Origin of the sequence: Sporosarcina sp. 179-K 3D1 HS, from assembly GCF_047228905.1 — a bacterium.
Lineage (GTDB): Bacteria > Bacillota > Bacilli > Bacillales_A > Planococcaceae > Sporosarcina.
In genome coordinates, this window is record NZ_JBFEGI010000009.1 from 57,672 (window position 1) to 169,302 (window position 111,631).

115 protein-coding genes and 2 riboswitches (1 of these 117 running past the window's edge) are annotated in these 111,631 nt (G+C 46.0%); of the genes, 84 read left to right on the plus strand and 31 right to left on the minus strand.

Annotated features, from left to right (window positions below):
• From AB1K83_RS12530 to AB1K83_RS12545, 4 genes are all read left to right on the plus strand, one after another.
• On the plus strand, positions 1-282 hold the end of the coding sequence (locus AB1K83_RS12530) for a CPBP family intramembrane glutamic endopeptidase (protein ID WP_413058535.1). The gene continues 516 nt to the left of window position 1, outside the view; the window shows 282 of its 798 coding nt (coding positions 517-798); the start codon falls outside the window, past its left edge; the stop codon is at positions 280-282.
• Positions 283-569: 287 nt separating this feature from the next.
• Positions 570-1,427, plus strand: a complete 858-nt coding sequence (locus tag AB1K83_RS12535; RefSeq protein ID WP_413058536.1) for a basic amino acid ABC transporter substrate-binding protein — start codon at positions 570-572, stop codon at positions 1,425-1,427.
• Positions 1,428-1,466: 39 nt separating this feature from the next.
• Positions 1,467-2,186 carry an amino acid ABC transporter permease gene (locus AB1K83_RS12540; RefSeq protein ID WP_413058537.1) on the plus strand — a complete coding sequence of 240 codons (720 nt, stop codon included), beginning with the start codon at positions 1,467-1,469 and terminating at the stop codon, positions 2,184-2,186.
• Positions 2,183-2,905 (plus strand): amino acid ABC transporter ATP-binding protein, encoded by a 723-nt coding sequence (locus AB1K83_RS12545; RefSeq protein WP_413058538.1) that lies wholly within the window; start codon positions 2,183-2,185, stop codon positions 2,903-2,905. The genes AB1K83_RS12540 and AB1K83_RS12545 overlap by 4 nt, the downstream gene beginning before the upstream one ends.
• Positions 2,906-2,933: 28 nt before the next feature.
• On the opposite strand, the gene AB1K83_RS12550 is transcribed toward AB1K83_RS12545, so the two are convergent.
• From AB1K83_RS12550 to AB1K83_RS12565, 4 genes are all read right to left on the minus strand, one after another.
• A complete protein-coding gene (locus AB1K83_RS12550) occupies positions 2,934-3,419 on the minus strand; it encodes a metallophosphoesterase family protein (protein WP_413058539.1) in 486 nt (161 codons plus the stop codon).
• Between the two features lie 88 nt (positions 3,420-3,507).
• On the minus strand, positions 3,508-4,803 hold the full coding sequence (locus tag AB1K83_RS12555) for a hypothetical protein (protein WP_413058540.1): 1,296 nt from the start codon (positions 4,801-4,803) through the stop codon (positions 3,508-3,510).
• A 161-nt stretch (positions 4,804-4,964) separates the two neighbouring features.
• On the minus strand, positions 4,965-6,371 hold the full coding sequence (locus tag AB1K83_RS12560) for a M20 family metallopeptidase (RefSeq protein WP_413058647.1): 1,407 nt from the start codon (positions 6,369-6,371) through the stop codon (positions 4,965-4,967).
• 23 nt (positions 6,372-6,394) lie between these two features.
• On the minus strand, positions 6,395-7,612 hold the full coding sequence (locus tag AB1K83_RS12565; protein ID WP_413058541.1) for an MFS transporter: 1,218 nt from the start codon (positions 7,610-7,612) through the stop codon (positions 6,395-6,397).
• A 261-nt stretch (positions 7,613-7,873) separates the two neighbouring features.
• Between AB1K83_RS12565 and AB1K83_RS12570 the strand changes: the two genes are divergently transcribed.
• The 8 genes from AB1K83_RS12570 to AB1K83_RS12605 all read left to right on the plus strand — a co-directional run bounded on the left by AB1K83_RS12570 (position 7,874) and on the right by AB1K83_RS12605 (position 15,682).
• Complete coding sequence (locus tag AB1K83_RS12570) at positions 7,874-8,923, plus strand: flavin-containing monooxygenase (protein ID WP_413058542.1); 1,050 nt, start codon at positions 7,874-7,876, stop codon at positions 8,921-8,923.
• 29 nt (positions 8,924-8,952) lie between these two features.
• Positions 8,953-9,696 carry a sulfite exporter TauE/SafE family protein gene (locus AB1K83_RS12575; protein ID WP_413058543.1) on the plus strand — a complete coding sequence of 248 codons (744 nt, stop codon included), beginning with the start codon at positions 8,953-8,955 and terminating at the stop codon, positions 9,694-9,696.
• A 521-nt stretch (positions 9,697-10,217) separates the two neighbouring features.
• Complete coding sequence (gene nikR / locus AB1K83_RS12580) at positions 10,218-10,637, plus strand: nickel-responsive transcriptional regulator NikR (RefSeq protein ID WP_413058544.1); 420 nt, start codon at positions 10,218-10,220, stop codon at positions 10,635-10,637.
• 25 nt (positions 10,638-10,662) lie between these two features.
• A complete protein-coding gene (locus tag AB1K83_RS12585; protein WP_413058545.1) occupies positions 10,663-12,270 on the plus strand; it encodes an ABC transporter substrate-binding protein in 1,608 nt (535 codons plus the stop codon).
• 1 nt (position 12,271) lies between these two features.
• Positions 12,272-13,273 (plus strand): ABC transporter permease, encoded by a 1,002-nt coding sequence (locus AB1K83_RS12590; protein ID WP_413058546.1) that lies wholly within the window; start codon positions 12,272-12,274, stop codon positions 13,271-13,273.
• The gene (locus tag AB1K83_RS12595; RefSeq protein WP_413058547.1) at positions 13,270-14,142 is read left to right on the plus strand and encodes an ABC transporter permease; all 873 of its coding nucleotides are present in this window, start codon (positions 13,270-13,272) and stop codon (positions 14,140-14,142) included. Before AB1K83_RS12590 ends, AB1K83_RS12595 begins: the two co-directional genes overlap by 4 nt.
• Positions 14,143-14,175: 33 nt before the next feature.
• Positions 14,176-15,099, plus strand: coding sequence for an ABC transporter ATP-binding protein (locus tag AB1K83_RS12600; RefSeq protein WP_413058548.1), 924 nt, complete (start codon positions 14,176-14,178; stop codon positions 15,097-15,099).
• Positions 15,089-15,682 carry an ABC transporter ATP-binding protein gene (locus AB1K83_RS12605; RefSeq protein ID WP_413058549.1) on the plus strand — a complete coding sequence of 198 codons (594 nt, stop codon included), beginning with the start codon at positions 15,089-15,091 and terminating at the stop codon, positions 15,680-15,682. Before AB1K83_RS12600 ends, AB1K83_RS12605 begins: the two co-directional genes overlap by 11 nt.
• A 314-nt stretch (positions 15,683-15,996) precedes the next feature.
• On the opposite strand, the gene AB1K83_RS12610 is transcribed toward AB1K83_RS12605, so the two are convergent.
• Positions 15,997-16,920: an endonuclease I family protein gene (locus AB1K83_RS12610; protein ID WP_413058550.1), complete on the minus strand. Its 924-nt coding sequence runs from the start codon at positions 16,918-16,920 to the stop codon at positions 15,997-15,999.
• 172 nt (positions 16,921-17,092) lie between these two features.
• Between AB1K83_RS12610 and AB1K83_RS12615 the strand changes: the two genes are divergently transcribed.
• The 20 genes from AB1K83_RS12615 (at position 17,093) to galE (ending at position 37,807) form a co-directional block, all read left to right on the plus strand.
• A complete protein-coding gene (locus AB1K83_RS12615; RefSeq protein ID WP_413058551.1) occupies positions 17,093-17,416 on the plus strand; it encodes a four-helix bundle copper-binding protein in 324 nt (107 codons plus the stop codon).
• 443 nt (positions 17,417-17,859) lie between these two features.
• Positions 17,860-18,192 carry an ArsR/SmtB family transcription factor gene (locus AB1K83_RS12620; RefSeq protein ID WP_413058552.1) on the plus strand — a complete coding sequence of 111 codons (333 nt, stop codon included), beginning with the start codon at positions 17,860-17,862 and terminating at the stop codon, positions 18,190-18,192.
• Between the two features lie 15 nt (positions 18,193-18,207).
• On the plus strand, positions 18,208-19,506 hold the full coding sequence (locus AB1K83_RS12625; RefSeq protein ID WP_413058553.1) for an arsenic transporter: 1,299 nt from the start codon (positions 18,208-18,210) through the stop codon (positions 19,504-19,506).
• 6 nt (positions 19,507-19,512) lie between these two features.
• Positions 19,513-19,932, plus strand: coding sequence for an arsenate reductase (thioredoxin) (gene arsC / locus AB1K83_RS12630; RefSeq protein ID WP_413058554.1), 420 nt, complete (start codon positions 19,513-19,515; stop codon positions 19,930-19,932).
• Between the two features lie 242 nt (positions 19,933-20,174).
• Positions 20,175-20,789, plus strand: a complete 615-nt coding sequence (locus AB1K83_RS12635; protein WP_413058555.1) for a sugar transferase — start codon at positions 20,175-20,177, stop codon at positions 20,787-20,789.
• A 40-nt stretch (positions 20,790-20,829) separates the two neighbouring features.
• On the plus strand, positions 20,830-22,146 hold the full coding sequence (locus AB1K83_RS12640) for a polysaccharide biosynthesis tyrosine autokinase (protein WP_413058556.1): 1,317 nt from the start codon (positions 20,830-20,832) through the stop codon (positions 22,144-22,146).
• Between the two features lie 62 nt (positions 22,147-22,208).
• Complete coding sequence (locus AB1K83_RS12645) at positions 22,209-23,327, plus strand: glycosyltransferase family 4 protein (protein ID WP_413058557.1); 1,119 nt, start codon at positions 22,209-22,211, stop codon at positions 23,325-23,327.
• A 22-nt stretch (positions 23,328-23,349) separates the two neighbouring features.
• Positions 23,350-24,297: an NAD-dependent epimerase/dehydratase family protein gene (locus AB1K83_RS12650; protein ID WP_413058558.1), complete on the plus strand. Its 948-nt coding sequence runs from the start codon at positions 23,350-23,352 to the stop codon at positions 24,295-24,297.
• Positions 24,298-24,328: 31 nt separating this feature from the next.
• Positions 24,329-25,630, plus strand: coding sequence for a glucose-6-phosphate isomerase (locus AB1K83_RS12655; protein WP_413058648.1), 1,302 nt, complete (start codon positions 24,329-24,331; stop codon positions 25,628-25,630).
• A gap of 54 nt (positions 25,631-25,684) precedes the next feature.
• Positions 25,685-26,779, plus strand: a complete 1,095-nt coding sequence (locus AB1K83_RS12660; RefSeq protein WP_413058559.1) for a glycosyltransferase — start codon at positions 25,685-25,687, stop codon at positions 26,777-26,779.
• Positions 26,776-27,912 carry a hypothetical protein gene (locus AB1K83_RS12665; protein ID WP_413058560.1) on the plus strand — a complete coding sequence of 379 codons (1,137 nt, stop codon included), beginning with the start codon at positions 26,776-26,778 and terminating at the stop codon, positions 27,910-27,912. The genes AB1K83_RS12660 and AB1K83_RS12665 overlap by 4 nt, the downstream gene beginning before the upstream one ends.
• A complete protein-coding gene (locus AB1K83_RS12670) occupies positions 27,884-28,849 on the plus strand; it encodes a glycosyltransferase (RefSeq protein ID WP_413058649.1) in 966 nt (321 codons plus the stop codon). The genes AB1K83_RS12665 and AB1K83_RS12670 overlap by 29 nt, the downstream gene beginning before the upstream one ends.
• A 91-nt stretch (positions 28,850-28,940) precedes the next feature.
• A complete protein-coding gene (locus tag AB1K83_RS12675; protein ID WP_413058561.1) occupies positions 28,941-30,398 on the plus strand; it encodes a lipopolysaccharide biosynthesis protein in 1,458 nt (485 codons plus the stop codon).
• A 17-nt stretch (positions 30,399-30,415) separates the two neighbouring features.
• A complete protein-coding gene (locus tag AB1K83_RS12680) occupies positions 30,416-31,474 on the plus strand; it encodes an ATP-grasp domain-containing protein (RefSeq protein ID WP_413058562.1) in 1,059 nt (352 codons plus the stop codon).
• Positions 31,471-32,643 carry a DegT/DnrJ/EryC1/StrS family aminotransferase gene (locus tag AB1K83_RS12685; RefSeq protein ID WP_413058563.1) on the plus strand — a complete coding sequence of 391 codons (1,173 nt, stop codon included), beginning with the start codon at positions 31,471-31,473 and terminating at the stop codon, positions 32,641-32,643. Before AB1K83_RS12680 ends, AB1K83_RS12685 begins: the two co-directional genes overlap by 4 nt.
• Positions 32,640-33,530, plus strand: coding sequence for a glucose-1-phosphate thymidylyltransferase RfbA (rfbA, locus tag AB1K83_RS12690; RefSeq protein WP_413058564.1), 891 nt, complete (start codon positions 32,640-32,642; stop codon positions 33,528-33,530). The genes AB1K83_RS12685 and rfbA overlap by 4 nt, the downstream gene beginning before the upstream one ends.
• Positions 33,527-34,546, plus strand: a complete 1,020-nt coding sequence (rfbB, locus tag AB1K83_RS12695) for a dTDP-glucose 4,6-dehydratase (protein WP_413058565.1) — start codon at positions 33,527-33,529, stop codon at positions 34,544-34,546. The genes rfbA and rfbB overlap by 4 nt, the downstream gene beginning before the upstream one ends.
• 30 nt (positions 34,547-34,576) lie before the next feature.
• Entirely contained in the window at positions 34,577-35,902 is a 1,326-nt protein-coding gene (locus AB1K83_RS12700; protein WP_413058566.1) for a diaminopimelate decarboxylase, read from the plus strand.
• 46 nt (positions 35,903-35,948) lie between these two features.
• Positions 35,949-36,836: a UTP--glucose-1-phosphate uridylyltransferase GalU gene (galU, locus tag AB1K83_RS12705; protein ID WP_413058567.1), complete on the plus strand. Its 888-nt coding sequence runs from the start codon at positions 35,949-35,951 to the stop codon at positions 36,834-36,836.
• Positions 36,833-37,807, plus strand: coding sequence for a UDP-glucose 4-epimerase GalE (gene galE / locus AB1K83_RS12710; RefSeq protein WP_413058568.1), 975 nt, complete (start codon positions 36,833-36,835; stop codon positions 37,805-37,807). Before galU ends, galE begins: the two co-directional genes overlap by 4 nt.
• Before the next feature lie 7 nt (positions 37,808-37,814).
• Here the strand turns inward: galE and AB1K83_RS12715 are convergent, their stop codons facing one another.
• Together AB1K83_RS12715 and AB1K83_RS12720 are read right to left on the minus strand one after the other, a co-directional pair.
• Positions 37,815-39,536 (minus strand): phospho-sugar mutase, encoded by a 1,722-nt coding sequence (locus tag AB1K83_RS12715; protein ID WP_413058569.1) that lies wholly within the window; start codon positions 39,534-39,536, stop codon positions 37,815-37,817.
• 127 nt (positions 39,537-39,663) lie between these two features.
• On the minus strand, positions 39,664-40,545 hold the full coding sequence (locus AB1K83_RS12720) for a hypothetical protein (protein ID WP_413058570.1): 882 nt from the start codon (positions 40,543-40,545) through the stop codon (positions 39,664-39,666).
• Positions 40,546-40,695: 150 nt separating this feature from the next.
• Between AB1K83_RS12720 and AB1K83_RS12725 the strand changes: the two genes are divergently transcribed.
• From AB1K83_RS12725 to AB1K83_RS12745, 5 genes are all read left to right on the plus strand, one after another.
• Positions 40,696-41,217, plus strand: coding sequence for a sigma-70 family RNA polymerase sigma factor (locus AB1K83_RS12725; protein ID WP_413058650.1), 522 nt, complete (start codon positions 40,696-40,698; stop codon positions 41,215-41,217).
• The gene (locus AB1K83_RS12730) at positions 41,207-42,514 is read left to right on the plus strand and encodes a DUF4179 domain-containing protein (protein WP_413058571.1); all 1,308 of its coding nucleotides are present in this window, start codon (positions 41,207-41,209) and stop codon (positions 42,512-42,514) included. The genes AB1K83_RS12725 and AB1K83_RS12730 overlap by 11 nt, the downstream gene beginning before the upstream one ends.
• Before the next feature lie 28 nt (positions 42,515-42,542).
• Positions 42,543-42,740: a hypothetical protein gene (locus AB1K83_RS12735; protein WP_413058572.1), complete on the plus strand. Its 198-nt coding sequence runs from the start codon at positions 42,543-42,545 to the stop codon at positions 42,738-42,740.
• Between the two features lie 105 nt (positions 42,741-42,845).
• Positions 42,846-43,742, plus strand: coding sequence for a 5'-3' exonuclease (locus AB1K83_RS12740; RefSeq protein WP_413058573.1), 897 nt, complete (start codon positions 42,846-42,848; stop codon positions 43,740-43,742).
• 13 nt (positions 43,743-43,755) lie between these two features.
• Positions 43,756-44,574, plus strand: a complete 819-nt coding sequence (locus AB1K83_RS12745) for an STAS domain-containing protein (protein WP_413058574.1) — start codon at positions 43,756-43,758, stop codon at positions 44,572-44,574.
• A gap of 31 nt (positions 44,575-44,605) precedes the next feature.
• On the opposite strand, the gene AB1K83_RS12750 is transcribed toward AB1K83_RS12745, so the two are convergent.
• The 3 genes from AB1K83_RS12750 to AB1K83_RS12760 all read right to left on the minus strand — a co-directional run bounded on the left by AB1K83_RS12750 (position 44,606) and on the right by AB1K83_RS12760 (position 46,058).
• Positions 44,606-45,115: a C39 family peptidase gene (locus AB1K83_RS12750; RefSeq protein WP_413058575.1), complete on the minus strand. Its 510-nt coding sequence runs from the start codon at positions 45,113-45,115 to the stop codon at positions 44,606-44,608.
• Between the two features lie 36 nt (positions 45,116-45,151).
• A complete protein-coding gene (locus tag AB1K83_RS12755) occupies positions 45,152-45,613 on the minus strand; it encodes an STAS domain-containing protein (protein ID WP_413058576.1) in 462 nt (153 codons plus the stop codon).
• A 124-nt stretch (positions 45,614-45,737) separates the two neighbouring features.
• A complete protein-coding gene (locus AB1K83_RS12760) occupies positions 45,738-46,058 on the minus strand; it encodes a thioredoxin family protein (protein WP_413058577.1) in 321 nt (106 codons plus the stop codon).
• Between the two features lie 313 nt (positions 46,059-46,371).
• Between AB1K83_RS12760 and AB1K83_RS12765 the strand changes: the two genes are divergently transcribed.
• The 16 genes from AB1K83_RS12765 (at position 46,372) to sufB (ending at position 63,464) form a co-directional block, all read left to right on the plus strand.
• On the plus strand, positions 46,372-48,756 hold the full coding sequence (locus AB1K83_RS12765; protein WP_413058578.1) for a 3-hydroxyacyl-CoA dehydrogenase NAD-binding domain-containing protein: 2,385 nt from the start codon (positions 46,372-46,374) through the stop codon (positions 48,754-48,756).
• Positions 48,757-48,777: 21 nt separating this feature from the next.
• Positions 48,778-49,953, plus strand: coding sequence for an acetyl-CoA C-acetyltransferase (locus AB1K83_RS12770; RefSeq protein ID WP_413058579.1), 1,176 nt, complete (start codon positions 48,778-48,780; stop codon positions 49,951-49,953).
• Between the two features lie 29 nt (positions 49,954-49,982).
• A complete protein-coding gene (locus AB1K83_RS12775; RefSeq protein WP_413058580.1) occupies positions 49,983-51,770 on the plus strand; it encodes an acyl-CoA dehydrogenase family protein in 1,788 nt (595 codons plus the stop codon).
• A 107-nt stretch (positions 51,771-51,877) separates the two neighbouring features.
• Positions 51,878-52,237: an arsenate reductase family protein gene (locus AB1K83_RS12780; RefSeq protein ID WP_413058581.1), complete on the plus strand. Its 360-nt coding sequence runs from the start codon at positions 51,878-51,880 to the stop codon at positions 52,235-52,237.
• A gap of 72 nt (positions 52,238-52,309) precedes the next feature.
• Complete coding sequence (gene gcvH, locus AB1K83_RS12785) at positions 52,310-52,693, plus strand: glycine cleavage system protein GcvH (RefSeq protein WP_413058582.1); 384 nt, start codon at positions 52,310-52,312, stop codon at positions 52,691-52,693.
• A 201-nt stretch (positions 52,694-52,894) separates the two neighbouring features.
• Positions 52,895-53,227, plus strand: coding sequence for a toprim domain-containing protein (locus AB1K83_RS12790; protein ID WP_413058651.1), 333 nt, complete (start codon positions 52,895-52,897; stop codon positions 53,225-53,227).
• Positions 53,228-53,241: 14 nt separating this feature from the next.
• Positions 53,242-53,541 (plus strand): thioredoxin family protein, encoded by a 300-nt coding sequence (locus AB1K83_RS12795; protein WP_413058583.1) that lies wholly within the window; start codon positions 53,242-53,244, stop codon positions 53,539-53,541.
• A gap of 50 nt (positions 53,542-53,591) precedes the next feature.
• Positions 53,592-53,697, plus strand: a riboswitch (SAM riboswitch).
• A 241-nt stretch (positions 53,698-53,938) separates the two neighbouring features.
• Positions 53,939-54,964, plus strand: coding sequence for a methionine ABC transporter ATP-binding protein (locus tag AB1K83_RS12800; RefSeq protein WP_413058584.1), 1,026 nt, complete (start codon positions 53,939-53,941; stop codon positions 54,962-54,964).
• Positions 54,957-55,625, plus strand: a complete 669-nt coding sequence (locus AB1K83_RS12805) for a methionine ABC transporter permease (RefSeq protein ID WP_413058585.1) — start codon at positions 54,957-54,959, stop codon at positions 55,623-55,625. Before AB1K83_RS12800 ends, AB1K83_RS12805 begins: the two co-directional genes overlap by 8 nt.
• Before the next feature lie 120 nt (positions 55,626-55,745).
• Complete coding sequence (locus tag AB1K83_RS12810) at positions 55,746-56,618, plus strand: MetQ/NlpA family ABC transporter substrate-binding protein (protein ID WP_413058586.1); 873 nt, start codon at positions 55,746-55,748, stop codon at positions 56,616-56,618.
• A gap of 201 nt (positions 56,619-56,819) precedes the next feature.
• A complete protein-coding gene (locus AB1K83_RS12815) occupies positions 56,820-58,040 on the plus strand; it encodes a dicarboxylate/amino acid:cation symporter (protein ID WP_413058587.1) in 1,221 nt (406 codons plus the stop codon).
• A 242-nt stretch (positions 58,041-58,282) separates the two neighbouring features.
• A complete protein-coding gene (gene sufC / locus AB1K83_RS12820; RefSeq protein WP_413058588.1) occupies positions 58,283-59,062 on the plus strand; it encodes a Fe-S cluster assembly ATPase SufC in 780 nt (259 codons plus the stop codon).
• Positions 59,063-59,080: 18 nt separating this feature from the next.
• Positions 59,081-60,388 (plus strand): Fe-S cluster assembly protein SufD, encoded by a 1,308-nt coding sequence (gene sufD, locus AB1K83_RS12825; protein WP_413058589.1) that lies wholly within the window; start codon positions 59,081-59,083, stop codon positions 60,386-60,388.
• Positions 60,388-61,617, plus strand: a complete 1,230-nt coding sequence (locus AB1K83_RS12830; protein ID WP_413058590.1) for a cysteine desulfurase — start codon at positions 60,388-60,390, stop codon at positions 61,615-61,617. Before sufD ends, AB1K83_RS12830 begins: the two co-directional genes overlap by 1 nt.
• Positions 61,607-62,047 carry a Fe-S cluster assembly sulfur transfer protein SufU gene (sufU, locus tag AB1K83_RS12835; protein WP_413058591.1) on the plus strand — a complete coding sequence of 147 codons (441 nt, stop codon included), beginning with the start codon at positions 61,607-61,609 and terminating at the stop codon, positions 62,045-62,047. Before AB1K83_RS12830 ends, sufU begins: the two co-directional genes overlap by 11 nt.
• Before the next feature lie 19 nt (positions 62,048-62,066).
• Positions 62,067-63,464, plus strand: coding sequence for a Fe-S cluster assembly protein SufB (sufB, locus tag AB1K83_RS12840; RefSeq protein WP_413058592.1), 1,398 nt, complete (start codon positions 62,067-62,069; stop codon positions 63,462-63,464).
• 184 nt (positions 63,465-63,648) lie between these two features.
• Here sufB and AB1K83_RS12845 read toward each other — a convergent pair whose 3' ends face one another.
• A complete protein-coding gene (locus AB1K83_RS12845; RefSeq protein ID WP_413058593.1) occupies positions 63,649-63,897 on the minus strand; it encodes a hypothetical protein in 249 nt (82 codons plus the stop codon).
• Between the two features lie 174 nt (positions 63,898-64,071).
• Entirely contained in the window at positions 64,072-64,470 is a 399-nt protein-coding gene (locus AB1K83_RS12850) for a hypothetical protein (RefSeq protein ID WP_413058594.1), read from the minus strand.
• Between the two features lie 121 nt (positions 64,471-64,591).
• On the opposite strand from AB1K83_RS12850, the gene AB1K83_RS12855 reads away from it, so the two are divergent.
• The 13 genes from AB1K83_RS12855 (at position 64,592) to AB1K83_RS12915 (ending at position 76,281) form a co-directional block, all read left to right on the plus strand.
• Entirely contained in the window at positions 64,592-64,969 is a 378-nt protein-coding gene (locus AB1K83_RS12855; RefSeq protein WP_413058595.1) for a hypothetical protein, read from the plus strand.
• A gap of 315 nt (positions 64,970-65,284) precedes the next feature.
• Positions 65,285-65,515 (plus strand): hypothetical protein, encoded by a 231-nt coding sequence (locus AB1K83_RS12860; protein WP_413058596.1) that lies wholly within the window; start codon positions 65,285-65,287, stop codon positions 65,513-65,515.
• Between the two features lie 152 nt (positions 65,516-65,667).
• Positions 65,668-66,531, plus strand: coding sequence for a DUF72 domain-containing protein (locus AB1K83_RS12865; RefSeq protein ID WP_413058597.1), 864 nt, complete (start codon positions 65,668-65,670; stop codon positions 66,529-66,531).
• Positions 66,531-67,355 (plus strand): sulfite exporter TauE/SafE family protein, encoded by an 825-nt coding sequence (locus tag AB1K83_RS12870; RefSeq protein ID WP_413058598.1) that lies wholly within the window; start codon positions 66,531-66,533, stop codon positions 67,353-67,355. The genes AB1K83_RS12865 and AB1K83_RS12870 overlap by 1 nt, the downstream gene beginning before the upstream one ends.
• A 3-nt stretch (positions 67,356-67,358) precedes the next feature.
• Positions 67,359-68,768, plus strand: a complete 1,410-nt coding sequence (locus AB1K83_RS12875) for a bifunctional metallophosphatase/5'-nucleotidase (RefSeq protein ID WP_413058599.1) — start codon at positions 67,359-67,361, stop codon at positions 68,766-68,768.
• A gap of 42 nt (positions 68,769-68,810) precedes the next feature.
• Positions 68,811-69,575: a sporulation protein YunB gene (gene yunB / locus AB1K83_RS12880; RefSeq protein WP_413058600.1), complete on the plus strand. Its 765-nt coding sequence runs from the start codon at positions 68,811-68,813 to the stop codon at positions 69,573-69,575.
• Positions 69,576-69,628: 53 nt separating this feature from the next.
• Positions 69,629-69,810: riboswitch (Lysine riboswitch) on the plus strand.
• A gap of 132 nt (positions 69,811-69,942) precedes the next feature.
• Positions 69,943-71,514, plus strand: coding sequence for a Na+/H+ antiporter NhaC family protein (locus AB1K83_RS12885; protein ID WP_413058601.1), 1,572 nt, complete (start codon positions 69,943-69,945; stop codon positions 71,512-71,514).
• Between the two features lie 186 nt (positions 71,515-71,700).
• Complete coding sequence (locus AB1K83_RS12890; RefSeq protein ID WP_413058602.1) at positions 71,701-73,242, plus strand: sodium-dependent transporter; 1,542 nt, start codon at positions 71,701-71,703, stop codon at positions 73,240-73,242.
• Positions 73,243-73,254: 12 nt separating this feature from the next.
• The gene (locus AB1K83_RS12895; RefSeq protein WP_413058603.1) at positions 73,255-73,362 is read left to right on the plus strand and encodes a methionine/alanine import family NSS transporter small subunit; all 108 of its coding nucleotides are present in this window, start codon (positions 73,255-73,257) and stop codon (positions 73,360-73,362) included.
• Between the two features lie 154 nt (positions 73,363-73,516).
• Positions 73,517-74,473: a lipoyl synthase gene (gene lipA, locus AB1K83_RS12900; protein WP_413058604.1), complete on the plus strand. Its 957-nt coding sequence runs from the start codon at positions 73,517-73,519 to the stop codon at positions 74,471-74,473.
• Positions 74,474-74,596: 123 nt separating this feature from the next.
• Entirely contained in the window at positions 74,597-74,908 is a 312-nt protein-coding gene (locus tag AB1K83_RS12905) for a YutD family protein (RefSeq protein ID WP_413058605.1), read from the plus strand.
• Positions 74,909-75,060: 152 nt separating this feature from the next.
• Positions 75,061-75,510, plus strand: a complete 450-nt coding sequence (locus AB1K83_RS12910; protein WP_413058606.1) for a DUF86 domain-containing protein — start codon at positions 75,061-75,063, stop codon at positions 75,508-75,510.
• Between the two features lie 3 nt (positions 75,511-75,513).
• Positions 75,514-76,281 carry a TIGR01457 family HAD-type hydrolase gene (locus tag AB1K83_RS12915; RefSeq protein WP_413058607.1) on the plus strand — a complete coding sequence of 256 codons (768 nt, stop codon included), beginning with the start codon at positions 75,514-75,516 and terminating at the stop codon, positions 76,279-76,281.
• A 49-nt stretch (positions 76,282-76,330) separates the two neighbouring features.
• Here AB1K83_RS12915 and AB1K83_RS12920 read toward each other — a convergent pair whose 3' ends face one another.
• Positions 76,331-76,567 carry a YuzB family protein gene (locus AB1K83_RS12920; RefSeq protein WP_413058608.1) on the minus strand — a complete coding sequence of 79 codons (237 nt, stop codon included), beginning with the start codon at positions 76,565-76,567 and terminating at the stop codon, positions 76,331-76,333.
• Between the two features lie 197 nt (positions 76,568-76,764).
• Here AB1K83_RS12920 and AB1K83_RS12925 point away from each other — a divergent pair, with 197 nt between their 5' ends.
• Entirely contained in the window at positions 76,765-77,832 is a 1,068-nt protein-coding gene (locus AB1K83_RS12925) for an NAD(P)/FAD-dependent oxidoreductase (RefSeq protein WP_413058609.1), read from the plus strand.
• A gap of 61 nt (positions 77,833-77,893) precedes the next feature.
• On the opposite strand, the gene AB1K83_RS12930 is transcribed toward AB1K83_RS12925, so the two are convergent.
• The gene (locus AB1K83_RS12930; protein ID WP_413058610.1) at positions 77,894-78,223 is read right to left on the minus strand and encodes a YuzD family protein; all 330 of its coding nucleotides are present in this window, start codon (positions 78,221-78,223) and stop codon (positions 77,894-77,896) included.
• Between the two features lie 88 nt (positions 78,224-78,311).
• Between AB1K83_RS12930 and AB1K83_RS12935 the strand changes: the two genes are divergently transcribed.
• On the plus strand, positions 78,312-78,548 hold the full coding sequence (locus AB1K83_RS12935) for a NifU family protein (protein WP_413058611.1): 237 nt from the start codon (positions 78,312-78,314) through the stop codon (positions 78,546-78,548).
• A 396-nt stretch (positions 78,549-78,944) separates the two neighbouring features.
• Here the strand turns inward: AB1K83_RS12935 and AB1K83_RS12940 are convergent, their stop codons facing one another.
• The gene (locus AB1K83_RS12940; RefSeq protein WP_413058612.1) at positions 78,945-79,619 is read right to left on the minus strand and encodes a DUF2225 domain-containing protein; all 675 of its coding nucleotides are present in this window, start codon (positions 79,617-79,619) and stop codon (positions 78,945-78,947) included.
• 133 nt (positions 79,620-79,752) lie between these two features.
• Between AB1K83_RS12940 and AB1K83_RS12945 the strand changes: the two genes are divergently transcribed.
• From AB1K83_RS12945 to AB1K83_RS12955, 3 genes are all read left to right on the plus strand, one after another.
• Positions 79,753-80,118: a HesB/IscA family protein gene (locus tag AB1K83_RS12945; protein ID WP_413058613.1), complete on the plus strand. Its 366-nt coding sequence runs from the start codon at positions 79,753-79,755 to the stop codon at positions 80,116-80,118.
• Between the two features lie 283 nt (positions 80,119-80,401).
• Positions 80,402-81,616, plus strand: a complete 1,215-nt coding sequence (locus AB1K83_RS12950) for an NAD(P)/FAD-dependent oxidoreductase (RefSeq protein ID WP_413058652.1) — start codon at positions 80,402-80,404, stop codon at positions 81,614-81,616.
• Between the two features lie 205 nt (positions 81,617-81,821).
• Positions 81,822-82,139, plus strand: a complete 318-nt coding sequence (locus AB1K83_RS12955; protein WP_413058653.1) for a YuiB family protein — start codon at positions 81,822-81,824, stop codon at positions 82,137-82,139.
• Between the two features lie 56 nt (positions 82,140-82,195).
• Here AB1K83_RS12955 and AB1K83_RS12960 read toward each other — a convergent pair whose 3' ends face one another.
• The gene (locus tag AB1K83_RS12960; protein ID WP_413058614.1) at positions 82,196-82,672 is read right to left on the minus strand and encodes a divergent PAP2 family protein; all 477 of its coding nucleotides are present in this window, start codon (positions 82,670-82,672) and stop codon (positions 82,196-82,198) included.
• Positions 82,673-82,821: 149 nt separating this feature from the next.
• On the opposite strand from AB1K83_RS12960, the gene AB1K83_RS12965 reads away from it, so the two are divergent.
• Positions 82,822-84,330: a leucyl aminopeptidase gene (locus tag AB1K83_RS12965; RefSeq protein ID WP_413058615.1), complete on the plus strand. Its 1,509-nt coding sequence runs from the start codon at positions 82,822-82,824 to the stop codon at positions 84,328-84,330.
• 323 nt (positions 84,331-84,653) lie between these two features.
• A complete protein-coding gene (locus AB1K83_RS12970; RefSeq protein WP_413058616.1) occupies positions 84,654-84,881 on the plus strand; it encodes a hypothetical protein in 228 nt (75 codons plus the stop codon).
• Positions 84,882-84,933: 52 nt separating this feature from the next.
• Here the strand turns inward: AB1K83_RS12970 and mnhG are convergent, their stop codons facing one another.
• The 8 genes from mnhG to AB1K83_RS13010 all read right to left on the minus strand — a co-directional run bounded on the left by mnhG (position 84,934) and on the right by AB1K83_RS13010 (position 92,182).
• On the minus strand, positions 84,934-85,317 hold the full coding sequence (mnhG, locus tag AB1K83_RS12975) for a monovalent cation/H(+) antiporter subunit G (RefSeq protein ID WP_413058617.1): 384 nt from the start codon (positions 85,315-85,317) through the stop codon (positions 84,934-84,936).
• Positions 85,301-85,582 (minus strand): Na(+)/H(+) antiporter subunit F1, encoded by a 282-nt coding sequence (locus AB1K83_RS12980; protein ID WP_413058618.1) that lies wholly within the window; start codon positions 85,580-85,582, stop codon positions 85,301-85,303. Before AB1K83_RS12980 ends, mnhG begins: the two co-directional genes overlap by 17 nt.
• A complete protein-coding gene (locus AB1K83_RS12985) occupies positions 85,579-86,058 on the minus strand; it encodes a Na+/H+ antiporter subunit E (RefSeq protein WP_413058619.1) in 480 nt (159 codons plus the stop codon). The genes AB1K83_RS12980 and AB1K83_RS12985 overlap by 4 nt, the downstream gene beginning before the upstream one ends.
• 6 nt (positions 86,059-86,064) lie before the next feature.
• Complete coding sequence (locus AB1K83_RS12990) at positions 86,065-87,549, minus strand: Na+/H+ antiporter subunit D (protein WP_413058620.1); 1,485 nt, start codon at positions 87,547-87,549, stop codon at positions 86,065-86,067.
• The gene (locus tag AB1K83_RS12995) at positions 87,542-87,883 is read right to left on the minus strand and encodes a Na(+)/H(+) antiporter subunit C (protein WP_413058621.1); all 342 of its coding nucleotides are present in this window, start codon (positions 87,881-87,883) and stop codon (positions 87,542-87,544) included. The genes AB1K83_RS12990 and AB1K83_RS12995 overlap by 8 nt, the downstream gene beginning before the upstream one ends.
• Positions 87,883-88,305: a Na(+)/H(+) antiporter subunit B gene (locus tag AB1K83_RS13000; protein WP_413058622.1), complete on the minus strand. Its 423-nt coding sequence runs from the start codon at positions 88,303-88,305 to the stop codon at positions 87,883-87,885. The genes AB1K83_RS12995 and AB1K83_RS13000 overlap by 1 nt, the downstream gene beginning before the upstream one ends.
• Positions 88,292-90,700: a Na+/H+ antiporter subunit A gene (locus tag AB1K83_RS13005; RefSeq protein WP_413058623.1), complete on the minus strand. Its 2,409-nt coding sequence runs from the start codon at positions 90,698-90,700 to the stop codon at positions 88,292-88,294. Before AB1K83_RS13005 ends, AB1K83_RS13000 begins: the two co-directional genes overlap by 14 nt.
• A 471-nt stretch (positions 90,701-91,171) precedes the next feature.
• Complete coding sequence (locus AB1K83_RS13010) at positions 91,172-92,182, minus strand: DUF1646 family protein (protein ID WP_413058624.1); 1,011 nt, start codon at positions 92,180-92,182, stop codon at positions 91,172-91,174.
• 225 nt (positions 92,183-92,407) lie between these two features.
• Here AB1K83_RS13010 and AB1K83_RS13015 point away from each other — a divergent pair, with 225 nt between their 5' ends.
• Entirely contained in the window at positions 92,408-92,983 is a 576-nt protein-coding gene (locus AB1K83_RS13015; RefSeq protein WP_413058625.1) for a YufK family protein, read from the plus strand.
• A 10-nt stretch (positions 92,984-92,993) separates the two neighbouring features.
• Here AB1K83_RS13015 and AB1K83_RS13020 read toward each other — a convergent pair whose 3' ends face one another.
• Together AB1K83_RS13020 and AB1K83_RS13025 are read right to left on the minus strand one after the other, a co-directional pair.
• Positions 92,994-94,847 carry a transglycosylase domain-containing protein gene (locus AB1K83_RS13020; protein WP_413058626.1) on the minus strand — a complete coding sequence of 618 codons (1,854 nt, stop codon included), beginning with the start codon at positions 94,845-94,847 and terminating at the stop codon, positions 92,994-92,996.
• Positions 94,848-94,925: 78 nt separating this feature from the next.
• A complete protein-coding gene (locus AB1K83_RS13025) occupies positions 94,926-96,155 on the minus strand; it encodes an MFS transporter (RefSeq protein ID WP_413058627.1) in 1,230 nt (409 codons plus the stop codon).
• 139 nt (positions 96,156-96,294) lie between these two features.
• On the opposite strand from AB1K83_RS13025, the gene AB1K83_RS13030 reads away from it, so the two are divergent.
• Both AB1K83_RS13030 and AB1K83_RS13035 read left to right on the plus strand, forming a co-directional pair.
• Entirely contained in the window at positions 96,295-97,086 is a 792-nt protein-coding gene (locus tag AB1K83_RS13030; RefSeq protein WP_413058628.1) for a peptidylprolyl isomerase, read from the plus strand.
• A gap of 40 nt (positions 97,087-97,126) precedes the next feature.
• A complete protein-coding gene (locus AB1K83_RS13035; protein ID WP_413058629.1) occupies positions 97,127-97,348 on the plus strand; it encodes a hypothetical protein in 222 nt (73 codons plus the stop codon).
• 31 nt (positions 97,349-97,379) lie between these two features.
• Here AB1K83_RS13035 and AB1K83_RS13040 read toward each other — a convergent pair whose 3' ends face one another.
• On the minus strand, positions 97,380-98,555 hold the full coding sequence (locus AB1K83_RS13040; protein WP_413058630.1) for a MalY/PatB family protein: 1,176 nt from the start codon (positions 98,553-98,555) through the stop codon (positions 97,380-97,382).
• Positions 98,556-98,636: 81 nt separating this feature from the next.
• Between AB1K83_RS13040 and AB1K83_RS13045 the strand changes: the two genes are divergently transcribed.
• From AB1K83_RS13045 to yugI, 3 genes are all read left to right on the plus strand, one after another.
• Positions 98,637-98,897: a DUF1871 family protein gene (locus AB1K83_RS13045; RefSeq protein ID WP_413058631.1), complete on the plus strand. Its 261-nt coding sequence runs from the start codon at positions 98,637-98,639 to the stop codon at positions 98,895-98,897.
• A gap of 250 nt (positions 98,898-99,147) precedes the next feature.
• Positions 99,148-100,833, plus strand: coding sequence for a methyl-accepting chemotaxis protein (locus tag AB1K83_RS13050; protein WP_413058632.1), 1,686 nt, complete (start codon positions 99,148-99,150; stop codon positions 100,831-100,833).
• Positions 100,834-100,963: 130 nt separating this feature from the next.
• The gene (gene yugI, locus AB1K83_RS13055) at positions 100,964-101,338 is read left to right on the plus strand and encodes a S1 domain-containing post-transcriptional regulator GSP13 (RefSeq protein WP_413058633.1); all 375 of its coding nucleotides are present in this window, start codon (positions 100,964-100,966) and stop codon (positions 101,336-101,338) included.
• Positions 101,339-101,377: 39 nt separating this feature from the next.
• Here yugI and AB1K83_RS13060 read toward each other — a convergent pair whose 3' ends face one another.
• Positions 101,378-102,697, minus strand: coding sequence for a sigma 54-interacting transcriptional regulator (locus AB1K83_RS13060; RefSeq protein WP_413058634.1), 1,320 nt, complete (start codon positions 102,695-102,697; stop codon positions 101,378-101,380).
• 137 nt (positions 102,698-102,834) lie between these two features.
• Between AB1K83_RS13060 and pruA the strand changes: the two genes are divergently transcribed.
• From pruA to AB1K83_RS13075, 3 genes are all read left to right on the plus strand, one after another.
• Positions 102,835-104,379, plus strand: coding sequence for an L-glutamate gamma-semialdehyde dehydrogenase (pruA, locus tag AB1K83_RS13065; protein ID WP_413058635.1), 1,545 nt, complete (start codon positions 102,835-102,837; stop codon positions 104,377-104,379).
• 69 nt (positions 104,380-104,448) lie between these two features.
• The gene (locus tag AB1K83_RS13070) at positions 104,449-105,642 is read left to right on the plus strand and encodes an ornithine--oxo-acid transaminase (RefSeq protein ID WP_413058636.1); all 1,194 of its coding nucleotides are present in this window, start codon (positions 104,449-104,451) and stop codon (positions 105,640-105,642) included.
• Between the two features lie 74 nt (positions 105,643-105,716).
• Entirely contained in the window at positions 105,717-106,961 is a 1,245-nt protein-coding gene (locus AB1K83_RS13075) for a Glu/Leu/Phe/Val family dehydrogenase (RefSeq protein WP_413058637.1), read from the plus strand.
• Positions 106,962-107,007: 46 nt separating this feature from the next.
• Here AB1K83_RS13075 and AB1K83_RS13080 read toward each other — a convergent pair whose 3' ends face one another.
• The gene (locus AB1K83_RS13080; protein WP_413058638.1) at positions 107,008-107,244 is read right to left on the minus strand and encodes a DUF378 domain-containing protein; all 237 of its coding nucleotides are present in this window, start codon (positions 107,242-107,244) and stop codon (positions 107,008-107,010) included.
• A 126-nt stretch (positions 107,245-107,370) separates the two neighbouring features.
• Between AB1K83_RS13080 and AB1K83_RS13085 the strand changes: the two genes are divergently transcribed.
• Positions 107,371-108,534, plus strand: a complete 1,164-nt coding sequence (locus AB1K83_RS13085; RefSeq protein WP_413058639.1) for an iron-containing alcohol dehydrogenase — start codon at positions 107,371-107,373, stop codon at positions 108,532-108,534.
• A 38-nt stretch (positions 108,535-108,572) separates the two neighbouring features.
• Here AB1K83_RS13085 and AB1K83_RS13090 read toward each other — a convergent pair whose 3' ends face one another.
• Positions 108,573-109,580 carry a cation diffusion facilitator family transporter gene (locus AB1K83_RS13090; RefSeq protein ID WP_413058640.1) on the minus strand — a complete coding sequence of 336 codons (1,008 nt, stop codon included), beginning with the start codon at positions 109,578-109,580 and terminating at the stop codon, positions 108,573-108,575.
• Positions 109,581-109,592: 12 nt separating this feature from the next.
• Positions 109,593-110,315, minus strand: coding sequence for an MgtC/SapB family protein (locus AB1K83_RS13095; RefSeq protein ID WP_413058641.1), 723 nt, complete (start codon positions 110,313-110,315; stop codon positions 109,593-109,595).
• A gap of 123 nt (positions 110,316-110,438) precedes the next feature.
• On the opposite strand from AB1K83_RS13095, the gene AB1K83_RS13100 reads away from it, so the two are divergent.
• Complete coding sequence (locus AB1K83_RS13100; protein WP_413058642.1) at positions 110,439-111,329, plus strand: DMT family transporter; 891 nt, start codon at positions 110,439-110,441, stop codon at positions 111,327-111,329.
• Positions 111,330-111,631: the final 302 nt, after the last annotated feature.

Consider the following 111,631-nt stretch of genomic DNA (forward strand, 5'->3'; position numbering starts at 1 on the left):
TCCATTATGAATGGAGTTCTGGAGGAACTGATATGGAGAGGCAGTTTGCTAAGCCGCTTTTCCACCAATCTCGGTGAGAAATGGGGCGTTGTCATCACGAGTGTCGGATTTGGCTTGCAACATTATCACCTTGGGATCCCTTGGTTCCTCTGTATTGCTTTTATTTTAGGAGGTCTTTTTTATGGTGGAATTACGGTTAAGTCTAACAGTGTAGTACCTTCAATGATTTGGCATTTTGGTTTGAATGTCCTTATGGTTTTGGGTGGTTTGATTTTAAGATAGCTGACAGGTCCCAAAACATTTCTGATTTGTCTTGGTACCTGGCGCCTAAAATTTAATTTAATAGAAATAACTGCTATTGACCCGTTCTTTTATACCTGAATTGTCGGGAAGAAAGCAGTTCAAAAGGATAGGGTATCAAAAAAATATTTTTGATGCGACAGTATGAATTGGATGATGATAGGCATCCATCTGGCGACTAATAGGAAAATATTTGGTTGATAAAGAAAGCGCTTTCTTATACAATTTTAATAGGTTGATAAGTTTCTATAAACATTGGAGGGGATAACATGGGCAAGAAGTTCAGAATATTTTTAACAGGAGCGGCGTTCCTGCTATTAGCGATCCTATTAGTCGGCTGCGGTACGGAGGGAACATCGAACGGAAGCAGTTCTGGTAGCTCGGGTAGTACGGAAAGTACGGATAATACGGATAGTGCGGAAGGATCAACGAGCGAAGCTGTAACGGATGGCAAGAAAAAGCTTGTAGTCGGCACGGATGCGACTTATGCCCCGATGGAGTATATGGATTCGAAAGGGAATATTGTCGGCATTGACATAGACATCGTCGACGCGATTGCCGAAGCTGCCGGATTCGAAGTCGAGTATAAAAACTATGGATGGGATCCTTTATTCCCGGCCGTGAATAATGCTGAAGTCGATTTCGCCGTCTCCTCCATCACAATTACAGATGATAGAAAGAAGAACTTCGATTTCTCCGATCCGTATTTCATTGCAAATCAATTGATCTTGGTTCCGGAAGATTCGGATGTTGAATCATTCCAAGACTTAGCGGATAAGAGAGTCTCTGTGCAGATCAATACGACCGGACATATTGTCGTCCAAGAGTTGCTGGGGAAAACGAGCTCGAAAATTCTTGCTGCTGAAACGATGCCTTTAGCGATCACTGAGATGATCAACGGCAATGCGGATGCATCGGTCGGCGATAATGCGGTCATCATCGATTACCAAAAGAACAACCCGAAAGTGAAGTTGAAAACGGTGGAAGACGATAGTTTCGAGAAGGAATATTACGGGTTGATGGTCAAAAAAGGGAATCAGGAAGTTCTGGATCTTTTAAATGATGGAATCCAAAAAATTAAAGAGAATGGCAAATTAAAAGAAATCACTGGATTTGATGTGGAATAACACCATGCCTGTCCATTCACGCCATGGAGGTGATGGCCGATGACTTCTCTGGATATGATGGGTGTCATCTGGGATTATCGGGAACTTTTTTTCAGAGGGATCTTGGTCACATTAGGGCTGACTGCAGTCGGCTATGTCGGCGGTTTCATCCTGGGGCTTTTCGTAGGCATGGGCAAGTTGTCAAAACGAAAATGGATCTATTATCCGTCGAAGTTTTATGTCGATTTTTTCAGGGGAACCCCCTTGCTTGTACAATTGCTTCTTATCCATACCGCATTGATTCCTACGGTGTTCGGTCAATCATTGGGCTTTTTCTTTTCAGGGGCGGTCGCACTCATGTTGAACAGCGGCGCGTACAATGCGGAAATTATCCGGGCGGGCATCCAGTCCATTGAGAAAGGACAGATGGAAGCGGCAAGGTCACTTGGAATGACACAGAACTTCGCTATGCGTTTGGTCATTTTGCCGCAAGCGTTCCGGAGGATGATACCACCGCTTGGTAATGAATTGATTGCGTTGCTAAAGGATTCCTCCCTCGTGACTGTCATTGCTGCCAGTGATTTGTTGTATGCGGGGAAAGTGGTCGCGGGAGCCTATTCCAGGTTCTGGGAGCCGTACTTGACGGTCGCAATCTTGTATCTGATCTTGACATTTGTTTGCAGTAAACTCATCGAATACGTCGAAAAAAGATTCAGTAATAGTTATGTCCCGTCATCCCGGAAAAAATCCCGCCGTTTGAAAGCAGGTGCTGCGGAATGATATCGATTAAAGGGTTGAGAAAATCTTTTGGTGACTTGGAAGTGTTGCGCGGAATCGATTTTGAAATCAATGAAAAAGAAGTGATTTGCGTTATCGGGCCGAGCGGTTCGGGAAAGAGTACGTTCCTGCGCTGCATCAATCTGCTCGAGGACATTTCGGGCGGAGAAGTGTGGATCGAGGGCGTGAAGGTCAATGATCCATCAACGGACATCAATGCTTTACGTAGGGAAGTCGGAATGGTCTTCCAGCAGTTTAACCTATTTCCACATATGACCGTGATCGATAATATTATGATTGCGCCCATCAAAGTCAGGAAGATGGACGAAAAAGCCGCGAGGGAGCTGGCCATGCAGTTGTTGACGAAAGTGGGCTTGGCGACCAAGGCGGACGCTTATCCCGAACAATTATCGGGCGGCCAGATGCAAAGGGTGGCCATCGCAAGAGCTCTTGCCATGAAGCCGAAGGTCATGTTGTTTGATGAACCGACATCCGCCCTTGATCCGGAAATGGTTAAGGAGGTTTTGGATGTCATGAAACAGCTCGCCTACGAAGGCATGACGATGGTCGTCGTGACCCATGAGATGGGCTTCGCCCGGGAAATGGGTGATCGTGTCCTGTTCATGGATGAAGGGATGTTGATCGAGGAAGGGAAACCGGATGAAATCTTCGTCAATCCGAAACATGAACGGACGAAAGCGTTTTTCAGCAAAGTGTTGTAAAGAGTTTGGTTAAGGAAGATACAAACATTTACAAGAACACAAACTCAACCCGGACTTCTTGTTCTATATGTAGAATACAGAACGAGTAGTTCGGGAGTTTTCGTTTAGCGGTAGGAGAGCCTGGATTGATCATCAATGTCTTGCCTGCATAGCGCATCATCGGAATATGGGAATGTCCAAATACAATAATGTCTACAGCTTCATCTTCAAACGCTTCCAAGGCACGCTTCTCGGTTGTCTTTCCTTCTCCGTGGCCATGGACGATCCCAATGCGATAGTCGCTAACTTCAACCGTTTGTTTTAACGGAAACGACCGGCGAATGTCTTCGTCGTCCACATTTCCGGACACCCCGATCACTTCTGCATATTGCGAAAGCTCCTCATATACTTGCATCGATTTCCAATCGCCTGCGTGGATAATAAGATCAGCTGTTCCACAAGCTTCCAGCAAACGGCTTGGCAGCTTATTCCGGCCGCTTGGAAGATGGGTATCCGCTAGTAGTACAATTTTCATACTATTTTTCCTCCAGACTTCTGCATGGTTTGAGTGACAAGTCCGGTCGGGATTTTTTATTTCTGAACGATAAACCGGCCTCTAACATTCACGTCAACTGATAAACTTTCACCGGTCTGCCCCTCGAATAACGCGATTCCTCTCCGACACATTCTACGACATTCACTTTACATAAGTCGGACACGATCCGCTGGGCATTGCGGTCGCTCATTTTTAAGTGAATCGCCAAATCTTTCGTTGTAAACGACGTCCAATCCATTTTCCGAATTAAGGACTCAATCCGTTTAAACGTTTTGACGCTGATATTTCCTTCATTCAATTTTGCCAAAAACTCTTTATCGTCCGTCCGATAGGAGTAGGTGAGTTCATCTTCCTCTCCGACTGCGTCGATCATCGTTCCATCTTCTTGTACGATGACGATTTCCTGCTTCTCTTTTCTTTTCGATTCCCGAATGGCACGGTACGCATTCGTTTCCGCGGTAAAGACGGTCTGTCCGAAACCGATGCCCACTGCAACGCTCGATCCTGCCTCTAGAGAAAGGTGATTGACCTTTTCTATCAATGCGCCAATTTCCCGTTCGACGGCCCCTCTTGTGCTGAAGATGGCATACCGCCCATTTCCTTGTTCGAAAAGTGAACCATCCAATCTTTCGCAAAGTTGAATCAGTGTCTTTTTCAAATGGAGTTCCAAATAGTCCAGTTGATAGGATTCTTTCATTTTTTCTTTGATGGCGTCGTATTCTACGATTTCGATGGTGACTACGCTGATCTGTGTATCTTTATAATAGAAAGTTTTGATTTTCTCAAAAAACATCCGAATGGTATGTAGGATTTCGTTTCGATTGGGCGATAGCCAGAACGCTGGAATTCCTGCCTGTTGCAAATCTTCATAGACCGTCGGGTAACAAGTGAATGCCGCATCTATCTTATCCGCTTGCCATAGGTCATAGTGGAAATCAAATAGCTCCTCCGCTTGTATGTCCACATCGAATGGCTTACTATACATTTCCTTCAACGGTTGTTCGAACTGCAACAAATCTTTTGTATAGAAATGCGACTCAATCAGGTCCACGCTGATCCGCTCCAGCATTTTACCACGATTGGCGGACAGATCGACTATCCCTTTATAAATGCTTAATGTACTCGATTCGATATATATGAAGGTTTCATTGGACCCAACTGTATTTACTGCAATTTTATATGGGATGTAACCTGAAAAAAGCCAAAAATCGACCGGTGTCTCCGGGTTCATCACAAAATCTTTTACTTCGGCTGTTTTTTGATAAACGAAAGGAACGAATTCCAAATCTTTTTCAATTTCCCTTGCCAATGTCAGGATCCTCTTCACCGATTGATCGGGACCGACGACCGCAACTTTGTACATGAAGACCACCTACTTTCTGCACACATCTGTCCACCAATTTTACCGATAAGCATAAGCGAAATCCAGTGACACTTCTGTTTTTATTCGTTCATCAAAAAAAGAGAGGCTGAATGAGATCAGCCTCTAATATCTAACGATTTTCAGGATTCAATTAAAACCCATCATTTCACCGATTCCGGAATCAGCGAATCATACGTCTTTCCATCCAAGCGTTCTTGTAGCTCGGCTTTCGCCTGTTCAATCAGCGAAGGATTTTCCATCAGTTGGATGGCTGTTGCAGCAATCACTTTACCCGCATGCAGCATCCCCTTATGCGCAATTGGGGTAGCTCCTTGAGATACCACTTGCCACGTATGAAGGGGGGTACCGATTGCGAAACAAGTGGTCAGGCATTGCATCGTCGGAACGACCCAGCTGACATCACCCACATCGGTAGAGCCCGACAAGACGGCCTCCGTTGGGGAAAGGGGAGGAATCACATCCGCAATGGCTTTTTCTTTCAACTTCTTCACCGTTTCCCGGTCCAATCCCGCATACGCATTGTTCAGGTCCGCCTCGGAAAGCGTAGCTCTGATTTCGTTGGCAAACTCCAAGTCTTTATCATCATAGGAAGGAAGCTCCACCTTCATCAAGTTTTCATGCATCACGCCTGCCAGCACGGAATTCGGGATCAGATTGGAAGCCGTCCCTACAAATTCAACTTCAAACGTCGTGCCTGTCATCAATGCCGCTCCGCGCGCAATGTCGTGAACTCTCTTATAAAGTGATTTCACTTCGTCTTTTTCCGGTGCCCGTATCAAATAGACGACTTCGGCATTCGCTTGGACCACATTCGGGGAAGCGCCGCCTGTATCCGTAACTGCGTAATGGATTCGCGCCTCCGGAACCATATGCTCCCGTAAATAGTTGACCCCGACATTCATCAGTTCCACTGCATCGAGCGCACTTCTTCCTAAATGGGGAGCTGCTGCGGCATGGGCACTTTTCCCTTGAAACTTGAAACGGGCGGAATAATTGGCGAGTGTCCGCAAATTCATTAGGCCCGGCACATCCCATGGGTGCCAGGAAAGGGCGACATCCGCGTCGTCAAACAGACCTGCGCTCGTCATAATGGCTTTACCCGATCCATTTTCTTCTGCGGGACAGCCGTAAAAACGGACGGTTCCTTGTACTTGATTTGACTCCAAATATTCTTTGATGGCGACGGCAGCGGCAAATGCCCCTGTTCCTAACAAATTATGCCCGCAACCATGGCCGTTACCGCCATCGGCGACCGGCTCGGGATGGGAAAGTCCTTTTTTCTGGCTCAATCCCGCCAACGCATCGAATTCACCAAGAATCGCAACGACAGGTTTCCCGGATCCATAACTTCCGACAAAAGCGGTTTCCAGTCCTGCGACACCGCGTTCAACTTGAAATCCTTCCTCTTCCAAAGCGTCGATCAAATAAGTGGAGGATTGATGTTCCTCAAAATGTAGCTCCGGTACATCCCAGATGTTATCGCTCAACGCTATAAATTTATCACTCTTTTGTTCAATCAGCTTTGCAACTGCTTTCTGTATGTTCATCATTCATTCCTCCTTGTTAATCTTCATTGCTGACCTTGAAGCAACTCACCTTTCCGGTAATTCAATGTCAAGAGGGAAATCATACAAATGACAGCAAAAATAATCAGCATCCAAAACGCAGCATTATACGATCCATTGAAGGTTTGCACAATAAACCCAATGGCCAGCGGAGTGATAAAGCCCGCCAGCTGTCCGCCTGTATTGGCAATCCCCATGCTTGTCCCTACAACCGAGGATGGAAGCCTTTTCAAAATGATTGCCGGTAAAAGCAGGATCACGAATGAAATAAAGAGAATGACGATTGTCTGATACGCGACAAAGATCGTTACACTTGGTGCATGGAACATGAGATATAACAGGATACTGACAACAACACAAGCGATTGCCCCGACCACTTTTTCCTTACCGAGTGGAAGCCTGTCAATAATGTATCCGGCTAGATAAATTCCAACAATCATCGCTAAACCTGGGACCGTTTGCGCCCATCCAAGTGAAATCAGATCAAGGCCTCTTACATTGACGAGATACGTCGGCAACCATGTCGCCAATCCCCAGTTAATAGCGTAAATACTGTAATAGGCGATAAACAGATTCAACATCAGCGGCGTTTTCATCAATTGTTTAAAAATTCCTTGTGGTTTCTCGCCTACCGATATTCTCTCCTCATCTTGGAGATGCGCAGGCAGTTTGATGAAAATAAAGTAGAGGACGGTAATGACGACTCCAATGGCACCTAGTATCAAAAAGGACACACGCCAGCCGATCGTTGTCAGCATATAGGCGGAAAGGAGCGGCACAATGAGTGACACAATCCCTCCGGATGACAGCATGATGGACATCGCCCAAGCCCGTTTGTCATTTGGAAACGTTTGCGAAATCAACTTTGAACTAGAAGGCTGGAATCCACCTTCCCCGATACCGAACAGAAAACGAATCGCAATCATTGAAGCCAACGACCAAACCGCCCCAGTCATCGCAGTAAAGATCGACCACATTAGAACCGAAACCATTAGGACCCTTCTGGAACCGAATCGATCCGCTAACCAACCGCCCGGAATTTGCATGAGTGCATACCCCGCAAAGAAACTACTCAGAATCATCCCGGTACTCGTCGGACTTAATTGTAAATCTTCTGTTATGGACAAGACGGCATAATTAATAAAATAACGGTCAAAATTACCAATCGCCCAACCGATAAAAAGTAAAAACAAAATCAGATTCCTTTGCTTTGCAGAAATCATAAGAGATTCCCCCCTTTTTTAATGGCAATGCTTTTACTATCATTTAACGCATAATTAACGAAAACTTCGTTATGTAAAATACTATAAATAATTTTCGAAGGTAACGCAATACATTTTTCTCTTCATGCGCTTGAATCATACATGGCGCTTATTTTAAAATAAAATGATAATTTTACCTTTTCATTCAAATAGTTGTTTGAATGTTGAAAGAGAGTAGTTATAATATATTCAAATGGACATTTGAATGACGGGAGAATAAAAATGAACAATTTGAATTACGAAACGGTTGTCATCGGGGCAGGCCAAGCCGGTTTAGCAATGGGGTTTTATTTGAAGCAGGCGGGTGTACGTTTTTTACTGATCGATCAAAGTTCAGCAGTGGGGGATGTCTGGCGAAAGCGTTATGATTCGTTGACGCTTTTTACGCCGCGAATGTATAGCTCGCTGCCGGGGCTGCCGTTGGTTGGAGAGCCGCATGGGTTTCCGATGAAAGATGAAATCGCGGACTATTTACAGCGCTATGCCGACGTAATGGATTTGCCAATTCAACTGAATACCTATGTTCAGCGGGTGACCCAAACAGATGAGGGTTTTCAAATAGAAACTTCCAAAGGTAATTTCCTCACCCGCTCCATCGTCGTTGCGACGGGTCCCTTTCAAACAAAACAGATCCCTGCTTTTTCTCAAGCACTCTCTTCAAACGTTGTCCAGCTGCATTCCTCTGACTACCGGAATCCGAGTCAGTTGCAAGAGGGCAATGTTTTGGTCGTCGGGGGCGGGAATAGCGGCGCGCAAATTGCGGTGGAATTAGCGAAAGAAAAAGAGACTTTTTTAGCAGTCGGTCAAAAACTGCGATATTTCCCATTAACAATTCAAGATAAAAGCATTTTCTGGTGGTTGGATCAAGTCGGAATATTGGAAACGCGAAATACATCATTTGTCGGAAAACTGTTGCAGAAACAAGGTGACCCCATCTTCGGAAAGGAACTGAAACATGCCATACTGGACGGGAGCATACTATTAAAAGACCGTGTTACATCCGCAGAGGCAGACCGCGTTTTATTCCGGGATGCCAGCTCCCTGTCCGTACAGAACATCATTTGGGCGACCGGGTTTCGTCGTACGTATAATTGGTTACAGGTGGATGGCGTTTTTGTGGAGCAACTAGAGATCATGCATGAACGAGGAGTAAGCCCCATTCCAGGCCTCTACTTTTTAGGCTTGCCGTGGCAGTCAAGGCGAGGTTCTTCATTGTTGCAAGGGGTTGGCGAGGATGCCAGATTTCTTATGGAACAAATGAACATGAGATGACACTAAAAGAAAGTGATGGTGGCGCTGAAATGGATGCTTGGATGTCGAGTATCAGCCAAATGATATCGGAACCGGTCACCGCTTGGATCAATTCATTTGATCACTACCCTGTTGTTATAGCCTTGCTTCTCGGCTTGCTGGGAGCTGTGGCGCCTTGTCAATTGACCGGCAGTATGAGCGCGATTACGTTGTATGGCAGTCGGTCGATCCAGATGAAAGAAAATAGCGGGGAGATTTTTGCTTTTATTGCGGGGAAGGTTGTTGTTTTTAGCGCAATTGGAATGTTGGCCTGGTTATTCGGGCAATCATTTGAGGCGACTATCACATCCTATTTTCCGGTGTTCCGAAAAATCATTGGACCGCTCATTATCGTGACAGGTTTGGTCTTGCTAGGTGTACTCAAACTACGATTTCTCTACCGGCTGACTTCACATATCCCGTCGCGTTTGAGAGAAGGGAAGCTCAGTTCTTTCCTGCTCGGCGCCAGTTTTGCCATTGCCTTTTGTCCCACGATGTTCGTCCTGTTTTTTGTTTGGCTCATGCCTCTCGTAACGACGGCTTCCTATGGGCTTTTTCTGCCGGCAGTATTCGGCTTGGCCACTTCGCTTCCGCTCCTGCTCCTCCTTCTGTTGATGTGGTTTTTTGATGCGAAACGACTTGTGATGAAGTTCAGTATGAGGGCAGGGAGAATGGTGCAGCGCATTGCGGGGATTCTTCTTGTTCTTATTGGAATCCTGGATAGTATCACGTATTGGTGGGGTTATCATATATAGACGGCGGGAGTCGAACCCGCATTCAAGGTGCAAGTTCGACCCTGTATTATATTGGAACCTGACACCTGACACGACAACATATTAAAATGATTGTCAGCTCCCATGCGTCTATATTGATAACTTGGATGAATCGCTCTATAATCGTATTGGGAATGGTTCATTCTGATAAAAATTCACACTCTCCGTTCTGGTTGTTAAGCGACGGACCCTCCTCACTTTTCTGAAAACAAATCCAAGCCAACATTTTTGGCCTCCTCAGTTTTAAAAGGTTTCTACTTATCCATCATTGATTATCATACATCTCGGCATATGAAATGTGCCCATCTTATAATTATCTACGCCTATGGGTGTTACGATTAGATAAAAAAGTAGCACGTGAACTTGAATTGAATGCAGGAATGACAAGCGTTCCGAGTGAACACTTGATTTTTAGGTGAGCCCTGAATTCCGGAAATTATTATATCTCTCCGTGCTACGAATTCGTAAAAACGTGCTACTCAATAATTAATAGGAGGTAAAGCATGCAAGACTCAATGTTAAAGAGATTTGGCATTTCAATGGATGGAAACTTACTACGGAAATTTGACCATTTAGTGAAGCAAAGGGGATATGAAAACCGTTCTGAGGCGATTCGGGATCTTGTACGGGAAGCGATTATTCAGCAAACTTGGGAAGATGGCGAACAGATCATTGCAGGAAGTATTCTGTTATTTTATGACCACCATCAACGCAATCTACTTGAGGAAATGACGAAGATCCAACATAGTGTGCATGATGTCATCCTGGCCACAACGCATTTCCATTTGAATCATAATAGTTGTCTTGAGCTTATTGTTGTAAAAGGAAAGGCAAAAGACATTCAGCAACTGAGCCACAAACTGACGAGCTTGAAGGGTGTGACCTATGGCAACTTCACAGTGGCACCCGTGGAACAGATTTAATTATCCTTAATAAGGAGCAGACTACATGACAAAAAAAATCGTTACACTTATCATCCTAGCTACTTTAGCTATAACCATTATGTTGGCAGGCTGTTCATCGCCTAAAACGAAAAACGTAAAAAATGAGGAGAAGCCGAAAGACGAGCTAATACTCGCATTTGGTTCAGAGCCTGCTTCAGGATTTGATCCAATTACTGGATGGGGACGTTACGGTTCGCCGCTATTTCAAAGCACACTCTTAAAAAGAGATGACCAGCTAAATATTGTTAATGATCTTGCGGAAAGTTATGACGTCAGTGATGATGGGAAGGTTTGGACTGTAATAGTACGCGATGACGTCAAATTTTCAGACGGCGAACCATTAACTGCTAGAGATGTGAAATTTACATTTGAAAAAGCTTCCGAGAGTGGATCCGTTGTCGATTTACACGTTTTGGAGAAAGTGGAAGCTGTAAATGATACGACAGTAAAATTTACGTTGAAAGAAGCGCAATCCACTTTTGTGAATACATTGGTTTCAACCGGAATTGTTCCGCAACATGCGTATAGTGAAAATTATGCTGAAAACCCTGTAGGTTCGGGACCTTATCAGCTTATACAGTGGGACAAGGGACAACAGATGATTGTGGAAGCGAATCCTGAGTATTATGGAAAGAAACCGTTTTTTAATAAAATCACCTTTGTATTTTTAAGTGAGGATGCGGCATTTGCTGCTGCACAAGCCGGGAAAGTTGATGTTGCGTATATTCCCGCTGTATTTAGTAAAAAGAACGTGCCCGGCATGAAACTCGAAGCTGTCAAAACAGTCGATAATCGTGGAATCGTCTTTCCTTATGTGAAGTCAGGTGAATTTACGAAAGATGGTTTGCCCATCGGCAATGATGTTACGGCCGATCCAGCCATCCGTCATGCAATTAATATGGCAGTTGACCGACAAGCCTTAATTGATGGTGTATTGGAAGGATACGGAACACCTGCCTATACTTCAGTTGATGGGCTTCCGTGGTGGAATCCGGATACAATCATAGAAGACGGGGATATGGATGGAGCACGTAAACTATTGGAAGACGCCGGGTGGAAGGATGTGGATGCCGATGGAATCCTTGACAAAGGTTCTTTGAAGGCTGAATTCAGTCTTTACTACCCGGCAAATGACGAGGTCAGACAATCCCTTGCTATTTCAGTTGCAGATATGATGAAACCACTCGGTATCCACATTCAAGTGGAAGGGGCAAGTTGGGATATCATTGTCAATAAAATGTATTCAGAGGCCGTCCTCATGGGATGGGGGAGTCATGATCCGCATGAACTATACAATATTTATAGCAGCGATAATGCTGGGGTCGAGTATTTTAATACAGGATTCTATAAAAATGAAACAGTAGATGCCTACTTTAAAAAGGCACTGCAAGCGAAGAGCGAAGAAGAAGCAATTGGATATTGGAAGAAAGCACAATGGGATGGAAAGACTGGTCTAAGTGGCAAAGGGGATGCCGCGTGGGCCTGGTTAGTAAACATTGACCATTTGTATTTAATGAAAGATGACCTTGATATGGGGGAGCAGAGAATTCATGTACACGGACATGGGTGGCCTGCTACAGATAACATAGTCGATTGGAAATGGAGTAAGTAATGTGAGACAACAGTTAGGTATAAAGATTGGTGCTTTTTTAGTGCTGAAAGGCTTGCGGATCCTTACTTTATTATTTGCAATTTGCTTGATTTCATTTTTACTCATTAAAAACTCGCCGATTGATCCGATTCAAGCTTATATTGGTGCTGACATGTTGAAGGTTGGCCCTGAACAGAGAGAGAAAATCGCCGAATATTGGGGGCTTGAACAACCCCCGACGGTGCAGTTCTTGAATTGGGGATCCGCTCTGTTACAAGGTGATTTGGGGACTTCGATGATTTTCCGCCGTCCAGTAGCTGACATCATCGGGGAACGTTTTTTGAATTCGCTCGTTCTGATGCTCACTGCCTGGACACTGTCGGGTTTTATCGGCTTTTTCATGGGTGTGGTGTCTGCCATGAAAAAGGATACGTGGCTCGATCGCATCATTAAATGGTACTGTTTCACACTTGCGTCCACCCCGACTTTTTGGATGGGCCTACTAATGTTGATTGTTTTTGCGGTATGGCTTGGCTGGTTCCCGATCGGGCTAGGTGTTCCGGTCGGAGTCCTTGCAGAAGATGTTACAGTAGGAGACCGGATCCAACATCTTCTGCTCCCTGCGCTTACTCTAAGTGTCATTGGGGTTGCCAATGTGGCCCTGCATACGAGACAAAAGCTGATCGATGTTCTTGCAAGTGATTATGTGCTATTTGCAAGGGCGAGGGGAGAACGTGGCTTTCTGTTGTTTTGGAGACATGGCTTACGGAATGTGGCTTTGCCCGCCCTCACCTTACAATTTGCTGCTTTCAGTGAATTGTTTGGCGGAGCGGTCCTTGCCGAGCAAGTATTTTCTTATCCCGGTTTAGGACAGGCGACCGTGGAAGCCGGTCTCCGGGGGGATGTCCCTCTTTTATTGGGTTTGGTCATTTTCAGCACATTATTTGTGTTTGCAGGAAATCTAATTGCCGACCTGATTTACTACGTTGTAGATCCTAGGACGAGGGAGGGTCGGACGCTATGAATGCAAGTTCCAAAGTGAAAACTAACGAAAAAAAGAAGAAATGGTTGTTCTTGAATCGAAGGCAATGGACGCTGTTAACCATTTCAATAGCAATGGTTTTATTGCTAGTAATCATCCTATTGGGCGCCTTGCTTGATAAGGATAGAATTGCAACGAATCTTATTTCCCGAAATATACCTCCCTCATGGGATCATTTATTTGGCACGGATTGGTTAGGCAGGGATATGTTTTCCCGGACGATGATGGGGCTGTCTTTAAGTATAGGGGTCGGATTTATCGGGGCGATTGGCAGTACGTCAATTGCTCTTGTTTTGGGCATGGCCGCAGCATCCATGGGAAAAGCGGCAGACCGGTTGATTTCTTGGCTCATCGACCTTTTCCTGAGCGTTCCGCATCTTGTAACGCTCATACTTATTGCCTTTACGCTAGGTGGAGGGTTTAAGGGGATTGTCATCGGGCTTATGCTGACCCATTGGCCAAGTCTGGCCCGGGTTATCCGAGCGGAAGTGATGCAAGTCCGTTCAGCTGAATATGTTCAGATTTCCCGGCAAATGGGAAAATCCCGTTGGTGGATTGCTGCCCATCATATTTTTCCTCATGTCCTTCCACAAATCCTAATTGGTTTTATGCTTCTATTTCCTCATGTCATTCTGCATGAAGCCGCAGTCACTTTTTTAGGCTTAGGATTATCTCCGCACGAGCCGGCTATCGGTATCATTTTATCGGAATCCATGAAATATTTGTCGGCAGGCATGTGGTGGCTGGCCTTTTTCCCGGGGCTATGCTTGCTGATTATCGTCCGGACATTCGATACGATTGGGGAAAGTTTCCGTATGCTTCTGGATCCAACTAGGGCTCATGAGAAATGAGACATTCCAAGTCGCTTAGTTAGGGGGTAACAAATGCCGATTTTAGAAGTTAATAATTTATCGATCTCATTTACACAATATACAAGTGGTTTGAAACAGGAAGAGTCCAACGTGATCTCCGGTTTAAATGTCACACTGGAAGAAGGGGAAATCCTGGCGGTTGTTGGAGCGAGCGGTTCAGGGAAGAGTTTGCTGGCCCATGCCATACTAGGAATACTTCCTCAGAATGCAACCATCAGTGGGACCATCACCTATGATGGAGAAGTGTTGACTACTGAACACCAAGCTTCATTACGCGGAACAGAAATTGCGCTGATACCGCAATCGGTCAATTATTTGGATCCGCTTATGCGCGTAGGAAAGCAGGTCCGCACTTCTGCAAAAGTGGGAGATGCAATCGAGGCACAGCGGGCGGTTTTTGAGCGATTGCATCTACAACCGCATGTGGAGAAGATGTATCCGTTTGAACTTTCCGGCGGCATGGCAAGAAGAATCCTTTTCTCCACCGCCATTGTCAGCGGGGCAAAGGTGATCATTGCCGATGAACCGACACCGGGCCTGGACCCGGTTGTCATCAAAGAAGCATTGGCCCATTTCAGGGAATTGGCGGACAAGGGTTGTGCGGTGATGCTGATCACCCATGATATTGAATCCGCATTAACAATTGCCGATAAGATTGCTGTGTTCTATGCAGGAACTACGGTGGAGGTAGCATCTGTCGCTGATTTTGCAGGAAATGGTGAAGCATTGCGGCATCCATACAGTAAAGCGCTATGGAGAGCGCTGCCCCAAAATGAGTTCATTCCCATCCCAGGTTCGCAACCGCATCCGAGTGCCTTACCTCCGGGTTGTTTGTTTGCCCCCCGGTGTCATATGGCAACACCCGAGTGCAGTCTAACGCAACCGGACATGCGTACCCTTCGGAAGGGGAGGGTGAGGTGTATTCATGCAACTTGAAGCACAGAACATTGGATTTCGTTATGGGAATGGACCATGGCTGTTCCGGGATGTGAATGTAACCGTAAAACCAGGAGTAATTGTTGGACTCACAGCACCAAGCGGACGCGGCAAAACGACTCTCTGCCGGATATTGGCCGGTTTTGAAAAGCCGATAGAAGGAAAGGTGACCATAGATGGGCTGCCCGTGTCTAAAAATGGATTTCATCCTGTCCAGATGGTCTTTCAGCATCCTGAAAAAGCGGTGAATCCCCGATGGAAAATGGAGAAGGTTCTAAACGAAGGAGGCCGGCCCGACCCGGAATTACTATCCTTGTTGGGCATTGAACAGGAATGGCTGACACGCTGGCCAAACGAACTGTCCGGCGGCGAACTGCAGCGGTTTTGTGTGGCAAGGGCATTGGGACCCGATACCCGATTTCTCATTGCGGATGAAATGACAACAATGCTAGACGCCATCACCCAGTCTCAAATTTGGCATGCTGTCCTTGAAATCGCTCAAAAGAGAGAGATGGGAATTATTGTGGTGAGCCATGAAGCGAAGTTGATCCAAAGGCTTTGCCATCGAGTGATTGAGTTGTGAATTGAATTATTTTTCACGGAATAAAGGACTGTCTACTTTGCTGGATAGTCCTTTTAAATGGAGGCGGAAGGTTGATGAATCAGTTATGGGCGCGTCTCGGAAGTTATGATCGCTTGTGGTGACTTATGAGCGTTTCCGGAGAGTTATGATCGCTTGTGGTGACTTTATGAGCGTTTCCGGAGAGTTATGATCGCTTGCGGTGACTTATGGGCGTTTCCGAAGAATAATGATCGCTAGCCATGACTTATGAGCGCTTGCAGAAAGATTTGGGTTGATTGTCGGCAGGTGAAAAGGGCTGGCAATAGAACAGCCCTTTAAAAAGCAATTTTATTCACCAAGTCCGGAAAATCGATGAACGGATTCCGATTGCCTTGAATCTCATAGATCGCCTGATTTCGGTGTTTCTCATAATCATCCGCCGGAAAGAGTTCATGCCATTGGATCATTAAGGGAATATTGATTTCCCCGCGATAACTGTCGTCGATTTCTTCCGGGTATCGCAGGATAAAATATAGCAATGCCCTGGCGGCTGTCCCTTTTCCGTATTCCGGTTCAAAGCGATTTGTATCATAAATTCCGCAGTCGTTCCGGAACCTCGTGGAATCTGCAATCGCATTAAATTCATAATAGGGGAAGTTGGCCCGAATGCGATTACATTTCGGCTCGCAGGCAAATAAGTGATGCAGGTCCCCTTTCATCGGTTCCTTTGCCCGAAACCATGACTGGGGCACGATATGTTCGGCATTGAATTTATGTTGGCTGGCGATGCTGAGAATTTCTTGGTCGAACTCTTGACTTGTCACTTTCGGATTCAATAACAGTTCACGATACCGTTCAAATCTCTTTTGGATCGTCTCAAACTCTTCCTCGATCACTTGTTTCGGATTTTTTGGTATTCCGGAATAAATGCTTTTCAGTTGCCCATCCGGTTGGAGGTCGACCCATGTGTAAAGGTACTGGTCTTTACTCACATAGTAAGGATACACGGTCCTGTGCGTCGTTCTAATCAATTCCTGCAAGTCCCGTCCCAATTGGATCGGGGATTTATATGCGAACAGAATGTCACGGTAATAGTCTTTGATCCACGCCCGGTCTTTTCTTTCGTCATAATACAGCTGGGCATCCATTTTAATTTTATTCTGATTTTCAGCAAGCCCCGCCACCAATACGTCTGCGTCATGCTGTTCCATAGATTCCAATTCTTCCAGCTGGCGGAGCAATCGTTTGTCTTTTTCCATGTTGATCATCCTTCAGAGTACGCTATGTATGTTTATGATAAAGGTTTTTTCTCTAAACGTCAGCATTCATTCTATTTTATTCCCGCTTCGAATCTATCGTGAGGGATGTTGTTTCAAGCATTTAATAGAAGGGAATATACCCTCCAACTATTAATATAGAGGAGGAGCCCCTATGAATGCAGCTTATAAAGAATGCCTGGAAGCCGTTTTGGACTGTTTGAGGGCGTGCAATGTCTGCTTCGATGCCTGTTTACAGGAAGAAGACGTGAAGATGATGGCGAAGTGCATTCGCCTGGATCGGGAGTGCGCCGATGTTTGTGCACTATTGGCACAAGCAATTATGCGCAATAGTCCGTTTACCCAACAGATCGCTCGATTGTGTGCGGAAATTTGTATACGTTGTGCCGAGGAATGCGCCAAGCATGCACATGACCATTGTCAGCAGTGCGCAGAGGCTTGCCGCCGTTGTGCAGAAGCTTGTCAAGCAATCCAATAAATGGCCAAAAGCCCGTGCGTAACTGGACGCACGGGCTGATTATTTTTTCAGGTCGCCCAGTAAGGGTGTAGGATTGACTTGCTGATATTGGTTCATCTGTCATGGCGCCAGCTGGAACTGTTATGTCCCGGTGGAACTGTCATGGCAAATCCTTGAACTGTAAGGGCAATCGGATCAACTGTCATGGCTCTGGCCGAAACTGTCATGTCCCGGCAGAACTGTCATGGCTCCGGCCGAAACTGTCATGTCCCGGCAGAACTGTCATGGCAAATCCTTGAACTGTAAGGGCAATCGGATCAACTGTCATGGCGCCCTCCCAAACTGTCATGCCCCGTCGATACCATCAGCGCCCTCGCCCCCCAAAAAAACCACCCCCGCACCAAATTTCAATTGCATATATAAGCATATGCTTATATACTAACAAAGGAAAGGTCGTGGTGAGGATGATTGAAATTCAGCGTGCTTCCCAATTACTGAAATTGTTAGGGGATCCGACCCGGTTGACGATGTTGAAATTGCTGGAGTCTCATGACTGTTGTGTGTGTGAGTTTGTCGCGATTTTTGAGATGAGCCAGCCGGCGATCAGTCAACACTTACGGAGGTTGCGCGATTTGGAATTGGTCACGGAGACACGTCGCGGGCAGTGGATTTTTTATTCCTTGAATCGCGAGCATGGGGAGTATCCCTTTGTCCAGCGGATTCTAGATCTGCTTCCTGGCCAGGAGGCATCCATCCTAGATCTGGAATCAAGAGGTTTGCGCATTTGTTGTGAGTAAAGGGGAGGCATTCGTTTGAATTTAGTTGTGGTAGCGCCTATTCTATTTTTGGTAACACTCGTTTTTGTCATTTGGCAGCCTCGCCAATTATCGATTGGCTGGTCGGCTTGTATCGGAGCAGCAATTGCCTTGCTGCTAGGCGTGGTGGATTTCCAGGATGTCGTGGACGTCACGGGGATTGTTTGGAATGCGACGTTGGCATTTATTGCAATCATTATCATTTCACTCATTTTGGATGAGATCGGATTTTTTGAATGGTCGGCCTTACATATGGCGCGTTTCGCGAATGGAAGCGGGGTACGGATGTTTGTCTATGTCACCATTCTGGGCGCCATTGTTGCGGCGCTGTTCGCGAATGACGGGGCGGCGCTGATCCTGACGCCGATCGTGCTGGCGATGGTCCGGAATTTGAACTTCAAGGACGCCATGATTTTCCCGTATATCATGGCGAGCGGTTTTATTGCGGATACGACTTCGTTGCCGTTAGTCGTCAGTAATCTGGTCAATATCGTCTCGGCGGACTTTTTTGGCATCGGCTTTGTGGAATATGCCTCCCGGATGATCGTTCCGAACTTCTTTGCGCTCGTTTCGAGTATTCTTGTGCTGTATCTCTTTTTCCGGAAGGATATTCCGGGGCATTATGATGTAGCTGCATTGAAACGGCCACAAGAGGCCATCCGTGATGTACGGATGTTCCGGCTGTCCTGGTTTGTATTGGGCGTTTTGCTCATCGGATACTTTGCGAGTGAATTCATCGGGGTTCCGGTTTCCTTCATTGCCGGTGCTGTCGCCCTCTTTTTCTTGGCGATGGCGAGGAAGAGTCCCGCCGTTCAGACGGTCCAGGTTGTGAAAGGGGCCCCCTGGGCGATTGTCTTTTTCTCCATCGGGATGTATGTCGTCGTGTACGGTTTACGGAATGCGGGCTTGACCAGTGTGTTGGCTGAAGTCATCCAAATGGCATCCGGCCAAGGCCTATTCGTGGCTACTATTTCGATGGGGTTCATTGCGGCCTTCCTCTCCTCCATCATGAATAATATGCCGACTGTCATGATCGATGCGCTGGCGATTGCCGAGACGGCCACATCTGGCACGATGCGAGAGGCTTTGATTTACGCCAATGTCATTGGATCCGATTTAGGGCCGAAGATTACGCCAATCGGTTCATTGGCCACGTTGCTTTGGCTGCATGTCCTGTCCCAAAAAGGCGTGAAGATCGGTTGGGGCACTTATTTTAAAACTGGAATTGTTTTAACGATTCCCACCTTATTCATTACGTTGACTGGGCTATATTTCTGGTTATGGATCGGAGGGTAAAAGAGAGTGGAGAAGAAAACATTGTATTTTTTATGTACCGGCAATTCCTGCCGCAGCCAAATGGCAGAAGGCTGGGGAAAGCGTCTGTTAGGCAATGAATGGAACATTTATAGTGCCGGGATTGAAGCCCATGGGGTGAATCCGAAAGCAGTCGAAGCGATGCGCGAAGTCGGGGTTGATATAACGAATCAGACCTCGGATATCATCAATCCCGATATTCTGAACAACGCAGATCTGGTCGTCACCCTGTGCGGCGATGCGGCAGATAAATGTCCCGTCACCCCTGCTCATGTAAATCGGGACCATTGGGGGTTCGACGATCCGGCCAAAGCGGAGGGGACCGAAGAGGAAAAGTGGAAGGTTTTTCAACGGGTACGCGATGAAATCGGGCATCGAATCAAACAATTTGTCCAGACAGGTGAATGATTTTTATTCCAAAAGGCATCGGCTTCGGCTGGTGCCTTTTGGCTTATCTAAAAGTTCTAAAATTACTATGTAGGCCATAGGATAAATCATCGTTGGACCGGGGAATGAATAGCTCTTTCCATAGGACCACGTCGGGTATCGCATGTGGAAATCATTTTTAATAGCTATTGATTTCCGAAAATCAAATGTAAAAGGGGATGGCGTTGGTATCAAAGGACAACAAATCCAATTGGAAGAAGCTCATGTCTTGTAAGCATGGCATGGTGAAAAGGGTTTTTGATATCGTCGGCAGTCTTTCTCTGATTTTATGCTTTTTGCCTTTATTCATCATATTGCCGATTCTTATCATCCTTTTTTCCGGCAGGCCCGTCTTTTTCATTCAGACAAGAACCGGTATTCACAATACCCGATTCAAAATCCTGAAATTCCGGACGATGAAAGTTTCCGTACATAATGAGGAGCGGCACGCATATGATTGGGAGGTGGGGGTGCCGGATGAATTTCTGTTCAAAGGGGATACCGATTCGGCCGTCACCCCGATCGGTAGGATTTTGCGGAAGTACAGTCTGGATGAATTGCCGCAATTAGTGAATGTCCTCCTCGGTACGATGAGCCTTGTGGGGCCCCGGCCCGAAATTCCGCAGATTACGGACCATTATGACGAGCATCAGGCGAAACGATTGTTTGTGAAACCGGGGCTGACTGGGTATGCCCAGGTGAATGGCCGCTCGGAAATCAATCATGGGCAGAAAATCAAATTCGACCGGTACTACGTGGAGAACTGTTCTTTGTGGCTCGACATCCGGATTATCTTCGCCACGGTTCTATATGTTTTAAAAGGGAAAGGGGCTTTTTGATTATGAAAGGCACACCGTCAGATATTACGACAGGTGTAGGATGAATCGGGAACTGAATTTAAAGGATTTGGCGGATGCGATCCGGAAGAGGCTCCTGCGGATTGTGCTGATCGGTATTGTCTCACTTCTTTGCGGAGGGGCTATCGGTTACTTTGTTCCACCGTCCTATTCCGCCCAAACGGAGTTGCTCGTCAATTCTTCCACTGGGCTGAACCCATCCATGAGCGATATCGATACGAATATCCGACTCATCGAGACGTATAAGCGGATCCTGAAGAGTGATCGGATGGCCAGTAAATTGGCGTCCGCCTTGGATTTTCCTTTCACGCAAGGGGATTTGGCAAAGAAAGTCAAAGTTAAATCGGATGAAGGCTCACAAATCATCACGGTGAGTGTCTATGGTCCATCGCATGAACAAACGGCGACTCTTCTTAATACATATGTAGATCTGTTTCGTGAAGAAGTCCGTACCCTCATGAATCTTGAAAATATAACAGTGTTAAAAGAGGTTGAAGCGGGGCTGGATACGAAATATTTGAGCAACCAATTAGTATTTTACATAATCCTTCCTTTCCTAGTAAGCCAGGCAGCATATTTCACAAAAATCATATGGACTGAAATCCATTCACCTTTATTCGACTCCGAGCGGAAAGTGGAGAGGGCGTTTCAGCTCCCTCTGTTAGGAGCTATCCATACAACGGGTTCCACTCCCTCCCTGAATGCTCTGAACCCAAAAACTAAACTATACAACGTTACACGGGCTGCTGCTCCCGACTTCGGCAGACTAGCCGCCAACTTCCATCACATGGCCAGACAGAGGAAGATGAAGACGTTCCTCATAACAAGCCCTGCACCGGGAGATGGGAAGTCGTTCATCGGTGGGCATCTCGCGGTAGCACTTGCATTAGATGGGAAAAGAACTTTATTTATCGATGCCAATTTACGGAACCCGGCAGGCTATGCGTTTTTTGATTTATCAGAGAGGAAAGGGCTGACCTCCGTCATCTCGGGTCATTTCAATTTGGAGGAAGTCCTTCAAAAGACCGGGGTCAACAATTTAACATTCTTGAGCACAGGTCCTCTGCCCCAAAATCCGGCGTCTTATTTCCTTTCGGAGCAGATGGAACGGCTTTTGGCAGATTTAGAAGCGCTGTTCGATGTGCTCATTGTCGACTCTTCCGATTTGACTGTGGCGGATGCGTTTAATCTCATGCCATTGGTGGATGGCTGCCTTTTCATAACAGACGCTAAGAAAACGACAGAAAGTGAAGCGGTGGCAGCGTTCAAATCAGTGTACCAGGTGAATGGCCATATCATCGGCACCGTTCTAAATAAAATGAAAAAACCTAAACGTTGAATAAAGAGAAAGTCAGAAAACCACCTTCCATTCCAATCATTAGATAGGGAGAAGATTAGACGGTGAAAATTGTTCAACTTATCACCCGGATGGATACAATTGGCGGAGCGCAAGTGCATGTCAGGGATTTATCCATCCGATTGCAGGAGGCCGGTCATGCCATCCACCTAGTGACAGGCGGAGAGGAACATACCCATGAATTACTGGAACAAAGGCAAATCCGCCCGATTTATTGTAAACATCTGATGCACAAGCTGCATATCCTATCAGACGTGAAAGCCATCTTTGAAGTCAGGAACCTCTTGAAGACAATTCGGCCAGACCTCGTTGCGACACATTCTTCGAAGGCGGGCATCATCGGGAGAATTGCAGGATGGTCACTAGGCATTCCGACCGTCTTCACTGCCCATGGTTGGTCTTTTACGGACGGCATTCCTAAAAATAAACAACGGCTTTACCGATGGATTGAGAAAATGATCGGTTTTATTACAGATGGGGTTATTGCGGTTTCTTCCTATGACAAACGGCTTGCATTGGAATACGCTATTGTACCTGAGCGTAAAATAGTGGCCATCCCGAATGGAGTCCATGATGCCGCATACACGGGAAGAGTGCGGAGCAAGGAAGACGTGCCGATTATTAGCATGGTCGCCAGGTTTTCCCCGCAGAAGAATCAGGCACAGTTATTGCAAGTTTTGAAGCAGTTGGATCAGTTGAAGTGGAAATTGTTTTTCGCGGGAGATGGTCCATTGTTGCCCGAGGCAAAACAGTTCGTCGCGCAGGAGAATTTGACAGACAGAGTCGTATTCCTGGGGGATCATGGGGATATCCAGGAACTATTACAACAGTCCGACCTGTTTGTCCTCGTATCGGAATGGGAGGGGCTGCCATTAAGTATTTTGGAGGCGATGCGAAGCGGATTGCCGATCGTCGCTTCAGATGTCGGGGGGGTGAGGGAAGCCGTCCGCCAATCGGTGAACGGCTTTATAGTTAAGAAGAATGACGTACGGGACTTGCAAGATAAGTTGCGACTGCTGATTGAAGATGCCACTCTCCGGCAAGAGATGGGGGAGGAGAGCAGGAGGTTGTATGAGGAGCGATTCACCTTTGAAAGGATGTACGAAGATACGATCGCCTATTACAATCAAGTCCTTGGGCAGGGGGAAAAAACGGGAACATGATCACATATAAAGAGGGGACGCCTTGAAAGTATTGGTTACAGGTGGGGCGGGATTCATCGGTTCCCATGTTGTCGAGGAATTGATCTATCACCGGTATGAAGTTGTTGTTGTCGATAATTTGGTGACGGGTCGCCGTCACAATCTCCCAGACCAAGTGAAACTCTATGAAATGGATATAAATGATCCGCACTTGGAAACGGTATTTCAATTGGAAAAACCGGATCATGTCATCCATTTGGCGGCGCAGGCTTCTGTGGTCGAATCTCTGAAGAGTCCGTATTTTGATTTTGAGACGAATATGACAGGAACTGTGAAGGTCGCCCTCTTGGCCGAACAGTATCATGTAAGGAAAATGATCTTCGCTTCGACTGCTGCAGTTTACGGGGACCCGGTCTATTTACCGGTCGATGAACAGCATCCTGTTTCACAGCAATCCTACTATGCTTTATCAAAATATTCGGCAGAACGATTCATTGAACTGTCGAACTTACTGCAAGGGTTGAATTATACGATACTGCGATTTTCAAACGTGTACGGACCGAAGCAAAATGCCGAAGGGGAAGCGGGAGTCGTCTCCATCTTCATCAACCGCTTGCTGGCCAGTGAAGAAGTGACGATTTACGACGGCAGTCAAACCCGGGATTTTATCTACGTCAAAGATGTGGCCACTGCTTGCAGACTAGCCATGGAAAGTGAAACGATCGGGGTTTTCAATATAAGTTCAGCCAAGGACATACCGATCCTCCACTTATTTGAACGTCTCAGTGACATGATGGGCATCTATGCCACTCCAGTTTTTGAACCGGCCCGCGTAGGGGAAATTAAACAGAGCGTATTGGATAATTCAAACGCCCGCTATGGATTGGGATGGGAGATCCGTTTTCCTCTGAAAGCAGGCTTGAGTGAGACAATCCGTTATTATTCAGAAAGCGTGTACGGCCCTAAAGTGAATAAGCAAGATATGAAATAATGCGGAGGCGAAGAAGGTAACTTATTTAAAACTGGATTATTCGGACGCCCTACCTTTTCTAGGAAGCATGGATCCCACCCGATTCCAAAATGAGTTGACTCATTTTCACCATATCATCCAGACGAAGGCGGGACCGGGCCGACAAGGACTCGGCTGGTTGGATTTTCCGGTCGATTATGACAGACAGGAGAGTTTCGAACTGGAGGAAGCGGCTGCCAAGATCCGGCAGGAAAGTGATGTCCTGCTTGTGATCGGAATCGGCGGTTCATTCATGGGAGCCCGTGCAGCCATTGAGATGCTTACTCATAGTTTCAATCATGATCTGCCGAAAGAGGCACGTAAAAGAGGTACCCCTCAAATATTTTTTGTCGGACATCACTTGGATCCGACCTATATGGCGGATTTAATGGATATTTTGCAAGGCAAGGATTTTTCCATCAATGTCATCTCGAAGTCAGGCGGAACATTGGAGCCTGCCATCGCCTTTCGGATGTTCCGGCAGCTTCTGGAAGATAAATATGGTCCACAGCAGGCAGCTTCGCGAATCTATGTCACCACCGATCGGGAAATAGGGACGTTAAAAGCCCTTGCCATGCAGGAAGGATACAAAACGTTTCCGATTCCACGGACCATTGGTGGGCGTTATTCCGTCTTGACGGCAGTGGGTTTATTGCCGATGGCGGTGAGTGGGATCGGCATTGGGGAGGTGTTGGAAGGAGCCGCCACGGCGCGCTCCGAATTGAAGGATCCGGCCATAGAAAACAATCCGGCCTATCAATATGCAGCAATCCGTAACAGTCTGTACAGAAAAGGCAAGACAACGGAGCTGCTTGTCAGCTACGACCCTCGTTTACAATCCTTTGCCGAGTGGTGGAAGCAGCTTTTCGGGGAGAGTGAAGGGAAGAATTTGCAAGGGATTTTCCCAGTGACGGCACTCTATACGACCGATCTGCATGCTATAGGGCAATACATCCAGCAAGGGAGACGGATGATATTTGAAACGACATTGAAGGTGGAGAAACCGCTACGGGATTTGATCATCACCGAAAGAGTGGATGATCAGGATGAGTTGAATTACTTGAGCGGAAATACACTCGGTTCCGTCAATGACAAGGCTTTTCAAGGTACGCTTCGTGCCCACACGGAGGGGGGGATCCCCAATCTGGTCATCGGGATTCCCAAGATCACTCCGTTCTCATTCGGATATCTCGTCTATTTTTTCCAACTGGCGTGTGTCATGAGCAGTTATATACTTGGCGTCAACCCATTTGACCAACCGGGCGTGGAGGCATATAAGAATAATATGTTCAGGCTTCTCGGGAAACCGGAATGAATAGCTGCTTCTTGAATCGAACATCATTTTGAGAAGAAAAAGGATGTTACCAAGTTGAGAGTCCTTCATATCATCCCCACATTAGAGAGTGGGGGAGCGGAAAAAATGCTCGTCGATATTGCAGAGGAAATGAAAGATGCAGGGGTTTCCGTAGAAATATTGGTGTTGTCCAGAAACCATGATTTTTATGGGGAGAAATTGAAAGAACTGAACATCCCGACCCATTACAGTCCGGTCGATCGAGTCTATCATCCATTACAGATGTTTCAAGTTGCCAAACATCTGAAACGGAAGTTCGACGTGGTGCATGCCCATCTGTTTGCTCCACAATTGTACACGGCTTGCATGAAGGGGCTGACCGGAAGGCGAACGGCTTACATTACAACGGAACATAATACATATAACCGAAGACGAGAGAAAAGATATTTCAAACTGTTGGATCGTTGGATGTATCATCAATATGCCAAAATCATAGCGAACACGGAGGGGACGAAGGAGGAGTTGGTCCGATATCTTCCAGGGACGGCTCGCAAAACCGTCGTCGTCCATAATGGGATTTATCTGAAAAGGTACCGGGATGCAGAACCTCTTCCTCGCTATACATTAGCACCTACTTATCGGGAAAAAGATAAGCTGGTTGTCATGGTGGCTGCGATGCGGGAACAGAAAGACTATGAGACCGTGATCCGGGCATCCAAGCTTCTGCCTGACCATTATCATATTCTTTTCGTTGGCACGGGAGAACGATGCGCGGAAGTGATGGCTTACGCAAAGGAGCATGGAAGTCGGAATATCCACTTTCTGGGTCGTCGGGATGACGTTCCATCCATCCTTAAATCTTGCGACATTTTTGTGCTGTCCTCCCATTGGGAAGGTTTTGGTTTGGTGGCTGTAGAAGCGATGGCTGCAGGTTTGCCGGTTGTCGTATCGGACGTCCCCGGCCTGAGGGATGTCGTGGACGGTGCCGGCTTTCTGTTCAAAGGGGGAGATGAAGAGGATTTGACGGAGAAGATGCTGGACGTTTCCCTGAAGCCGGCCACTGCACAACACGAGAGGGCGCGGCATGTCCAACTGGCCCGGTTCAGCATTGAACAAATGGTGGCGCGTTATTTGGAACTATATAAGGAAGAAACCAGTGGACGATTATGAATGGCACACAAGTATACTATACGTTACTTATACTAGGGATTGCGTTTTTCCCTTATACGCAAACCCCATATTATAGCTATTTGTTATTCGGCGTTTTCATCCTGACCATCGGCATGAAACTGGTCCGCATGGATGAACCGGTCTTCGATCATCAGTCGTACGCTTTGCCGCTTCTATTATTTTGCATCCAGTTGGTCGTTGTCATTGTCCAAGGAATATTCCGGTTGGATTTCGACCTAATGAACGCCTTCACTGATACACTGCAACGGATCCTGGTCGTTTCCATGTTTATATTGGTCTTCTCGAATTGTTCCGTTTCAACAATTGCAAAGGTGTTTGATGCAGTCCTGGCCATCTTCTTTTGGATTGGCCTCGTGTCCGTGTCAGTCTACCATCTGACCGGGATTGGATACTTCAATGAAAACACATTGGGGTTTTTCCTGTTTCCCTACCTCGGACTGCAACTATACAAGCGAGATCGCAAGTTCGTCAGTATCGCAATTTTCCTGGCCGGGCTGGCCCTTCTCAACATGGCGGGAGGCCGGGCCAGCCTGCTCGCTTTTTCAATGACGCCCCTATGGTTCTGGATGTTTAATAAACCACTGCGCTCCAAAATTCTGCTGGTCTTTTATTTGCTATTCAGTAGTTTGATCCCTTTCATCTTAATGGATTTCCTTCTTTATTATGACGATGAATTGACCGGCCGCGGAAGTCTGCAACATGCGTACATCCAGTATTTGAATGAGCATACCGCTTCCTTTGTATTCGGGACGGGGGAGTTTGTGTTGATAGGGGAGACCGTTGATGGCTTAGGTCCTCACCACTCATGGCTTGGCCTTCTTTTCACCTACGGGCTGGTCGGACTACTCCTGAACCTATTGTTTATCCTATTTTGTTTACAAGGCTATGTGTTGGCCGGCAGATCCAAACTCTATTTGCTTCTGATCCTGTATTTGTTCACGGTTCAAAACTTTGAAAATATTAACGTCGGCGGAATTTCCTATATGTCTCTATTATTATTAAGTTGTTTGTTCCTGCTTCGAAAGAGTAGAGGAGAAGGGGCGGAACCGATTAACGATGAGGGAGTGCGGAAGCGTGAGTTACATGGTAAGTATCAATTGTATCACTTATAATCACGAAGATTATATCCAGGATGCGTTGGAAGGATTTTTGATGCAGCGTACCGATTTTGATTTTGAGATTCTCGTAGGGGAAGATTGCAGCACGGATGGAACGAGACAAATCGTAGAAAAATATGTACAACAATATCCGGAAAAGATCAAAATGATCACCTCCAAGCAAAACGTAGGTGGACGGGAAAACGCGATCCGGCTGCAGGAAGCCTCAAAGGGAAGGTACATCGCAATTTGCGAAGGGGACGACTATTGGACGGATCCATATAAACTGCAGAAGCAAGTGGATTATATGGAGAGCCATCCGGATTGTACATTCTGCTTTCATAACGCAATCATTGTAAATGGGAAACGGAAAAGATGGAAAATGTTGCACAAAAAGCTCATTAAAACAAGCAATTACTACAACCGGGGCGCCGGTATGTATACGGCGGGTGAATTGGCGATGCTCGATTTCATCCCGACGGCTTCGTATCTGTTCCGCAAAGAGTTGCTAGATAACCCGCCAGACTGGTATATGACGGCAATTGTCGGCGATGTGCCGGTGAAATTGATTGCGGCCAGCCATGGATACGCCTATTACATGGATGAGATTATGAGCGTCTACCGGACTGGAGTGAAGGGTTCTGTCACGTACATTTGGAGAAAGGAATCGGGGAACAAACAGAGGCAACAGATCATCAACTCCGGCTTCCTGGTAATGTTCGATGCCTTCAATGACTATTCAAATGGCCTATTTGAACAAGATTTGGATACCGCTAAAATCCAATTTGAAGTGGAATTGCTCCGGTTGGATAACGAGCGGGAAAAATTGAAAAGCCCGCGGTATAAGGAATATTTCAGGCGCTTAGGTTGGATCGGCAGGATGAAATACTTTGCGAAGCTATATTTTCCACGTGGTTATATTCTCTTCACCCGCATTAAAGCATACATTTAACTTGTATAACGAGGACCTAAAATAATTCAGAGCCTATTGACCAAAATGGATGAGGAGAATTCCTATACACGGTGATTTAAAAGGGAAGACATTGAAGGGGATTTTTTGGAGCTTTACAGATCTGTTGGCAAACCATGGGCTTCAGTTTTTGATCCATATCATTCTAGCCCGGATCCTGCTTCCCGACTCTTTCGGCTTAATCGGCATGATCTTAATTTTCATAGCCATTTCCAACTTGTTCGTCAATAGTGGTTTTTCTCAAGCGCTTATTCGCGATCAGGAAGCGAACCGTGTGGATTACTCGACTGTATTCTATTTCAACCTCGGTATGGCAATTTTACTCTATGGTTTACTCTTCATCAGTGCAGGGCCAATCAGCGAGTTCTATAACGAGCCACAATTGACTATGCTACTCCGGGTGTTAGGTTTGACGATGGTTGTCAACTCGTTGGGGATGATCCAAAAGGTTTTGCTTTTTAAGAAAGTGGATTTTAAAACTCTCACAAAAGTGAACTTAATTGCGGTGTTCTTATCCGGAGGAACGACCATCCTGCTTGCACTGAAAGGGTTTGGCGTTTGGAGCCTAGTGGTGAATACGTTTCTTATGCAGAGCGCCCAAACCATTCTCTTATGGTTATTCACTAAATGGCGACCTTTATGGGCATTCAGTTGGACTTCTTTTAAGAAGTATTTCACATTTGGTTATAAACTGCTTCTCTCTGAATTATTGGATACTACCTATAATAATATCTATTTTGTCATCATCGGTCGTTTGTATTCTACCGCCGCCGTCGGATACTATACGAATGCCGTGAAATTCCGGGACTTGGCTTCGTTATCGATATCCATAGCCGTCCAGCGGGTGACCTATCCGGTCCTGAGCAGTATCCAGGACGATCAGGACCGGCTGAAATACGGATACCAAAAAATCATCCGTACGACGGGATTCATTCATTTTCCCTTGATGGTCGGCTTGGCTGCCATCGCCTATCCATTGTTCAATTTACTATTAGAAGAAAAGTGGCTACCCTCTGTCATTTACTTTCAACTACTCTGTTTCGCAGGCATGTTATACCCCATCCATTCCATCAATTTGAATATCCTCCAAGTCAAAGGCAGATCGGATTTGTTTTTACGCCTGGAAATCATCAAGAAATTATTATGGACTTTCCTTATTGTCATGGCACTTCTGTTGAAGCTCGGTATCCTCGGATTGATCTGGGCGGCTGTACTCATTTCCTTTATTTCTTTGTTATTAAACACCTATTATTCTGCAAGGGAAATAGGATACTCGACGGGAGAGCAACTGCTCGACCTGGGCCCCTCCTTCATTCTATCGATCGTCATGGGGGGTGCTGTTTATCTGGCTAGCGCATATTTGTCTTTGCATCCTCTAGCTGAAATGTTGCTCTTGATCTCACTTGGAGTTATCTGTTATCTCGCGTTGTGTATGATGTGTAAGCTTCGGGAGTTGCGTGAACTTTATGAGTTATTACGACCCGTTTTCCTGAGAATGGTGCGTTTGAAGAAATTTCAACAGCCAAAATAAATTGCCGGAGGTAGTCGATGAACATCCTATTTACGTCTGCGGGGAGAAGAAACTACTTAGTTCAGTACTTTAAGAAAACAATTGGTGATTCCGGCACCATCCATGTCGCCAATAGTACCCCCTATTCGACGGCCATGAAATATGGAGATCAAACTGTGATAACGCCTTTGATTTCAGATAAAAAATACATACCATTTCTGCTGGAGTATTGTTTACAACATCAAATTGATATCCTCATTCCATTATTCGATATGGATCTGCCCGTTTTATCTAAAAATAAAAAACGATTTGAAAAAATTGGAGTGACCGTCATTGTTGCAAGTGAAGAAGTGATCCGTATATGTAATGACAAATGGGAGTCGTTCAAGTTTTTGCAGTGGAACGGATTCCGTACGCCACTCACCTTCCTGAGCATAGAAGAAGCGAAGCAAGCCATTTGGAAAGGGGTGATCCGTTTTCCGGTCATATTGAAACCCAGGTGGGGAGCGGGGTCGCTCTCTGTCTATGAAGCCGAAAATGAGGAAGAGATGGAGCTCTTCTATGACAAGATCAAACGAAAGGTCCATTCCAGGAAAGTACTAGATGCACTACTTCATAACGAGGATAACTGCGTTATTATCCAACAAAAATTGAATGGCCAAGAATATGGGTTGGATATTATAAATGATTTGCATGGAAATCACCAAACGACCATCGTGAAAATAAAGCATGCGATGCGATCCGGAGAAACAGATTTTGCGGAAACCGTCGATGAACCGAGATTGGAATATGCAGGAATGCGTTTAGGCAGGACATTAGGGCATATCGCAAATCTGGATGTAGATGCTTTTATACTGGAAGGAGTGCCCTACATATTGGAGATGAATGGAAGGTTTGGAGGAGGGTATCCATTCAGTCATATTGCGGGAACAAATCTTCCGGAGGCGATTGTCAGATGGGTGAAAGGCGAACGGATTAAGGAATCATTATTGAAAGGGAAGGTGGGAGTACTGGGTTATAAGGAAATCCTCATACAGGAGGAGACGGATCAAGCTTCTATATTAATCACAAATCTGGGTAGTGGTGAAAAACAATGAAATGGAACACTGGCAAGACAATTCACCTGACCAGACCCTTGCTTCCTTCCGTCGATCGCATGACAGAGCGATTACAAACCATATGGCAAAGTGGATGGATTACCAATAACGGTTCCCAGCATGGACAGCTGGAAAGGGAGTTGAGGCATTATTTAGGAGCGGAACATATCGCATTATTCAATAATGGCACTTTGGCCCTTCTGTTGGGTTTGAAGGCACTGGATTTGACGGGGGAAATTATCACGACTCCTTTTACATTTCCGGCCACTGTGCAGGCAATTGATTGGAATGGATTGACACCGGTGTTTTGTGATATCGAACCGGAAACTTTGACTATTGATCCGACGAAAATAGAAGCTTTGGTCACTGAACAGACCAGTGCGATTCTGGCGGTCCATGTATACGGGAATCCTTGCAAGGTGGAGGAGATCCAGAAGATTGCCGACAAATACGGCTTGAAAGTCATTTACGATGGTGCCCATACATTCGGGACAAAATGGGAAGGGCGGCCGATCGGGAACTACGGGGATATGACGATGTTCAGCTTTCATGCCACGAAGCTCTTCAACACCATCGAAGGCGGTGCGCTCGTTTTCAAAGACGGCCAACTCGCCGGTAAATTAGCCTCTTTGAAAAATTTCGGACTATCCGGACCCGAGGAAGTTGTCCTGTCCGGACTCAATGCAAAATTAAATGAAGTGCAAGCTGCGATGGGATTGGAAGTGTTGAAATTGGTCAAGGAAGAACGTAGGAAACGGGCTCAGGTCAAACAACAGTATGATCGGTTTTTGGCCGACATTCCTGGTGTCCGGATATTGACGAGTTTGGAAGGGGAGCAGAGTAGCTATCAATATTATGTCATTGAAATAGACGAAGCACTCTTCGGGGCTTCGCGGAATGATGTGCATGAATGGTTGAACGAGCATGCTATCATGACGCGAAAATACTTCAGCCCGCTTTGTAGCGACTTCCCTTGGTATGCCCATCTGCCATCCGCCCAACGTGAAGAACTCCCACAAGCCAACCGGTTAGTCTCCCGGGTGCTGGCCCTGCCTTATTATGGCGAGCTGGAATTGGATGTTGCCAAAGCGATATGTGAAGTGATTCGTCAATTTCAAAGCACGGTTTCCCGTGCAGCACAATTACGATTGGAAGGTGAACTAGGATGAAAGGGATCGTATTGGCTGGAGGTTCGGGAACCCGCCTATATCCGCTCACAAAAGCGATTTCGAAACAAATTTTGCCGATCTATGATAAACCGATGATTTACTATCCCTTATCTGTTTTGCTCTTGGCAGGCATCACGGAAATACTGATCATCTCGACACCGCGCGACATAGATGTATTTAAGGAGTTGCTCGGGGATGGCAGCCAACTCGGCATCCAGTTGGAATACGCCGTTCAAGATGAGCCTCGGGGGATCGCAGATGCTTTTGTCATTGCCGAGGACTTCATCGGATGGTCCTCCGTAGCTTTAATACTAGGAGATAATATTTTTTACGGCTCGAACTTTGGGGAGATTGTCAGAAAGGCCGCTCTACTGACGGAAGGTTGCACTATTTTTGGTTGCTATGTAAAAGATCCGAAAGCGTACGGGGTCGTCGAAGTGGACGATGAATTGAATATTCTGTCCATCGAAGAAAAGCCGGAATATCCAAGGTCATCGTATGCCATACCGGGTCTTTATTTTTTTGATCATCATGTGGTGGAAATTTCCAAGAAAGTGCGGCCATCCGCCCGGGGAGAAGTGGAAATTACATCCGTCCTGAAGGATTATCTATGGAACGGGACGCTGCGAGTGGAACTTCTCGGTCGGGGATTGGCATGGTTGGATACCGGGACACATGAATCCTTGCTGGAAGCTTCGAACTTTGTCGAGGCGATTCAAAAACGGCAAGGAATGTATGTGTCCTGCATTGAAGAGATCGCCTACCGGAAAAATTATATATCAAAGGATCAGTTGCTGGATCTCGCTATGCCTTTAATGAAAACAGATTATGGAAAATACTTGGTGGATATAGCCGAAACGACGAAAGGTGGAAAGGGACGACGATGAATATACTCGTAACGGGCGGGGCCGGCTTTATCGGTTCCACTTTCATCAAATATGCACTGAAGAACCGGAACGACATGCTGATCAACCTGGATTCGTTAACGTATGCCGGCAGCATGCGGAATCTGGAAGAGGTCGCGGACCATCCTCGTCATCGCTTTATACATGGAGATATCCGGGATGGCGTCCTGTTGGATGATATCTTTCAACGATACGGGATCCAAGCGGTCATCAATTTCGCGGCGGAATCCCATGTGGATCGAAGCATTATAGATCCGGCAATCTTCATCGGAACGAATGTGATCGGGACGCATTCCCTTCTCGAGGCGGCAAAACGGCATTGGAAACTGGACCCCTTATCCAAACAATGTCAGGACTACAAATCAGGCGTCAAGTACATCCAGATTTCAACGGATGAAGTGTACGGATCGCTTGGGCAATATGGCTATTTTACCGAAACGACAAACCTTTCCCCGAACAGCCCGTATTCTGCGTCAAAAGCGGCCGCTGACTTGCTTGTCAATGCCTACCATCAAACATTCGGCTTTCCGGCAGTGATCACTAGATGTTCCAATAATTACGGACCTTATCAATTTCCAGAAAAATTAATTCCACTGATGATTCATAAGGCACTACGGGAAGAGAAATTGCCGCTGTATGGGGATGGGAAAAATCGCAGGGATTGGATTCATGTCGAAGACCATTGCAGGGCGATCGATATTGTGCTGGAAAAAGGGAAGATAGGTGAGGTCTATAACATCGGAGGGAATCATGAGCGGGAGAATCATGAAATCATACAACAGATACTCGCTCTCTTGGGGAAGAAGGAAAGCCTTATAGAGTTTGTGGAAGACCGCTTAGGGCATGATCGGAGGTATGCGATGGACATTACCAAAATCCGTAGTGAACTGGGTTGGACTCCATCAATCCCTTTTGATGAAGGGCTCCGGTCAACAGTCGAGTGGTATGTCAATCATTCGGAGTGGGTGGAAGCCATGAGCAGGGAGACAGTGACCTGATTTTTAAACAAGAAGGGGGAAGCTGGAAAAGTGGAGTATTTCCTGGGAGCTATCAAACGGGGAAAAGGCGTTCAAGAGCTTCAGCAATTGCAGGAGAAGGAATTGGTGGGGAATCTGGAAAAGCAGTTCGGCGAATCCTTTTATGTATTCGATATTAAGAAATTACGTTCCAACTATGAGAAACTATATTCCGCTTTTAAGGAAAGGTACCCATATGTGACGATCGGCTATTCCTATAAGACCAACTACCTTCCCGCCTTGATCAAGGAAATGGATTCATTGGGCGCTTATGCGGAAGTGGTTTCCAGAATCGAATATGACCTAGCTTGTAAAATCGGCGTTGAGTCGGAACGCATCATTTTCAATGGGCCACTCAAGGAATACGAGGATCTCGTGTTAGCGTTGAAAGGGAACAGCATAGTGAATCTGGATTCGTTTTATGAGATCGATTTGCTGGAGAAGTTCGTTCGGAACCATCGGGGGGGCCCCTATAAAGTGGGGTTGCGGATCAATTTCGATTTGTCGGAAGCGGAGAAAGGGATTGCCACAAGCCGCTTCGGTTTCTGTGTAGAAAATGGAAATTTAGAGAGGGCCATACGACGGTTGCATGCAATCGATGAAGTCGAGATAGTCGGGTTCCACGGTCACTTTTCAACGAAAAGCAGAAGTGTGGATGTCTACCGGAAAATTACGGAGAAGCTCTGCGAACTATCGAAAAAGTATATCAGAGATACATTGGAGTATATCGACATCGGAGGGGGAATGTATGGCAATGTGCCTTCCGAATTCAAGTTGAAAGATGTACCGACATTCGATGACTATGCAGAAACGGTTTGCGAAGTCTTGAAGAAGGAATGGGCATATTTTAAAAAGCCTCCACGACTCATCATTGAACCGGGATTGGCCATTGTTGTTGACACTTTCAATTTTTATTGCAAAGTGATTGACGTGAAACGGAATCGGGATGACTATTTTGTTTTAGTGAATGGCAGCATCCATAATATCAAGCCGACGAAACACCCGAGGAACTTGCCGATGGAGCATGTGAAGATGGCTGGAGGGCAGTACGAACAGCGGACGTACCATGTGGTCGGGTATACATGCATGGAAACGGACTATTTGGCGAAGAATTATGAATCGTTCCTTCCGAAGCGAGGAGATTATTTGGTTTTCAGTAATGTCGGCGCCTATACCATTGTCTTTGATCCACAGTTCATCAGGGAGAGGCCGCCCATCATTATGCGGGAACAGAATGAATTCCAAGTGGTCCGGAAACGGGAGAAGCTGAGTGATTTCATCAATGACAATGTATACTTTTTCCAATCCCTGCTCTTAGTAGGGGCTCCTTTTCTATGAACAAAAACAAATGACATTGTATGGATAGAATGAAGGGACGATGCCATTGGCAAAAGTGAGAAAAGTGATTATTCCGGCTGCTGGATTGGGTACGCGCTTTTTGCCCGCTACGAAGGCGATGCCTAAGGAAATGCTGCCGATCGTCGATAAGCCGACGATCCAATATATTGTGGAAGAAGCCATCGCTTCCGGAATTGAAGATATCATCATTGTTACGGGGAAAGGCAAGCGGGCCATTGAGGACCATTTTGACAATGCCTTTGAATTGGAAGCGAACTTGATGAAGAAAAAGAAATTTGAGTTATTGGAAAAAGTGCTGGAATCCGCGGCGGTGGACATCCATTATATCCGGCAAAAAGAGCCGCTTGGTCTCGGGCATGCGATTTGGTGTGCACGAAAGTTCATCGGGGATGAACCTTTCGGCGTCATGTTGGGTGATGATGTCGTCAAGAGCGAAATCCCAGTTTTGAAACAATTGATAGATCAATTCGATAAAGTGGGATCGAGTATCATCGGTGTTCAAGAAGTGGCTGCCCGTCATATCCATAAGTATGGAGTGATCGATCCGGCTCTGATGGAATCGGAGTTGATCCAAGTGAAGCGGCTTGTCGAAAAGCCGGCGATGGAAGAGGCGCCATCCAATTTGGCCATTATTGGCCGATATGTATTGACGCCTGAAATCTTTACGTACCTTGAGGAAAAAACAGTGGGGAAGAATGGAGAAATTCAACTGACGGATGCGCTGGAGCGATTGAACATGACGCAGAACATTTTCGCCTATCCATTCAAAGGGAGACGGTATGATGTAGGCGAACAACTTGGTTTCATCGAAACAACATTGGCTTTTGCGTTAGACCGTCCCGAATTGAGAGATGGGGTTATAAATCTAATGCAAACGTTTTTGTATGATGGACCTGAGGCGTTGCAGCGATGATCCTCGTAGTAGGAGGAGCGGGGTATATAGGCAGCCATTTTGTGGAAGAACTTGTGAAGTATAAAGATGTGATCGTACTGGATAATCTGTCGACCGGCTTTCGGCGGTTGGTGAATGATAAAGCCGTTTTCATCGAAGGGGAACTGGGGGATCCACACTTGCTCCGCTCGATTTTTACGACGTATCGGATTGCAGCCGTTGTTCACTTTGCAGCCGCAAGCCTGGTAGGGGAATCGGTAGCCGATCCACAGAAATATTATCTGAATAATGTCGGAGCCACGTTGAACTTATTGCAAGCCATGCTTGAAAATCAGGTGAAGCATATTGTATTTTCTTCTACTGCCGCCACCTATGGAACTTCGAACGATGGAAAGATAACGGAGATGACCGCCGTTCGACCGATCAATCCCTACGGAAGATCCAAGCTTGTGATCGAGTGGATCTTGGAAGATTACCATCGGAGCTACGGCTTGAATTACATTGTTTTACGCTATTTCAACGCAAGCGGCGCCCATGAAAATGGAAGAATCGGAGAAATGCATGAACCGGAGACCCATCTCATCCCGATCATCTTGCAACATTTGCTAGGGAGAATGGGATCCATTTCCGTCTTCGGAGACGATTATCCGACAAGAGACGGCACATGCATCCGGGACTATGTGCATGTGACCGACTTGGCGAAAGCCCACCTCGCCTCATTGGAGGCGTTGCTTAGCGGTGACGTTGAGAAGCAAATCTTTAATGTAGGGAGTGGGGCGGGCTTTTCCGTCAGGGAAGTGATCGAAATATGCGAATGGGTTGCCGGTCGACAGGCCAAAGTCATGATGGAAGAGAAAAGGCAGGGGGACCCCGCCTATTTAGTCGCGTCCAATGAAAAGATCAAGGAATGGCTGGGCTGGAGCCCGACCTACAAGCTGCCTGACATTGTCAGGACGGCTTGGAAGTGGCATTCCAGACTTGCTGATGAATAGGGGGATATTAGGAGAAAGCGGAGTTCACATTTTGCATGACATCCGTTTCCAATAGATGCAATGTGGATTTCGCCTCTTCGGCCGTGGGCTTATCCACCCCGAAGTAGAATTTGCATTTTGGCTCCGTGCCGGATGGCCTGATGCAAACCCAAGAGCCGTCCTCCCCGATCAGTTTAATGACATCCGCTTCAGGAAGCGAAAGAGAATCCAAGGAACCGTCCGCCCATTGTCTTGTCCGGCGTTTGTAATCTTCGATGTAGCGGGCGGGTGTTTGGCGTAGGAAACGCTGAGGGTCTCTCCGGAATGCTTCCATGATTTGTTTGATCTTTTCCTGCCCCTCTTTTCCCGTAAGTGTGATTGAGTGCAAAGATTCTTGGAAATAGCCGAATTCCGAATAGAGATCGTCGAGTCCATCCAGTAACGACTTTCCGCAGGTCTTGTAAAAGGAGGCCATCTCCGCTGTCAGGAGTGCTGCTTGCACCGCATCTTTATCGCGCACAAAATCCCCGATCAAGTAGCCGTAGCTTTCCTCATAGCCGAACAGAAACGTATGGGTTCCGGCGTTCCGGTACTCCTCAATTTTTTCGGAGATGAACTTGAACCCGGTCAACGTATCGACGATCTGCATGTTGAACTTCTCGGCAATGGCCCGGCCCAATTCGGATGTGACAATCGTTTTCAGGACGACGCCATCAGGCGGGAGAGTTCCTTTCCGCTTTTTTTGGGACAAGAGATAGTGGAGAAGGAGGGCGCCTAGCTGATTGCCGCTAAGCAACCGATATTCTCCGTTCTCGTCACGGATGGCCACCCCGAGACGGTCAGCGTCGGGATCTGTCGCAAGAAGCACTTCTGCATTCCGTTCATGGCCCAACCGGATGGCCAGTTCAAAGGCATCCCGTTCCTCGGGATTCGGATAGGCGACCGTCGGAAATTCGGGATCGGGCTGTTGTTGTTCAGACACGACAGACAATTGGGTGAATCCGAAATTCCGTAATCCATCTACAACGGGCACGAGGCCGGAGCCGTGCAGGGGAGTGTAAACGATGGATAAATTATCTTCCAGATGTTCAACTTCCCGCAATGTGACAAGGGCTTGTTGGTAGGCGGTATCCACATCTTCCAATACATATTGAAGAACTCGTTTATGCAGCAGTTCGTTTTCGTCGGCGACTTGGATGGAAAAAAGATCCGTCACTTTCCGCATATGTGCCACGATGATCTCGGCCGCTTCAGGGGGGAGTTGTCCCCCATCTTTCCCGTACACTTTGATGCCATTGTAGGCTGCGGGATTATGACTTGCGGTAATGACGACACCGGCGGCCGTGTCATAATGCCGGATCGCAAAAGACAATTCCGGAGTCGGGCGGCTTTCTTTGAATAACAATACACGGATTCCGTATTTCCCTATGGTTTTAGCGGTTTCCAGTGCAAAGATTTTGGATAAATGCCGCGTATCATAGGCAATCACCACTCCCCGGTCCATCGCCTCTTGACCTTGTTCTTTTAGGAGAAGGGCAAGTCCCTCCGCCACATGCCGAATCGTGAAAATATTGATGCGATTGGTCCCGGCACCGAGCAATCCTCGCATTCCGCCTGTCCCAAATGAAAGAAACTGATAGAACCGTTCTTCCACTTCTGCCGGGTCATCCTGGATCTTATTCAGTTGTTGTTTTAATTCAATAGGTAAAGACGGCTCAATAAGCCACTGGTTGAATAATTCACTTATCATCAGAAAAACACCCCCGTCACAATCGATCTCATACTAAACTAGATTCGATGTGAAGGGGGAGTTATCCTTGTTAAAATGGATTCGCGTTTTTATTCCGAATTAGGGAATCAGGGAGAGAAGGATACAACTAGCAGGTAAACGCATCAATCCGGTCTAGATCAATTCCAAAGTATTCCCAACGCCGTTGCCGATTGCGCCATCTGTAGCCCGCCACTGAATTTCTTCCGACAAACACTGGGAAGAACCAGAATCCTTGTCTTCTCGAAAGCCAGATAAAGGTAAAGCGGTACAAGCAACGTCGGATTGCACCGGGATCCACCGCAAACGGTTGGACACTCGGATAAGCTGGGGTATAGCCGGGTGGTGCACTAGTCGGTGCCTGTTGTCCTTGACCGCCTCCTGGCCCCCGTCCAGGAAATCCTCCTCCACCTGGTGGGAATCCCGGAACGCCTCGCCCAGGAAATCCTCCTCCACCCGGTGGGGATCCCGGAACGCCTTGACCCGGAAATCCTCCTCCGCCTGGCGGGAATCCCGGAATGCGTTGTGCGGTAAACTCGCCGCTGCCTGCCGACAATCCAGCAATACCGGGATCAGGAAACGAGCCTCCTGAATATCCAGGCATTCCTTGACCGGGGTAGATACCCCCTGGCGACATCCCTGGCATCTCTTGACCAGGATAGATACCCCCTGGCGACATCCCCGGCATCTCTTGACCGGGGTAGATACCCCCTGGCGACATCCTCGGCATCTCTTGACCGGGGTAGATACTACCTGGCGACATTCTCGGCATCTCTTGACCGGGATGGATACTACCTGGCGACATTCCCGGCATGCCTTGGCCGGGATGGAACCCGCCTGGCGACATCCCTGGCATACCTTGCCCAGGGTACCAACCGCCATCGAAATAGGGATTCATTCTTTCTTCCATCGGGGAATTCCCCTGATAACCTTCCGGCAATTGAGGATACCACATCTCTTCGCCAAAATTACCTGGCTGCATGTTGACCATTCATTCACTTCCTTCCTAACAATCCTTCTTACTATATGTGGGGAAGAGTGGAAAGGGGCGGGCTCCTCAGGATTTTGACTTATAAAAAAAAGAAAAACTTTTTTGGCATCTCCCGGTCTAATATATAGGAGTGGAAAGAAGGTGGACGGAATGGAAGTGGAAATAGCAGAGAAAGCGATTTCGGGGGATGAGGATGCTTTCTTGTCACTATTATATTTGCATAAGGAAGCCCTATACCGGACGGCGCTTGCCTATTTGAAAAATGAAGAAGATGCCTTGGAGGCCGTTCAAGAGGTGACGTATCGGGCTTTTGAAAAGATACGGACAGTGAGAAAACCCGAATACATCAAGACATGGCTGATCCGCATCATGATCAATTACTGCAATGATGCGCTGAAGCTGCGGAAGCGTATCGTGACAGACGACGAAGCCCATTTGCAAACCGGGATCAGTGAAGATTACACGTATTTGGAGGTGGAGGAGGCACTTGCGCAGTTGACAGAAGAAGAACGGGACCTTGTCCATTTGAAGTACATACATGACATCAAAATCAAAGATATTGCAGAAATGTCATCGACGCCGGAAGGGACAGTCAAAACAAGGTTGTACAAAGCGCTTAGACAATTGCGTTCATTTATGGAAGGGAAAGGGGAGAGGCGACATGTCCGTTGAGGAAGAGAAGTTGGAAAAATGGAAAGAGGAAATCATGGAACAACGTATCCCGGAGGATCGTTTGCAGGCGGCTATCCGGATGGGATTTGAACGGGCGAAACGGAAGAAGCGGAAAAAACGCCTGACTGGAAAAAAGGGGTTCTGGTCCGCAATCGTCGCGGCTGTTATGGTTGTGGCATTCGTGACATCAATCCGGGTATCCCCGGCTTTCGCCAATGCAGTGGCGTCTTTGCCCGGTATGGACAAAATTGTCGCCCTCATCGCGGATAATGAAGGGCTGCAATCCGCCATCCGCCATGAGCATTACCAAGTTGTCGGTGTCACGGATGAAGCGGCGGGGGTCCGGGCCACTGTGGAAGGCATCATTGCCGACCAAACGAATCTAGTCGTGTTTTATACATTAGAACTGGAAGGGGCTCGGGGATTCATAGAGAAATTTGAACTGACAGGAGCAAATGGAGAAGACTTGGACTGGGGAAGCATGTCGCATAACTACGATGATCAATATGATAAAAGCGTATCTATGAATGCCCTTGAAATCTCATTCCAAGGTCCGCTGCCTACAAAAGATGTCGTTCTGGAAATAAAAGTGATGGACGGCTATGGGGAGGAACTTAGTCTTAAGCTGCCGTTCACGATAGAGTCGGACGTGGAGGACAGAAAATATGCAGTGAATGAAACGGTCATGGTGGCAGGTCAGTCGATCACCATCCGGAACGTGGTCATCAGCCCTGTCAGAACTGCGATTGAAGTGGAGTTGGACCCAGCGAACACGATGGAGATTTTCGGTTTCGAGGATTTGCGCATCGTGGATGAGAAAGGCCGTGTCTGGAGTTCTATTCAAAACGGCGTGACGGCCAGTGGAACGCAAGAAGAACCGAATCGCCATACATTTTATTTGCAGAGCAACTATTTTGAGGAAGCAGATCATTTATATCTTCAGTTCGGGCGGTTGATGGCGATGGAGAAAGAGGAGACAACCGTAGTGATCGATACGGAGCGCCAACAATTGTTGCGTCAGCCGAAAGATGCGCGCTTCAGCAATCTTCGTATCGAAAATGGGACGATGCAATTCGATTTCCGGGGCGAGAAAGGTTTTATTCATACGCCGCTCAGCATTGATTTCATAGATGCAGACGGGAAGGAGTACACATTGGAATGGTGGACGGGAGTAGGGGAGGCTGGCATACCGTTACGGATGGGACTGCCCAATAAGCCATTTGCGAACCCGCTCACCTTTACGATTCAAGGATACCCTTCTTATATTTCAGGCGATGTGAACTTGAAACTGCGATGAGTGGCAATAAGTTATCAGGAGTATCAAGGTGTTTAAGCTAAAGTGTAGCCAAGCGGCCCGTTCGAGTGCAACTATCTATCTTGCGCAAACAAAGCCCTCGCGAGTGCAAGGAACCGGTGCCCAAGTGCAAGCAACTGCAGTCGGAGTGCCATCAATCGCCGCCGGATTGCAAGCAACGGGCCATGTGCAAGGAAAGTCCTCTTGTGTGCAACTAACCGCCAATTAAAGCATACAAACAAAAAAACACAAAAAAGCAGGCGCAATCCAACACTCGAAGGCCAGATAGCGTTAGAATGTAAAGAAAGAAATAGATTTTTGGGGGAGAATGAAAATGGCTACAACCGAAGAAAAACCACATATTTTACTAGTTGACGGAATGGCACTTCTGTTCCGTTCTTTTTTTGCGACCGCGCCGATGGGGCAATTTTTTCCGAATGCAGCGGGCATTCCAACGAATGGCATCCAAGGGTTTGCGAGACATACGATGACGGCCGTGTCGCTATTTCAGCCGACACATATGGCGATTTGCTGGGATATGGGAGCGCATACGTTCCGCAACGATCTGTTTGAAGGATATAAAGCGAATCGTCCAGCCCCGGCGCCTGAACTACTTCCACAATTTGATATGGCCCGGAACTTCACCGAACTGGTCGGGTGGAAAAGTTACGGAGTTCCCCACATGGAGGCGGATGATCTGATCGGTTCATTCGTGCATACGTGGAGTGACAAAGCAGACATTACTATCGTGTCGGGGGATAAAGATCTTCTCCAACTATTGCGTCCGAATGTACAGATTGCGTTTACGAAAAAAGGGTACAATGTCTATGATGTTTTTACAGGAGAACGATTTGAAGAAGAGTATGGTATTCAGCCTAAGCAGTTTATTGATAAAAAAGCGTTTACCGGGGATGCGAGCGATGGCTATCCGGGAGTAAAAGGGATCGGGCCGAAGACCGCACTAAAGTTGATACGGGACTATCAATCGGTGGATGGCGTGTTACAGGCACTCCATGAATTAACACCAGCCATGCGCAAGAAAATTGAAACGGACCTGGAGATGCTTCATTTATCAAGAAAATTGGCGGAAATCAATTGTGAATTGGAAATCAATGATCCGATTGAAGATTTGCAAATACCTGTTTATGACGATAGGTTAAGGGAACGGATTGAACAAGAGGGCTATTCCTTGGTCGTCAGACAAGCGGATGCACTCTTTTCCGCGAGGTGAAGGAGGATAGAAGATGAAAGAATTTTTGGAGAAGTTCAGCCACAAGCTCATTGAACAGGCTCCCCAATTGGCCTACGTCATTACAGAGAGTCAAAATAAACGATATCCTTCCATGCAGTTGCTGGAAAAGGAGCTGTATCCTTTCCGCATCAGTCTAGTGGAGCTCTACGCCGAGTCGCTGGTCATGGAAGAGAGCGAGCGGATTGACAAGTTGAAAAAATGGGGAGAGCAAGCAGGGGCCGAGTTTGCTAAATACCAAACGATTTCACTGGATATGATGCTGCGGGAAGTTCCTAATTATCGCAACATTATCGGCACCGTATTGAAGCATGAGGCGCTTGCCGCGGATCTCAGTGCTGCAGAAATGTATGATGTCATTAGCCTGCTCGATAGCACGGTCAATGATGTAACGTACTTCTTTAGCGTCCCCTTCGTGCGCTATGAAAAAGAAGTGTTGAAGCTATCGCAAACTCTCATAACGGAGTTGTCGGTTCCCTTAGTTTCCATTAATGAAGGAACGGCAATTCTGCCATTGATAGGGACAGTGGATCATGACCGGGCCCTCATCCTGCATGAACGGGTTTTGCATAACGCATCAAAACTTCAACTGGAATATTTGATTATCGATTTATCGGGGTTGCAGAATACAGATACTTTTGTGGCACAGCAGCTTTTCAATTTATTCGACGCTTTATGCTTGTTGGGTATCAATCCGATTGTCAGCGGGATCTCTCCTGCCATTGCCCAGACAATGGTCAATCTAGGCTTGTCGTTTGGAAGAATCCGAAGCTTTTCTACGCTGAAACAGGCTTTGGATCATATTGGACGATAAAAAGATTCCCTCGCGATTTGGGGGAATCTTTTCATGCCTTAGGCTCCATTTTAATGAACGATAAAATTTCCTGGTTTTTCTGATACGACACTTGGCGTATCCGGCTTCCATATCGGCGGCTACCGTTATCGTGAATAATTAGGAGAATATCGTCTTCTGTTTTTTCATACCCGATGACGGGCACCCAGTGATAGTTGAATGTATACTGACCCCTCCATTTTCGGGAGAACCATTTATCGAACTTCGCGGCAACCGGCCGGCCTGCGTGAATTTGTTGTTGGACTTCTGCAATTCCGCATTCTACCACATGCCACCCAGGTCCGAGAAGCTTTCGTAGGTTACGGAGAAACCGCCATTTGAACAAACCGATTCTGGTCGAGCCGAGCAATCGATACAACTCGTTCACTTGATAGAGGGACTGAGGCAAGAGATGCCGCAATAGAACATAGGCGGTAACAGGACCGCAGGCGGATGGACGGAACTTGTCCTTAATGTCTTCGTCATATTGGGATTTTCCTTGGATATTCAAGATCCTCTTCATTCCAGGACCTCCTCCTATCGGTCTTTCCACAAGCCATTAGAGAGAATGGAGCCCTTCCCCATCCCTCAACAATTCGGCGAGGGCAGTTTTAAAATTAACAAACGTCTCGATGTCAACATGGACGCCCGCCGACACAATTTCCCGTACCAACTGTGGGTTGAAGCCGACATAGATGGGGCGCACACCCATCAATTTCAGGGAGGCATTGAGTTGACCGATTTCCACAGCGAGTACATGATAGTCTAAGCTAGCGACTTCTTCCCGGTTTACTGCGGAAAAATCAAAGACAGCGCGATCGAATCCGCGATGCTTTCCTATGTAATTCAAAATATGGGTCTGAATCAAGTGGAAACGTTCTTGTACCAGATGGCCCACGACCGGGATCAATAACGTGTTATCCACAATCGAAGGGATGATCGGGACGGTCGTTTCTGCGATCAACTTTTCATACGATTTGATGATTTCCTTTAATCGTTGTATCTCTTTTTCGTAATCCATTTTTGCACCTCGATCACATTTTCTTCATTATACTTCATCTAGGAAAAATAGGAGCAAAAACTAAGGCTTTCATTTTAAATAAAACAATTAAGAAAGCCGCCAGCAGATGCTAACGGCCGTGTAATCACTTCGATACGGATTCTAGAAAATCGGTCACTTGTTGTGGTGATTTGGCATTCGCACTATGAAGATGTGCTTCTTTTTCTCCTTTGTTGAAGATAAGCAAGCTCGGAATACCCATAACATCATATTTTTCAGCGATTTCAGGCAACACATCGCGGTCCACTTCATACCATGTATACATATCATATTTTTCAACGATCGGGTCGATGAACATGTCCATCCGTGTGCAGTCCGGACACCAGCCTGCTTGGAATTTTATTAGCGCTTTTCCTTCACCATGAATCACTTCATTGAATTGTTCCTCTGTTGTAATTGGTTTCATCAGTAAGCCCTCCCTTTCTATATGTAGTGTACAATTTTTTATGGGAAGGGGGTATCTAAATGCTTCGTGCCTGTGCATGAAACAAACGTGTTAATTACAATATTCTCGTTTGTTTTGACTTTCGTGACTGTTTAAACAAACATGATTGTTTGGTGCACAGGCACGTGAATTATTGTAAAAAAACATTTTTCAGATTTAATATTGCGAAAATGAAGAAAGTGATTTACAATATGGACATAGAGGTTGTTTCTATTTTTTTTACCCATTAAATGAATGAGTGTTCATTCAAACGAGAGAATAGGAGGCATCGCACGTGACTTATCAAATTAAAAAAGCGGCCGTATTGGGCTCTGGCGTTATGGGTTCAGGCATTGCAGCCCATCTTGCGAACATCGGGATTCCGGTCCTGCTTCTAGATATTGTCCCGAGACAATTGACAGCTGAAGAGGAAGCGAAAGGTCTGACACTCGATCATCCTCAAGTACGGAATAAAATCGCGGCGACTGCAAAACAGAATTTATTGAAACAAAAACCGGCACCATTGACTACGAAGAAGAACCTTTCCCTTATTGCAGTAGGAAATTTGGAAGATGACCTAGAGAAACTGAAGGAAGTTGACTGGATCATTGAGGTCGTTGTGGAGAACCTTGATGTGAAAAGAGGATTATATGAAAAACTTGAAGCGGTCCGGAAGCCGGGTACGATTATCAGTTCCAATACGTCCGGTATCAGCATCGAAGCGATGGCGGAGGGGCGTTCGGAAGATTTCCGTAAACATTTCCTCGGTACGCACTTCTTCAATCCTCCACGCTATTTGAAGTTGCTTGAGATTATTCCAGCTAGCTCGACAGATTCGGAAGTGGTGGACTTCATGACGAAGTTCGGGGAAGACCGACTCGGCAAGGGAGTTGTCATTGCGAAAGATACACCGAATTTCATTGCAAACCGGATCGGGACGTACGGTCTTTTGATCACGTTGCAAGAAATGGAAAACCGCGGCTATTCGGTCGGGGAAGTCGATTCGGTGACCGGGACTTTGATCGGACGTCCGAAATCGGCGACATTCCGGACACTGGACGTGGTTGGGTTGGATACATTCATGCACGTTGCTAAAAACGTGTACGACCAGACGGAAGGCGAAGAGCAGAAGGTATTCGAGGTCCCTTCATTTATGCGGAATATGATTGAAAACGGCTGGCTTGGGGCCAAGTCGAAGCAAGGATTCTATTGGAAGAAAGGTAAGGACATTTTGGAGATTGATCCGGCCACGCTGGAATACGGTCCTACCAAGAAGTTGAAAACGCCTTCAATTGAAATGGCAAAACAACAAAAAGGGCTTGCGAATAAAGTGAAGTCCCTTGTGTATGCGAATGACCGGACGGGAGAAATCCTTTGGAATATCCTTGCTCCGACACTGCGCTACTCCGCACAGCTCAACGGGGAGATTGCGGATGACATCGTGGCAATCGACAATGCGATGAAATGGGGCTTCGGCTGGGAACAAGGTCCTTTCGAAGTATGGGATGCGATCGGTGTAGAGCAATCTGTTGCGAAGATGAAAGAGGAAGGGCATGAGATTCCGGCCTTTGTTCAAAGTTTGCTTGATCAGGGTTATCAATCTTTCTATAGAGAAGAAGACAACGACTTATACTATTTCGATGGCACGGGATTTCAACCTGTCCCGGTCAATGAAAAAGTGATTGATTTGAAACGGTATAAGAAAAAGCATGGGGTTATTAAGAAAAACTCGGGGGCCAGTTTGATCGACCTCGGCGATGGCATTGCCTTGCTAGAGTTTCACTCGCAGTCCAATGCGATAGGTCTGGATATTTTGCAAATGATCAATTATGCAATTGATGAAGTGGAAAAGAATTATAAAGGGCTTGTCATCGGCAACCAAGGGAAAAACTTCTGCGTCGGAGCGAATCTTGGCCTGATTCTAATGGAAGCGCAAGATGACAATATTTTCGAACTCGATTTTGTTGTTCGCACATTCCAGAATGCCATGACGAAAATCAAGTATTCTACGAAACCTGTAGTAGCGGCGCCTTTCCAAATGACGCTTGGAGGAGGAGCGGAAGTTTGTCTGCCGGCAGCCCATATTCAAGCATCAATGGAGACGTATATGGGGCTCGTCGAAGTGGGAGTCGGCCTGATCCCGGGCGGTGGCGGAAACGTCAACTTATACGCGAAGCACTTGAAAGGTCTGCCGAAGGGCGTCACGGTCGATTATCAAAACGTTGTGAATAAAGTGTTTGAATCGATTGCAATGGCAAAGGTTTCGACATCGGGCGAAGAAGCGAGAGAGAATAACTTCCTGGATTTTGCAGACGGTGTCAGCGCCAATCCGGATCATCTCATCTATGATGCCAAACAGGCCGCTATTGCCTTGTATGAAAACGGCTATCAACCGCCTAAGCGCGAAAAGATCCCGGTCACTGGGGCGTCAGGCTATGCAACGCTGCTACTAGGTGCAGAACAGATGAAGCTTTCCGGTTTCATCAGCGACCATGATTTGAAGATTGCCAAAAAGCTGGCGTTCGTATTGGCGGGAGGCAAACTGCCTTACGGGACACTGGTCGATGAACAATACATGTTGGATCTGGAACGGGAAGCATTCCTTAGCTTGGTGGCGGAACCGAAGTCGCAACAACGGATGCAGCATATGCTCGTTAAAGGAAAACCACTGCGTAACTAATGCAATAGAGGAGGAGTTTCGATGCGTGAAGCAGTTATTGTAGCGGGAGCACGGACGCCGGTCGGCCGATCCGGTAAAGGATCACTGGCAACCGTCCGCCCGGATGATTTAGGGGCTATAGCAGTAAAAGAAACATTGAAACGGGCAGGCGGCTATGATGGGCCGATCGATGACCTCATCATCGGCTGTGCATTGCCCGAAGCGGAACAGGGTTTGAACATGGCGCGGCTTATTGGGGCATTGGCCGGACTGCCGGATTCCACCCCTGCCATTACGGTGAACCGGTTCTGTTCTTCGGGTTTACAGACGATCGCCTATGCAGCGGAGCGTATCATGATAGGTTCCTCCCAGGCTATCATTGCCGGCGGAGCGGAATCGATGAGCTTGGTGCCGATGGTCGGCAACACGCTGCGCCCGAATGCCCAATTGGTGGAAACGGCCCCTGAGTATTATATGGGGATGGGTCACACCGCAGAGCAAGTGGCAGTGAAGTATGGCGTCAGCCGGGAAGACCAAGATGCGTTTGCCGTCCGTTCCCACGAGCGAGCGGCCGCAGCAATTGCAGCCGGAAAATTCGACGATGGGATCGTGCCGGTCGAAGTGACGAAGCGCACGGTCTCCGATGACGGAAAATACAACGAAGAGACATTCACGTTCAAGATGGATGAAGGGGTTCGCCCTGGCACGAGTATGGAGACATTGGCAAAACTGCGCCCGGTCTTTTCTGTCAAGGGTTCAGTCACTGCCGGTAACGCCTCGCAAACTTCGGATGGTGCAGGCGCCGTCCTCGTGATGGACCGGGAAGTGGCGGAAGAGCAAGGCTTGAAACCGATCGCTAAATTCCGTTCCTTCGCAGTGGGCGGCGTCCCACCGGAGATTATGGGGATAGGTCCGATCGTAGCGGTTCCGAAAGCATTAAAGATTGCGGGTTTGCAACAGGAAGATATCGATCTCTGGGAATTGAACGAAGCGTTCGCATCCCAATCATTGCAAGTCATCCGCCATTTGGGTCTTGATATGGATAAAGTCAATGTCAACGGCGGGGCTATTGCCCTCGGGCATCCACTCGGTGCATCCGGTTCCATTTTGACAGTCCGCTTGCTGGATGAATTGAAACGGCAAGGCAAACAATTCGGCGTCGTCACGATGTGTATCGGTGGCGGCATGGGAGCAGCAGGCGTTTTTGAAATGCTATAAAAATTATTTGATATAAGGAGGAAACAAAAATGACTGAAATGACAGCGAATGATTTGATCAAAGGCGGCGCCTTTTTAATTGAGGATATCGATGCGGAACGCATATTCACACCAGAAGACTTTACAGATGAACAGAAGATGATCGCGAAGACGACGGAAGACTATGTAAAAAATGAAGTGCTTCCTGTGGTGGAAAAATTGGAAAACCACGAATTTGAACATTCCGTGCGTCTGCTCCGTTCCGCGGGGGACCTCGGGTTGCTTGGAGCGGATGTTCCCGAAGAATACGACGGACTTGGGCTGGATAAAATCTCTTCCGCATTGATTTCGGAAAAAATATCCGTCGCAGGCGGTTTCTCTATCACACATGGAGCACACGTCGGAATCGGGACATTGCCGATCGTCCTTTTTGGTAATGAGGAACAGAAGAAAAAATACTTGCCGAACTCGGTGACGGGAGCCAAGATATCGGCATATGCACTGACTGAGCCAGGCTCCGGATCGGACGCACTAGGTGCCAAAACTACAGCGAAATTGAACGAAGCGGGAACGCATTACATTCTAAACGGTGAAAAGCAATGGATTACGAATGCCGGATTCGCGGACGTATTCGTCGTTTATGCAAAGATTGATGGAGATAAGTTCTCCGCATTCATTGTAGAGAGGGAATTCCCGGGCGTTTCTGTCGGTGCGGAAGAGAAGAAAATGGGGATTAAATCATCTTCGACACGGACGCTCATTTTGGAAGATGCCGAAGTGCCGGTTGAAAATTTGCTCGGCGAAATCGGAAAAGGGCACGTTATCGCGTTCAATATCCTGAATATCGGGCGTTATAAATTGGGAGTCGGCACAGTCGGCGGTTCGAAACGTGCATTGGAACTTGCCATCACGTATACGAACCAACGGAAGCAGTTCAACACACCGATTTCCCAGTTCAACTTGACGAAAGAGAAACTGGCGACGATGGCATCCAAGCTCTATGCGACGGAAAGCTTGATCTACCGCACAGTCGGCTATTTCGAAGAACGCAATAGCCAAATGACACCGGAACAGCAGAAAGACGGAAAAGCGGTAGCTGCTTCCATCGCGGAATATGCAATCGAATGTTCCATCAACAAAGTGGTCGGTTCCGAAGTGCTCGACTATATCGTTGATGAAGCGGTCCAGCTACACGGGGGCTACGGATTCATGCAGGAGTATGAAGTGGAACGCATTTACCGGGATTCCCGCATCAACCGGATTTTTGAAGGGACGAATGAAATTAACCGTATGATCGTACCAGGCACATTCTTGAAGAAGGCGATGAAAGGCGAATTGCCTTTATTGCAAAAAGCACAAAGTTTACAAGAAGAGCTGCTCATGATGATGCCTGAAGAAATCGGGGAGGAAGCGCTGGCCCAAGAGAAAGTGCTTGTGAAAAACGCCAAGAAAATCGGACTATTGGCAGCGGGTATGGCAGCCCAACGCTTTGGAACGAAACTTGATGCAGAACAAGAAGTGCTTGTGAATATCGCGGATATTGCGAATAATCTATTCGCTATGGAATCCGCACTTCTCCGGACGGAAAAAGCAATTGCCAAAAATGGCGAGGAAAACGAACAACAAAAGATCCTTTATACGCAAATCTTCTGCCAAGAAGCCTTTGAAGCAATCGAGAAGGACGCCAGAGAAACTCTTTTGGCATCCGTCGAAGGCGATAACCAGCGCATGATGCTGTCTGCACTGCGAAAATTGACTCGCTCGAATCCTTATAATATCATTGCGAAAAAACGGACAGCCGCAGAGAAGCTGATCGAAGCGGAAAAATATATCGTATAAGCCGACAAATCTTCATTTGCTTCATGATCCATCAAGCGCTTGGGACCCACCGACTTTCAGGTTCCGGGCGCTTTTTGGTATACTGGAGAAAATGGAGGTGCAAAGCCATGGGACTTACATATTACGGCTACCCGAAATGTGGAACTTGCCGCAAAGCAAAAAAGTGGCTCGAAGAGAATGGAACAGAGTTTATTGAGGTGAATATTGCAGAGAACCCGCCGTCAGAGCAAGAATTGCGGGAAATTATCGAAGCATCCGATCTGGAATTAAAGAAGTTTTTCAATACGAGCGGTAAGAAATATCGTGAATTGAACTTGAAAGAGAAGTTGCCGACGATGACCGAAGATGAGAAAATTGCCTTGCTCGCTTCCGACGGTATGTTGATCAAACGACCGATTGTCTTCGGGGACGGTAAAGCCACGGTCGGCTTCAAAGACGAAGAGTTTCACAATGTCTGGGCAACGTAATGTCATTCCTTGTCTTTATACAACGAGTGTGTCAAAATTAAATGGAATGAATCTAATTTGGAGGGGTAAGGAATGAGCACACCAAAGGATTTGCGTTATTCGGAAGAGCATGAGTGGGTAAAAGAAGAAGGCGGAAAATACCGCATTGGGATCACACATTTTGCACAAGCTGAACTGGGCGATATCGTTTTCGTTGAGCTTCCATCTGTTGGGGATGAAGTGAAAGCGGACGAGCCATTCGGTAGCGTCGAATCCGTTAAAACGGTTTCAGAGCTTTATGCGCCAATTAGCGGTACAGTTGTGGAAGTGAACGAAGAATTGGAAGACAGCCCTGAATTGGTGAACGAATCGCCATATGAAGGCGCATGGATGATCGTGGTGGAAGCTTCGGACCAATCCGAATTGGATGCGTTGATGACTGCTGAAGCATACGATGAAATGACGATTGGTGAATAATTGCAACATGACGCCGCCCTCGTGTCGGCGTCTTTGACTTTATATTCAATTAAAAGTCGGTCATGGTGAACGAAAATAAGGATTTTCAACTTCTGCAAGTGGATAAGTGAGTGCCAATACGCCAAAACTAACTTCATTGTAAGCATCTACGTTGACGGAAATAGTATGAATCCGGCAGGGGGAATGTGTGCTATGGAAGAGATGAAAATCATCATTGTCGAGGGCGGATCGGATCGAAAACGTCTTTTGAAAGTCTTGGCAGAACCAGTCCATATCATATGTACAAACGGCACGGTCAGCACGTATCGACTGGAGGAGTTGTTAGAGCCTTACGAAGAGCATGAAGTCTTCGTATTTGTTGATGCGGACGAATCGGGCGAGAAAATCCGCACGTTATTCAAAAGAGAATTTCCTGAATTCTTCCATTTATATACCGATAAGATATACAAGGAAGTGGAAAAAACCCCTTATAAAACATTAGCCACGATTTTACTTGGCGCAGACTTTAAAATCCGCTCGGAATTTTTATTTTGAAGGATGAGAAATAATTGGAAATTTGGACTCGAGAAAAATGGGAAAGCCATATAGATAAGTCTCAAACGGCTGTCTATTATTTATATACGCCGATGTGTGGAACATGTGCCGTCGCCAGCAAAATGATGGAGGTCGTCGCAGCTATGAAGCCGGCTTTACCAATAGGTAAAGCAGATCTGAATTACGAGCAGTCTTTGGCTGTGGATTATGAAATCGAAAGTGTTCCTTGTCTTTTAATTCAGAAAGATGGCCGAATCGAACATAAGATTTATGCTTTCCATTCGGTTCCGTATCTTCTTGAGAAAATCGGTTGACATCAGGAGCCTTCATATGATAAATTTTGTTTTGTCATTTGAATAGTTTACTCTTATTAAGAGTGGTGGAGGGATAGTGCCCGATGAAACCCGGCAACCGTCACGCAAGTGAAATGGTGCCAAATCACGCAAAGCGGACGCTTTGAAAGATGAGAGATCGGATGGACATTCATTCCTAATGAAAACGTCAAGCCTTTCTGCCGTCTGCGGGAAGGTTTTTTATTTTTATTCAGCGGGTGTCCGATTTTGAGGGAGTTCAGATGGAAATAGTCTTTTTCCACGACGCCTGAAAGTGCCTTGATTTCTGCAAAGAACGCAGAAATACGGCAAATCGAACCCTTCGCTGTTCGATTCACAATTACGCCGAGGCGTAATTGATTTTTGTAGAGGTGAGAAGATGATTCGGTTATCAGATGTCAATAAAGAGTTCGGCACGAGTTCAACCCGTATTCGGGCAGTGGATTCTGTGTCGCTTGAAATTGCGGATGGGGAAATTTTCGGCATCATCGGATATAGTGGCGCGGGGAAAAGTACATTAATCCGTCTGTTGAATGGCCTGGAGATGCCGACCAGTGGAAATGTCTTCATCGGCGGCCGGGAAATGTCGGCAATCAAAGGCAGAGAGTTGCGGGAGGCACGGCAAAAGGTCAGTATGATCTTCCAGCATTTCAATTTGCTTTGGTCTCGCACGGTTAAAGAAAATATTGCGTTTCCGCTTGAAATCGCAGGGGTCCGAAAAGCGGACCGCGAACGGAAAGTAAATGAATTGATAGACTTGGTAGGATTGGCCGGCCGGGAAAATGCCTATCCCTCCGAATTATCGGGTGGTCAAAAACAGCGTGTCGGCATAGCCCGTGCACTGGCCAATGATCCCGAGGTCCTTCTATGTGATGAAGCGACATCCGCTCTCGATCCAGAGACGACGGATTCCATATTGGATCTGTTGACGAGCATCAATGAGCGGCTGGGGCTGACGATTGTCCTGATAACACATGAAATGCACGTCATTCGGAAAATTTGCCATCGGGTGGCTGTCATGGAGTCCGGGAAAGTTGTTGAAATGGGCAATGTCCTCGATGTTTTCCAGTCACCACAAGCCGAGATTACCAAGCGCTTCGTCTCCCAGTTGACGGAGCCAGCTGAAACGAAGCAGGCGTTAAGCCATATGAAGGAAGAAATACCAACCGGTGAATTGATCAAACTTGTTTTCGTTGGAGAGCAAACAGAACAACCGGTCCTCGCCAGTCTCATCCGGAAATTTACAATCGATGTTAATATTGTGCAAGGCAATATTTCGACGACGCGGGGCGGGGCTTATGGAACGTTGATCCTTCAGTTCGTTGGTGAGAAGACATTGATTGCCGAAGCGATTCACTATCTTCATGAGCAAGGTGTCCAGACGGAGGTGATCGGCAATGATTGAGGAATGGTTTCCAAATGTGAAATGGGACAAAATGTGGGAAGCGACCTATGAGACATTGTATATGTCGGCCATTTCAACGTTTTTCACATTCGTACTAGGGATTGCGCTCGGCGTGCTGCTGTTTTTATCAAGTCCCGGGCAGCTATGGAAAAATAGATTCGTCAACGTCGTAACAGGCGCGGTCGTCAATATATTCCGCTCGATTCCTTTTATCATCCTGATCATATTGTTAATACCATTTACAACATTCCTCGTTGGCACGATGCGTGGACCGAATGCAGCGTTGCCAGCCCTGATCATCGGGGCCGCGCCGTTTTATGGCAGAATGGTGTTGATAGCTTTGCAGGAAATCGATAAAGGCGTTATTGAAGCTGCCAAGTCGATGGGCGCAAAAACGCGGACGATCATTTTTAAAGTGTTACTTCCGGAATCCATGCCAGCGCTCATCTCAGGCATCACGGTGACTGCTATTGCGCTTGTCGGATATACCGCCATGGCGGGAATCATCGGGGCGGGAGGTCTTGGAAATCTTGCCTATCTGGATGGTTTCCAACGTGGTCGAGATGACGTTACATTAATGGCGACCATTTTAATCTTAATCATTGTTTTCATTATCCAAATGATTGGAGACATGATTGTCAAGCAGTTGGACAAACGGTAATACTTCAGGGAATAACAGGAAACCTTGTACATACTTATGAAAAGTCGGGCAACGTGTCGACAGTAGGTTACGGGTTCCCTGTTTACTATAAAAACCAAACAATAAAGGAGAATGAACTAGATGAAGAAGCTTTTAGCTGGAATCCTATTTGCGATACTTGTCCTGTCCCTTGCCGCTTGCGGAACGAAAGATACAGGAACTAGCGGTCAAAGTACAACTGACGGAGCAAATAAAGGGGAAGAAAACAAACAAGAAGAATTGACTAAAATTGTTGTTGGAGCTTCCAATACACCACATGCGGTTATTCTAGAAGAAGCTAAGCCATTATTGGAGGAAAAAGGTTTTGAACTGGAAATTGAAACCTATCAAGACTATGTATTGCCGAACAAAGATTTAGAATCAAAAACTTTGGATGCGAACTACTTCCAACATATCCCGTATCTGGAAGGTCAAATTGCAGATTTTGGCTATGATTTTGTCAATGCAGGGGCTATCCACATCGAACCGATCGGCGTGTATTCCCAAAAATACAAAACTCTTGAGGAATTACCGGAAGGTGCAACTATCTTAATCAGTAATTCGGTCTCTGACCATGGTCGCGTGCTTGCCATGCTGGAAGAGAATGGGCTTATCAAACTGAAAGACGGCGTGGAGAAAGTGAAAGCGGAGTTGGAAGATATTGTGGAGAATCCAAAAAATCTTCAATTCGATCCGAACTATGAGCCTGCATTGATGCCCCAACTGTACAATAATGGGGAAGGCGATGCACTTCTCATCAACTCAAACTATGCCATTGACGCAGGTTTAAATCCGTTGGAAGACGCAATTGCACTTGAAGAAACAGACTCGCCTTATGTTAATATCATCACTGTCCGTGAAGGCGATGAAAACAAAGATTCGATCAAAGCGTTGGTTGAAGTGTTGAAGTCGAAAGAAATTCAAGATTTCATCCTGGAAGAGTGGGGCGGCTCAGTCGTTCCAGTGGAACAATAATTATCTTGGCTGTCTCGATCCGGTTTTCCGGTGTCGAGGCAGCTTTTTATATTGGTTAAACCACCCTTTCCCATGCAGGTTCTATGATGATAAAGATTGAAAAATACAAATGTTTTTCACACTATTCCCAAGCCCATAAAGATATGATAAGGTGATTTTGCTTATAAAATAATACATCTGTTCATTTGAGGAGGACATATAGTGAAGTGGAAAATTGGTCTGATCGGGAGAATCCTGATTGCTATCGGATTGGCCGTGGGAATGGGAATCCTCCTTCCGAACATACATGAGGGGCTCGCTACGAATTTCACCCGTCTTTTTGCTACGTTCAATATGCTATTCGGTGGGTTTCTTAATTTTATCGTGCCCCTGATCATTATCGCTTTCATCGCGCCGGGGATTGCAAAGCTTGGGACGGGGTCCGGGAAACTGCTCGGTCTTGCTACGGTTTTTGCTTATCTCTCCACTATTTTTGCAGGGGTTCTGGCTTATTTTGTGGCAACGACCCTGTTGCCGAATGTGATTCATAAACCGGGCGATTCAGTTGTTGAAAATGCAGGGAAGGCTGCTGCCACTTCGTTTTTTGAACTGGAAATGGAGCCAATCATGGGAGTTATGGCGGCTTTGATCGTAGCTTTCTTATTTGGAATCGGTATGGCCTCCATCAAAAGCGTATCCTTGCTCGCTGTGTTTGAAGAACTCAATGTATTAATTGAAAAGGTAATTTCGAATGTTATCATCCCTTTATTGCCTGTGCATATTTTCGGTATTTTCCTCAACATGACTTACACTGGTGAAGTGGCGAAGGTACTATCTGTTTTCGCCTTTGTTTTCGCCATGATCATTGTGCTCCATCTAACCATGTTGACAATCCAATATTCGGTTGCGGGCTCACTTGCAAGACGCAATCCATTCGTCTTAATGAAAACGATGGTTCCGGCTTATTTGACGGCGATCGGCACGCAATCTTCGGCAGCTTCCATTCCTGTTACGCTGCGGCAAGCACGCCAAACAGGTGCTTCGGAACGTGTCACGGACTTTACAATCCCGTTATTTGCGACCATCCATTTGTCCGGAAGTACGATCACTTTAGTATCCTGTTCGATCGGTGTCCTGCTAATGAATAACTTGCCTGTGGAATTTGCTTCCTACTTGCCATTCATCTTAATGCTTGGTGTAACGATGATTGCGGCCCCTGGAGTTCCTGGCGGTGCGGTAATGGCTGCTGTCGGCTTGCTGAGTTCGATGCTGCAATTTGACGAATCAATGGTTGCTCTGATGATTGCCCTCTATATGGCACAAGATAGCTTTGGCACAGCTGCCAATGTGACGGGAGATGGGGCTTTGGCCATTATTGTCGACAAATTCACGCCAGCAGTTGACGGATCTGTCGAAGAACCGAAGAACTTGGAAGCCCGATAAGGTGCATAAAACTAAGCCGACGCAGTATCCGTCGGCTTTTTTCACTGAGGTTTATTCTCAATAAGACTAGTATAATTGAAAATAGAAGAATAGGATTAACTCCCCGTTGCGAATGGCTTAAAATAAAGATGCCGTCAAAATGATGTAATTCTCAATGATTTGCATGGGAGTGGTTTATACGGTAAGATTAGAATGATACTAATTTGGAATGAGTATTCGTTCATCATATTGGAGGTATTGGAATGGCAACTTTGGAAATCAAAGACCTTCATGTCGAAATTGAAGGCAAGGAAATCTTGAAAGGCGTCAACTTGACGATCAATACAAATGAGATCCATGCAATCATGGGTCCGAACGGTACAGGGAAATCTACATTGGCCCAAGCAATCATGGGTCATCCGAAATATGAAGTGACTTCCGGATCCGTGACACTGGACGGCGAAGACGTATTGGAGATGGAAGTGGACGAGCGCGCAAATGCAGGTCTTTTCCTTGCAATGCAATACCCAAGTGAAATTACAGGAGTAACGAATGCTGATTTCCTACGTTCAGCCATCAATGCTAAGCGTGAAGAAGGCGATGAAATTTCCCTCATGAAATTCATCCGTGAATTGGATAGCAAGATGGAACTGCTTGAAATGGACGAAGATATGGCGACTCGTTATTTGAATGAAGGATTCTCGGGCGGGGAGAAAAAACGGAACGAAATTCTTCAGTTAATGATGTTGAAACCAAAATTCGCCATTCTCGATGAAATCGACTCTGGTTTAGATATCGATGCATTGAAAATTGTTTCCAATGGAATTAATGAAATGCGCGGCGAAGGGTTTGGTTGCTTGATGATCACACACTATCAGCGCCTTCTGAACTACATTACGCCGGATTACGTCCACGTTATGATGCAAGGGAAAGTTGTGAAATCGGGCGGAGCTGAATTGGCGAAAAAATTGGAAGAGCAAGGTTACGATTGGATCAAAGAAGAACTTGGCATCGAAGACGAAACTGTCGGGCAAGAAGCATAAGGGAGGAGACGAGATAAAATGACGGTTGAAACAAAGTTGGCATTGACCGAACAAGATGTCCGCTCCTACTCCGCAAAGGTGAATGAAGCTGATTGGATGGCGGATTTCCGTGCGGACGCATTGGCGAAAGTGGAACAGCTTCCATTGCCAAAACCAGACAAAACAAAGATTGATAAATGGAATTTCACTGAATTCCCGGTCCATGCGGCCGAGGACGAGGTTTATCATACACTTGCTGATCTTCCGGAAGAAGCAAAGGCTTTGATCGATGAAGCACAGCAGAAGAATATCTATATTCAACATAATAATACGCCGGCATTTGTTTCTCTAAGTGAAGACCTGCAAGCAAAGGGCGTCATCCTGACGGATATTTTCACAGCTTCCCGCGAACATGGCGAGCTTGTGAAAAAGTATTATATGACAGATGGCGTCAAAGTCGATGAGCATAAATTGACTGCCCTTCATGCTGCATTGGTAAACGGCGGCGTCTTCGTATACGTTCCGAAAAACGTCGTTGTCGAAGAGCCATTGCAAGTGCTATTCCTTCATGACAAGGAGGAAGTGTCTTTATTTAACCACGTTCTTGTCGTGGCGGAGGCAAATAGTTCAGTGACATACGTCGAGAACTACCTGTCGACTGTCGAAGAGGGCAAAGGAATCGTCAATATCGTCTCTGAAGTGTTTGCGGGTGACAACGCCAAAGTCATATACGGAGCGGTGGATGTCCTGGCCAAAGGGATGACGACCTATGTCAACCGCCGTGGAGTGGCTGGTCGTACGAGTCGGATCGAATGGGCACTCGGATTAATGAATGATGGCGATACGATATCTGAAAACATCACCCATCTCATTGGCGACGGATCTTCCAGCGACATGAAAACTGTCGTAGTAGGCCGCGGCGAGCAGAGACAGAATTTCACTTCCGAAATCGTACACTGGGGATTGGATACGGATGCGTTCATTCTAAAACACGGCGTGATGAAAGAGGCTTCCTCTTCTATCTTCAATGGAATTGGAAGAATCGCCAAAGGCGCAACAAGATCGAACGCAGTACAAGAATCCCGTATCTTGATGCTAAGTGAGAAAGCCCGCGGAGATGCCAACCCGATTTTGCTGATCGATGAAGATGATGTGACAGCAGGTCACGCGGCTTCCGTCGGTCGTGTCGATCCACTGCAATTATTTTACTTAATGAGCCGTGGTATTTCACAGAAAGAAGCAGAACGCCTCGTAATTCATGGATTCTTGGCGCCGGTCGTCAGCAAACTACCGATCGAAAGTGTCAAGAAGCAATTGACGGAGGTTATTGAAAGGAAAGTGCGCTAATGCTCAGTAAAGAGATCCGCAACCATTTCCCCATTCTTGATCAAGAAATTAATGGGCACAAACTCGTTTACTTGGATAGTGCCGCTACATCTCAAAAGCCATTGCAAGTAATAGAAGCAATTAGCAAATATTACAAATACGATAATTCCAACGTGCACCGTGGTGTGCACTCTCTTGGAAACCGGGCGACAGAAGGTTATGAAGGGGCTCGTGAAAAAGTCCGTAAATTCATTAACGCCAAGTCGACGGAAGAAGTCATTTTCATGCGTGGTGCAACAACAGCGTTGAACACAGTTGCACAAAGCTACGGGAGGATGAATGTAGGGGAAGGCGATGAAATCGTCATCACTTATATGGAGCACCATTCCAACATCATCCCTTGGCAGCAATTAGCGAAGGAAAAAGGCGCTGTTTTAAAATATATCGATTTGGACGCAGATGGAACGTTGTCATTGGATAAAGTACGGGAAGCCATTACGGACCGTACGAAAATCGTTTCCGTCATGTACGTCTCAAACGTTCTTGGCACAATGAACCCAATCAAGGAAATTGCGGAAATTGCGCATGCCCATGGCGCCGTCATGGTAGTGGACGGTGCCCAGGCGGCTCCCCATCTGAAGCTTGATGTCCAAAAGCTGGACTGTGACTTTTTGGCCTTTTCGGGTCACAAGATGTGTGGACCGACTGGAATCGGTGTTCTGTACGGGAAAAAAGAGCTGCTCGAAAAAATGGATCCAATTGAATTTGGCGGCGAGATGATTGATTTTGTCGGTCTTTATGAATCGACGTGGAAAGAACTGCCGTGGAAGTTTGAAGGTGGGACTCCAATCATTGCGGGTGCCATTGGTCTAGGAGCAGCGATTGATTTCCTTGAGGAAATTGGCTTGGACAATATTGAACGGCATGAACACGAGCTGGCGGAATATGCCATGGAGCGCATGTCAGAGATCGATGGTTTAACCATTTATGGTCCACAAGATCCTAAAAAACGAGCTGGAATTGTGACGTTCAACCTCCAAGAAGTTCATCCTCATGATGTAGCAACGGTACTCGATATGAACGGCATCGCCGTCAGGGCAGGCCATCATTGTGCACAACCGCTGATGAAGTGGTTGGACGTATCGGCAACAGCCCGAGCCAGCTTCTACATCTACAACACGGTAGAGGATGTGGACTTCCTCGTGAACGGACTGAAGGCGGCAAAGGAGTATTTCAGTGATGTCTACTAATAAGCTGGATCAACTGTATCGGTCTGTCATTATGGATCATTATAAAAACCCAAGGAATAAAGGGGTTATCGGCGATAGCAATGTTACAGTCGATATGAACAACCCGACTTGCGGTGATGTCATTCATTTGACCCTTCAAGTGGAAGACGATATAGTCCAAGATGCAAAGTTCGAAGGTGAAGGCTGCTCCATCTCCATGGCATCCGCATCCATGATGACACAGATGATCAAAGGGAAGCATGTGGATGAAGCGGTTAAAGTCGCCCACGTTTTTTCTGATATGATGTTAGGCAAGGATTTTGATGACTCCCTCGATCTAGGCGATATCGAAGCATTGTCCGGGGTGGCTAAATTCCCGGCGCGTATTAAATGTGCGACGCTCGCTTGGAAAGCCATGGAAAAAGGTGTCGGCAACGACTCCGAAAATTAAGGGGACGGAGGAAGTATAAATGGCTAAAAAAATGCCGGAAATCGGCGATTACAAATATGGTTTTGCTGATAAGGACGTATCTGTTTTCCGTTCGGAACGTGGATTGACGCGTGAAATTGTTGAAGAAATCTCCAATATGAAAAAAGAGCCGCAGTGGATGCTGGACTACCGCTTGAAATCACTGGAGATCTTCTATAGCAAGCCGATGCCTCAGTGGGGCGGCGACTTGATGTCACTGAATTTCGATGAAATCACGTACTATGTAAAACCTTCCGAAGCAACGGAACGTTCATGGGATGAAGTTCCAGAGGAAATCAAGCGTACGTTTGATAAACTCGGTATTCCGGAAGCGGAACAGAAATACCTTGCAGGTGTTTCCGCTCAATACGAATCGGAAGTTGTTTACCATAACATGAAAGAAGATCTCGAAGATATGGGAATCGTCTTCAAGGACACGGATTCCGCCCTTCGGGAAAACGAAGAACTGTTCAAAAAGTATTGGGGTACGGTCATCCCGAACACGGACAATAAATTTGCGGCATTGAACTCTGCTGTATGGTCGGGTGGTTCCTTCATCTACGTACCACCTGGCATCAAAGTCGACACGCCGTTGCAAGCCTATTTCCGGATCAACTCGGAGAACATGGGGCAATTCGAGCGTACGTTGATCGTTGTCGATGAAGGGGCAAGTGTCCACTACGTAGAAGGATGTACAGCACCTGTCTACACAACGAATTCACTCCACAGTGCGGTCGTTGAGATCATTATTAAAAAGGACGCGTATTGCCGTTATACGACCATCCAGAACTGGGCGAACAACGTTTACAACCTTGTTACGAAACGCGCAGTCTGTGAAGAGAATGCAACGATGGAATGGATTGATGGTAACATCGGTTCGAAACTGACGATGAAGTACCCTGCATGTATCCTAAAAGGTGAAGGTGCACGTGGTTTGACATTGTCCATCGCATTGGCAGGAAAAGGGCAACACCAAGACGCAGGGGCAAAAATGATGCACTTGGCACCGAATACGTCGTCCACGATCGTGTCGAAGTCCATTTCCCAACATGGCGGGAAAGTGACATATCGCGGAGTCGTCCACTTCGGCCGCCGTGCGGATGGCGCTCGCGCGAACATCGAGTGTGATACGCTCATCATGGATAAATTGTCGACATCCGACACAATTCCATATAATGAAATCTTCAATGACAATATTTCACTCGAGCACGAAGCGAAAGTTTCCAAAGTTTCGGAAGAGCAGCTCTTCTACTTGATGAGCCGCGGTATTCCTGAGCTGGAAGCGACAGAAATGATTGTCATGGGCTTCATCGAGCCATTCACGAAAGAACTTCCGATGGAATATGCGGTTGAGATGAATAGATTGATCAAGTTCGAAATGGAAGGCAGTATTGGATAAACGCGGGAAATTAGCTTTGGACATGAAGAACTTCTTCCATGGCCTAGCAGATAAAAAAAGGGATTCCCTTTTTTCCTTCTCGCATAGAATCCATTAAAGATTAAAAAGGGTTGGAAATCGATTCGATTTCCAACCCTTTTGTCTGAAAATAACCACTTCTTGTTGTTTCTTAAAAGCTGGTCAATTAATATATTGCACCTACTCCGGAAAAAGCTGGGTTTTCATAGTGGGAATCAGTTTGAAATCTAATTTTGGCACCTGAAAAAGTAGTGCTTTTTCCAGTTATTGAAGTGGTGTAATTACTAGTTCTTGTTCCACTTACATATCTACTTCCCCATACTTCATCTCCAAGTAATTTCTTTTGCACAATAGTATAACTTATACCTAGGTTTAAAGCTGGAGAAGTTTCTTGGGTAACTATCAAATTTACCATTGCATCAGATCTATTTATATTAAAAGTACAATCTGAATAAAAAGTGGTATTAGCTCGTCTTCCAGTAAATCTCCAATCACAAAGGAAGTGTGTAGCATTTGGCGCGATATTTGAGACGACTGGAGTTTCCAACAAGTTAGTTTTTAAAGTTGTTTCACGTAATATTTTATATTCTTAATTTTCTAATGAAGAATATGTAACGTTGACTTTCCAGGTTGAATCTTCATTTATCATCAGAATTGGTAGTTCAGAAATTTCACCTGTTGCATATTCCAATTTCACAATATACTTAATTTCATTGTTCGAAATAATTTTACTACTTAAGATTTCATAATTTACTACCTTATCTTTTACTAACATAATTTCGTATTCTGAGATTTGTTGTTCTAGGGAATTGTAACGTGTATCATCCACATTATCCACAACTGTCTGAACATCATTTTCGACGATACCTGTCAAATAAGTGTCAATAACCTCTCCAGCATTTTTATCTTTTATTTCCTCTGCCTGTGACATTAATGGCGTTGAAAATAAAAATACAGCGAACAATAAAAACCTTAATACATTCTTCATAAAAAGTCCCCCTATTTGTCAATTTTGGAATAATTATACCTTTAATTCCAAATTAATGGTATTATAGTGTTTAGAATAAAACTACTAATATATTAATTCGTACATAGCGAGGTGATATGAAATGGGCAAAAAAATCTCAATAGGATTACTACTTCTATTATTCCTAGTCGGCTGTTCAGCAGGAGCAGCACTTACTCCAGAAATGGAAGTTGAGGGACTTTTACAAAGTTATTTAAAGGCTTTGGAGGAGAATGATACGACAACATTAGTCGATCTATCGGATGACTTGAGGTTTCCTGACAAAAAAGTGCAATTGGAAAATTACTTAGATATCGATTCAACAGTCTCGGAAACACGAATCATCGAACTCTCTACTTTAAGTCCAACCGAGTTTGAAGCAACAGTATCAATAGTAGATGCTAGTGGGCAAGTAGAGCTAAAATTCCCTATTCAGCAACAAAAAAACAAGTGGAAAGTAATTGTCGGTAAAGACTTTTAGGCCCGTTTATTGAAAGGTAGGACCAATATAGAAAAGGGCAGCTATAACCAATTGGGAATAGCTGCTCTTTTTTGTGTGGGGGCAACGTTTCGAGGTTGATTGGGAATGTTTTGAAGCTGGCTTCGAATGTTTCGGAGTCCGTCGGATATGTTGTGAGGTGGTGAAATCGTTTGGAGGTTTGTTGGAATTGTTTTAAGGCTGGCTTCGAGCGTTTCGAGGTCCAAGAGAAACGTTTTGAGGGGGAGGGAGAATGTTTCAAAGTTCGTCGGATACGTTGCGAGGTGGTGAAAACGTTTCGAGGTTTGGGGGAAGCGTTTGGAGGTGCGGGTGAAATGTTTAGAGGTAGGCATCAAACGTCTGGAGCTGAGTGAAAAACGTTGGGAGGTGCTCGGTCGTTTAGAGGTTGAGCGGGAATGTTGTGAGGTTGGACCCAAGCGTTTCGAGGTTCAAGGCAAACGTTTCGAGGCGGAAGCAGAATGTTTCGAGGTTCGCGGGATACGTTGTGAGGTGGTGAAAACGTTTCGAGGTTCAAGGGAAATGTTGTGAGGCAGTCATCGAACGTTTCTAGGTTCAGGGCAAACGTTTCGATGTACGAGAGAAACGTTTAGAGGAAGTTCACCGCTTGCAAATGGCACGACTGTTTTTGGGGCTTATGCTATGATAGAACTACTTGATTCATAATAAAGGAGGGATTTCCCATGATCCACGTTGGTTTGACGGGATGGGGGGATCATCCCGATGTATATTCACCGACTTCCAATAAGAAGGATAAATTGATTGATTATAGTACCCACTTTCCGATTGTCGAGTTGGATTCTTCCTTTTATGCCATCCAGCCAGAACGCAATATCCGGAAATGGATTGCGGAGACGCCGGATTCCTTTCAGTTTATCGTTAAGGCGTATCAGGGGATGACCGGCCATCAGAGGGGAAGAATCCCGTATGAGTCGCCGGAAGAAATGTTCCGACTTTTCCGCTTATCTATCGGGCCTTTGCAAGAGGCGGGGAAACTTGCCATGATTTTAGTGCAATATCCGCCTTGGTTTGATTGCAAACGCGAGCATGTCGAGCAGATCAGGGACATTCGGCGTCAGCTGGAAGGCTTTGATATCGCCATCGAATTCCGGCATCAATCGTGGTACTCGGATGGACTCCGTGATAAGACGCTTGATTTCTTAAAGGAACTCGATTTGATCCATACGGTTTGTGACGAACCGCAAGCCGGGGAAGGCAGTGTTCCGTTGGTAGCAGCCGCTACGCGCTCAGATAAGGCTTTCATCCGCCTTCATGGACGGAATGTTGCAGGATGGCGGAATACGACCGGGGATAGCGCGGCTTGGCGGAAGGTCCGCTATTTGTATGATTATACGGATAGTGAATTAGAGGAAATCCGACAAGCGACGGAACAGTTGAAGAACGAATGTGAAGAAGTGTTTGTCATTTTCAATAATAATTCCGGTGGCCATGCGGCTGAAAATGCCAAGCGCTTTCAAAAGATGTTGGGGCTTGGCACTCGCGCATTGGCACCAAAGCAACTGGACATATTCGGGGAGGAATCTTGATGGCGTTTTTGTTATTGGCATTGATCGGCGCCATCTCGGGTATCATGGGCTCCCTTGTGGGCCTCGGTGGCGGGACAATCCTTGTCCCGCTCACCCTGCTTATCGGCATCGACTTAGGTTGGATACAGGGGATCACTCCCCAGAGTGTTGTTGGTCTATCGGTGATCATGATGATTTTCAATGGCTTGTCTTCTACGCTTTCTCACGTGAAAGGGGGAACCGTCGACTATCGGACAGGTTGGATTTTCTTCGCAGGCTCCGTTCCTGGAACGGTAATTGGCGCCTTTGTGAATAAAGGGATGGACTTGCCTTCATTCAATCTCTATTTCGGCATATTGTTATTATTGCTGTCCACCCTGTTATTGGCGCGTAAGTATATGAAGCCGATCCATTGGTTTGTCGAGCGCGGAAAACCGCTCACCTTTGTGGATAAAGAAGGGGAGTCCCATGTGTATGGCTATCCTATTTGGTTCGCTCTGCTATTGTCATTGGGGATCGGATTTATGTCCGGCCTTTTCGGCATCGGGGGCGGAACGATGATTGTGCCAGCCATGATCCTCCTTTTTTTATTCCCGCCACATGTAGCAGTCGGCACATCCATGTTCATCGTGTTCCTATCCGCCATCGTCAATTCCATTTCGCATATATCTTTGGGACATGTCCCTTGGCTATATACGCTGCCGGTCATACCTGGGGCGTACATCGGAGGGATGATCGGGTCCATGTTGAATCGGAAGATGAATTCGGAAACATTGGTCTTGGTGTTGCGGCTTATGCTGTTATTATTCGGAGTCAGGTCGATAGTCGACGGAATTTGGGGATGAGATATGAAACAGATAAACGAAACGATCCATTTTTATCATACGAATGATATTCATAGCCATTTCGAAAGTTGGCCGCAGATCAGCCGCTTCCTCCGTACTCGAAAAGAGGAGCACATCGCCCGTTCAGAGGCCTGTTTCATGCTGGATATCGGCGATCACGTCGATCGCTCACATCCATTTACAGAAGGTACGAATGGACTCGGCAATATTGCATTGCTCAATTCCGCAGGATACGACGCGGTGACCATCGGCAACAACGAAGGAATCACAATGTCTAAAAAAGCGTTGAACACCTTGTACCAAGGAGCACGTTTCGACGTTATCCTAGGCAATCTGTACGAACTGGACGGTTCCCGGCCGAAATGGTCGAAACCCTATCAAATCTATACAACTGAATTAGGGACGCGAATCGGCATCATAGGTGCAACGGCTCCGTACCCGGTATTCTACTCGAAGCTTGGCTGGGAAATCATCCCGGGACGCGAGCAATTGAAAAGAATGGCGGAACAGCTTGAGGCGGAAACCGATATCATTGTCTGCTTATCCCACTTAGGGGTGAATGAAGATAGGCTACTCGCATCCGAATGCAGTTTGATCGACGTCATTTTCGGAGCGCACACGCATCATTTATTCCCGAAGGGTGAATTCGTCGGCAATACGCTATTAGCTGCTACAGGGAAGTACGGAGAGTATGTCGGGGAAGTGGTCATCCAGTGGAATGGCGGACTAAAACAGATCTCGCATAAGGAAGCAACGGTGCATCGTGCAGATCGGATGAAACTTTCGGATTCCGATGTGCAGGAAGTGAAAGAGCTGATGGAAGACGGAAAGCGTGCCATGGAAGAGAAGGTGTTCCATAACCCGTTTCCGTTGGCGCAAAACTTGTTCGCAACAAGCCCGCTGTCATCCTTTTTCGGACGAGCGTTAATTACCTATACCGAGGCCGATTGCGCCATGTTCAATGCGGGGATTTTCCTGGGCAGCCTGGATGCGGGCTGGGTAACGAAAAAAGATCTTCACTCCCTCCTCCCGCATCCGATCAATCCTTGTGTGGTTACCTTGGATGGAGCCGAATTGAAGAATATTTATGAGCTATCCTTAAACGAAGAATGGCCCCATATCGAAATCAAAGGACTCGGATTCCGGGGTGCCTTGATGGGTGCGATGATCCATGAGAGATTATATAAAAACCGTGCCGGTAAATTATTCGCGGGGAATCGGGAAGTCGTCCCTGATGAGACCTATAAACTCGCAACGCTGGATATGTTTACATTTGGCTATTTTTTCCCTACCATGCAAGTCGCGGAAAAAGAGTATTATATGCCTGAATTGATTCGCGATGTCTTTGGTTGGTATGGAACGGAATATTTTCGGCTTGAATCATTCCAGCAAAAGCCGCAAACGGATGAATGAACGGCTCCTTTCCTGCATAGGGTAACAGCAGGAGGAGTCGTTTTGAGATTTCATGAGGTTCGGCGCAGATCGAGGAAAAAAAAGTGGAAATGGATGCCACTCCTGATACCTGGGACTATCATCGCGATTGCCCTGTTTTTCTACATTGTCAATATGAGACTCACTCCAATCTATGTTCAATATGCGGAAGTGCAAACACAAAAGATTGCGGCACATGTCATCAGCAAAGCGATTAATTCACGGACGGCGGATGTACTGGACATCAATGAAATTATCGTCAACATTCCCGACGATTCCGGGATGGTAACCACTAAATTCAATACGGAAATCATTAGCAGGGCGATGGCAGAGATTCATAGTTTGGTAGAGGCTCATTTGGAACAAGCGGAAGCCGGAAATCTCGACATGCTCCCGATGCAGGAGGATATTGAATATGATCCACAAAAAATGGAGAGTCACGGCGGTGTCGTTTTTTTCGTTCCCATCGGGCAGGCGACTAATATTCCAATGCTTGGAAACCTAGGGCCTAAAATTCCAATCCGTTTTCATGTCATCGGCGACGTCAGTGCCACTGTCGAAACAGATATCAGGGAATTTGGCATTAACAATGCCTACGTGGAAGTTAATATCGCTTTAAAAGTAAACGTACAAATCATTGTCCCTTTGGCAACACGAAAAAGTGTCATCGAGCAAAAGATTCCTGTCGCCATCGGACTGATCCGTGGAACGGTTCCACATATTTACAATCGCGGAGAAGGCAGTACCCCTTCACTCGAAATCCCGGTGCCCCTGCCCGAAGCCCAATAAAGCCTTGAAAATCGGCGGAATTATTGATAGGCTGATATAGTAACTAAAAATATCGATAGGGTAGAGGCTGCATTGCTTAAGAGTATCACATGCGAGAGTGACGTCTAGGACCATGTGTGAAAGGAAGTTTTGCCGAAGTCAGCCAGGTATGGTCGAATTCCTGCTGATTGGGTTTATTCCGAATAGGGATAATACTGTCAGTCGTCGGATAGACGAGTGATGAGCTACAATCGTACGTTAGATGAACATATCCGACAAACGAAACGTAGATGAAGCCGGCTCCTGATGCACTCCTGACAGTGTTGAAGGCAGTCGGCTTTTTATTCCCCCGGAAGGCTTCGTCCCGTCGAAACGGAGGAATATAGGAATGACCGGAACATGGGTATCAATCTTACCGCCAATAATCGCCATCCTGATGGTATTGATAACGAAACGCGTATTGTTGTCACTTGGTGCGGGTATCTTGGCAGCAGCCCTTTTGGCCGCTTCGTTTGCACCGGCTGAATCGGCAACGAATGTTTGGAAAGCGATGACGGTATCCATCTGGGATGCCGGTGCACTGAATACGTATAATATTTATATTATGCTCTTTTTATTATTGCTCGGCGTAATCACCGCCTTGGTCAGTTTATCCGGAGGTAGCCGTGCATTCGCCAAATGGGCGATCCAACGTGTGAAAACGAAACGCGGAGCTAAATTATTGACCGTTTTTCTCGGAATTGCCATCTTCGTCGACGATTATTTCAATGCGTTAGCGGTCGGGCAAATTGCACGTCCCATCACGGATGAACATAAAATATCCCGGGCGAAATTAGCTTATTTCATAGACTCCACCTCAGCCCCGATTTGCGTTATCTCCCCGATTTCAAGCTGGGGGGCATATCTGATCGGACAATTGGCCCTATTGTTCGGTGGAGTGGCTGCGATCAGCTACTCTCCATTATCTGCCTTCGTCATGATGGCGCCGATGAACTTCTATGTCGTTGCCACACTTGCCATGGTATTCTTCCTAGCTTGGACGAATATTGATTTCTTTGAAATGAAGAAACATGAGGATCGGGCGACTGCAACTGGTGTTTTATATGATCCGAACAAGGATATCCCAGGACAATTAAAAGAGGAATTTCCCGAACACTCAGCTGGCCGTGTCCGTGATTTGGCTGCACCGATTCTGACACTCGTCGGAATTACTCTTGCCATGATGGTCTGGACGGGGTATAAAGCAGGCGGCTCGATGAATATCTGGTCCATCTTTGAAAATACAGATGTGCCGTTTTCGTTATTGATCGGAGGGCTTTCGGGAACTGCGATTGCTGTCCTGTTGTATGTGCTGCAAATGAAAATGAATCCGACCGCTTCTTATTCGTTGGTCGGCCGTGCTTTCCTGTCAGGTATCAAAGCGATGATGCCAGCAGTATTAATTTTGATTTTTGCGTGGGGGCTCACTTTCCTGATTGATCAATTGGAAACTAGAGTGTTCCTCTCCGAAGTGATTTCCAAAGCGAATCTGCCGATTGCCTTCCTACCAGCCATCATGTTTGTCTTGGCAGGGCTGATGGCGTTTTCTACAGGGACATCGTGGGGCTCATTTGGTATCCTGATCCCAATAGCTGGGACGATCATGATTGACATGGCACCGGAAATGCTATTGCCTGCCTTGTCCGCAGTCCTTGCAGGGGCGGTGTTTGGGGACCACTGTTCACCGATTTCCGATACGACAATCCTGTCATCCACGGGGGCGGGTTGTAACCATATTGATCACGTGGCTACCCAATTGCCTTACGCATTAATTTGCGCAGGCGTTGCGACATTGGGATATATCATACTCGGACTAACAGGTTCTGTTTGGATGGGATTGGTGGGCATATTGGTAGTGCTTGTACTATTATTTGCATTTTTGCTAACGAAAAGTAAAAAAGTTGCAGTACATTCTGTCTGATAATGCAGGAGGAAAGAAGTGATAACTAGGATTGTCACTTCTTTCTTTTATAAAATAATATTTCAGATAAATAATTGTTTTGACAATACTTTTATAAATGTTTATACTAATTTTAGATTTGAATAGTTTGAAAGTCTCTTTTAAAGAAAGCGCTTTCATAATTAAATGGAGAAGGGGGAAAGAAGCATGGAACAACGTTCACAATGGGGAACGAGAGCCGGTTTTGTATTGGCGGCAGTCGGTTCAGCAGTTGGTCTGGGTAATATTTGGCGTTTTCCGTATGTAGCATACGAAAATGGCGGCGGTGCATTTTTTATTCCTTATTTATTCGCATTATTGACTGCCGGAATTCCGATTTTAATTATGGAATTCACAATGGGTCATAAGTACCGTGGATCCGCACCATTATCTTTTTTCCGAATGAGCGGGAAAAAGGCGGAGTGGATCGGATGGTGGGGAATATTTGTTTCCTTCGTCATCTCGACCTATTATGCAGTTATCATCGCATGGGCAATGAAGTACACGATTTATTCCTTCAATTTGGCATGGGGAACCGACACGGCAGGTTTCTTATTCGGAGACGTTTTAAACTTGGCTGAAACACCGGGCCAAGCGGGAGGATTCGTTCCTGGCATATTAATCCCGTTATTACTAGTATGGGTTATCGCCTTCATTATTTTATTTGCGGGTGTCAAACGGGGGATCGAGCTGGCGAACCGGATTTTCATCCCGACGTTGGTCGTCGTTTTTCTATTAGTCGTTTTGCGTGCAGTAACATTGGAAGGGGCAGCTCTGGGGCTGGATGCGTTTTTTAAACCAGACTTGAGCAAGTTGGCTGATCCTACTGTTTGGGTAGCCGCTTACGGTCACATCTTCTTCAGCTTATCCATCGCATTTGCGATTATGATTACGTATTCCAGTTATCTGCCTAAGAAATCGGATATAACAAACAATGCGTTCATTACAGGGTTTGCAAACTCAGGATTCGAGTTGCTTGCAGGAATCGGGGTATTTGCTGCCCTTGGCTTTATGGCAACGCAAGCAAATGTTGCTGTAGCCGATGTGGCATCTGCTGGTGTAGGTCTTGCATTTGTTGTCTTCCCGCAGATAGTCAATGAAATGCCGGGAATGAACGGTCTTTTCGGAGCATTATTCTTCTTGTCACTTGTTTTGGCAGGGCTTACATCTCTCGTTTCCATATGTGAAACGTACATCGCAGGGGTATCTGATAAGTTCAATATTTCCAGAAGAAGATCAGTGATCATCGGTGTTGGATTGTCCGCAGTCATTTCTCTCTTGTTTGCAACGCGTGGCGGACTATTCTTCTTGGATGCTGCCGACTATTTCATCAACCAATTCGGAATTGCTGCAATCGGGCTGATTGAAGTCATCTTGATCGCTTGGGTATTCAGAAAGCTGGACGTTTTTGAAAATCATGCAAATGAAATATCGGATATTCGTTTGGGTGGTTGGTGGAAGTTCTGTCTCAGATTCATCACGCCGATTGTACTTGGTTATATGATGTTCGGTTTATTGAAAATCAACCTTTTGAAACAGCATAAGGATGGAGAGGGCAATGTCATCGGAAACTATGAAGGGTATTCAGATGCTTTCATCTGGACCAGCGGGTGGTCGGTCGCAATTTTTGCAATCGTTGCGGCTGTCATCTTCACAATCTTCAAATGGAATTCCAACACATTGAATTCATCTGATTATGATAAACGATAAGGAGGATTCATTATGAGCGGTGGAGCTATTTTAATGATGGTTATTGGAATCCTCGTCATTTGGGGAGGACTCGCGGCAAGTATCTTCAATGCAGTTTCCAAATCAAAACAACGGACATGAGTCAAAGCGCCTGGTAAACAGGCGCTTTTCTATTTTTTGGACCGGATTCTGCTGATCCCCATCGTGTAGTGGTGCAGTTAGGTATGGTTGTTTGGAGTTTGAAAATATGGTACATTGACAACAGGTAGCGAAACATAATTCAGTAGCGAGAAGAATGGGGTTGATCGGCTTGTCATGTAGACCGGAGCAAGGAAATCGTACGGACCATGTTAAAAAACCGGACTGGTTGAAAATTAAATTAAATACGAATGACAACTATAAAGATTTGAAAAAAATGATGCGGGAGAAAAACCTACATACTGTATGTGAAGAAGCCCGCTGCCCGAACATTCACGAATGTTGGGGAGAAAGACGGACGGCTACTTTCATGATTTTGGGTGCCGTTTGTACACGTGCTTGCCGATTCTGCGCGGTGAAAACAGGTCTTCCGACAGAGCTGGATATCGCTGAACCGGAGCGTGTGGCGGATTCCGTAGCATTGATGAATTTAAAGCATACAGTCGTCACAGCGGTCGCCCGTGACGATCTAAAAGACGGAGGCTCTGCAATTTTTGCTGAAACGATCCGTGCCATCCGCCGGAAAAACCCGTTTACAACTGTAGAGGTCTTGCCGTCTGATATGGGCGGAGTGTATGAGAATCTGGAACGGCTCATGGATGCAAAACCTGATATCTTGAACCATAATATTGAGACGGTCCGCCGACTTACACCTAGGGTCCGGGCTCGGGCAACTTATGACCGCTCCCTGGAACTTCTCTTGCGTGCCAAAGAAATGCAGCCGGAAATCCCTACGAAATCATCTTTGATGCTAGGGCTAGGAGAGACTCATGAGGAGATTCTCGAAACGATGGATGACCTTCGCGCACATAAAGTGGATATCATGACGATCGGTCAATATTTGCAACCGACGAAAAAACATTTGAAAGTGCAAAAATATTATTCCCCGCAAGAGTTTGCAGAATTACGGAAAATCGCCATGTCCAAAGGCTTCTCCCATTGTGAGGCAGGTCCATTAGTCCGCTCGAGTTATCATGCGGATGAACAAGTGAATGCGGCCGCTCGGGAAAGACAGCGTCTAGGGGACGAGCAACTGGAATCGCTGCAAAGCTGAGAATAGTTCTTGGTATTAATATGAGGTACGCAGGACGCCCCGCATTCCAGATCGAAGGCGGTGGCGTCTGTCATCATAACGCATTGGCGTTCTATTCAACCGGAAGATGGCGGTGAAAGGTAAATGATCACAGTTGATAATTGGCAGTTCGAAATCGTGACCGACTACCGTAACGGTTTCAACGAAGAAGCTTTCCTGGCCCGCTATAGTGACATCCTGCTCAAATATGATTATATTTTGGGAGATTGGGGATATGGTCAGCTTCGTCTGAAAGGTTTCTTCGATGACCGAAACCAAAAAGCCACCTATGAAACGAAAATCAGCACGTTGCAAGACTATTTATATGAATACTGTAATTTCGGCTGCGCCTATTTTGTCTTAAAAAAAGCCAGCCGCGTCAAGCAGGAATCCAGTCCTGCAGCCGAGAAAGAATGACAATATGACCCGTTGCAGATCATTTGATTTGTGAGCGGGTTTTTTGTCGTGCAAAATTATATGGACATTTAGACGAGTCGAATATGGGCAGTACGTGTGAATCGAGGGTTATGGTATCATGATAAGGAACTACACGATACGGAGGGAAACATATGTATTTTATCGATCGGAAACGCATTAGTGGGACGCTTGAAAAGATGGAGAGCGTGCTTATCTTATATAAAAGCGGGAATGGATGGGTAGAGGATGAAATCCATACACTTGCCTTGGAGCGTATTGCACATGTAATCATCGAGTCGATTATCGATGTCGGCAACTCGATGATTGATGGTTTCATCATGCGAGATCCGGGCAGTTATGAAGATATTATCGATATCATGGAAGACGAACAGGTCATTACAAACGAGATGGCTCAGCCGTTGAAGCAAGTGATCGATCTACGGAAAATGATCGTCCGTGAATTCACAGAAGTGGATCATCGGAAAATCGATGGAGTCCTGACAGTGACAATAGAATCCCTTCAGGAATTTCCAAGTCGTGTTTTGCACTACCTGGAAAACGAACTTGGACCGGTCTCCGCTTTCTTGCCGGAAACGGAGTGAACGATGGAACGATACAAAGCGGTTTGTCTTGATTTGGATGGGACGGTCTACAAAGGGATCGAGCCTATCCCGGAAGCGGTCACTTTTATTGATCGATTACAGAAACAGGGCGTAGAACCTTATTTTATCACCAATAATTCTTCGATGACTCGGGAGCAGATCCGGGAGAAATTGCTTTCTTTCCACATTCAAGCAGATCCCGGACGGATCATGACATCGGCAATCGCCGCAGCCAAATATTGCGCGGAGCATTTTGCTGGCGGGACGGTCATGATGATCGGGGAAAGGGGATTGGAAGAGGCGCTTGAGTTGGAAGGGATTCAATTGACGGGGAAGCATCCTGACGTAGTTGTCATGGGAATCGACCGCCAGATTTCGTACGCAAAATTGGCGGAAGCTTGCCTGGCTTTACGCCAAGGGGCACATTTCATTGCGACCAATAGTGATAGGGCCTTCCCTACCGAAAGAGGGCTCGTGCCGGGCAATGGCTCCTTTGTTGCATTGATGGAGTCGGCTTCCGGCAAGAAGCCCTTGTTTGTAGGAAAGCCTGAGCCGTCTATGCTCCGTCTCATTCAACAAGATCAGCAATACGAGAAAGAAGAAATGATCATGATCGGCGATAATTATGATACGGATATCATGGCGGGCATCCGGTTTGGGATCGATACCGCTCATGTGGCGGGCGGCGTTACTTCCCCGCAAGAGGTGCAACGGAAGGACAACCTTCCTACCTATCGATTCGACACCTTGCTGGATTGGTTTAAGGCGTAATTTATTCAATCAAAAAAGCTAACCGCTTGAGCAAGCGATTAGCATTATGTTAAAAGAGCGGATTGTCCTCAATGTGTTGATAAATGCGCTTTGTCAGTTCATCCGGGGTCTCCGCTTCTACAATGTCACCGTTGACAATAGCATAGAGGGAATCCATACATTTTGTACAGTAACTCAGACAGCCATACTCCAAGACATCGAGATTCGGATCTTTTTCCAATGTCTCGAAAGTTTCGTGTGAACCGTTTGCAAGATTACTCATGCAAAATTCAACAATCGGATTCACAATGATCACCTCACCTATATGGAATCCTACTCTTTTTTTTCTTATAAGTCAATCACGCGGGATTCCAATCCAATGGGGAATTCATGGTCATTCGTTTGGAAACCTGGGACAAAATGGCCTTATTGTGAAAGATGTCACAAACTGATATAATCGAATGTGGATATATAGTAGATCATAGAAATACGAAGGAGAGCATAATGAAAAAACTTGTACTTTTAGGTGCTGGCTATGGTAATATGCGTATTTTATTACGCCTCTTAACGAAAGAGTTACCCGCTGACGTTGAGATTACATTAATCGATCGTACTCCATTCCACAGTTTGAAGACCGAGTTTTACGCGTTGGCAGCTGGAACAGTTTCCGATGCGGATGTTCGAGTCCCTTTGCCGGTTGATGATCGGTTAAAGGTCATCGGTGGCGAAATACAAGGAATCAATCTTGAGGAAAAAAGTGTGTACCTGACGGATGGGGAAAAAGTAGATTACGATGATTTGGTCATTGGCTTAGGTTGTGAAGACAACTACCATGATGTACCCGGAGCTGCGGAGAATACGTATAGCATACAAACAATCGGGAAATCCAGAATAACCTATGAAAAATTATTGGGGCTGGGTAGTGGAGCAACTGTAGGTATCGTGGGGGCAGGCTTAAGCGGAATAGAATTGGCGAGTGAGCTGCGCGAGAGCCGACCGGACTTGGTGATTAAACTATTTGATCGCAGCCCGCGGATATTACGAGATTTTCCTGAACGACTAAGTAATTTTGTGCAGAGATGGTTCGATGATCATGAAGTAACAGTTGTGTCCAACTCGAATATTACGAAAGTGGAATCCAATGTCCTTCATAATCATGAAGAGACTATTCCGGTCGATGCGGTTGTCTGGACGGCGGGAATCCGGCCTGTCCAAATCGTCCAACAATTGGATACCGAAAAGGACCGTTCGGGAAGGGTCATTTTAAATATGTACCATCAAATTCCAAATCATCCGAATGTTTACGTGGTCGGAGATTGTGCAGCCCTTCCTTTCGCACCAAGCGCCCAAGTGGCGGAAGAACAAGGGGAGCAGATTGTAAAGATTTTGCGCCATGTCTGGAATGGTGAGCCGCTGCCGGAAAAAATGCCGGAGATCAAGTTGAAAGGATTCCTAGGTTCCCTTGGAAAAAAACAAGGATTTGCCTATTTGGCTGATCGGACTGTCACGGGGCGGATTGCCCGACTGTTGAAATCGGGTGTTCTTTGGATGTACAAGTGGCATAATGGATAAGAAAAAGCCTACCTGCACGGTTGTGTGTAGATGGGCTTTTCTCATTTACGGAAGTTCGTTATCATTCAGATGCTGATTTGAAACCTTGTCTTTCCAATTCAGAAAAAACCGGTTTTAATTGGATATAACCTTCTCCGACCAGTTGGCCGCTGATCATGACTAAGGGATAAAAATATTCATCGTTTCGCACTTGTTCGGCAATACCTCGTTGCCTGTCATCAGCAATCTCCGATTCGATGTCGATGTATTGGATATCATACGCTTGACCGGGGTATTTTCGGCTAATCGCAGCATCGAGCCATTCATAGGTATCTTTGGAGGAGGGCGCGTTTACGCAACTGGCACAAATGATTTCTGCGCCATAAATTTCAATACTCACTTTATTTTCCATGAATAGTATAAACTCCTTTCGATTCAATATTGGATTTTTTTCACGATCTTGTTTATAATAAGTATAAGGAAAGGAGAATGTAAAGACAATGAATGATACAGCTATGGTAGAATCCGTTCAAGAAGTTCTTGGTAAATTGCGTCCCTTCCTCCTGCGTGACGGAGGAGATTGTGAATTAGTGGATATTGAAGATGGTATTGTGAAACTCCGCCTACTTGGTGCTTGCGGGACTTGCCCAAGTTCGACAATTACATTGAAGGCTGGAATTGAGCGCGCCCTCTTGGAAGAAGTTCCAGGTGTTGTTGAGGTAGAACAAGTTTTTTGATATAAAATAGGAAGCGCCGCGTATCGGGGGAGTCCATCTCTTCCGTATGCGGCGTTTTCTGTATGCGTGGCTTGAATTTATTTTGCGAGTTATGATCGCATCTTGCGAAATATGAGTGGCTCTTCGGAGTTATGATCGCATCTTGTGAAGTATGAGCGGTTCTTCGAAGTTAGGATCGCATCTCGTGAAGTATGAGCGGTTCTTCGAAGTTAGGATCGCATCTCGTGAAGTATGAGCGGTTCTTCGAAGTTATGATCGCATCTCGTAAAGTATGAGCGGCTCTTCGAAGTTATGATCGCATCTCATGAATTATGAGCGGTCCCCGAAAGTTATCATCACCCCTCCAGAAGTATGGGCGTTTCTCTGAAGTTATGATCGGTCCCAACGATTTATTCATTAACTTTCCCGAATTTCATGCCATCTTTCTTTAGCCATTTCTACAATATGGGGCTCGGTGCTCGTCCGTTGGCTTTCGATGACGCGCGAGAAGCTCCTGACTGCTTCCTCACGGTCTCCGGTTTTCCAAGCCAATTCCGCAATCATATACATGACGCGGGTCTCGGACATTTGGGTACCGACGTAATCTCCTTCCGAATAGGCGTTTAAATAGAGGTTCTTAGCGATAGACATGAAGCGCTTTTCCTCATCCGCTTCTTCTTTTTCACGGTATAGCCAAGCAATCCGCAATGTGAGGCCAGCCATGGTCAAGTCCTTTTCTTTTTTGTACATGGCACTTAAGTAAGCGAGCTTATAGGCATCAATCGCTTCTTCAATGGTCCGTTCATCTCCGTAGGACCGTTCCTTCCATTGCGAGGTAATCTGTTCCTGGATCAATTCCCTTGTGCCTGGGGCAAAATACGGGGAAAACTCATCTGTGAATGAAAATCCGCAATGCGGGCAAACTGCTACATTATAAAAGAGCGGATTGATCTCTTGGTTCACGTACACAGGCTTAAAATCACTTTCATGGGAGGCTACTCGAACCAATCGGGAGCGTATCCGTTTCGTCGTAAATTTTCCTTTACAGTTCAGGCATTCCATTTTTTTATCGTAAGCTGGAGTAAGTTCCATTATAATCTATCCTTTCCTAACCATCCCTTCTATTATAACGTAAAACAACTTTGCATAAGCGATAATGATTGCAACCATTCCAAATTCATTGATATGATAATAATAATAGAAACTATAGGGCAGGTGAGCAGTGATGAATCAAGTAGTAGAAATTACAGAATCAGCCGCGTATCGCGTAAAAGAAATGATGCGCCATAACGGGGAAGAAGGTTCATATCTTCGAGTCGCAGTAAATGGCGGAGGATGCAGCGGGCTGACGTATGGGTTAGGGTTTGAAAAAGAAAAAGGCGATGAGGATATTTTATTAACTCAACACGGGATTGAAGTTGTCGTTTCCAATGAAGATGCCGCCATTTTGGAAGGGACGAAAGTCGATTATAAAGAATCCTTGATGGGTGGAGGATTTACTATTGAAAATCCGAACGCCATCGCATCATGCGGATGCGGGACTTCCTTTAGGACGGCGAAAAAAGAGGGAACTCCTCAGGATTGTGAATAATAGATCGAAAACCGGGAAATCTCATTCCGGTCGATGAATTAGACAGACCCTCCTGGGCAAAACAGGAGGGTTGCTGTTTGAAAGAGCAGTTTAGCTGCCTTATTCAGTATTTTCTAAGCATTGCTATTTCAATTATAGTGTTGAAAAGAAATGACAAAAGGTCTAGTATTAGATGTAGATGTTTGTCGATAAATTGACAACGGCCGGGACTGTGAAAATCGTCGGTGCAATCGATTGCATGCGGGCCGGGCACATTAAAAATCCAAAGGTGGTTTCGATCTTCGTGAATAGACCGACAATTCTAGTATTAGGTGCAGGTTATGGCGGGTTATCGACAGTTGTCAACTTGCAAAAATCGCTTGGAGCAGACGACGCAGATATCGTACTTATTAACAAAAATGAGTACCATTATGAATCGACATGGCTCCATGAAGCGGCTGCAGGAACGTTAACTCCTGAACAGGTCCGCTACGATATCAATCGTGTCATTAATACGAATAAGGTTAAATTCATTCAGGCAACTGTTGAAGGAATCGACGTCCAAGGGAAAGTCGTGACTACAGACGTCGGTACTCATTCATACGATTACCTCGTGATCGCGCTTGGTTTTGAAGGGGAAACATTTGGTATCCCTGGACTAGATAAATACGCTCTTTCCATTGCTAACGTCAAGGCGGCACGTCAAATCCGTGACCATATCGAATATCAATTTGCAACATGGTCAGTGGAAGATGAAAAAGATGATAGCCGATTGACTATTATCGTAGGGGGAGCAGGATTTACAGGAATTGAATTCTTGGGAGAACTAGGAAATCGGGTTCCCGAGCTTTGCAAAGAATATGATGTGCCGGCTGATAAAGTGCGGGTCATTTGCGTAGAGGCTGCTCCAATGGTCCTTCCGGGATTCGATCCGGAATTGGTGGACTATGCAGTGCGCCAGCTAGAGGCGAAAGGAATTGAATTTTCAATTGGTACTCCGGTGGTAGAGGCCACTCCGGAAGGGGTTAAGATCAAAAAAGGCGAAGAAGATTTTGAATTCATCAAAGCAGGCACCGTTGTATGGGCTGCAGGAGTCAGAGGAAATCGCTTGATCGAACAAACTGGAATTGAAAATATGCGCGCCCGAGTAAAAGTTGACAAAGACCTCCGTGCACCAGGCTATTCGGATGTATTCATCGTTGGAGATTGCGCATTGATGATTAATGAAGAAATCAATCGTCCATATCCGCCTACCGCGCAAATTGCGATGCAGCAAGGAGATATGTGTGCCAATAACATCATTGCCTTGATGAAAGGACAACCGACTGCCGAATTCGTGCCGGATTTGAAAGGTAGCATCGCATCCCTCGGTAGTGATGATGCCATTGGTGTGGCATTTGGCAAGAAATTAATGGGATCCCAGGCGTCTTTCATGAAGAAAGTAGTGGACAACCGCTCGCTATATCTAATTGGTGGTTTAGGTCTGACGTTGAAAAAAGGGAAATTTAACTTCTTTTAATTAAAACAAGAACTTAACAGGCACCTGCTTGTCCATGGACAGGTAGGTGTTTTGTTTTTTAGAAATAGAGTGACTAAAATCCGACAAATTGACGAACCGCTTTCAGTTGATTGAAAGCAGACAGATAATCATGTAAAATGGATAGTGGAAAACGGGGGTTGTGAAAGTGAATTCAGTTGCTGCAATGCCAGTTAATGCTTCTACAATGCCGTTGACACAAGTCATCTTATCGGTATTGATTTTTATCGTCATGTTTCTAGGAATCGGTTTTTTACTGAATATGCTTCTCCGGATGACCTGGTTGATGGCGGTCGTTTATCCGATTATCGTCATTTTGATCATAGACGAAGTGAGATTCTTTGAGTATCTCACCAAACCGAAATCTTCATTTCAGTTATTGGGCGAGAAGTTCCTGTCATTGCAGCCTACAGATATCATTGTTCTGTCGAGCGGCATGGTCGGAGCCATTATTGCGGGGATTATCAGTAAACTATTGCGGAAACAAGGATATCAGATGTTTTAGAACTTTTAGAACGAAAAAGGTGCAGGGAAGCGAAGTAGCTTCTCTGCACCTTTTTCTTATACTAGGAAAGAATAGATCACGACCGAAATGAGGATACCTGTCAAGGCGCCTGCAAACACTTCGCTCGGTTTATGGCCAAGCAATGTTTTTAATTCTTGGATCTTTTGTTGACCATCTTTGTGCTGCCACCCTTTCGCCTCTTGGACGAATGTTTGAAAGTCGAGCCGCATTTGATTAATGATGAGCGCTTGTTGCCCTGCCTGGTAGCGGATGCCAGTCGCATCGAACATGACGATGACGGCAAAGATCGCCGATACGGCAAAAAGGTTGGAGTCCAGGCCGTTTTCATAGGCAATTGCTGTTGTCAATGCTGTGACCGCGGCCGAATGGGAACTGGGCATGCCTCCCGTTGAAGTGGATAATTTCCAATCAAGCTTTCCAGTTAAAAAATAATGGATTGGAATTTTAACGACTTGTGCAAATAAAATACCAAATAATGCCGCAAGGAGCGGGATATTTTGAAAAATGGCCATAAATGCTCCACTCCCTTTTCAGATACGCAAGTTATTGTCTAGTATACCACACCGGTATCATTCCAAAAACCGTTTAGGGCATCCGTTTGGAAACGAACCGTCCTCTTTCGGTTATAATGAACTTGGAAGATGATGAGGAGGTATTTGTAATGAAACCGATTATAGTGGAACCGCATTTTGACAAAGTGAAAGCAGATGTCCTGGTCATCGGTGTACCGGAACATCCTGAAAACGTACCTGGTTGGGAACAGCTTACTCAGGATTTCAGTTCACGTTTACCCGAATGGATTAAGACGGGTGATGTAAAGACGGAGTTTAACAAGATTGTAAAAATGCCTGCCATAGAGAAGCGAGGTTATAATCGTGTCTTATTTATTGGATTAGGGATGAAAAAAGATTTGAATGAGGAGCGGCTTCGTCAATCTTTTGCCACTATCGGAAAAGAGCTGATCGTTAACAAGGCATCTTCTGTCGCCATTTGGCTCGAACCATTCACAAATGATTCCATGGGGCATCCGGATATCGCCTTCCTGGCAGCGGAAGGCATCGGATTAGGAGCGTATCAGTTTGAAAATTATAAGACGAGCTCCAATGAGAAGGATGTCATGATTGAAACGATCCAATTACTGTCCGAGGCAGATATGGATGAGTTGAAAGCTGCTTTTGAGGTAGGAGTGGTGCATGCCAAGGCAGTTAATGATGCGCGCACACTTGTCAATATGCCTCCGAATCTCCTGACGGCCAAAGGGTTGGCAGAACATGCCCGCAAACTGGCGGATTCTTATGGATTTGAAATTGATATATTGGGCAAGCAGGAGATGGAGGAGCTCGGCATGGGCGCGATTTTAGCAGTCAATAAAGGATCCGTGGAAGAGCCGCAATTAATTGTGCTCAAATATGCTGCGACAGAAGCATGGGAAGATGTCATCGGCTTTGTCGGCAAAGGGATCACCTACGATACGGGTGGTTATTCACTGAAGCCGAAAGATGGAATGGTCGGCATGAAAGGCGATATGGGAGGGGCGGCAGCGGTTCTCGGGGCCATGCAGATCATCGGTGAACTGCGCCCGGCACGGAATGTCATCGCGGTCATTGCGTCCACGGACAATATGATTTCGGGTGAAGCGTTCAAGCCGGACGATGTGATCACTTCATTAAGTGGAAAAACGATTGAAGTGCTGAACACCGACGCAGAAGGCAGGCTGGTCCTTGCGGATGCGGTGACATACGCCAAGCAGGCCGGCGCTAATTATCTGATTGACGTGGCTACATTGACAGGCGGCGTCATCATTGCGCTAGGTCATGACAAAACAGGCGCCTTGACGAATAATGAAGCCTTTTTTGAAGAGTTCATGGAAGCCTCTTTGGAAACTGGGGAGTTTGTTTGGCGGCTGCCTTTGACGGAAAGTGATAAAAGACGGATACGGAAAAGTGATATGGCCGATTTGAACAACTCGCCCGGCCGTGACGGTCATATGATTTTCGGCGGCGGTTTCGTCGGGGAATTTGCAGAGGATACGCCTTGGATCCATTTGGATATCGCCGGTACATCGGACGCCGCCTCCGCTCATGATCTCGGTCCGAAAGGAGGAACCGGAGTGATGGTGCGGACATTAGCAACCCTCGTGCAACGGATGGCACCGGAAGAGGAAGCCTGAATTTCGGTAGATTGAGTTCAGTGTGTAGAACTGTCATGGCAACCCGGGGAACTGTGAGGGCCCTGGCCAGAACTGTCATGGCAATCCTGGAAACTGTCATGTCGCGAACAAACTGTCATGGCAACTCGGGAAACTGTGAGGGCCCTGACCAGAACTGTCATGGCAATCCTGGAAACTGTCATGTCCCGGCCAGAACTGTCACGTCAACCCGGAAAATCCGAGAAGAAACCAACAGTGCCTCGATGGAATCGGTCCTGTGATGGGCGGTTATCCCCGGTCCTAGTATACGACCGGAATAGGATAAGTGGGAAAGGGGGATGACGATGCCTCATCGTGGTTATCGACATGGCGGTTATCGACATGGTGGGTTTGGCGGTTATGGTGGTTATGGATTTGGAGGGCCGTTCTTAGGAGGATTGGCAGGCGGTCTTCTAGGATCAGTCTTGTTCCCTTCCTATGGGTATGGCAGATATCCGTATTCGTATCCGTATTATCCATATTATCCATATGGGTACCCGTATTCACCGTATGGCTTTTATGGTGGTTTCTAAATCAAGATAAAAAACACGCATGGACCGGAAATCCGGAAACCATGCGTGTTTTTCATTCTTCTTCTTTCCGGATATCCGGTTTGCCCTTTTTGGCCTTTTCCACAACTTCAGCAAGGTCATCTCCAACCGTCAATTTGGTTGGCTTGACACCCGACATGTAGGCGGCCCGGCTCATCAGGTGCCCCCCTATCGGAGAGGTGATGAACAAGAAGGCGATACCGAGTAAAAGCTGGATACTGAAATGTCCTTCATTGAACCAGAAGTGAAAGAAGACACCAAGCAAAATACTTAGAACCCCTAATGTCGCGCTTTTGGAAGCGGCATGAGCCCTCGTATACACATCGGGCAATCGAAGGATACCGATTACTGTGACAATCGTAAAGATGATACCAACGACAATCGTGAGGACAATCAAACTATTAGCTATTACGGTCATGTTCGATAATCTCTCCTTTCTCAATGAATTTCGAGAAAGAAACTGTTCCGATGAAAGACATGATGGCTATAAGCAAAATGACTTCGATAAAAAACTCGGTTTCAAAAAGAATGGAGATCAATGCAATTGCTGAAATGAGCATGACGCCGATCGCATCTAGGGCAATGAGCCGGTCGGGCGTCGAAGGCCCTTTGAATACCCGATACAGCAATCCAAAAATACACAGGATGACAATGATTAAACAAACCCACATAAATGTCATCATGGCCGGCTCACCTCCTTAATCGCTTTTTCAAATGAATTCTTAATCGAATCAATCGCTTCTTCTACATCATCGACGTCAATCGCATGAATATATAAGGTGCGTTGGTCATCTGAAACATGGACGACGATCGTTCCAGGCGTCAATGTTATCAGACTCGACAACAACGTAATTTCCCAATCATGTTCCAGATCGGTTGGCATGGCGAAAATTGCGGGATGAATATTCAGCTTTGGCCGTATGACGAGTAGCAAGACCGAAATATTCGATAGAGTCAATTCCTTAAAAAATAGCAAAGTCAATTTCAACGCAGCCCAAGCTCGCCATATATACAATCGAGTCTTGAAAAATCGTCTCATCATGATAATTAAAATGAGACCGATCAAATAGCCGACGATAAAGGTCGTTGCCGACATGGAGGAGCTCATAAACATCCAAACGACGGCAATAAAGAAGTTCAATAATATTTGAAATGCCATCGTCCTCTACTCCTTTAGCACCGCATCTATATAAATAGATGGTTGTAATAGTACATCCGAGGCATCTGCCATATAAGGGACCAGCCATTCGGTTCCTACGCCGTACAGGACGGATAGGATAACGAGAACCACAGCCGGCATCATCAGACGGCGATAAGACTGTTTCCCTCCCGTGACTGCCAACGGTTGGGGCTCTCCCCAAAAAGCATAGATGAAAATTCGGATGACCGATAACAGAACGATTAAACTGGAAGCGAGAATGATGAGGCTTCCCCAAATATGTCCTGCTTCAAATGCTCCTTTGATAATGAGCAGTTTCCCAATGAAACCACTGAGCGGCGGAATTCCTGCCAAGCCGAAAGCGGCAATCAAATACATCCAGCCGAGAGGGGCGTGGGTCTTCATCAGACCGCCCATCTTCCGCAAATTCGACGTCCCGGTGACATGGATGATAATTCCGATTAATAGGAACAGCGCCCCTTTGATCAACATATCGTGGATCAAGTAGAAGATCGCCCCTGAAATTCCCGCTTCATTCATGACGGAGGCACCGAACAGGATAACCCCGACCGCAATGACGATGTTGTAAATAATAATTTGTTTCAGGTCAAAATAAGCGAGAGCTCCGATGCAGCCTGCAATGATTGTCAAGAGCGAAAGGACTAGCAGGAAGTTATGCGTAAACCCGATATCACTAAGGAAAAACAAAGTATACGTCCGCATGATGGCGTACACCCCGACTTTTGTCAGCAGAGCACCGAACAGTGCAAGCACCGGAATCGGCGGCGCTGCATAGGAACCCGGCAGCCAGAAATACAGTGGGAAAATCGAGCCCTTGATTCCGAATACGATCAACATGAGGATTGCTATCACTGTGACAATACCGGAAGGGCCGATTTGCATCAATTTGACGGAGATATCAGCCATATTCAACGTTCCGACGACGGAATAGAGGAAAGCTACAGTAATAACGAATAATGCCGAGGATACGACATTGACCAAGACATATTTAATAGATTCGCGAAGTTGCTTTTTCTCTCCGCCCAAGGCGATGAGGACGTAGGAAGCAATGAGGAGCACTTCAAAAAATACAAACATGTTAAAAATATCACCAGTTGTAAATGCTCCATTGACTCCAGTCACCATGAATAGGACGGCGGAATAGTAGAAATAACGTTCTCGTCCTTCGCCGATCGAAGTGAAACTGTAAATGACAACGAATATTGTAATTAAAATCGTCGTCGTTACAAGTAGGGCCGATAGCATGTCCGAAACCATGGAAATACCGAATGGTGCGGGCCAGCTGCCGAGCGTTACCGCCTGGACCCCATCTGCCTTCACTTTCGCAACCAGAAATAGAGAGGCCACTAAACTGATCAGAAGACCGATGATAGTGAGAGAACGTTGAAGTCGTACATTTTCTTTAAAAAAGAGAAGAAGAATCGCGAAAAGGAATGGCAAAATGATCGGGAATAAAAGTAAGTTAATCATGTTCGTCATTACCTCTCATCAGATTCATATTATCCGTCTTATGTTCAGCATACATCCTGTACGCCAACACGAGGATTACAGCCGTCACTCCGAAGCTGATGACAATCGCCGTCAGAATCAGGGCTTGGGGCAACGGATCGGCGTAATCAGTCACGCCTTCCGCTAATACAGGAGGCGCCGGTCCACCTAAGCCACCCATGGTCAAAATGAGCAAATGGGCGCCGTGGCTCAAAAGTCCGGTTCCAAGGATGATTTTCAATAAGCTTCTGGATAGGATCAGGTAGACAGCAGCGGTAAACAGGACGCCGATGACAATAGCCATAATAAATTCCATTACGCATCGCCTCCGATCGTTTGGATGACTGTGATAGCCGACCCGACAACTACTAAGTACACTCCAGCGTCAAACGCCATTGCCGTGTGCAGGGAGGTGACCCCGAACAAAGGCAACGTAAAGTCATCAAATGCATGTGTGAAAAAAGGAACATTGAAAAAGATGGCAGCGGATGCCGTACCGAGGGCTAACACCAATCCGATGGCAGTCACAATCGTGAAATTGAAAGGCAGCGCCCTCTGGATCGTTTTCAAATCAAAAGCAAGAAGCAATAAAACGATGGCACCCGTCGTCAACAATCCGCCGACAAACCCTCCGCCGGGTGTGTAATGACCGGCGAAGAAGATATGAATGGAAAAAAGGAAAATGATGAAGAATACGACTTTCGTTGTCGTCTGTAAAATGACGTCATTTGTTTTCATTCGTACTCTCCTTTCTTGCAAGACGCAAACGAATCAAGCTCAACACACCAATCCCCGCAATGGAGAGGACGGCAATTTCGAATAAGGTATCGAAACCACGATAGTCCACCAAGATGACGTTGACGATATTTCCGCCGGCCGCTTCCGAATAGACCGTGTCTTTATAATATTGGGAGATGGATGGAATCAGCTTTTGCGAATGGGCGGACAGGGCAACCAATGTTACGGTCACGCCAACGCTCAATGCAATGATTGCGTTTGCAAGCTTATTTCTCTTAGTCTCCCCATGCGAATGCAGCTTCGGCAAGTGCTGGAATGCCAACAGGAACAATGCGACGGAAACCGTTTCAATGACGAGTTGTGTAAGAGCCAAATCCGGCGCTTTGTAAATGACAAAGAACAAGGCGACCGAATAGCCGACAGCCCCAAGTGCAATGATGGCGGACAACCGTGTTTTTGCAACCAATACCATATAGACGGCCAACAGAAGGATAACCGCAGTCAGAACACCATATGTATTGACCGGAGCAAAGCTTGAGGCATCCACTACGAAAGCGTTTTTGCCAAACAACGTAGCAATCGTTCCTGCCGCGACAAATGCAAACATCATGAGCAAATAGGTACGGATGAGCCCCGTCATGTAGAAACGGGATATCCGGTTCATCCCACGTTCACCGAAAAGCATCGTCGAGTCATAGAAATGATTCAATGACAGGCCGTTTGGTTGGATGTCATACAGCTTCTGCCACTTGGATAGCGTACTGTATAAGATGCCTCCGACGGCAACCACACCGACCGTTAACCAAAGCTCCACCGAATCAAACCCATGCCACGCCGCTACATGCACCTCTATTTCAGAAGGATGGCTATAGAGCGTCGGCTGGATCGCCATGACAGCAGGTTTGATGAACCATTTCGCCACGAGATTCGGGATGAAGAAAATTCCGACAACAAGAGATGCTAGGAAAACTGGGGATACGAGCATACCAATCGGGGCCTCATGGGGCTTTTTAGGCAATGCCTCCAATTTGCCTTGTCCTGTAAATGTTCGGAAAACGAAATAAAAACTGTAAATGAATGTAAATACACTAGCAATCCAAGCGATTACTGGGAAAAGGATTCCCCACGTAGCAAAGTTATAAAGCTCGAAATGCTTCAAAGCGAGCATCGATTGCAAGAACATTTCCTTACTTAAAAAACCGTTGAATGGCGGTAAGCCGGCCATTGACATTGAGCCGATGAAGGCAACCGTAAAACTGATCGGCATGATGCTCATTAAGCCGCCGAGTTTACGGATATCCCGTGTACCGGTCTCGTGATCCACAATCCCGGCAATCATGAACAAACTTCCTTTAAATGTCGCATGATTGATCAAATGGAAAATGGCAGCGAACATGGCAAACCCGAAGATCGCTTCATTTGTGTGATACGTAATGGCTCCCGCGCCGAGCAAGGACATGATCAATCCAAGCTGACTGACCGTTGAAAACGCAAGGATCGCCTTCAAATCCGTTTGCTTCACTGCGAAGAACGAACCCCAGAAGAGCGTGAGCAATCCGATGCCGGTCACTAGCCAAATCCAAAGTTCGGAAGCGGCAAAGATCGGCGTGAAACGAGCGACGAGATAAAGTCCCGCTTTTACCATGGTGGCAGAGTGGAGGTATGCACTAACTGGCGTAGGCGCTTCCATTGCATCCGGCAACCAAATATAGAACGGGAATTGTGCAGACTTTGTGAATGCACCGAGCAGGATCAAGACGAGGGCAATCGTGAAAAAGGATTGTCCAACAAAACCAGATGATTGGTCAATCAGTTCCCGTATGGAAAACGTATCTCCCATAATCCCTAAAAGGACAAATCCCCCTAACATCATCAATCCGCCAAAAACTGTAATCATCATCGATTTTAACGCACCAAATCTTGATCGGTCGCGCGTGTACCAGTACCCGATGAGGAGGAATGATGAAATTGAAGTGAGCTCCCAGAATAAATAGAGCGAAATGACATTATCCGATTGGACAACGCCTAGCATGGCGCTCATGAATAGGAGTAGATAGACATAAAAATTACCCAACTTTTCGCGGGTCTTGTCCAAGTAAAAAATGGAATAGAGCACGACGAGCGCTCCGATGCCCGTGATTAGAAGAGTGAACAGGAGACTGAGTCCATCAATATACGAAATAAAAGAAATTCCGAGTGATGGAATCCATTGGAGCTCTGAAACGAGATGGCCCCCGTCCATGGTCATCTTGACAAAACGGATGTAATAGATAAACAGCGCGACCGGGACGAAAAGCACAAACCAACCAGTATGTATGCCTTTTAATTTCATATAAAGAAAGGGCACGAAAATCGCGGCCACGATCGGCAGGAATATCAAAAACACGAATTCCAAAAAAATCCTCCTTTCAGTCCATTGAAACATTATTTTTTTCACTGTTTTCAAGTATAACGTAAATAACGTGGTTTTCAAAGGTTTGATTGCAAGACAATTTAAACCTATTCCTTATCAATCAGGAACCCCGGATAGCGCAATCTATCCGGGGTTCCTCTCTTAATATTCTGCCTGAAAAAGAGTGACAAATAATCGACGATTTTATCTGAATTCAGCTAAAGCCCCCACTTCGATAAGTGTCAGGATGAATTCTAGTGTTCTCTAATTCAGCGGGTGTTCAAACGCCCGCTGAATTCAGATAAAGCCTCCGGCGGATGTCACAGATTTTGAGGGGAGAGGAAAGCGCGGTCCAAGAGTGCGACGTCTAGTGCCTTAATTTCTGCAAAGAACGCAGAAATACGGCAAATCGAACCCTTCGCGGTTCGATTCGCAATTCAAAATCTGGACGCAATTACGCCAAGGCGTAATTGATTAAAAAACAATAATCACAATGAAATACGCAACCATGGCGATCAAGCCGACAGGTACAGCGAAACGCATCCATTCAACACTCTTGATATTCAATTTGCCGGCTGCGATGATATTCGGGATATTACCGGGAATTAACATCCCCCCACTGACGAGAAGCCCAAGCAGAATTGCTTGGATGGTCGTATCATCCATGGCTGGACTGATTTCAGCAGCGGCTAACGTGGCGTTATCCAATACGGCGGATATCATGTTGATCCAATAGAGGATCAACGGATTCAAACCAAGAAGATACCTTTCGATGAACGGTTCGAAACCTGCCCCGAGCAAAGTGAGAGCCATGACAAATAAATAGACTTTGAATCCGCGGATTAAAATATCCAAATACGATTCGGTGCCTTGTTCCAACCGTTTTCGAGTCTGCTTTTTCGGATGGATCATCACAGCGGCAAGTAATCCGAAAATGACAACCCCCGGGATGACTTCAGGACCGATCAGTTCTAGTAAATAAAAGAAACTCTCGTCCAATTTGCTGACAGCCACAGTGGAAAGCGGTTCGCCAATCGGTGTCAAGACTGCGCCAAGACCAATGGAATAGCAAGCTAGAATAACAAGGCGGATTTCCGACTTCCGGTCGAGTCTCAGGACGCTGACGACAGCCACGAGCACAATGGCTGCGATAATAGCAGTTATGACACTGGAAATGAGGCCGAGGAAGATGACGATAATTGCAAGGAATAATCGGAAAGGGATCGCTTTGCTCATGCCGAGAATCGTTCTTTCAATCGGATTCTGCAACCAGCGGAACAGCAGCCCAGCGATGATAACCGCCAACGTAATATGTATCGGATCTTCCAGCGCTTTCATGATTAGGGATTTATCGAGGACCTGGCTGACAAGAACAGCTGCAATCCCCATCAAAAATAGAAAGACTTCTAGATTCCTTTCGACGATTCCCACTGTGAACGGTAGAAACAATACGAAGAGCAAGATGACAATCAAACCTATCATCATAATCCATTTCGCCTCTTTTACTTTTGTAATTTTTGTTTTGCCTTCTACTAGTATTTCGGGAAAAGGGCAGTTCTATTAGGAAACAAGTGATATGAAATATATTTAGTATATCATGAGAATGTTCGGAACGTTATAATAAGTTCATTGCGAACCTACTCTACTTGCAACTATTTTTTATTTCCATATAGTAGGGAAAGATCATTATTTTTTGTAACGGGGTGTCTTATGAAAAATCCGTACCTTTTTGGTTACTTGCCATTTGTGACAATCAGTTTATTCAGTTTAACGTTTGGTGTCTATGCAGTCAGCACCTCCATCGGTTTGTTTAAAGAGATCGGGCTTTATGCAGGAATGCGCGAGTTTTTGACGGATATGCAGCTGCGCATCTTTCTCCTTGTCGTCTATGCCCTTCTGTTTTTCATGTTGTTTTCCGCCTTGAAGTTGATTGCCCAAACAATCCATGAAACGGCCATGCTTTTTTTTTCAAAAGATCCGGAAGGCATTTCGTATAGCGAAGCAAGAGGGGGGAATGTCATTTATTTTTTCGGCTCTCTCGCCTCTGCCGGAGGGATTCATTCCATTAAACTGCTGGCAGGCATCTTTTTGCTGACGACATTCATTTACTTTGTGTTTACCGTGTATAAACTTAGCAAGTTCATGACGGTGACGAGCACGATAGGATTGCTTGTGTTTGAAATTACGATTTGGAGCGTCTTTTTATCTATCATTATATATATCCTATTGCGCCTTTATAACGGATTGATTGCAAGTTTGCCTTTTCTCGGAAATGAAATGGACTAGCCAACTTCGGCTAGTCCATTAATAATGTCGAAAAGAGGCGCAGATGGATCTTTTGATCGCTTAAACGCTTCATGGAGGTTGGTCGGTCGTAGCCAACCCAGACCGCAGTTGTATAACGATCATTCAAACCCGCCATCCATAAATCTTTATACTGGTCGGTCGTTCCAGTTTTCCCGCCGGTATAGGATGTGGTGTAAGCTACACCGCGTCCGGTTCCGTTCAATACGACGTCTTGCAACAAACGGCGCATCGTATTCACTGTAGAAGGCGACCATATCTCGGTTTTCTCGTCAGTCCATTTATATAACACGTCACCATGGCGGTTTTTGACCGAACGGATGGCACGAGCTGGCTTATACATACCGTCTATGAAGCTTGTATAGGCGGATGCCATTTCAAGTGGTGTCATGCCTTTGGAAAAGCCGCCGAGTGCAGCGGGATAATTCATATCTTGATCGACGACCGATTTAAATCCGAACGGCTTCATATAATCAAAAGCTTCCCTGATCCCCACGATGCGCAGCAAGCGGATGGCCGCTGTGTTATGGCTATGACGGAATGCATCTTTGACAGTCACCGTTCCATAGACATAGCCTCCGATGTTCGTCGGGCAGTACGAGCCGATGCAAATATTATCGCTGTTCACCGGTGTGTTATCCGTGTACGGACCACTTTCGAATAAAGGTGCATACACTAGCAACGGTTTAATGGCGGACCCTGGCTGGCGAACCGCTTGATAGGCCCGGTTAAAATCGGCTTTCCGATAGTTCTTCCCGCCATACAAGCTGATGATTTCCCTAGTTTCATTATCGATGACGGCAGCTCCCGCTTGTAGTCCGGCAGGAGATAGCAGAGCGGACACCCGTTCTTCGTCTAGTCGTTGCTTGCGTGGATCCAGGGCCGTTTCGATGATGATTCCGCTGGCCAGCACCTCGCTCGTTCTGGCAGCGATAGCAGTCCGGATTGCAATCTTCTCATTCTCATCGTTCGCATGGTCCAGTTGTTTTGAAAGCCCTTCTGATTGGGCAATCAACTCGGATAGCTCGGACAAGGCATATGTACTGTAAACGGGAAAGGCTTTCTCCTTCTTCTTGACGTTCAGTACAATTGCTTGTTTATTATAGGTAGCAGAATCCTCATCTGTAATAATCCCGTTTTTTGCAAGGGTTGCAAGCAACCTCTCTTGTCTTCTTTTCGTGTTGTCGAAATTCCGAAGAGGATCATATAAAGAAGGATTATTTGGAATCGCGGCGAGAAAAGCCAATTCCCACTCAGTCAGTTCTTGGAGTGGTTTGCTGAAGTAATAGGTAGCGGCGGCGCCAATACCGTATACTTGATTGCCGAAATACATTTCATTTAAATACATTTCCAAAATGTCTTGCTTGGAAAATTGCTTCTCCAGTTCCGCCGCGTAAAAAAGTTCCGTCAGTTTCCGTTCGTACGTCTTTTCTGTTGATAAGAAACGCATCCGGACTACTTGTTGCGTAATCGTCGATGCACCTTGCTTTAAATCGTCGTTAGCTGCATTGACAGCGAAAGCCCGGACGATGGCCGCGACATCATAGCCACGGTGCTCAAAAAAGCCTTTATCCTCACTTTCCAAGAAAAGCTGCTGAACAAAAATCGGTATGTCTTCAAGTGGAAGCGGATCTCTCCATTCCACATATTCTTCGCTGAAAATGAGCCCGTTCCGATCTTTCATCACAACGGGCACCGTAATAGGAGGGGGAGAAAGCTCGATCGATTCACTCATCTGCATTTGGAAAGAGTCCACACTCTTCCATTCCTCGGCGATCGCTTTTTGAACGATAAATAGAATGGGGAATGTGAAGATGATCATCAAAAATCCTGCCAGCTGCTTCAAATGGTGGGTCCCTCCTTTATTCCAATCAATTCCATAGCAAAAATAATAGCACACTCCTGTCAAGAGTGTGCATGGTTTTCATATTTTAGATAGTTTTTCATTCATTAAAAAGTGCTCAAAGTCTTCTTCGGTATTTCGACGTGCGTAAAAGAGGAAGATGAAGCCGACCAAAAAGAGGACTCCGGTGATTAAAAAAACGGAAGAAATGCCGAGGAATCCGCCTAGAATACCACCAACCATCGGGCCGATGATATTGCCAAGGAATCGGAAACTGGTGTTATATCCCATCACTTCACCTTGGGCATCAATGGGTGCTTCTCGTCTGATCAGCGCCGTTGTGACCGGAATCATTCCTCCAACTGCAATGCCGAATAATAGCCGACAGATGAACAGTTGCCAAAGTTCGGTTACAAATGCTTGTGGCACAATGAATAAAAATGAGAGCAGCAGGAGAAGAGACAGCACTTTTTCATATCCGATTTGATCTCCCAAAACTCCCCAACGGCGGGCGAATAAAAGATTTCCGACACCCGCGGCACTAAAAGTGACGCCTGCTAGAAAAGCGACTTCTTTTGCATCGGTCAGTTCCGCTACATATAATGAAAGCAACGGCTGGATGCTGAAATTCCCGATTTGAATTAGTGCAGTGATAATCATAATATTGAGCATTAGGCGATGGTGTAAAATCCCGTAGATGATCAATTTCCGGGAATAGGGAGCAATCCGCTTGCTTTTCGACTTTTTCTTTTCTTTTACACCGAATAAAACGATGAGGGCAGCAAGTACAACGGAGATAGAAGTGATGATGAACGTATATTGGAATCCGAACGCATCCGCTAGCAACCCTCCCAAGACGGGTCCGAACAATGTACCTGTCACACTTCCCATTTGCAATGTGCCAAGCTTTTTCCCCGCCTCCTCTTTTGCGGTTTGAGAAGAGATGAATGCAAGTGAAGTGGGAATGAAGCCCGTTACAATACCGTTTGCCAAACGAAGAAGGAAGAATGTTTCGACTGATTGAACAAATCCCATTAACAAGACGGCTGTTGCAATACCGAACCCGTTGATAAGAAGAATCGGTTTATATCCATACTTGTCCGCAATACGTCCCCAAATCGGCGACATCAGAAGCGCTGTCACAAACGTCGCCCCGAAAATAAGACCTGACCATCTTTGGACATAAGCATCCGAGTGATCCCCGAAAGTCTCGATATAGAGGGCTAAAAAAGGCATGATCATCGTCATCGTACCGGCTACGAGAAAGTTGGAAATCCAAATAATGATGAAATTTCGTTTCTGCACGTCCATTCCGAAAACCCACTTTCTGAGCTATGTCGTGCTTTTACATGTAGTATAGAGCAGTTCGGGTTCTGATGAAAGAAACGTGCTTTATCATGTAAATTCATTCGAAATAGAAGTGCGGGTATGTTAAAATGATGCAGGGTGAATGATTTTGAAAAAAATGATCTTCTCTATGTTGGCACTCTTTCTGCTTATGAGCCTTGTGGCTTGTGGAACCGCGAAGCCGGATGAAAAGAAGGAAAACATAGATGAACAAGCAGAAGAACTAGAAACGGCAGAGCAGCCAGAACAAGTCGAACAAGGTTCGGCTACAAATCAAGAAACGACCACCACGAAGGAGGAAACAACAATGTATCCACAGCTATCAAATGAAGTCGCTTCTAATGAAGCACTTGTTGTGATGAACACAACACTTGGCCCGATCAAGATTAAACTGTTCCCGGAGTTGGCGCCTAAAACGGTTGAGAACTTTTTGACTCATGCAGAAAATGGCTATTACGACGGAATTATCTTCCACCGTGTCATCAATGATTTCATGATCCAAGGCGGAGATCCGACTGGAACTGGAATGGGTGGGGAAAGCATTTACGGTGATACGTTTGAAGATGAGTTTTCCATGCAGCTATTTAACTTGCGCGGTGCACTTTCGATGGCTAACGCAGGCCCAGGAACGAATGGCAGCCAGTTTTTTATTGTCCAAGCTTCGCAAGCGCATGCCTCAGTGGAGCAAATGAAAAATGGCGGATGGCCGGATGAAATTGCGGAGGCTTATGGAGAGATGGGTGGAACGCCTCACCTTGACCAAAAGCATACCGTATTCGGACAAGTAATCGAAGGAATGGACACTGTCGATAAAATCGCAACAGTCAAAACCGGACGCCAAGATAAACCTGTGGAAGATGTAAAAATCGAGTCAATTGAAATTCTCCAGAAGTAAACTACCTTGTGAATTTAATGAGATAAGGAAGTGTTTGTAAATGAACGCGATTTTAATGCCGTTCCTTTACTTCCCTGAAGATAAATCCGAATATATTCCTGCCGCTATTTCCTTTACTTTTTTTATGATTCTTCTCGTCTTGACCTTCATGTGGATTCGTCGCAACTCGAAGAAACAGGAAGAGGAAACAAGGGAATTGGAAGAACGGATTTTACGCGAACGTCGCGAAGAGAAAGAAAAACAGCAGCACCCTCAGAATTGAGGATGCTGCTTTTCATTTGCCCGGAATTAGGTTAATCATTCATGGCACGGATGAACCGCTCGACTCCTTCTTCAATCAACGATCGGGGGGCTGCTACATTCATCCGGAGGAAGCCACGACCTGCTTCGCCATACTTGGTTCCTGGTTCCAGGGCGACTTTCCCTTTCGTGAGCAGGCGAGCCATCATTTCTTTTTCAGAAAGTCCCGTGTCTCGATAATCGATCCATAGCAAGTAGGTGGCGTGAGGCTTGCTGATTTTAACCCCCGGAATGGCGGCAGTCAATTTCCGGATGACATAATCCATATTGGATGAAATCGTCTCTATTAATTCATCCAGCCAAGGTCCGCCCTGTTCATAGGCTGCCTTGAAAGCGACCGCGGCAAAGGTGTTCATTTCCATTTGCCCGTGGGCAATCGCATTGTGACGGAGTTTCTTACGGATTTCCGGGTCAGGGGAGATGGTGACGGCCGCCTGTAGGCCAGCCAAGTTAAATGTCTTCGTCGGCGCTACGCAAGTGATGATCCGATTCGCTTCTTTGCCGGCTAATTTGCCGAGCGGGATATGAGTATGCTCCGGAAAAACAAGGTCAGCGTGGATTTCGTCTGAAATGACAAGCACATCATATTGGGCACAGAGTCGCAGCATTTCTTGTAGATCCTTCTCTGGCCATACAATTCCGCCCGGGTTATGCGGGTGGCAGAGGAGAAACACTTTCACGTTGTCTTGCAATTTTCTTTCAAAATCCTCGAAATCGACAGAATAGATGCCATCCTGCTCTTTCAATTCACTTTCTACAACCGTTCGCTGCTGCAGACGGGGAATCCGGAAAAACGGCGGATAAACAGGAGTGGTAATGAGGATGCCGTCTTCTTCTTTCGTGAACGTCTCAATAATAGTGGCGATTGCCGGAACGACCCCTTGATGGAACTGCATCCAATCACTTTCTGTATCCCACGCATAGCGAGTAGCGAGCCACTGCCGCAAGGCATCCCGGCAATCATCAAATTCAGAGGAATACCCGAAAACGGGATGCTCCAACCGTTCTCTGATGGCATCGATAACCACATCGGGCGCCGCAAAATCCATATCGGCTACCCACATAGGCAGAACATCCGACGCATCCTCGAGTCCATAAACGAATTCCAAACGGTCCCATTTCATCGAACGGGAATTTCTTCTTTCCCACACCTGCTCAAATACACTCACGCGAATCCCTTCTTTCCTCTTTCCTTTTTTCATTTCTATGCTATCATAAACTAGACTATAGAAAAAATAAGGTGACCTATTTTGCAAACAATCGAAATGAACAAAAAAGCGGTTTCCCTTTTAGAAGAGTGGGATCCATTTAATGTCGGGAAAAAGGCGTATGAGCTGGAAATTGTCGATGTCGTTTCCGAACTACACCGATTGGATCACCCGACCGACCTTGCAAAACGGATTCGTGAAATCTACGAACATTCCTATGAAATTTGGATACCGATCGAGAACTGCATGCAGATTTCCTATAAATTAATCGCCATTAAATATGAGGCGAAGTGCATTGTCTGATTTTAAAACCCGCACCCTGTGTTAGTTGACAGGGTACGGGTTTTTTGTTCCGTGAAGGTCTTATGTACTAATTTACGCCTTGCGGAATAAAGTTATTGAATGAATAATAATGCTTAATGATTATTGTCGAAACATGTCGAAAGGTGGATGATAGAAAAGACGAGCTGAGAATAGACCTGATGTAATAGGAGGGGGATTTGCAGGCAGTCAGGTACTAAGGTTTATTTACAAAAAGGAAGGATTGTATTTGGTGATAAAGTTTAAAAGTATTAGAGGAAAGTTAGTTTTTGCTTTTTCTCTTGTCATTTTATTAGTGATTTTAATGGGTATCTATAATAATGTTTCAATTCAAAAAATCAATTCAGATACTGAGAATATTGTTAATGAAGAAATCCAATTACTAATAGCTAATCAACAATTGGAAACGTCTATGGCGAATAGAATCAGTACTGCGCGGGGCTATGTATTAGAAGGGGACCCTACATTTAAAGAACGGTTTACGGAGTATACAGAAACGGGAAAACACTATGAAGCAATTGCTAGAGAAATAGGGGTAACACAAGAATTCGATGAACTTATTGCGCAAACTGTCCAATGGAGGAACGCAGTAGTAGAAACCGTTTTTGAGGAATATGATCGAGGAAATACGGAAAGGGCTCGCGAAAATCTAGTTAAATTGACACCGATGGTACGCGAAATCATGGATGGCTACAATCATTTGGCCACACAGTCATTGCAATTAATTGAAGAAAAAGGCGATGCGGTCATTTCAAACGGAAAGTCGACATTATCCATTGTCACGACGATTACAATATTAGTCGTCATACTAAGTGCTTTATTTTCTTACATTACAGCAAGTCTCATTTCAAAACCGATAAGAACCGTCATGGAGCGTGTGCAGGCCATCGCGAAGGGGGACTTGAGCCAAGAACCGCTCATCACTAAATCGCAAGACGAAGTCGGACGTTTAGTCGAGTCGACCAATGAGATGAATGATAATGTGCGCAATTTATTAACTCAGATCAACGAAGTGTCTGCAACCGTTTCAAGTCAAAGTGAAGAGTTGACGCAAGCTTCTCATGAGGTCAGTGTGGCTACTGAACAAGTTGTCAGTACGATGCAGGAATTGTCTTCCGGTATTGAAGAAGAAGCAGTCAGTGCAAGTGAATTAGCGACTACAATGGAGTCCTTCACGTCGAAGGTAGGGGAAGCCGATGAAAAAGGCGACCAAGCCCGACAATCTTCTCAAGAAGTATTACAGATGACATCAGAAGGAAGTCGATTAATGGAAAATTCCACTGCACAAATGACGAAGATTGACCAGATTGTACAGGAGGCCGTTCAGAAAATCCAAGGTTTGGATGCACAGTCCCAGGAAATTTCCAAGTTGGTCGAAGTGATTAAAGATATCGCCGATCAAACCAATTTATTGGCGTTAAATGCTGCCATTGAGGCAGCGAGAGCAGGCGAACATGGGAAAGGGTTTGCAGTTGTCGCAGAAGAAGTGAAGAAACTGGCCGAACAGGTATCCGTTTCCGTATCGGATATTACCGGGATTGTCATTAGTATTCAAAACGAATCCAGTACGGTAGCGGAGTCATTGATCCAAGGGTATGAAGAAGTGGAAACAGGAACTCAGCAAATTCTATCTACGGGAGAGACCTTCCAACAAATCCATGGGGCAGTCGCCGAGATGGCAGTTCACATCCAGGTGGTATCAGCCAACTTATCTGATATTGCTGCGAATAGTCATCAAATGAGCAGTTCCATTGAGCAAATTGCAGCCATTTCAGAAGAGTCGGCAGCTGGTGTGGAGCAGACATCGGCTTCAGCACAAGAAACAAGCAGTTCCATGGAAGAAGTGGCAGGCAGCTCCGTACAGCTTGCAAAATTAGCGGAGGAACTCAATTACCTGGTTAGGCAGTTCAAGATTTAACTGGATTCTACTGAGCCAACGAACGCAGCTTGAATAGTCGACTTTTTGCCTAGCTTCTGTTAACATGTTATAATTTTGGATGGCCATATCGGCAGAAGAGGGATTAAGTATAGATTGGGAGCTGTTTCAATTGGCGAAAACTTACAAAGCGGGAGAAGAGCTCACAGGTACTGTGACAGGCATCCAACCGTATGGGGCGTTTGTGGCGCTAGATGATGAAACACAAGGGCTTGTTCACATTTCGGAAATTACGTACGGGTTTGTAAAGGATATTCATGATTATCTTTCCGTCGGCCAAGAAGTGAAAGTCAAGGTCTTGGATGTCGATTCGGAAGCGAAAAAAGTCAGCTTGTCTATCCGTGCTCTTTTGGAAGCGCCTTCTACGTCACGACGAGAGGATCGTCCGAGAAAATCATTGCAGGCGCGTGTCAAAGAACATGACGCGGAAGGATTCAATTCTTTAAAGGATAAATTAAAGGATTGGATTGAGAAATCGGGACAGTGATCCGGTTTCGAAGTAAACCGAATGAAACGGGGAAAAGGATTAGTCCTTTTCCCCGTTTTTCAGTTTACGTAGACGATATTGCAGGTTTTGTCTGCTCATTCCGAGTGCATTCGCCGTTTTGGTCACATTTCCATCATGCAGTTTCATTGCTTTTTGCACATAATACGCTTCCGCCTCACGCAAATACTGATCGAGTGGAAGCAACTCGCGTTGGGGTTGGACGATGAAATCAGTTGCTTGCGTCGGCTCTTCCGCTTTCACTTGTTGCTTCATCCGGAAGTGCATAGGCAGCATTTCGTAGCTGATGCACGTATCGGTTGTTGAAAGGGAAGAGACCTCATCTAGCAATAGTTCCAGCTCCCGGAAATTCCCGGGCCAGTCATATTCCAAAAATAAGCCTTCGACATCGGGTGTCACACATTCAAGCGGAGAGCCGAATCGTTCTTTTCTATATGTTAGATAGGTGGTCACAAAAGGCAGGATATCCTCTTTCCGTTTCCGTAAAGGAGGAATCTGGATGACAAATGAAACAAAAAAGTAATACAGGTCCTTCAGTAATGTCCCAGAAGCGATCAATTCAACAGGATCTTCATCGATGCTGGCAATAAACTGCTTTTTTGACTGGTCTGTTGCTTGTAAAATCGAAAGCAATTTTTGCTGAAGAGGAATCGACAAAAGGTCAATCCGCTCGCAGAACAGAGTCAGGACATCCTCCCCATTCACTTCTTCCTCCAATCGGTCTATCAGTTCCGGATCCGAGCTATGGCAGAAAAGAGAATAGAACATACCTTTTGGGGGCAATAATTCATGATGGATGCTTTCAGCGATCAGTTCCTTTCCGGTTCCCGATTCCCCGATCAGCAAGATTGGCACTTTCGCCCGGGCTGCCTTTTTGGCGGTGGCTAGAACCGTCTTCATTGCTTCCGAGTCGGCGACAAACTGGCTTAATGAGCGGGAATGGTTATGTTTCCGCAAAGGTTGTAGTACGTACTTCTCGATTGCTGTCACATCGCGGGCCAATTCCACCGCTCCGATGAGTTTGTCCTCCTCAAAAACAGGGAACGTGTCATTGACTGTTGTAATCTCCGTTCCAGTTTGGTTCCAATAGGTCTGCTTTACATTCAATTGCTCCTTTCCGTTTTGTAGCACTTTCAATAAAGTACTTTCTTCTTTTTCAAAATTAAATAACTCCAGAATGGAACGGTCTCCGACATCTTCCAATGCCAACCCTTCAATTTCTTTCATTTTTTCGTTGTAAATGACGGTTCGGCCATTTTGATCGATTGCATGAATTCCTATTCCTGCGTGATCCACGGCAAACTTATAAAAAGGGAACAGCGCTTCATCGTTGTTTTTCATTTCAAACACCTTCTACTTTATTTTCTCGGAAGATAATATGTAATACTTGAAATCCGCAATATTATTTTGCATTATTATATATGTAATCAGACGAACGATGCAAATAAATTTTGCGTATAATAAAAAGGAGGATCACTATGATTCCGTACAAACATGAACCTTTTACTGATTTTACGCAGGATGAGAACCGGAAGGCATTCCAAGAAGCCCTTAAAACGGTGGAAGGGTATCTGGCCCAAGATTATCCGCTTATTATCGGCGGAGAGCGTATCATGACGGGGGAAAAAATTGTATCTTCAAACCCTGCGAATAAAGAAGAAGTGATTGGCCGTGTTTCCAAATGTAGCCGTGACCTTGCCGAAAAAGCGATGAACGTTGCAGACGAAACCTTCCGTACTTGGAAGAAAGTCGATCCGAAATTCCGTGCCGACATCCTATTCAAGGCGGCTGCTATCGTTCGACGTCGCAAACATGAATTTTCAGCACTTTTAACTAAAGAAGCAGGAAAACCTTGGAACGAGGCTGATGCGGATACAGCGGAAGCGATTGATTTTCTTGAATATTATGGCCGTCAAATGCTCAAATTAAAAGACGGGATCCCAGTGGAAAGCCGTCCTGGCGAGTTTAACCGTTTTGATTATATCCCATTAGGAGTCGGAGTCGTCATCTCACCATGGAACTTTGCATTGGCAATCATGGCGGGCACAACTGTGGCCGCTCTTGTAACGGGCAATACGGTCCTTCTGAAACCGGCATCGACTACTCCTGTCGTCGCCTATAAGTTCATCGAAGTATTGGAAGAAGCGGGTATGCCCGCGGGTGTCGTCAACTTCATCCCGGGTTCCGGAGCAGAAGTCGGAGATTACCTGGTAGACCATCCGAGAACACGTTTCATTTCCTTTACTGGCTCGCGGGAAGTGGGAACTCGCATTTACGAGCGGGCTGCAGTTGTCAATGAAGGACAGATCTGGTTGAAACGTGTGATCGCGGAGATGGGCGGTAAAGACACGATCGTTGTTGATAGTGATGCCGATCTTGAGCTTGCGGCACAGTCCATTGTCAAATCAGCATTTGGCTTTAGCGGACAAAAATGTTCCGCGTGTTCCCGTGCGGTGATCTTGGAAGATGTTTATGACCAAGTCGTAGAACGTGTGGGTGAATTGACGAAAGACCTGAAATATGGAGATCCTGCTAACCAATCGAATTTTGCCGGTCCGGTAATCGACCAGAACTCATACAATAAAATCATGGAATACATTGCTATCGGCAAGAAGGAAGGTCGTCTGATCGCAGGAGGCGAGGGCGATGATTCGAAAGGTTATTTCGTTGCGCCGACTGTCATCGCGGATCTGGATCCGAATTCCCGTGTGATGCAGGAAGAGATTTTCGGTCCTGTCGTTGGTTTGACAAAAGCAAAGACGTTTGCTGAAGCAATCTACATTGCAAATAACACTGATTACGGATTAACTGGTGCGGTCATTACAAACAACCGTTTCCACATAGAGCAGGCCCGCGAGGACTTCCATGTGGGGAACTTGTACTTTAACCGCGGTTGTACAGGTGCCATCGTTGGATATCAACCATTTGGCGGTTTCAATATGTCTGGAACTGACTCCAAAGCGGGCGGCCCGGACTACTTGCAACTCCATATGCAGGGTAAAACAACTTCGGAAATGCTTTGATTTCCAGCCCGGGATAGGTATGCCGCCAAAGCGTACCCGTCCCTTTACATATATTGAGGAGGAACGGCAATGACAGTATCAGAAAAAGTGATTGGCCAAACGGAAAAATTTGGAGCGAATAATTATCACCCGCTCCCAATTGTAATATCAGAGGCCCAAGGGGTTTGGGTAAGGGACCCTGAGGGGAATAAATATATGGATATGTTATCTGCCTATTCGGCTGTGAACCAAGGACATCGCCATCCGAAAATTATTCAAGCGTTGAAAGACCAAGCAGATAAAGTGACATTGACATCACGTGCCTTCCATAACGACCAACTCGGCCCTTGGTATGAAAAAATTTGTCAACTGTCAGGGAAAGAAATGGCCCTTCCTATGAACACCGGGGCAGAAGCAGTTGAAACGGCCATTAAAGCAGCACGACGTTGGGCGTATGATGTTAAGGGGGTTGCTGATAATCAGGCAGAAATCATCGGCTGTGTAGGCAATTTCCACGGACGGACAATGGGTGCGGTTTCCTTGTCTTCCGACGCTGAATACAAACGCGGATTCGGTCCATTGCTACCAGGTATTACATTGGTGCCATATGGCGATATCAAAGCACTGGAAGAAGCAATCACTCCGAATACGGCTGCATTCCTTATCGAACCGATCCAAGGGGAAGCTGGAATCTTGATTCCGCCAAAAGGTTTTATGAAAGAAGCGAGGGAGCTTTGTAAGAAGCACAATGTTTTGTTCATTGCCGATGAAATCCAAGCGGGTCTTTGTCGTACTGGAAAAATGTTCGCGTGTGAATGGGAAGAGATTGAACCGGATATGTATATTTTAGGTAAAGCATTAGGTGGCGGCGTATTCCCGATTTCTTGCGTGGTGGCGAATAAAGACATTCTTGGCGTATTTAATCCAGGTTCACATGGTTCGACATTCGGAGGAAATCCGATGGCTTGTGCAGTATCGATCGCTTCCCTAGATGTACTCCTTGATGAAAATTTGGGCGACCGTTCATTGGAACTTGGAACATATTTCATGGAAGAATTGAAAAAAATTCAAAATCCCTCAATCAAAGAAGTGCGGGGACGCGGGCTATTCATCGGCGTGGAACTTACGGAAGCGGCCCGTCCCTATTGCGAAAAGTTGAAAGAAATGGGATTGCTTTGTAAAGAGACGCATGATACTGTCATACGTTTTGCACCGCCACTTATTATTGAAAAAGAGGAATTGGACTGGGCTCTTGAAAAAATCTACAAAGTTTTTGCGAATTAACCCCAAAAACGATTTTAGGTATGTTACAATGTCTGCGGACGAAATACATTATGAACAAAGAGGCGAATCATTACATGACTGAAAACCTGAATCTATTAACGTCTACGCAAGAGGTCATTAAGGATGCACTTGAAAAATTAGGCTATGATGAGGGAATGTACGAATTATTAAAAGAACCCCTACGCATGGTGGAAGTACGGATCCCGGTCCGGATGGATGACGGGAAAGTGAAAGTTTTCACAGGATTCCGTGGCCAGCATAACGATGCAGTCGGCCCTACAAAAGGTGGAGTTCGGTTCCACCCGCAAGTTAGTGCGGACGAAGTACGTGCATTATCCATGTGGATGACATTGAAAGCGGGTATCGTCGACTTGCCATATGGCGGTGGAAAAGGCGGAATCATTTGTGACCCACGTGAAATGTCAATGGGAGAACTGGAGCGACTGAGCCGTGGGTATGTACGTGCACTCAGCCAAGTAATGGGTCCGGCAAAAGATATTCCGGCTCCGGACGTGTTTACGAATGCGCAAATCATGGCATGGATGATGGATGAATATAGCCGCATTGATGAGTTCAACTCACCAGGCTTCATTACTGGTAAACCGATAGTGCTCGGTGGGTCTCAAGGACGTGACCGCGCAACTGCGGAAGGTGTCACCATTATTATTAAAGAAGCGGCAAAACGCCGTAACATTGATATAAAAGGCGCTCGGATCGTTATCCAAGGCTTCGGGAATGCTGGAAGTTTCCTTTCGAAATTCCTTCACGAAGAAGGAGCGAAAGTGATTGGGATTTCGGATGCGTACGGTGCGCTGCATGATCCGGATGGATTGGATATCGATTATCTGTTAGATCGCCGGGATAGCTTCGGAACAGTCACCACTTTGTTTGAAAATACAATTACAAATAAAGAGTTGTTGGAACTGGATTGTGATATTCTTGTTCCAGCTGCGATTGAAAACCAGATTACAGAAGAAAATGCACATAATATTAAAGCGAAAATTGTTGTGGAAGCGGCTAACGGTCCAACAACAACGGAAGGAACAAGAATTCTTACAGAACGTGGAATTCTACTCGTTCCGGACGTACTTGCAAGTGCAGGCGGTGTGACAGTTTCTTACTTTGAATGGGTTCAGAATAATATGGGCTACTACTGGTCTGAAGAAGAAGTCCGTGAAAAGATGACGGAGAAAATGTTGTCGGCCTTCGATAACGTCTATTCTGTCTCTACTACCCGTAATATTGATATGCGTCTGGCTGCATATATGATCGGTGTACGGAAAACAGCAGAAGCTGCCCGCTTCCGTGGGTGGGCGTAACAGTAAGATAAAAAGGCATTTCCCGAGTAGATTCGGGAGATGCCTTTTACGCTTTTTCCGGGGCTGAAGGTTCGGGGGTGTCGCGTCCGCGCCATTGGTCAAACAAGAGACCAAGGGTAACCAGCCCCGAAATGCCAATCGCGATATAAATGAATCTTGACAGCGGCTCCGAAAATCCGCCCCCAAATTGACCAACCACATCAAAACGGAACAATCCGGCTACACCCCAGTTCAAAGCACCGATAATAGTGAGTGCAAGTGCCAACCTTTGTACAGTACCCAACCGGCAAACACCTCCTGTTTACCTAGTATTTCCCATTCAAGAAAATCCATACAACTACCGTAAGTTTTGCAAATGTTGACCGATCTCCGTGATAATAACAGTAATGACGCTGGAGGTGAGAGAAGTATGAATGATTTTGTGTTCCATAACCCTGTTAAATTGATATTTGGACAAGGGCAAATTCGGCAGTTGGAGGGAGAATTAAAGAACTTTGGCAGCCGCATTCTCCTCGTATACGGCGGAGGTAGCATTAAACGGAGTGGTCTATATGATGAAGTGACCTCCATACTGCAACAGGCGGGAAAAGAAGTTCATGAACTTTCCGGAGTAGAGCCGAACCCTCGGGTATCGACAGCACGAAAGGGGGCTACCATCTGTAAGGAGAAGCAAATCGATTTCATTTTGGCGGTCGGCGGTGGGTCGGTAATCGATTGCACCAAATTGATAGCTTCTGCAGCGAAATACGACGGCGATGCGTGGGATCTTGTGACACGTAAAGTGTTGGCGAGCGATGCCTTGCCGTTCGGTACCATTCTAACGCTGGCTGCGACAGGTTCGGAAATGAACGCCGGTTCTGTGATTACGAACGAAGAAACGGAAGAGAAATACGGCTGGGGCGGACCGCTTAATTATCCAAAATTCTCGATTTTGGACCCAGCCTATACCGTAACAGTGCCAAAAGATCAGACGGTCTATGGCATTGTCGACATTATGTCCCATGTCTTGGAGCAATACTTTCACAATGCAACGAATACCCCTGTGCAGGATGAGTTATGTGAGGGGCTTTTGCGGGCCGTGATCGACGCCGGTCCAAAGCTGGTGGAAGATCCGGATAATATGGAGTTGAGGGAGACTATACTCTTTGCAGGAACAATGGCATTGAACGGCATGATCGGAGTCGGTTCCAAAGGCGATTGGGCTTCCCATGATATTGAGCATGCCGTGTCCGCGGTCTATGATATTCCACATGCCGGAGGGTTGGCGATTCTATTTCCAAATTGGATGCGTTATAACGTCAAGGTCAATCCAAGCCGATTTGCCCGGCTTGCTGTCAAGGTTTTCGAAGTGGATCCGGCAGGGAAGACGGAAGAGGAGGTTGCCATGGAGGGAATTGACTTCCTTCGCGACTTTTGGGATTCAATTGGCGCTCCCAAAGCACTCTCCGATTATCATATTGACGATTCCAAGCTTAAATTGATGGCAGAGAAGGCCACTGCCAACGGACCCCTCGGAAAGTTTAGCGTATTGCACACAGATGATGTGCTTGCAATATTAAAAGCATCCTTATAATGAAGAAAGAGGCGATGTGAATGTCACACCGCCTCTTCTTACTTGATTTCGGGTAGTTTCGAGGTGATCTGTTTTGCGGCCTCAGTAGAATTCGTCCGGCTCCACGTTAAAACTCCATCGTCCTCATCGAAAGAAATGAGAACATCCCGTACGCCTTTTTGCTTTAATATGGTATCCATGAGACGGTCGCGAATGTCATCAACGTATGCAACAGTATGGGTAGGATCCACTTCTGCCACCACTTCAACGTGAAGGAATTCCCCTTCTTTGATAACTTCCACGCGTTGGATATCCTTAACGTCGGGATCTTCAGCCACGAGATAGGCGATATGGTTGAGCATTTCTTCATCGGTCTCCCCGATAGCTCCCCGTGCATTATCCAAAAACACTCTACTTACTACATAGAACATCATTAAACCGATTAAGATGGATGCAATGCCTTCCGCTGCAAGGAAACCGAAAAAGTGAGCCAAGAGGACTGCAACAAAAGCGAGAATTCCTCCGCTAGCGGCGACCAGGTCTTCCATGAACACGAGCTTCGTTGGCGGTTTTGCCTTGTTCAAATATCGGAAGCTGGTGGTGATAGGAGCAAGTCCCCCTTTTTCTATACCTGCTTCATGCAGAACTTCTTTTCCTGCTTTAAAGAGAACTATGAACTCCAAAACAATCCCGATGCCGAGAACAGATAAGTTGATCAACAAGCCGCCTGATTCGGCGGGATTCAAGATATGATGCCATCCCCCAATAATCGCTTCGTATGACATGATGCCAACGACAATGACCGCGCCCAAGCAGACCAGATTCACGACTCGGCCAAAACCATTGGGATATTTGGGTGTCGGTGCTTTCCGGGAAAGGGCAGAGCCGATATAGACGAAAAACTGGTTGGCCGCATCCCCTAAAGAGTGCAACATCTCCGCAAACATGGCGACATTTCCAGTAAAGAAATAAGCGATAGCTTTCAACGCCGCAATTGCCGTATTGACGATGGCTGCCAGGAGTGAAGGTTTATTTCCTTCTTTTAATAGTTTTAGTAAGTCTGACATAGCGGACCTCCATTAATTAAATAATTCTACTTCGACCGATTCTACATAGGGAAGTGCGGATAACTCAATGTATAACTGGGATGTTTCTTTTTTTGGCAAGGCGGTGAGACGAAAGTCCATCTCGTGCTTTGTCGTTTCGTTCGGTTCGATTATTTTTCGGATACGTAAATTCTCGACTGACATCCCTTCCAACTGCAAGTATTCGATCAAATCATCAATTTTTGACATGTCCGTTACAACGAACGTGAAGGCAGCGTCTTTCGCCCGAAGTCGTTTGGGACCGAATTTCCCAAGCAATGGGGAGAGGACTTCAATTACGAACATGACACTGAGGACAGCAAATGCGGCTTCAATATAGAAACCGGCTCCAACAGCAATCCCTATCCCGGCCGCCCCCCAAATCATCGCAGCTGTAGTTAGACCAGTGATATTATCATTATCTCTCCTTAGTATTGCCCCTGCACCCAAGAATCCTATACCACTAACAATTTGTGCGGCCAAACGTAGTGGGTCCATCGTGACGTTGATATCATCGCGAGCGGGCACGAGATAGGCCGCTTCAATGGATATGATTGTCATAAGACAACTGAAAGTGGCGATGACGGCACTTGTTTTCAAACCAATCGGCTTTTTCTTCATTTCCCTTTCTACGCCAATAACTAAACTTAATACTAAAGCGAGGGTGATTTTTATCAAAACCTCGGGATACATCGTTTCATTTAATATCCAGTCCATATACATCCCCCTTTTTCTATGTTGGTTGGTGCTCATTGAGATGGCGTGATATACTCTTTAATATTCTATTGCCTTAAAAAGCTGGGAGTAACCTCGGCTTTAGTTGAAAGTGAAGTGTTTTACATGGAAAGACCAGCGATACATCCATATATCCCGATTGTAATCGGCGTCTTATCGGTGATACTCTCGGCTATCTTCGTCAAGCTTGCGAACGCGGATTCCGGGGTGATTGCGTTTTACCGTATGCTATTTTCAGTGCTTGCGATGTTGCCGATCTTCTTATTGAAATATAAAAGTGAGCTGAAAGGACTTGTGCGAAAAGATTGGATCTTTTCTACAATTGCGGGTATTTTCCTAGCATTTCATTTTATTTTCTGGTTCGAATCATTAAACTACACGTCAGTCGCCAGTTCTACGGTCTTGGTAACGTTACAGCCGATCTTCGCATTTGTTGGAACCTACTTCTTTTTCAAGGAAAAGGTTTCTATGAAAACTATTCTGTCAGCTCTAATTGCTATTACGGGTAGCGTGATTATCAGTTGGGGGGATTTCAGACTAAGCGGTTCTGCATTATATGGAGATGTGTTAGCTTTGATCGGTTGCGCCCTAGTGACTGCCTATCTACTTTTTGGGCAGGAGGTTCGAAAAAGGCTTTCTATTATTACATATACGTTTGTGGTTTATTCAATAAGCACGATTACGTTGTTTTTTTATGTTCTGATAAAAGGTGAATCATTTGGCCCCTATTCTTCGACCAACTGGTTTTGGTTCATCATGCTAGCGCTGATTCCAAATCTTCTAGGGCATACATTGTTTAATTGGGCGCTAAGATGGGTGAGTACAAATGTTATTTCGATTGCCATTTTGTTTGAGCCAGTTGGGGCTGCTGTCCTGGCATTTTATATATTCGGTGAGACATTGACACTGTCCCAAGTGGTAGGTGGCCTAGTCGTTTTAAGCGGCATTAGCTTGTTCGTAATTGACCCTAGAAAAATTATTAAAAAGTTTTTTTAAAAAAGGCTTGCTTATTTGGTTGCTGATGTTGTATATTAGAACATGTCCTCAGGGAGCGGTTAACAACTAAGAAAAAAGAAGTTGAAAAAAGTTGTTGACTTAAATCTTGAAGGATGTTATATTGATAAAGTCGCTGTTAACGACAGCTGATACAACATGAACCTTGAAAACTGAACAGCAAAACGTCAACAAATAAAGTTCTGGAGCCGACCCCGTCGGTGAAAAGAACAAAACGAATCTTCAGATTCGAAATTGACATCTTAAATGATGCCAGCAAGAAACTCGAGCTATTCGAATTTCTC

Coding starts and splice junctions, on each gene's coding strand:
- AB1K83_RS12535 (WP_413058536.1), top strand. CDS start 570: ATGGGCAAGAAGTTCAGAATATTTTTAACAGGAGCGGCGTTCCTGCTA.
- AB1K83_RS12540 (WP_413058537.1), top strand. CDS start 1,467: ATGACTTCTCTGGATATGATGGGTGTCATCTGGGATTATCGGGAACTT.
- AB1K83_RS12545 (WP_413058538.1), top strand. CDS start 2,183: ATGATATCGATTAAAGGGTTGAGAAAATCTTTTGGTGACTTGGAAGTG.
- AB1K83_RS12550 (WP_413058539.1), bottom strand. CDS start 3,419: ATGAAAATTGTACTACTAGCGGATACCCATCTTCCAAGCGGCCGGAAT.
- AB1K83_RS12555 (WP_413058540.1), bottom strand. CDS start 4,803: ATGTACAAAGTTGCGGTCGTCGGTCCCGATCAATCGGTGAAGAGGATC.
- AB1K83_RS12560 (WP_413058647.1), bottom strand. CDS start 6,371: ATGAACATACAGAAAGCAGTTGCAAAGCTGATTGAACAAAAGAGTGAT.
- AB1K83_RS12565 (WP_413058541.1), bottom strand. CDS start 7,612: ATGATTTCTGCAAAGCAAAGGAATCTGATTTTGTTTTTACTTTTTATC.
- AB1K83_RS12570 (WP_413058542.1), top strand. CDS start 7,874: ATGAACAATTTGAATTACGAAACGGTTGTCATCGGGGCAGGCCAAGCC.
- AB1K83_RS12575 (WP_413058543.1), top strand. CDS start 8,953: ATGGATGCTTGGATGTCGAGTATCAGCCAAATGATATCGGAACCGGTC.
- nikR (WP_413058544.1), top strand. CDS start 10,218: ATGCAAGACTCAATGTTAAAGAGATTTGGCATTTCAATGGATGGAAAC.
- AB1K83_RS12585 (WP_413058545.1), top strand. CDS start 10,663: ATGACAAAAAAAATCGTTACACTTATCATCCTAGCTACTTTAGCTATA.
- AB1K83_RS12595 (WP_413058547.1), top strand. CDS start 13,270: ATGAATGCAAGTTCCAAAGTGAAAACTAACGAAAAAAAGAAGAAATGG.
- AB1K83_RS12600 (WP_413058548.1), top strand. CDS start 14,176: ATGCCGATTTTAGAAGTTAATAATTTATCGATCTCATTTACACAATAT.
- AB1K83_RS12605 (WP_413058549.1), top strand. CDS start 15,089: ATGCAACTTGAAGCACAGAACATTGGATTTCGTTATGGGAATGGACCA.
- AB1K83_RS12610 (WP_413058550.1), bottom strand. CDS start 16,920: ATGGAAAAAGACAAACGATTGCTCCGCCAGCTGGAAGAATTGGAATCT.
- AB1K83_RS12615 (WP_413058551.1), top strand. CDS start 17,093: ATGAATGCAGCTTATAAAGAATGCCTGGAAGCCGTTTTGGACTGTTTG.
- AB1K83_RS12620 (WP_413058552.1), top strand. CDS start 17,860: ATGATTGAAATTCAGCGTGCTTCCCAATTACTGAAATTGTTAGGGGAT.
- AB1K83_RS12635 (WP_413058555.1), top strand. CDS start 20,175: ATGTCTTGTAAGCATGGCATGGTGAAAAGGGTTTTTGATATCGTCGGC.
- AB1K83_RS12640 (WP_413058556.1), top strand. CDS start 20,830: ATGAATCGGGAACTGAATTTAAAGGATTTGGCGGATGCGATCCGGAAG.
- AB1K83_RS12665 (WP_413058560.1), top strand. CDS start 26,776: ATGAATGGCACACAAGTATACTATACGTTACTTATACTAGGGATTGCG.
- AB1K83_RS12670 (WP_413058649.1), top strand. CDS start 27,884: ATGGTAAGTATCAATTGTATCACTTATAATCACGAAGATTATATCCAG.
- AB1K83_RS12680 (WP_413058562.1), top strand. CDS start 30,416: ATGAACATCCTATTTACGTCTGCGGGGAGAAGAAACTACTTAGTTCAG.
- AB1K83_RS12685 (WP_413058563.1), top strand. CDS start 31,471: ATGAAATGGAACACTGGCAAGACAATTCACCTGACCAGACCCTTGCTT.
- rfbA (WP_413058564.1), top strand. CDS start 32,640: ATGAAAGGGATCGTATTGGCTGGAGGTTCGGGAACCCGCCTATATCCG.
- rfbB (WP_413058565.1), top strand. CDS start 33,527: ATGAATATACTCGTAACGGGCGGGGCCGGCTTTATCGGTTCCACTTTC.
- galE (WP_413058568.1), top strand. CDS start 36,833: ATGATCCTCGTAGTAGGAGGAGCGGGGTATATAGGCAGCCATTTTGTG.
- AB1K83_RS12715 (WP_413058569.1), bottom strand. CDS start 39,536: ATGATAAGTGAATTATTCAACCAGTGGCTTATTGAGCCGTCTTTACCT.
- AB1K83_RS12720 (WP_413058570.1), bottom strand. CDS start 40,545: ATGGTCAACATGCAGCCAGGTAATTTTGGCGAAGAGATGTGGTATCCT.
- AB1K83_RS12725 (WP_413058650.1), top strand. CDS start 40,696: ATGGAAGTGGAAATAGCAGAGAAAGCGATTTCGGGGGATGAGGATGCT.
- AB1K83_RS12730 (WP_413058571.1), top strand. CDS start 41,207: ATGTCCGTTGAGGAAGAGAAGTTGGAAAAATGGAAAGAGGAAATCATG.
- AB1K83_RS12740 (WP_413058573.1), top strand. CDS start 42,846: ATGGCTACAACCGAAGAAAAACCACATATTTTACTAGTTGACGGAATG.
- AB1K83_RS12745 (WP_413058574.1), top strand. CDS start 43,756: ATGAAAGAATTTTTGGAGAAGTTCAGCCACAAGCTCATTGAACAGGCT.
- AB1K83_RS12750 (WP_413058575.1), bottom strand. CDS start 45,115: ATGAAGAGGATCTTGAATATCCAAGGAAAATCCCAATATGACGAAGAC.
- AB1K83_RS12755 (WP_413058576.1), bottom strand. CDS start 45,613: ATGGATTACGAAAAAGAGATACAACGATTAAAGGAAATCATCAAATCG.
- AB1K83_RS12760 (WP_413058577.1), bottom strand. CDS start 46,058: ATGAAACCAATTACAACAGAGGAACAATTCAATGAAGTGATTCATGGT.
- AB1K83_RS12770 (WP_413058579.1), top strand. CDS start 48,778: ATGCGTGAAGCAGTTATTGTAGCGGGAGCACGGACGCCGGTCGGCCGA.
- AB1K83_RS12775 (WP_413058580.1), top strand. CDS start 49,983: ATGACTGAAATGACAGCGAATGATTTGATCAAAGGCGGCGCCTTTTTA.
- AB1K83_RS12780 (WP_413058581.1), top strand. CDS start 51,878: ATGGGACTTACATATTACGGCTACCCGAAATGTGGAACTTGCCGCAAA.
- gcvH (WP_413058582.1), top strand. CDS start 52,310: ATGAGCACACCAAAGGATTTGCGTTATTCGGAAGAGCATGAGTGGGTA.
- AB1K83_RS12790 (WP_413058651.1), top strand. CDS start 52,895: ATGAAAATCATCATTGTCGAGGGCGGATCGGATCGAAAACGTCTTTTG.
- AB1K83_RS12800 (WP_413058584.1), top strand. CDS start 53,939: ATGATTCGGTTATCAGATGTCAATAAAGAGTTCGGCACGAGTTCAACC.
- AB1K83_RS12805 (WP_413058585.1), top strand. CDS start 54,957: ATGATTGAGGAATGGTTTCCAAATGTGAAATGGGACAAAATGTGGGAA.
- AB1K83_RS12810 (WP_413058586.1), top strand. CDS start 55,746: ATGAAGAAGCTTTTAGCTGGAATCCTATTTGCGATACTTGTCCTGTCC.
- sufC (WP_413058588.1), top strand. CDS start 58,283: ATGGCAACTTTGGAAATCAAAGACCTTCATGTCGAAATTGAAGGCAAG.
- sufD (WP_413058589.1), top strand. CDS start 59,081: ATGACGGTTGAAACAAAGTTGGCATTGACCGAACAAGATGTCCGCTCC.
- AB1K83_RS12830 (WP_413058590.1), top strand. CDS start 60,388: ATGCTCAGTAAAGAGATCCGCAACCATTTCCCCATTCTTGATCAAGAA.
- sufU (WP_413058591.1), top strand. CDS start 61,607: ATGTCTACTAATAAGCTGGATCAACTGTATCGGTCTGTCATTATGGAT.
- sufB (WP_413058592.1), top strand. CDS start 62,067: ATGGCTAAAAAAATGCCGGAAATCGGCGATTACAAATATGGTTTTGCT.
- AB1K83_RS12845 (WP_413058593.1), bottom strand. CDS start 63,897: ATGGTAAATTTGATAGTTACCCAAGAAACTTCTCCAGCTTTAAACCTA.
- AB1K83_RS12850 (WP_413058594.1), bottom strand. CDS start 64,470: ATGAAGAATGTATTAAGGTTTTTATTGTTCGCTGTATTTTTATTTTCA.
- AB1K83_RS12855 (WP_413058595.1), top strand. CDS start 64,592: ATGGGCAAAAAAATCTCAATAGGATTACTACTTCTATTATTCCTAGTC.
- AB1K83_RS12865 (WP_413058597.1), top strand. CDS start 65,668: ATGATCCACGTTGGTTTGACGGGATGGGGGGATCATCCCGATGTATAT.
- AB1K83_RS12870 (WP_413058598.1), top strand. CDS start 66,531: ATGGCGTTTTTGTTATTGGCATTGATCGGCGCCATCTCGGGTATCATG.
- AB1K83_RS12875 (WP_413058599.1), top strand. CDS start 67,359: ATGAAACAGATAAACGAAACGATCCATTTTTATCATACGAATGATATT.
- AB1K83_RS12885 (WP_413058601.1), top strand. CDS start 69,943: ATGACCGGAACATGGGTATCAATCTTACCGCCAATAATCGCCATCCTG.
- AB1K83_RS12890 (WP_413058602.1), top strand. CDS start 71,701: ATGGAACAACGTTCACAATGGGGAACGAGAGCCGGTTTTGTATTGGCG.
- AB1K83_RS12895 (WP_413058603.1), top strand. CDS start 73,255: ATGAGCGGTGGAGCTATTTTAATGATGGTTATTGGAATCCTCGTCATT.
- lipA (WP_413058604.1), top strand. CDS start 73,517: ATGGGGTTGATCGGCTTGTCATGTAGACCGGAGCAAGGAAATCGTACG.
- AB1K83_RS12905 (WP_413058605.1), top strand. CDS start 74,597: ATGATCACAGTTGATAATTGGCAGTTCGAAATCGTGACCGACTACCGT.
- AB1K83_RS12910 (WP_413058606.1), top strand. CDS start 75,061: ATGTATTTTATCGATCGGAAACGCATTAGTGGGACGCTTGAAAAGATG.
- AB1K83_RS12915 (WP_413058607.1), top strand. CDS start 75,514: ATGGAACGATACAAAGCGGTTTGTCTTGATTTGGATGGGACGGTCTAC.
- AB1K83_RS12925 (WP_413058609.1), top strand. CDS start 76,765: ATGAAAAAACTTGTACTTTTAGGTGCTGGCTATGGTAATATGCGTATT.
- AB1K83_RS12930 (WP_413058610.1), bottom strand. CDS start 78,223: ATGGAAAATAAAGTGAGTATTGAAATTTATGGCGCAGAAATCATTTGT.
- AB1K83_RS12935 (WP_413058611.1), top strand. CDS start 78,312: ATGAATGATACAGCTATGGTAGAATCCGTTCAAGAAGTTCTTGGTAAA.
- AB1K83_RS12940 (WP_413058612.1), bottom strand. CDS start 79,619: ATGGAACTTACTCCAGCTTACGATAAAAAAATGGAATGCCTGAACTGT.
- AB1K83_RS12945 (WP_413058613.1), top strand. CDS start 79,753: ATGAATCAAGTAGTAGAAATTACAGAATCAGCCGCGTATCGCGTAAAA.
- AB1K83_RS12955 (WP_413058653.1), top strand. CDS start 81,822: ATGCCGTTGACACAAGTCATCTTATCGGTATTGATTTTTATCGTCATG.
- AB1K83_RS12960 (WP_413058614.1), bottom strand. CDS start 82,672: ATGGCCATTTTTCAAAATATCCCGCTCCTTGCGGCATTATTTGGTATT.
- AB1K83_RS12965 (WP_413058615.1), top strand. CDS start 82,822: ATGAAACCGATTATAGTGGAACCGCATTTTGACAAAGTGAAAGCAGAT.
- AB1K83_RS12970 (WP_413058616.1), top strand. CDS start 84,654: ATGCCTCATCGTGGTTATCGACATGGCGGTTATCGACATGGTGGGTTT.
- mnhG (WP_413058617.1), bottom strand. CDS start 85,317: ATGACCGTAATAGCTAATAGTTTGATTGTCCTCACGATTGTCGTTGGT.
- AB1K83_RS12980 (WP_413058618.1), bottom strand. CDS start 85,582: ATGATGACATTTATGTGGGTTTGTTTAATCATTGTCATCCTGTGTATT.
- AB1K83_RS12985 (WP_413058619.1), bottom strand. CDS start 86,058: ATGGCATTTCAAATATTATTGAACTTCTTTATTGCCGTCGTTTGGATG.
- AB1K83_RS12990 (WP_413058620.1), bottom strand. CDS start 87,549: ATGATTAACTTACTTTTATTCCCGATCATTTTGCCATTCCTTTTCGCG.
- AB1K83_RS12995 (WP_413058621.1), bottom strand. CDS start 87,883: ATGGAATTTATTATGGCTATTGTCATCGGCGTCCTGTTTACCGCTGCT.
- AB1K83_RS13000 (WP_413058622.1), bottom strand. CDS start 88,305: ATGAAAACAAATGACGTCATTTTACAGACGACAACGAAAGTCGTATTC.
- AB1K83_RS13010 (WP_413058624.1), bottom strand. CDS start 92,182: ATGATGATAGGTTTGATTGTCATCTTGCTCTTCGTATTGTTTCTACCG.
- AB1K83_RS13015 (WP_413058625.1), top strand. CDS start 92,408: ATGAAAAATCCGTACCTTTTTGGTTACTTGCCATTTGTGACAATCAGT.
- AB1K83_RS13025 (WP_413058627.1), bottom strand. CDS start 96,155: ATGGACGTGCAGAAACGAAATTTCATCATTATTTGGATTTCCAACTTT.
- AB1K83_RS13030 (WP_413058628.1), top strand. CDS start 96,295: ATGATTTTGAAAAAAATGATCTTCTCTATGTTGGCACTCTTTCTGCTT.
- AB1K83_RS13035 (WP_413058629.1), top strand. CDS start 97,127: ATGAACGCGATTTTAATGCCGTTCCTTTACTTCCCTGAAGATAAATCC.
- AB1K83_RS13060 (WP_413058634.1), bottom strand. CDS start 102,697: ATGAAAAACAACGATGAAGCGCTGTTCCCTTTTTATAAGTTTGCCGTG.
- pruA (WP_413058635.1), top strand. CDS start 102,835: ATGATTCCGTACAAACATGAACCTTTTACTGATTTTACGCAGGATGAG.
- AB1K83_RS13070 (WP_413058636.1), top strand. CDS start 104,449: ATGACAGTATCAGAAAAAGTGATTGGCCAAACGGAAAAATTTGGAGCG.
- AB1K83_RS13075 (WP_413058637.1), top strand. CDS start 105,717: ATGACTGAAAACCTGAATCTATTAACGTCTACGCAAGAGGTCATTAAG.
- AB1K83_RS13085 (WP_413058639.1), top strand. CDS start 107,371: ATGAATGATTTTGTGTTCCATAACCCTGTTAAATTGATATTTGGACAA.
- AB1K83_RS13090 (WP_413058640.1), bottom strand. CDS start 109,580: ATGTCAGACTTACTAAAACTATTAAAAGAAGGAAATAAACCTTCACTC.
- AB1K83_RS13095 (WP_413058641.1), bottom strand. CDS start 110,315: ATGGACTGGATATTAAATGAAACGATGTATCCCGAGGTTTTGATAAAA.
- AB1K83_RS13100 (WP_413058642.1), top strand. CDS start 110,439: ATGGAAAGACCAGCGATACATCCATATATCCCGATTGTAATCGGCGTC.